Genomic DNA, 115,343 nt, shown 5'->3' on the forward strand with positions numbered 1-115,343 from the left:
ACAATGACGATCTCGTCTTTGCTGTTACGCGCCTTTATGTCGACACGGTTGAATTTATCCGTTTCATTCAACTGATTGCCTTCACTCTCCAGAATCTCGACGATACGGATGGGCTCACCCAGCAAAACGGTGAGAAAACCCTCCAACACACCGAAATTGGCCTTGTTACGCAACAGGCGTTTCACCGCCCAATCAAAACGAATATACCGGTCTTTCTGTTCCATCATATACGAATAATATCTATCCTACAAATATAAGCTTTAAAAAAGAACTATCCAAGCATACGGCGGAAGAAATAAAAGGAAGAAACGGATCGGAGAGTCGGGCAACAACGAAACAGAGCCTCTGTTTTCTTGACTATACGCCTATATATTCTTTCTATTTTATTTGACTTTACCTATTTTATTTCGTATCTTTACGTAGTGATTGAGATAAGAAATTTATTAACCTAAACCTTAACTTTTTATCGTATGGAAGTATCAGTAGAGCGCTATCAGCGCAAAAAGTATGTCAATCAGGAGAACTCTCCCGTGCTGTATTATATCCGCCAGAAGGCGGGAACAGCCAAAGTTGTGGATATCGACGCGCTGGCAGAAGACATCCAGACCAATTGCGCCCTGACAACGGGCGACGTGAAGCACACCATCGAGGCATTGGTGGAACAGTTGCGCAAGGTGCTGACCCAGGGAAACAAAGTGAAAATAGAGGGACTGGGCACCTTCCACATGACGCTGACCTGCCTGCCCGGCGAAACGGAAAAGGAATGCACGGTGAAGAATATCAAGAGGGTAAACGTACGCTTCATCCCCGACAAGGCGATGAAACTGGTGAACGCCAGCCGGAGCATGACCCGGAGCCCGAACAACGTAAACTTCGCGTTGGTATCGGCAGGCGCCCCGGAAGGAGGAGGTAGCGGAGGCGGAGATATTGTGGATGACCCGACGGCATAAATCCGCACCACAGGGTAGCACAGAGTCTCACAGAGAATATATATTTTAATTGGATGTACTTTTTCAACAAAACTCCGTGTTACCCTATGTCCTCTGTGGCAAAACCGTGAAACAACGAAACTTAATACAGCAAAAAACGATGAAGAAATTACAGAAAATACTGGAATGCATCCTGGCGTTCCTGATGTTTCTCCGCGGGGGGAACACCGAAAAATAGAACCGGAACTATGAGAGAAATCAATCTGATCGTGATTCACTGCTCCGCCACGAGAGAAGACCGCTGCTTCACGGAGTACGACCTGGAAGAATGCCACCGGAGGCGGGGATTCGACGGAGCAGGCTATCACTTCTACATCCGTAAGAACGGAAAAATAGTTACCACCCGACCGGTGGAACGAATCGGAGCGCATGCCAAGGGATTCAATGCACACTCCATAGGCATCTGCTATGAAGGAGGGCTGGACTGCAACGGGCGCCCCAAAGACACCCGGACAGAATGGCAAAAACATTCGATGCGGGTACTGGTAAAAGTGTTGCTGAAAGATTACCCGGGAAGCAAGGTATGCGGGCACCGTGACCTGAGTCCCGACCTGAACGGAAACGGAGAGATAGAACCGGAGGAATGGATCAAGGCATGTCCTTGCTTTGAGGTGAAAACGTTTTTTTAATCTGAAACCTAACACCCTTCATCAGCAATAAAAAGAGCCATATCAACTCTACTTTTGAGAATGATACGGCTCTTTTATGTTTATCAGTTACAATGACATATTGAACTCTATTTGACAACCCAAAGCATTCATAATCCGATAAAGAGTAGAAGTCCGTAGATCCGTTTGTCCACTTTCTACTCTTGAAATGTATGAACGGTTACTGCCGATACGTCGGGCAAGTTCAGCTTGTGTCACTTTAGCTTTTTTGCGAGCATCTTCTATAATTTTCCCGGTATAGAAAGCATACGCTTTCTCTTCTGCTTCGATGCGTGAGGGGGTTCCTATTTTACCGAATTTAGCATCAAGCACAGCATCATAGTCCACTAATTGATTGTTGTTTTCGTGCATAATATTCCTCCTTTATTTTAATTGCTTTTTCTATTTCAACCGTTGGGGTTTTCTGAGTTTTTTTCTGAAAACCGTTAAACAATACTACAATATGACCTTCATCAAAGATAAAGAATACACGATAAATATTTCCACCATACTCTGTACGAAGCTCAAATATTCCATCTTTTATGGACTTTACAAACTTCTTAGTCACTTTCTCTTGAGTTTTCAGCAGAAGCAATCCGTATTGAATCTATCCTGTTCTTTCTCAGTTAAAGTTTCCATAAAGGCTTCAAAATAGCCTCCGTATGTACGTATCTTCCGTATCTGTTCCACAGAAAGAAAGCCCTGCACGAAAGAAAAAAAACAGGCCGGGAAACTTGAAGAGTATTTGTTATCTTGAAGCAACGGTAAACAGTAAACAAAAAAAGGAAGCCGAATCAAATGATTCAGCTTCCTTTTTCTCTGAGCGGAAAACGAGACTCGAACTCGCGACCCTAACCTTGGCAAGGTTATGCTCTACCAACTGAGCTATTTCCGCAATGTAGTGCCCAGAACAGGACTCGAACCTGCATGCCTCTCGACACACGCACCTGAAACGTGCGCGTCTACCAATTCCGCCACCTGGGCATTGACTAATCAGAAACCTGCCGTTAAAAAAAATGGAGAGGAACAGATAACCGACGTTCTTGTTGAGCGGAAAACGAGACTCGAACTCGCGACCCTAACCTTGGCAAGGTTATGCTCTACCAACTGAGCTATTTCCGCAAAACAACTTTAATACAGAATGTGAAGAGAAGGAGACTCGAACTCCCACGACAGTAATGTCACTACCCCCTCAAAGTAGCGCGTCTACCAATTCCGCCACCTCTCCGATTCTTGATTAAAGCTTTGAACTATTCTCACCTTTGTGCCCAGAACAGGACTCGAACCTGCATGCCTCTCGACACACGCACCTGAAACGTGCGCGTCTACCAATTCCGCCACCTGGGCAAAAGGTTTCCAACATTTCAAAGAGAGCGGAAAACGAGACTCGAACTCGCGACCCTAACCTTGGCAAGGTTATGCTCTACCAACTGAGCTATTTCCGCATTTGCAACCGTTGTTTCTCGATTGCGGTTGCAAAGGTAGGCATTTTCTTGATATCTGCAAGCATTCGGAACACTTTTTTCTCAAGAAAATGTGCATTGTGTTTTTGGCAAACGACAAATGTTTTGATTATCAACTCATTCTATCGCGATAATCTTCGTAGGAAAACTGCCTGAAGATTTCGGCTTTGCCATCCGCTGTCCACAGAGCAATGGCAGGATGGTGAATTCCATTAAACATATTCGTTTTTACCATTGTATAATGTATCATATCTTCAAAGACAATTCGTTCGCCTGCCTGCAGTTCATGGTCGAAACTCCAAGCCCCCATGTAATCTCCGCTCAGGCAGGAATTGCCCCCGAGACGATAGACAAACGGTCCCTCCTCTCCCATCACCGCTCCGCGAACGGCGGGCTGATAAGGCATTTCAAGACAGTCGGGCATGTGGCAGGTGAAGCTGACGTTGAGAATGGCCGTACGGATGCCGCGGCTTTCGACAATATCCACCACCTCGGAGGTGAGGACTCCGGTTTGCCAGGTGAAAGCCGAACCGGGCTCGAGGATGATACGCAAATGCGGATAGCGCTTTTTCAATCCTTGCAACAAGCCGGTCAGATGCCGGGTATCATAATCCTTGCGGGTCATCAGGTGGCCGCCGCCCAGATTGAGCCACTTGATTTGAGAAAACCACGGCGAGAACTTCTCTTCAAGATGTTGCAAAGTGCGCTCAAGCTCAAACGAAGATGACTCGCAATGGCAATGACAATGGAAACCTTCGATCCCCTGCGGCAAACGGGCGGGCAACAGATCGGCAGTGATCCCGAAACGGGTGCCGGGAGCGCACGGGTTATAGAGTTCGGTCTCTACCTCCGAATACTCGGGATTAACACGGATGCCGCAAGAGATGCCGCTGCCTTCGGCCACGGTCAGCGGATAGAAGCGGCTGAATTGAGACAGGGAATTGAACGTGATGTGGCTGCTGCAACGCATGATCTCCGGGAAGTCCGCCTCGGTATAGGCCGGGGAATAAGTATGCGCCTTACTGCCGAACTCTTCGAGTGCCAAACGGGCTTCGTAGGCGGAACTGGCCGTGGAGTGTCCGATGTACTCCCTGAAAATGGGAAATGAACGCCACATGGCAAAAGACTTGAAAGCAAGGATGATTTCAACTCCGGCATCATCGGCTACACTCTTTATCAGGCTGAGGTTCTTTCTCAGCAGCTCCTCTTCCATGATATAACACGGAGAGGGGAATTGGGTAAAATCTATCATAGTCAACTACAAGGTTCACCACAGAGTAACACAGAGTCTCACGGAGTTTTAAGTTTTTATCAGTGGGATCTTAAGGAGAGAAAAATTTCTCTGTGCGGCTCTGTGTTACTCTGTGGTGAGAATAAATTATTCTATTACTTTAAATCTGGCGAAACGCAGCAACAGCTGTTTATCGCCTGCATTACGGAAATGAATGGTAGCTTTGGCATTGTCGCCCGTACCTTCTACGCGAATCACCTCACCCAGGCCGAAGCGTTCGTGCTCGATGGTCTGTCCGGGCTGTACGCCGGCGACGCCGGCTCCGGAAGCCGACGATGGGGAGAGCGTAGTCCCACTTACCTTTTTCAAGTTACGGGGGACCGTCGGCGCGATGATCTGCACCTTCGGCCGTTCGCGTTCCGGACGGTCGGCCGACGGACGGGCAGAGAAGCGTTCGGAAGACGAACGGCGCGAATACCCCTCTTCCATCTCGCGGCGGAAGCGGCCGGCCCCTTCGTCGATGCTCCGGCCTAAAGCGGCCTCCTGCGGAAGTTGCAGGAAACGGGTGTCGATGTCCCGCAAGAAACGGCTGGGGCTGCCGAACTCCATCTTACCGTAACGGAAACGGGTTTTGGCAAACGAGAGGAAACAGTGCTCTTCGGCACGGGTGATGGCTACATAGAACAAGCGTCGCTCCTCTTCCATCGCACGGGGTGAATCGCCCGCCATCCCGCTGGGGAAAAGATTCTCTTCCATCCCCACCACGAATACGTTGCGGAACTCCAGTCCTTTGGCGGAATGTACCGTCATCAGAGTCACCTTCTCGCCGTCTCCCTCCTTGTCGGAATCCTGATCGGTGAGCAGGGATACTTCGGAGAGAAAGTCGATCAGAGAAACGTTCGTGTTCCCCTCTTCCTGACGCATGGCACAAAAATCATTCATACCGTTCACCAGTTCCTCGATGTTTTCTTTCCGGCTGAGATTCTCGGGCGAATTGTCCTGGCAGACTTCATTGATGATGCCGGACTGACGGATGATTTCCGTACCTATTTCATAAGCATTCTTTACGGTCACATCTGCCATAAACTGCTCGATCAGCGCACGAAAATCCTGCAATTTGGTATGTGTGCCTTTATTGATGGAAAGCCCGTACGTAATGGGTTCGCAGAGTGCGGTCCAGAGGCTGACATTGTTATCGGTGGCGGCAGTAATAATCTTGCCCACCGTGGTATCGCCGATGCCGCGTGCCGGATAATTGATAATCCGCTTGAACGCCTCTTCGTCATTGGGGTTGACCACCAGGCGGAAGTAGGCTATGATATCTTTGATCTCCTTGCGCTGATAGAAAGAGAGGCCGCCGTAAATCTTATAAGGCATGCCCCGTTTGCGCAAAGCCTCTTCGAAGACACGGCTCTGGGCATTGGTACGATAAAGGATGGCGAAGTCGGAGTATTCATAATCGTGCTCGCGACGCAGTTGCGCTATTTTATTGGTCACAATGTCGCCTTCTTCCACATCACTGTAAGCCTGAAAGACCCCGATGGCCTCACCCCGTTCCTTCTCGGAGAACACCTCTTTGGGGATCTGCCGTTCGTTCTTTTCGATCAGGCTGTTGGCCGCACGGACAATGGTCTGGGTGGAACGGTAGTTCTGCTCCAGCTTGAAGACTTTGGTATCGGGATATATCTTGGTGAAATACAAAATATTGTCAATGTCCGCTCCCCTGAAGGAGTAGATGCTCTGCGCGTCGTCGCCCACCACGCATACACGCTGATTCTCCTTTGTCAGTTGCAGCACGATGCTGTGCTGTGCATAGTTGGTGTCTTGATACTCGTCGACAAGCACATAGCGGAACTGCTCGCGATAGCGTGCCAGCACGTCGGGAAAGTCGCGGAAAAGGATATAGGTATAGACCAGCAGATCGTCGAAATCCATTGCTCCGGCCTGCCGGCAACGCTCCCAGTAGCGGCTGTAGATATCCCGTATGGCAGGCATCTTTGCGGCAAGATCGCCCTCGTACGCCTCCTTGTTGGCTGCGTATCCCGAAGGAGACACCAGGTGGTTCTTCGCATTGGAGATGCGTGCCTGCACACTGCCGGGCTTATAGGTCTTCTCGTCAAGCCCCATCTCTTTGATGATGGAACGAATCAGGCTCTTGCTGTCCGCCGAATCGTAAATGGTGAACTGCGACGTAAAGCCGATATGGGACGCCTCGGCACGAAGAATACGGGAAAAAACCGAATGGAACGTACCCATCCAAAGGAATCGTGCACGCTGCTCGCCCACCTGCCGGGCAATACGCTCCTTCATTTCACGGGCAGCTTTGTTGGTGAAAGTCAGTGCCAGGATATTCCAGGGATTGTAACCGTTCTCGAGCAGATAGGCTATCTTATAAGTGAGCACACGCGTCTTTCCGGAACCGGCACCGGCGATGACCAGCGAAGGGCCATCACCGTAGAGCACCGCCGCACGCTGGCTTTCATTAAGTTCTTCGATATAGTCGGGCATAAAATTTATCTGTTAAATCTCTATTCACGGGCAAAGATAGAGGAAAGTTTGGACAACTCCGAACATTTGGGCCCTATATCCTGTTATATATTCAGAGAAATGAAATAAAAGATTTGAATTTATGAATACATTATTAATGTCTTTAATATTTACGACCATGACTTACGAAATGCCTAAACTTCCGTACGCAAACAATGCGCTGGAACCTGTAATCAGTCAGCAAACCATCGATTACCATTATGGTAAACATCTTCAAACATATGTAAACAATCTCAATAGCCTGGTTCCGGGCACCGAATATGAAGGAAAAACAGTAGAAGCCATCGTAGCCTCGGCTCCCGACGGAGCTATCTTCAATAATGCCGGACAGGTGCTGAACCATACTCTGTACTTCCTGCAATTTGCGCCGAAACCGGCAAAGAACGAACCGGCAGGCAAGTTGGGAGAAGCCATCAAACGCGACTTCGGCAGCTTTGAAAACTTCAAGAAAGAGTTCAACGCAGCTTCTGTAGGATTGTTCGGTTCGGGATGGGCCTGGCTGTCCGTTGACAAAGACGGAAAGCTGCACATCACCAAAGAGCCCAACGGAAGCAATCCGGTACGCGCGGGACTGAAACCGTTACTGGGATTTGACGTATGGGAACATGCTTACTACCTCGACTATCAGAACCGTCGTGCCGACCACGTAAACAAACTGTGGGAGATCATCGACTGGGATGTCGTAGAAAAACGGCTGTAACCTAACTCTTTTCACCACGGAGTAACACAGAGTATCACAGAGTCTTTTTTTGTTAATAATCAACAACTTAAAATCGTCTCTGTGTTACTCTGTGTTTTTTATGGTGAGTTTTGAGAAAGGGCGAAAACAAATTCCGCATGACTCCGCGATGAAATAATCCCCGATTTACTTTCTTCTTATTTTCTTTTTCACTTACTTTGCCTCCGTAAAGACAAAGGGGTGCCACCCGGTGGCTGAGATTATACCCTAAGAACCTGATGCAGTTAGTACTGCCGAAGGGATTGTGTATTTCTTCCGTTTTTTCTTTTTCCCGCACGCACCCCTCTTTGTATTTACTTTCATTTATCCCCAAACACACCTATACGAATATGAAAGTACAAGTGAACAACAAAGAAGTGGAAACAACCGCAAGCACACTGGCCCAGCTTGCCACCCAACTGCAACTTCCCGAAAACGGTGTAGCCATCGCCGTCAACAACCGAATGATACCGCGTCCGCAATGGGACGGATTCGGGCTGCAAGAGAATGATAACCTGATTGTGATTAAAGCAGCCTGCGGAGGATAGCCTATGTTAAGCCTACAATTTATCACCCATCAAACAGAGAATTACTCCTATCTGGAATCGGCGCGCATGGCTCTCGAAGGGGGCTGTAAATGGATCCAACTGCGCATGAAAGAGGCATCGCCGGAAGAGGTGGAGGCAGTGGCACTGCAACTGAAACCTCTCTGTAAAGCTAAAGAAGCGATCCTGATTCTCGACGACCACGTAGAGCTGGCCAAAAAGCTGGAAGTGGACGGAGTGCACCTGGGCAAAAAAGACATGCCCATCGGCGAAGCCCGGCAGATGCTGGGCGAAGCATTCATCATTGGCGGAACGGCCAACACCTTTGAAGACGTAAAGCTGCATCATGCCGCCGGAGCCGACTATCTGGGCATAGGCCCTTTCCGGTTTACCACCACTAAGAAAAATCTGAGCCCGGTACTGGGACTCGAAGGCTACACCTCCATACTGGCACAGATGAACGAGGCCGATATCCGGATACCGGTAGTAGCCATCGGAGGGATCGTGGCGGAAGACATTCCGCCCATTATGGAAACGGGGGTGAACGGCATCGCCCTCTCCGGAGCAATCCTGCAAGCACCGGACCCGATAGAAGAAACAAAAAGAATTCTAAACATATAAGGAAATGAATCAAACTCACCACAGAGTAACACAGAGTTCCACAGAGATGGTTTTCTCTTAATACTCTATAAACAAGAAATTTAAAACTCTGTGAGACTCCGTGTTACCCTGTGGTGAAATGAACTCAAAACAAGATCAGAAATGGAAAAGTTAATCATTGCGGGACGTGAATTCAACTCCCGCCTCTTCCTGGGAACAGGTAAATTCAGCTCAAACGAATGGATGGAACAGTCGATACTGGCATCGGGCACCGAAATGGTGACAGTGGCCATGAAACGTGTCGACATGGAGAGCACGGAAGACGACATGCTGAAACATATTGTACATCCGCACATTCAGTTGCTTCCCAACACATCGGGCGTACGCAACGCGGAGGAAGCGGTGTTTGCCGCACAAATGGCACGCGAGGCTTTCGGAACCAACTGGCTGAAACTGGAGATTCATCCCGACCCGCGCTATCTGCTGCCCGACTCGGTGGAGACCCTGAAAGCGACTGAAGAACTGGTGAAACTCGGATTCGTCGTGCTCCCCTATTGCCAGGCAGATCCGGTGCTCTGCAAACAACTGGAAGAAGCGGGAGCCGCCACGGTAATGCCGCTGGGAGCACCTATCGGAACCAATAAAGGACTGCAAACCAAGGAGTTTCTGCAAATCATTATCGAACAGGCCGGCATCCCGGTAGTGGTGGACGCCGGAATCGGAGCACCGAGCCATGCGGCGGAGGCTATGGAAATGGGTGCATCGGCATGCCTGGTAAACACAGCTATCGCCGTAGCCGGCAACCCGATAGAAATGGCAAAAGCCTTCAAGCAGGCAGTAGAAGCCGGACGGACGGCATACGAGGCCGGACTGGGTATGCAGGCCATAGGGTTCGTGGCGGAAGCAAGTTCACCACTAACGGCATTTTTAAACGAATAAAACAATAACCTCGCCTCCGGCCCCTCTCCCGTCGATCACTCTTCGGGAAAAGAATACGGGGCTGAGAGATCCTAATAACGAATGTATGGAACAAAGAATAAAATTTCCCCGCTCTGAGAAGGTATATCTGTCCGGCAAGTTATTCCCCGAAATCCGTGTAGGTATGCGAAAAGTAGAGCAAGTGCCCAGCACAACTTTCGAAGGAGAAAAGAAGGTGATCACTCCCAATCCGCATGTGTACATCTACGATACCAGCGGTCCTTTCAGTGACCCCGACATAGAAATCGACCTGAAAAAAGGCCTCCCGCGCCTGCGTGAAGAATGGATACTGAACAGAGGAGACGTGGAACAATTGCCCGAGATCAGTTCGGAATACGGACGCATGCGGCGGGATGACGGGAGCCTCGACCACCTCCGTTTTGAACATATCGCACTGCCCTACCGGGCCAAGGCCGGCCGGCATATCACCCAGATGGCGTATGCCAAACAGGGCATTGTCACTCCCGAAATGGAATATGTGGCTATCCGTGAGAATATGAACTGCGAAGAACTGGGCATCGAGACCCATATCACACCCGAATTCGTACGTCAGGAAATAGCCGAAGGACGGGCGGTGCTGCCTGCCAACATCAACCATCCCGAAGCCGAACCTATGATTATAGGCCGCAACTTCCTGGTGAAAATCAATACCAACATCGGCAACTCCGCCACTACCTCGAGCATAGACGAAGAGGTGGAGAAAGCAATGTGGAGCTGTAAATGGGGAGGAGACACATTGATGGATCTTTCGACCGGAGAGAACATACACGAAACGCGGGAATGGATCATCCGCAACTGTCCCGTTCCGGTGGGGACCGTACCTATCTACCAGGCTCTGGAAAAGGTAAACGGAAAGGTAGAGGACCTGACCTGGGAACTGTATCGCGACACACTGATCGAGCAGTGTGAGCAGGGAGTGGACTACTTCACCATCCATGCGGGCATCCGCCGGCATAATGTGCACCTGGCGGAAAAACGCCTCTGCGGCATCGTATCCCGAGGCGGAAGTATCATGAGCAAATGGTGCCTGGTGCACGACCGGGAAAGCTTCCTTTACGAACACTTCGATGACATCTGCGACATCCTGGCACAATACGATGTCGCAGTATCGCTCGGTGACGGCCTACGGCCCGGATCGACCCACGACGCCAATGATGAAGCGCAATTTGCCGAGCTCGACACAATGGGCGAACTGGTGGTGCGCGCCTGGGAGAAAAACGTACAGGCATTTATCGAAGGACCGGGACATGTGCCGATGCACAAGATACGCGAAAACATGGAACGCCAGATTGAAAAATGCCACAATGCCCCGTTCTATACGCTCGGCCCGCTGGTGACGGACATCGCTCCGGGATACGACCACATCACTTCGGCTATCGGAGCGGCACAAATAGGATGGCTGGGAACAGCTATGCTATGCTATGTGACCCCTAAAGAGCACCTCGCCCTGCCCGATAAAGAAGATGTACGCGTGGGAGTAATCACTTATAAAATAGCCGCCCATGCGGCCGATCTGGCCAAAGGACACCCGGGGGCACAGGTACGCGACAACGCACTGAGCAAAGCCCGGTACGAATTCCGGTGGAAAGACCAGTTCGACCTGTCGCTCGATCCGGAACGTGCATTCTCTTACTTCCATGCCGGACGGCATACCGACGGAGAGTATTGCACCATGTGCGGACCGAATTTCTGCGCGATGCGACTGAGCCGCGATCTGAAGAAAACTCAAAAACAAAAATAGGATGACCGTAACGGAAAGGACAGCGGAATACCGGAAAGCACTCGATGTGCCTATCTCCCAACTGGAGACGGACCGGATTGTAAAAGAAATCCTGGATCGACCGGAGAACTTCGACAACATTTACCGGCTGACGTCGGACGATAAATTATTGGTGTCCTGGCGGGCCTTATGGATATGCGACAAACTGTGCAGGCAGAAGCCGGAGTGGCTGATCCCTTTCAGGGAAGAGCTGACCGGAAGGTTGATGTCCTGCGGGCACGATGGCTCGAAACGACTGCTTCTTTCCATACTCTACCATGCACCCGCAACGAAGGTGCCTTCCGTGGCTCTGCTCAACTTCTGCCTGGACGCCATGCTGTCGCCCCAAGAGAGTATCGGCGTGCAATCGCTCGCCATCCGAATGGCTTACCGCCTGTGCGAGCCCGAGCCGGAGTTGCTGTATGAGTTGCGTACCATACTGGAGAGTACAGAGACGGAAATGTATTCGACCGCCGTAAAATCGGCTGTACGGAACACATTGAAGAAGATTAACCAGAAGAATAAAAAGAAAAAATAAAATGTTTTCAGATGAATTAGAAAAGATTTCCTGGGAAGAGACGACTAAAGCCATCTATTCCAAAACTGACGCTGATGTGCGCCGCGCATTGTCGAAGGAACACTGCGATGTAAATGATTTTATGGCATTGATTTCGCCGGCTGCCGCTCCATATCTGGAGACGATGGCACGTCTCAGCCGGAAGTATACGATGGAACGCTTCGGAAAAACAATCTCGATGTTCGTGCCTCTCTATATTACAAATTCTTGTACAAACTCGTGTGTATACTGCGGCTTTAACCACAACAACCCGATGAAGCGTACCATCCTTACGGAAGAAGAGATGGTGAACGAGTACAAGGCGATCAAAAAGCTGGCCCCCTTTGAGAATCTGTTGCTGGTGACAGGCGAGAATCCTGCCAAAGCCGGAGTGGACTACATCGAACGTGCCCTCTTGCTGGCAAAGCCCTACTTTGCTAACCTTCAGATTGAAGTAATGCCACTTAAAGCAGAAGAATATGAACGACTTACACATGCAGGTCTGAACGGGGTCATCTGCTTTCAGGAGACGTATAACAAAGCCAATTACAACATCTACCACCCCCGCGGCATGAAGTCTAAATTCGAATGGAGGGTCAACGGATTCGACCGCATGGGACAGGCCGGAGTACACAAGATAGGAATGGGCGTACTGATCGGACTGGAGGAATGGAGAACGGATATCACCATGATGGCCTATCATCTCCGCTACTTGCAGAAGCATTATTGGAAAACGAAATATAGTGTCAACTTCCCCCGCATGCGCCCGTCGGAAAACGGAGGCTTCCAGCCCAATGTGGTGATGAACGACCGTGAGTTGGCACAAGTGACTTTTGCGATGCGCATCTTCGACCATGATGTAGACATCTCCTACTCTACCCGCGAAAGCGCAGCCTTCCGTAACCACATGGCTACGCTCGGAGTGACCACCATGAGTGCAGAAAGCAAAACGGAACCGGGAGGATACTTTACCTATCCGCAAGCACTGGAACAGTTTCACGTAAGCGACGAGCGGAAAGCCGTGGAGGTGGATGCAGCACTACGGTCGCTGGGGCGGATACCGGTATACAAAGACTGGGACACGGCGCTGACGCTACCCCAATGCTGATAACTGAAATAAAAGGGAATTTATGGAAAGATACAGCAGACAAACCATGCTTCCGGAAATAGGAGAAGTAGGACAGCTAAAGCTAAAAGCTGCCAAAGTACTGATTGTAGGCGTGGGAGGACTCGGTTCTCCCATCGCCCTCTATCTGGCCGGCGCTGGAGTGGGTACCATCGGGTTGGCAGATGACGACGAAGTGAGCCTCAGCAATCTGCAGAGGCAGATACTCTACACGGAGGAGGAAGTGGGCGACCTGAAGGCTATCTGTGCCTCCATGCGGATCAGCGCCCTCAACAGGGAGATAAAAGTGAATGCCTGTCCGGGAAGGCTAAGTAAAGAAAATGCACGTGATCTGATAGGCCAGTATGACATCATCGTGGACGGTTGCGATAACTTTGCAACACGGTATCTACTCAGCGATGTCTGTTCGGAGCTCGGGAAACCGTATGTATACGGTGCTATCTGCGGATTTGAAGGACAGGTGTCCGTCTTCAACTACGGAGAAGGAACTCAACGGAAAACTTATCGTGACCTCTACCCGGACGAAGAAGGAATGTTACACATGCCTCCTCCTCCCAAGGGGGTGGTCGGAGTGACACCGGCAGTAACGGGCAGTGTGGAAGCATGCGAAGTTCTCAAAATCATTTGTGGATTCGGAGAGGTCCTGGCAGGCAAACTATGGACAATTGACTTGCGGACATTGCAATCTAACATATTTTCACTATAAAGGTTGGTTTCTGAGTAAGTTAATTAGTAACTTTGCTAAACTTAACAGTTTAACAAAAGAAATGAAACTTATCGTAGTAACGACGCCTACTTTCTTTGTAGAAGAAGATAAGATTATCACTGCTCTTTTTGAAGAGGGACTGGATATTCTGCATCTCAGAAAACCGGAAACACCGGCTATGTATTCAGAGCGCCTGTTGACACTGATTCCGGAGAAATACCACAAACGGATTGTCACGCACGAACACTTCTATCTGAAAGAAGAATTCAACTTGATGGGAATTCATCTGAATGCACGAAATCCCAAAGAACCGCATGACTATTCGGGACATATCAGTTGTTCGTGTCACTCGGTGGAGGAAGTGAAGAATAAAAAGCACTTTTATGATTATGTATTCATGAGCCCGGTTTATGACAGTATCTCGAAAGAGGGATATAACTCACCCTATACAGCCGAAGAACTGCGCCTGGCAGCCAAAGACAAGATCATTGACAACAAGGTGATGGCTTTGGGAGGTATTACGCCGGATAACATACTGGAAGTGAAAGATTTCGGATTCGGAGGTGCAGTAGTTTTAGGAGATTTATGGGGCAAATTCGACGCTTGCTCCGACCAGGATTACCTGGCAGTGATAGAACACTTCAAGAAGCTGAAAAGAATGGCGGACTGAACGAAACGACAACAGACAAAATAAAATAGGGTGATTCTCCTTGCGGAGATCACCCTATTTCGTTGAAACCTATTTGATTAAAATTCGTAATGGAATCCGAATGTAAGGTCTTCACTGCTTGCGCTAAAGCCAAAACCGTTACCCATGTAGTCGTCCTTATATCCCAGGAAGCCACATTTGGCAACCAGGCTGAAATGCTGGTTCAACTTGATAGCGATACCCGGTTTCAGACCGATCTCGAAACCGTTTACAGCATCACCGCCATCTTTCACCTTAGTGGTAGCAAAACCAAATCCGCCGTCGACAAACAGACGTACGATCTTGTTTTCATAATAAGAAAAACGTGCGTAAGGAGCAATGGCAAATGTGTTTGTCGAGATATGCTCCTTGTATTCATGGTTGAACTGAAGCTCAACGCCCAATGCCCATTGTTCGCTCAGGTTGTATCCGATCTCCGGAGCCAGTTTAAAGGAAGTGGTATTGGCATCATCATTACGCCACAAACCTACGGTACCTCCCATGTAAAGGTCTTGTGCCTTAACAGATAAAGTTGCAATAGCAACAAATAAAAACAATACAATCTTTTTCATCTTCTTAGTAGTTTTAATTAAATACACCTATTTTGAAAACAAACAAAAGAATAATTTCACTTTTGTTTCGGGGCGCAAAAGTATATCATATTCATTAATTAAACAACTATTTCGATCATTATTCACCGGAGAGCAAAATGAAAAAAGCCGCTTGTAATTGATTTACAGCGGCTTTTCTATTTAAATATTTACCGGTTTCCCTCAGAACTTATAACCTACGCTAATAGAAAGATTCAGATTCTTACCATTTACGTTGTCCATGACATCGACAAACCCGAACTGACCGTCAAGCCCTGCGATAATCTTGCCAAACTCCGCGGCAACACCGATACCAAGACCTACATCGCCACGTTTCAGCAGACCGTCGTCACCAAAGGTATCGACTTCCAAGCGCCCTTTGCCCAGATCTACTTTGGAATTACCCGCGATGCCGCAAGCAAAATAAGGACCTGCACTCAACACGATATTAGTATTATCGGCTACTTTGAAACGCGCAGCAGCCATAACCGGCAGTTCCAGATAAACAGCATTCACACTCAGTTCGTCCTTCTTGGCACCTTTGGAAGATACAAACAAAGAGGGTTGCAACGACCAGATTTCATTAAATCCATACTCCATGCCACCGCCTATCTTGAATCCTACTTTGGCATTCATGTCAAAATCACCGGTAAAGTTACTGATATTCATTCCCACCTTGGCATTCCAGCTCACTTGAGAAAAGCCCACAACCGAAACGAGGGCAAACAATACAAACACAAGATTTCTTTTCATAATTCTGTAATTTTAGTTTGTTAAAAATATAATAAGTAAGGTTTCATAAGATAAAGGAAATATTTTTATTTGAATTATACAAATATTTACTCTACATTTTAGGTTTCCGCCGGCTTTTCTCTCCTGTAGGCTCTGTCTGCACCATACAGATATATACAAAAAGGCGAGGCTACCCTCTTGGAGTAGCCTCGCACAAACCAGTTAATCTAAAGTTATTCTTCGATGGCTGCCTGCGCCGCTGCCAGACGTGCGATAGGCACACGGAACGGAGAACAGCTAACGTAATTCAAACCTACTTTATGGCAGAACTTAACAGATGAAGGCTCACCGCCATGTTCACCACAGATACCGCACTTCAGGTCCGGACGGATGGCACGGCCTTTTTCGGTTGCCATACGTACCAACTGGCCTACACCATTTTGGTCGAGTACCTGGAACGGATCTACTTTCAGAATCTTCTTCTCCAGATAAACCGGAAGGAAAGAAGCTATATCGTCACGAGAGTAACCGAAAGTCATCTGAGTCAAGTCGTTGGTTCCGAACGAGAAGAACTCGGCAGACGAAGCGATACGGTCGGCAGTCAGAGCCGCACGGGGAATTTCGATCATGGTTCCGACTTTGAAGTCGATGCGGTCTCCCACCTCTTCAAAGAGCTTGTCTGCTTCGGCACGAATCACACTTTCCTGCTGTTGGAACTCGTAAAGAATACCTGTCAGCGGCACCATAATTTCGGGATGTGTCTCTATTCCTTCTTTCTTCAGTTCAAGAGCGGCACCCAGAATGGCACGAGTCTGCATCTGTGTGATTTCGGGATACGTATTTCCCAAACGGCAACCACGGTGACCCAACATCGGGTTGTGTTCGCAGAGCGATTCGACACGCTGCTGGATATATTGCAGGCTTACTCCCATTGTATCGGCCATCTCCTGCTGTCCTTTCAGATCGTGAGGAACAAATTCATGCAAAGGAGGATCGAGCAGACGTACAGTCACCGGACAACCGGCCATTGCCTTGAAGATTCCCTTGAAGTCGGCTTGCTGATATGGCAAGATCTTGGCAAGAGCTTTGCGGCGTCCCTCAGCATTTTCTGCCAGAATCATCTCACGCATGGCTTTGATCTTTTCACCTTCGAAGAACATGTGTTCCGTACGGCAAAGACCGATACCTACCGCACCGAAATTACGGGCAACTTCGGCATCATGCGGAGTGTCGGCATTGGTACGAACCTGCAGACGGGTATATTTATCAGCCAACTTCATCAGATCGGCAAAGTCGCCTGACAGTTCGGCTGCTTTCGTTTCTACTTTACCCTGATAAACCTCACCGGTACTACCGTTCAAGGAGATGAAATCTCCCTCTTTCAGCAATACACCATCCACTTCCACTGTACGGGCCTTGTAGTCGATATTCAATGCACCGGCTCCCGAAACACAGCATTTACCCATACCACGGGCAACCACGGCTGCATGTGAGGTCATACCTCCACGGGCGGTCAGGATACCTTCGGCAACTGCCATACCGGCCAAATCTTCGGGTGAAGTCTCGATACGAACCATCACAACGCGTTTTCCGGCAGCATGCCATTCGGCTGCATCGTCAGCAAAGAATACGATCTGACCGGTAGCAGCACCCGGAGAAGCCGGCAAACCGCGAGTCAGCACTTTAGCCTGTTTCAAAGCAGACTTATCGAATACCGGGTGAAGTAATTCATCCAGTTTATTGGGTTCTACACGCATCAGCGCGGTCTTTTCGTCAATCATGCCCTGGCGGAACAGATCCATGGCGATTTTTACCATGGCAGCACCGGTACGTTTACCGTTACGTGTCTGAAGGAACCAAAGTTTGCCTTCCTGAACGGTGAACTCCATATCCTGCATGTCTTTGTAGTGATTTTCAAGCTTGGTCTGCAATTCATCCAACTGCTTGTAGATCTCCGGCATAGCCTCTTCCATAGAAGGATATTTTGATGCACGTTCCTCTTCGCTCACACCGGCAAGCTGAGCCCAACGCTGGGAACCGATCTTAGTGATCTGCTGCGGAGTACGGATACCCGCAACCACGTCTTCACCTTGTGCATTGATCAGATATTCACCATTGAAGAGGTCCTCGCCCGTAGCGGCATCACGGGAGAAGCATACACCTGTAGCGGAAGTATCGCCCATGTTACCGAACACCATTGCCTGAACACTTACGGCAGTACCCCATTCATCGGGAATTCCTTCCATCTTACGGTACAGGATGGCACGTTCGTTCATCCATGAATTGAACACAGCGCAGATAGCTCCCCAAAGCTGTTCGTATGCACAAGTCGGGAAGTCCTTGCCTGTTTGTGCCTTTACGGCAGCTTTAAATTTCTTCACGAGTTCCTTGAGATCTTCCACCTCGAGCTCGTTGTCCAGCTTCACGCCTTTGGCATGTTTCACTTCTTCAATGATTGCCTCAAACGGATCCTGGTCTTCTTTGTTAACAGGTTTCATACCCAATACTACGTCACCGTACATCTGTACGAAACGGCGGTAAGAATCCCATGCAAAACGAGCGTTTCCGGTCTTACGGGTCAGACCTTCAACCACTTCATCATTCAAACCCAGATTCAGGATCGTATCCATCATACCCGGCATGGATGCACGTGCACCCGAACGCACAGAAACCAGCAACGGATTCTCTACGTCACCAAATTTTGAACGCATCAGGTTCTCAATATTTGCAATAGCTTTTTCTACTTCTTCTTTCAGGAGAGATACGACCTTTTCCTGTCCCATCTCGTAATATTCGGTACAAACGTCAGTTGTAATTGTGAAGCCCGGAGGTACGGGGACACCGATCAGATTCATTTCGGCAAGGTTCGCACCTTTGCCCCCAAGTAAGTTTCGCATACCGGCCTTTCCTTCTGCCAGTCCATTACCAAAGGTATAAACTCTTTTTTTGTCCATAATACGATTTTAAAGTTATTAGTTGTGATTCTTTTCTGTTCGCAAATCTAAGGATATTTCGCAAACCAGAAAACTTTTATATGAAAAACTTTCTATCAAAATGCAATTTCGACATTGCAATCTGCATTATTTCACTTCATATAGAGAAATACGAAAAAAAATACCTACTTTTGCGAAAGATTTTATTAATATGGCGTAGAATGGTGATTTAATAGATTCACGCTTTATACTCAAAGAAATCATTTTAATATAATTCAAGTAGTACTGTGGCTAGAAAGAAAAAAGAACTTCCTCTGCTGGAGAAGGTGACAATAACGGATGTGGCTGCCGAAGGAAAAGCCATCGCAAAAGTAGATGACCTGGTCGTTTTTGTACCTTACGTAGTGCCGGGCGACGTGGTAGATTTGCAAGTAAAAAGAAAAAAGAATAAATACGCCGAAGCTGAAGCGGTGAAGTTTCACGAACTCTCACCGGTACGTGCCGTTCCTTTTTGCCAGCACTATGGCGTATGCGGCGGGTGTAAATGGCAGGTATTGCCCTACGCAGAACAAATCAAATACAAACAGAAACAGGTGGAAGACAACCTCCGCCGTATCGGAAAGATCGAATTGCCGGAAATCTCTCCTATCCTGGGATCTGCTAAAACAGAGTTTTACCGGAACAAACTGGAGTTCACCTTCTCGAACAAACGCTGGCTGACAGCGGAAGAAGTGAAACAGGACGTCAAATATGACCAGATGAACGCGGTGGGATTCCACATTCCGGGAGCATTCGACAAGGTGCTCGCCATCGAAAAGTGCTGGTTGCAGGATGATATCTCTAACCGTATCCGCAATACGATCCGCGATTACGCCTACGAGCACAACTACTCTTTCATCAATCTCCGTTCGCAGGAAGGAATGCTCCGCAACATGATTGTACGTACCTCGAGTACCGGCGAACTGATGGTGATTCTGATTTGCAAGATAACGGAAGAGCATGAAATGGATCTCTTCAAGCAGTTATTGCAATATGTTGCCGACCAATTCCCGGAAATAACCTCTCTCCTATACATTATTAATAATAAATGTAACGACACGATCAATGACCTCGATGTACACGTATTCCGTGGCAATGATCACATCTTCGAGGAGATGGAGGGACTTCGTTTCAAGGTGGGACCGAAATCGTTCTATCAGACCAACTCGGAACAGGCATACAATCTTTATAAGGTGGCACGCGACTTTGCCGGACTGACAGGTGACGAACTGGTATATGACCTCTATACGGGTACCGGAACCATCGCCAACTTTGTGTCACGCCAGGCACGAAAAGTGATCGGCATCGAATATGTTCCCGAAGCCATAGAAGATGCAAAAGTGAATGCCGAGATCAATGGAATAGAGAACACCCTGTTCTTTGCCGGAGACATGAAGGATATCCTGACACAGGATTTCATCAATCAGTACGGGCGTCCGGATGTAATCATCACCGACCCTCCCCGGGCGGGAATGCATCAGGATGTGGTAGACGTAATCTTATTTGCCGAACCCAAACGGATCGTATATGTTAGTTGTAATCCGGCTACACAAGCGCGTGACCTCCAGTTGCTGGATGTCAAATATCGTGTGAAAGCAGTGCAACCGGTAGATATGTTCCCCCACACCCATCACGTGGAAAACGTAGTGCTGCTTGAACTTAAATAAAAAAATGAATATGAAGAGAATCAAACGAACTCCGGCCGAGAAGGCCCGTGCACAATATACCGGCTATCTGGTGAAAGAACCGATGGAATTAATGGATTTCCTTGCGGCCAAAATGCCCGATGCCAGCCGTACCAAGCTAAAGTCTCTGTTGAGCAAACGAATCGTGCTGGTTGACAATGTGATCACAACACAATTCAACTTTCCTCTGCAACCGGGCATGAAGGTGCTTATCAGCAAGGACAAGAACAAGAAAGAATTCCGCCATCCGCTACTGAAGATAGTCTACGAGGACGCCTATATCATCGTAGTGGAGAAAAAGGAAGGATTGCTTTCCGTTGGCACAGAGCGGCAGAAAGAACGTACTGCCCAGCATATTTTAAGCGAATATGTAGGTCGTTCGGGACGCGGAAACCGCATCTACGTGGTTCATCGCCTGGACCGGGATACTTCGGGATTAATGATGTTTGCCAAAGACGAAAAGACACAATACACGTTGCGTGACCATTGGCACGACATCGTGACGGACCGTCGCTATGTAGCGGTGGTTACCGGCGAGATGGAGAAAGACAGCGACACGGTAGTGTCCTGGCTGACAGACCGTACCTTGTACGTCAGCTCAAGCAGCTATGATGATGGCGGTTCCAAATCGATCACCCACTATCGCACCATCAAACGTGCCAATGGCTACTCGCTGGTAGAATTGCGATTGGAAACCGGACGTAAGAATCAGATACGTGTACACATGCAGGATCTGGGGCATCCTCTGATCGGAGACGGACGTTATGGGATAGACGGTGGGCCCAATCCTCTCGGGCGCCTGGCTTTGCATGCTTTCAAACTTTGTTTCTATCATCCGGTGACAGATCAGCTAATGGAGTTTGAAACCCCTTACCCTCCTACATTCAAGAAGCTATTTCTGAAGAAATAATATAAATAGGGATGTATCAAAACTCGTATTTACCACAGATTACACAGATTTACACAGATAAATAGTATTGGTTATCAGTAAATTAAAAATCGTTCTGTGCAAATCTGTGTAATCTGTGGTGAATTATGAAACACCTTCATTTAATATTTGCCGGATATAAGTTTATTCCATTCTTAATTCAAAGTTAAATCCCCGGGCATCGTCCGAAAGATAAAAGGCACCGGTTATCCGATCTCCGTATATCCTTACGTCGTCCATATAAGAGATACCGTTCTTACCGTAATTCAATACTAAATTACGATTATAAGAATCTTCCCAATACCACTGAAAGCGAAACTGATCATACAAAAGACCGTCTGAAGCATAGAACTGGGTCTCCACTCCAAAACCGTCGTTCCCGAACTCAAAGGTACTGAACAGGGGTTCACCATTATGAGCATTCATCCCTACATCGCCGGTCCATGCCCGCCCGGTAATGACATATTCAATCTCTCCCTGATCGTCCTCGCAAGACGCGAACCCGACAGCGAGCATCAGTATCAGTAAAATCTTCCAATAGCCTTTCATTTCTTCCTATCTCCTTCTCTAATTAGTTTCTGTTATATTTTGAATCGACAAATACAACTACCTTTCCGTTCAGCTTCCCGGACATATTATGCTCACGTACCCACACGTTATCGAAATAAGTCACCCCGTTCACTCCATAGTCAAAAACAATACCTTCCATCGTATCGTCTATCCACGACCAGGTCAGATTATTGGTCTCCGTGCGGTAAGGCTGACTTTCATTTACATGATAATAGGCATAAGTCTCTGCCAGCCGGCCGTTATCATCAAACTTCAATGTATGCCGAACCCACTCGTCTACATCATTCTTCTCCGAATCATTCACCCAGGTTTTGCCACAGAGCTTTGCATTGCTATTTCGTAGATAATCATCTGAATAATACTTGTCACCACAAGAGCTTAGGCCTACTATAGCTACCAATAAGAATAGCGTTTTCATAAAATTCAATGTCTTCATAAGTGTCATTTGTCATTAAATTAATAATACACGGACAAATATAAGGATTGTTTTCTAATAAAAAGGAAATAGGATAAATAAAAACATTTCAGACAAACAAAAACCATACGATGTGCATCGAAAGTATTCCATGTGGCTTACTGTGAATTTCAAAAAGTAACTTTAAAAAAGAAATTGACTACAGATTGCTTTATTTACAGATAAATTGCTAACTCTATTCAGATACAAAAGTTATCGGATAGAACTTTTATTTAAAGCAAAATGAATAAAAAGAGAAATAACATGCAGTTTCAGTGCTGTCTGAAGATAAATATGCAAAAACACTCGGACGTTTATTAATATCGTTTAGGTCTTTTGTTAACTTCCTCCAAGTCTTTTATTAACTTCGTTCAAGTCTTTTGTCAACTTCGTCCAAGTCTTTTGTTAACTCCATGACAAGAGAAGAGATATATGGCTGCATAAAAGCACTTTTCCCATTTATTGGTACTAAGAGAAGCAACCGAAAGAAGATGGCAGATACATGCAAAATCGTTAAAACAGACAGCACTATAATATAAGCAGAAACGATAAACGATCCATATCACAAAAAAAACGTATAATCGGCATCATCTTGAATCGCCCTAATGCTCCTATTTAGCGTTTTTTTCCGCAAGAGTGGATACGGAGCTTAAAGAATCAAATCTGAGCAGCATTAAAATACAAAATGACAAAATGACTAATTAGCCTTTATTACTTTTCCTCACCTCTGGTTCCCCGAAATTATCTTTCCTAAAATACCGCATTCCCCTTTTTATTCCCTACATTTGTACTACGAATAAAAAATCAAGATAGTAAAATGAAAAAATTTATCAAAGGAGTCCGGTTTACTCCTTCCAATTATCCGGATGAAATAGAAGATAAAATACAGAAATACAGAAAACAAGGTTATAAACTTCCTCCACGCAAGGTATTGCGCACACCGGAACAAATTGAAGGTATCCGTGAAAGTGCAAAGATCAACACAGCTCTGCTGAACCACATTGCAGAAAATATTCGTGAAGGAATGTCCACCGAAGAGATCGATCGTTTGGTCTACGATTTCACCACATCCCATGGGGCTATTCCGGCTCCTCTAAACTATGAAGGATTTCCCAAAAGCGTCTGCACCAGCATCAACGATGTAGTGTGCCACGGAATCCCCAGTTCAACCGAAATTCTAAAAAGCGGAGATATTATCAACGTAGATGTTTCTACCATTTACAATGGTTATTTCTCTGACGCATCACGCATGTTTATGATCGGCGAAGTCAGCCCTGAAAAACAGAGATTGGTACAGGTCACTAAAGAATGTATGGAAATCGGCATAGCTGCCGCACAGCCTTGGGCCCGTTTAGGTGACGTAGGTGCGGCTATTCAGGAACATGCCGAAAAGAACGGTTATAGTGTGGTACGCGACTTATGCGGACATGGAGTGGGAATCAAATTCCATGAGGAACCCGACGTAGAGCACTTCGGACGCCGCGGTACCGGTATGTTGATTCTTCCGGGAATGACTTTTACCATCGAACCGATGATCAACATGGGAACGTATGAGGTCTTTGTCGACTCTGCTGATGACTGGACAGTCTGCACAGACGACGGATTGCCGTCTGCACAATGGGAAAATATGATTCTGATTAATGAAACCGGAAACGAAATACTGACTTATTAAATGGAACTGACTCTCCTCTTGATTATTGCAGCCTTACTGGTTGCACTGCTCGCATTGACACTTACCCGCAACAATCGCGCACAAAGCGAAGAGATGCAACGGGCATTGCGCCAACAAATGCAGGAAAACCGGGAAGAGTTGAATCGCAGTATTCGCGAGTTACGCATGGAAATGACGCAAACCCTGAATCAGGGTTTGCAACAGCTGCAAGATGCCATGCATAAGAACATGATGACCACCGGAGAACTGCAACGCCAAAAGTTCGACGCAATGGCACGCCAGCAGGAAACGCTGATACAGTCCACCGAGAAGCGTCTGGACGACATGCGCGTGATGGTTGAAGAGAAATTACAAAAGACTCTCAACGAACGCATCGGACAATCTTTCGAGATAGTCCGTTCGCAACTTGAAAATGTGCAAAAGGGCCTGGGCGAAATGAAGTCGCTCGCACAAGACGTAGGCGGTCTCAAGAAGGTTCTGAGTAACGTGAAAATGCGCGGAACGTTCGGTGAGGTCCAGCTAGGCGCACTTCTGGAACAGATGATGAGTCCGGAACAGTATGAAGCGAATGTCAAGACCAAGAAAAGCGGAACCGAATTTGTGGAGTTCGCCATCAAACTTCCGGGAAAAGATGATGCCAACAGCACTGTTTATCTGCCAATCGACGCCAAATTCCCCAAAGATGTTTACGAACAATACTACGATGCTTTCGAAGCCGGAGATGCCGCATTGATGGAATCGTGCGGACGCCAACTGGAGACAACCATCAAAAAAATGGCGAAGGATATCCACGACAAGTATGTCGATCCTCCGTTTACAACGGACTTCGCTATCTTATTTCTCCCCTTCGAAAGCATCTATGCAGAAGTGATCCGCCGGACAAGCTTAGTTGAAACACTACAAAAGGATTACAAGATTGTAGTAACCGGACCGACTACTTTGGGAGCTATCCTGAACAGTTTGCAAATGGGATTCCGGACACTCGCCATACAGAAACGCACAGGAGAGGTATGGACCGTACTGGGAGCTGTAAAAACCGAATTCGGAAAATTCGGAGGACTGCTTGAGAAGGTCCAGAAGAATCTGCAAAGCGCAGGTGACCAGTTGGAAGAAGTGATGGGAAAACGTACGCGCGCCATCGAACGCAAACTCCGTCAGGTCGAAGAACTCCCTCACGAGGAAAGCCGGAGAATATTACCGATAGACGATGGCGGAGAAGATGACTGACCGATAAAAACAAAGAAGTATACAGCCATGGAAATAACACTTAAAAATCAGTTCATTACTTTGTGGAATACTTATTTTCCACAAGCCGGACTTCCGATAACATTCCAATACTCGGCAGATACACAAAATCTCCCGATAGTGGAAGCTCCGAAAGGACATCGGTGCATCATTGCACAGTTGACCCAGGTACAGCGTGGAAAAACTCTCTGCATGCAGGCGGATTCTGTGGGATGCCGGGGTGGAAAACGGTACACAAACTTCACGGACAAGATGTTTCCCGGATTCGAATGTTTCCTTTCACACAATGAACAGGGCGAGGGAGAACGATACAAGCAGACTCCGGAGCTGGCAGCTGCCGCTCTGGCACAGTTGCCTGTACTTCCTGTCAAGGGAGAAAACCTGATCTTCAAACGTTGGGATAAGCTGGAAGCGGAAGACATGCCGGAAGTTGTTATCTTTTTTGTATCTGCCGACATCCTCTCCGGTCTGTTCACATTGGCTTGTTTTGACAATGTAGCTCCTGATGCAGTGATCGCTCCCTTTGGTGCAGGCTGTGCTTCTATTATCTATCATCCATACCGGGAACAACTGGACGGAACCAATCGGGCGGTATTGGGATCATTCGACCCTTCTGCACGCAAATGTATGAAACCCGATCTCTTGTCTTTTGCCATTCCGTTTAACAAGTTCAAGAGTATGGTGTCACAAATGGAAGAAAGTTTCCTAAAGACAGCAACGTGGGATGTAATCAAAAAGAGAATGGGTTCGTCATAATGCTCCGGAAGTTCGCGGACAAACATCGCACCTTCCTTCCAGAATATCGCATGATTTCTATTAAAAGGTTCGGGATACCGCAAAGACAATAAATCATTCAGAACAAACAACTAACACTATTAGTTATTCAACTAACAGCATAAATTATTTACCTAATTTTAGCAGGAGATTAGAAAACGGACCTTATTACAGGTGAAAGTTATCTTCTTTTGGGCAAGACCCAATGCAAAACCAGGTATCCCAAGATACCCGCCATTACCGTACCGGATAAAACACCGAGTTTGGCCTGGTTCAATAATACAGGATGGGCGGAGCCGAACGAAAGATTGGCGATGAAAAGCGATACCGTAAAGCCTATTCCACCCAGTAACGCCACTCCGGATATATTCTTCCAGTTCATCCCCAAAGGCATCGGAGTAAGACCGCTTTTGACAGCCAGCCAGGTAAAAGAATAAATCCCCAGAAATTTGCCTGCCAATAATCCCAAAGCAACCGCAAGGGTAACCCCGCCAATAACTTCACCTTCGCCACTAAACATAACACCTGCATTGACAAAAGCGAACAACGGAAGGACAAGATAATTCACTGCACCATGCAGGTTATCCTCAAGCGACTGAAGGGGACTGATGACACGGTCGGAAGCCGACTCAACCTCTTTCAGCTTGGCTATCTGTTGATTGGTCAGTACGATGTTGTTTGCTCCCATTTCGGGGAATGTACTGATAATGCGCCGGATACGCTCAATATATGTACCGACGTTCAACTGTGGTTTGGCCGGAATGACAAAGGCCAGAATAACACCGGAAATCGTACTATGGATACCCGATTGCAGGAAAAGATACCAGATAACCACACCGACAACTAAAAAGAAAATCTTATTGGTAGCTCCCTTCTTACCTATAAAATATAACAGAACGTAAAGCAGCGCCGCCCATAACAAATATTCATAAGCTACGTGTGAACTGTAGAAAATGGCAATCACCAATATACCGCCTATATCATCGACTACCGCAAACGCTGTAAGGAAGATTTTCAGACTCAACGGAACACGCTTGCCCAACAGGCTGAGCACTCCCAAAGAAAAGGCAATATCGGTTGCCATAGGGATAGCCAGTCCTTGCTCGCCTTCAGTGCCCGGAGCACAAACCATGGAATAGATGACAACAGGCACTACCATTCCGCCACATGCGGCAATGAATGGCAGTGCAGCTTTACGGAACGAGGAAAGCTCGCCTACCAGTAACTCTCGCTTAATCTCCAGTCCGACCATTAAGAAGAAAATCGTCATCAGACCGTCATTAATGAACTCAATCATCGTCAGATTGTGTCCCGCATGCGAAAGTAAATTAAAGCCTCCGATGCGAAAATGAAGTTCATGCGACAAAAACTCCTGATACACCGATGCTGCCGGAGAGTTAGCGATTACCGCAGCAGCAATCGCTGTGACAAACAATAGAATACTCGCCGTAATATTCATCGACGAGAAATCCTTCATCGAACGTAAAACTGTCATAATAGGTATATATAATATTAGATTTAAGCAATTCTATGACACGGCTAAGTTGTATAGCTTCGCAATGCCAACTTCTTCACCCATAGTACAAAGATACCGGTCAGAATCAAATTCAATACAATGGTCAGCACTGAAATAACCAATGCAGGACCACCCAAGTTGTATCCGAGGGCAATAAAGATGACTCCGGCTCCTACTTCACCACGGGTAAACATACCGATAGAAAGCGCCAGGCGTTCGCTGAACTTCCTATCCCGGTAAAAGAACACAGGAAACAGCTTACCGATATTTGAAAGCAGTGAAACAATCAATACGTGAAGTGCTATCATTCCCCACGACATCATTTCCTGCGAACCTGTCACCGAATGGGTTCCGGCATGTGTCTCGGCAAAGTTCACCCCAATGAAATGCGGCATGCTCATACCTACCAAGAACATAAACAGGAACGAAACCCCTGTTGAAACTTTATGCTCGACAGGAGTATCTATTTCTTTGTGTTTCATGATCATACCCAGCACAAAAGCCGGCAACAACACCTCGATGTGAATACTCCCCTCTTCGCCATAGAGCTGCTTGCTAAAATAGTAAACGGCTTGGGTAGCAACAAATACAAGCACCGAATAGCCCATTATCGCTTTCCAGTCCTGACGCCAGTTATACCTTCCCAACTGTTTCCAACCCAATGAAAGCAATAAGAAGACAATAAAGACAACCACGATCAGCTGCCAGCGCAAACCAATCATCATTATCTGCAGGGGAATCATTAACAAAATGGTATCGAGGTCATCAAAAATTGCCAGGACCTGAATCTTTTTATAAATCCAACTTGATTTAAGTCCGATGGCGGCGAGCATCGTGAAAAGAATACCGGCCGATGTAGGAGCTGCGAAACGGCTTAACAGCAGATTCTCTTTCCAAGCCTCCCAACTGTTCCAGAATTCTGGCGGCAAAAGCACAAATACATAATAGATAGCAATCAGAAACCAAGGCATGGCGGCAGTAGCCATTGCAATGAAGTAGTCTCCGGCATAACTTCTCCAACGGGTCTTATCAACTTCAAACTCACGCCCTACGTTAATCATAATAAAACTCAGGCAGATGTAAAGAAGAATGTTAGATACAATTTTTACGGTAGCATATCCTTCACCTGCCAATAACGGCAAGTATTGTGATAGCAAAAGGCCAATAATCAAAAAGGCCGAAAAAGACAGAACTTTTCTCATTTTTATTGTTTATCGTTGTTTTAAAGGCAATTGCCAGGGAAAGCTCTGCGGACAGATGACAATTGCCTGGTATATTAGAAACTGGCTGCAACAAAATTTGTTCAGAAAGATTCCTGTTTTTTTATTACGTTGCAGCCTTTATTTCCTAATCCAGTTTAAGCACGGCAAGGAATGCCTTCTGCGGCACTTCCACATTACCGATCTGCTTCATACGTTTTTTTCCTTTTTTCTGCTTCTCAAGCAGCTTACGTTTACGGCTGATATCACCTCCGTAACATTTTGCCGTAACGTCTTTACGCACCGCTTTGATCGTTTCACGAGCTATAATCTTAGCACCGATAGCGGCCTGAATAGCTATTTCAAACTGTTGTCTCGGAATGAGTTCTTTCAACTTCTCACACATCCGACGCCCCATATCGTAAGCATTATCGAAGTGAGTCAGGGTAGAAAGCGCATCAACCGATTCACCGTTTAACAAAATATCCAGTTTCACCAATTTGGACGGACGGAAACCATCCGGATGATAATCGAACGAAGCATAACCTTTCGAAATACTCTTCAGTCTGTCGTAGAAGTCGATCACAATTTCACCCAACGGCATATTATAGAACAACTCGACGCGGTTTCCCGAGATATATTCCTGCTTCAACAATTCGCCCCGCTTACCGAGACAAAGCGTCATGATAGGTCCGATATAATCGGTCGTTGTTATAATAGAAGCTTTGATATAAGGCTCTTCTATATGGTCGATCATAGTCGGATCGGGCATACCGCCGGGGTTATGCACCTCCGTCATATTACCTTGTTTGTCGTAAATATGATAAGATACGTTAGGAACTGTGGTGATGACATTCATATCGAACTCACGATCCAGACGCTCCTGTACAATTTCCATGTGAAGCAATCCCAGGAAGCCACAACGGAAACCGAAGCCTAAGGCCAACGATGATTCCGGTTGGAACGTCAGTGAGGCATCATTCAGCTGCAACTTCTCAAGTGAAGCTCGCAGATCTTCAAATTCTTCGGCTTCGATGGGATAAACTCCGGCAAACACCATCGGTTTCACCTCTTCGAATCCCGCAATCGCTTTATCGCAAGGGCGGGCTACGTGAGTGATCGTATCTCCCACTTTCACCTCTTTCGAAGTCTTAATTCCCGAAATGATATAGCCTACATCTCCCGTCCGGAGTTCCTTGCGTGGAACCATTTCCATCTTCAACACTCCGATTTCGTCTGCAACATACTCTTTCCCGGTATTGAAGAACTTAACCTTATCACCAGCACGGATGACTCCGTTCGTTATCTTAAAATAAGCGATGATTCCACGGAATGAGTTGAATACGGAGTCGAATATCAAAGCTTGCAACGGCGCACTTTCATCACCTTGAGGATGAGGTATACGCTCGATGACCGCTGCCAGTATCTCTTCCACACCCATACCGGTCTTACCGGACGCACGGATAATTTCATCCCGCTTACATCCCAGCAGCTCTACGATCTCGTCTTCCACCTCTTCGGGCATGGCACTTGCCATGTCGCACTTGTTAATGATCGGAATGATTTCAAGATCGTGCTCAATAGCCATATAAAGATTCGAGATGGTCTGTGCCTGGACTCCTTGCGACGCATCCACAATGAGTAACGCACCTTCGCAGGCAGCTATCGAGCGGGATACTTCGTATGAAAAGTCAACATGCCCCGGAGTATCGATCAGGTTCAGAATATACTTCTCCCCCTTATAAGTGTACTCCATCTGTATGGCATGACTTTTAATCGTAATCCCCCTCTCCTTTTCCAAGTCCATATCATCAAGCATCTGCCCTTCTGTCACCTGAATGGTATTAGTGAACTCCAACAAACGGTCCGCCAATGTTGATTTACCATGGTCAATATGAGCAATGATGCAAAAATTTCTGATTTTATCCATCTGATACTATTATCTTAATTTAATTTGGTGCGCAAATATACACAAATGCCAGAACATAAAAAAATGCGCTGATAACATATCATAATGTATCAACGCATTTTTTTATTGGGGAAGTAATTCACTCCTTAGTTCAATGTAACGAAGAGTTCACCTTCGATTTCCTGAGTAGAGATCTTATCTTCTCTCAACAGCCATCCGAGGCCAAGGAACAAATCTTTATCCACCAATTTAGTTGCTTTCTTAATCTGCTTGGCAGTCAGTCCTTCTGTTCCATTCAGTGCATTCCAGATTTTACCTGCAATTTCACCTGCTTTTTCTTTCAACATTTGCTTTAGAAATTTTAGTTAGACATGAGTTAAAACCCGAACAATTCAGGTTTTATTTCGACTGCAAATATAGTTATAATTATGTTATATAACAGATTATTAGTAACTTTTTTCTCTTTCTTGTAATGAAAACATCAATTTGAAGACTATTTCTTCTCTTTTTCGAGATATTCTGCCCAAATTCTGGCTGCCTCCTCTACCATTTTCGAACAAGGTCTTTTGGCATAATACTGTTCTGTCCGGGCTTCCGGCTCGGACGACACCGGTGCTTTCTTCTTTAAACCAAGCAGTTCGCCACAATTCAACGAACCATTTCGTTTCTTGAATTCGGCCGCAAGCTCTTGCACCAAAGCATAATTGGCAGCCTTTCCCTCACGATCGGCTCCGTCAATTGCCCCCTTCTCCAGTCCGGCAAGTAGAAACATGCCACAGGCAGCGCCACACGTTTCACGCATGCGCCCGATACCTCCGCCAAACGAAGCTGCCATACGCAGCGCCTGCTCTTCAGTAAATCCATACATATCGGCAAATGCAGCTACTACAGACTGCGAACAATTATAGCCGCTCTTGAAAAGCTCAGTAGCACGGCTTATCCTTTCTTCCTTTGTCATTTTATATTTTTTTATTTCTTGCAAAAATATTAAAAAAGTATCTTTGTCGGCAACTAATCAATGATTTTTATGGCAACAACCTTTGACATACAATTGCCACACTATCCACGTGGCTTCCATCTGATCACCTGTGACATCCTTTCTCTCCTTCCGGACCTGCCGGAAAACGGACTGCTGGTTGTGTTCATCAAGCATACCTCAGCAGGCATCACTATCAACGAAAATGCCGATCCGGACGTGCGTCATGACTTCAATACGTTTTTCAACAAACTCGTACCCGACGGTGCCCCTTATTTCGTCCACACCCTTGAAGGCCCGGACGATATGAGCGCACACATTAAGGCTTCACTAATCGGAACCTCAGTCAGTATCCCCATCCGGAATCACCGTCTGAACCTCGGAACCTGGCAAGGGATCTACCTGTGTGAATTCCGGGACGGGGGCGACAAACGCAAACTGAGTATTACCATTTTGGAGTGAATCAGCCGATCTCCAACGCCATCGGACAATGATCGGAGTGAACGGCGTTGTTCAGAATAACGGCTTCTTTCAGCAAGGAGCGTACCGGCTCGCTGACCATACAATAATCGATTCTCCACCCTTTGTTCTTGGCACGCGAATTGAAACGGTAACTCCACCAAGTATACTCTTGCTTTTGAGGATAAAGCGTACGGAAAGAATCAATGAAGCCCGCCGACAGGAAACGGGTCATCCATTCCCGTTCTTCGGGCAAGAAACCACTGTTGGTAGCATTACGAACCGGATCGTGAATATCGATCGGTTCATGGCAAATGTTATAATCCCCACAAAGAATCAGATTGGGACGTGATTTACGCAATTCCGTCACATACTTCTGGAATGCTTCCAGCCAGACCATCTTAAAAGCCTGGCGTTCGTCTCCGCTAGTGCCCGAAGGATGGTAAACGCTCACCACAGACAAATCACCAAAATCCGCACGAATAAAACGCCCTTCGTTATCATATTCTTCAATTCCCATACCATATTCTATGTGATCGGGCTCTACTTTGGTCAAGATGGCTACTCCGCTATATCCTTTTTTCTGTGCCGAATAGAGATATGCTTTATATCCAAGTGCCTCAAAAGCCTCTGCCGGATATTGTTCGGGTTGCAGTTTGGTTTCCTGCAGACAAAGCACATCGGGATTTTCCTCGGCCAACCACTCGGGCAGCCCCTTGTTTACTGCGGCACGAAGTCCGTTCACATTATAAGTTATAATTTTCATCTTTTATATTTTACGAGAACAACAACATTATATTCAACACTGTCACTATCACGGCAATGGTATAAAGCACAAACGTGCTCCATTTACTATTGACATAATCGCCCATCACCTTACGCGAAGAGGTCAGACCGACCTGCAAAAAAACCGTAAACGGCAACTGGATACTCAGCACCATCTGAGAGATGATCAGACCCTTAAACGGATCACCGATAAAGAAAATCAGCAGCAACGCAATGCCCAACGACAGAATAACCCCTACCTGAGAGTGGCTATCCTTAATGTGGTATGATTCGCCAAAGATACCGGCGAAAATAGATCCGGCCGCCATCCCGCTGGTAATCGTAGACGAGATACCCGCCATAAGCAGGGCTAAAGCAAAAACAATAGCCGCATTACTTCCCAACAGGGGTTCGAGCAATGATTTCGCCTGCTGCAGCTCTTCAACCTGAATGCCACTTTTAAAGAAGGTAGCGGCTGCCAACAGAATCATGGCACTGTTGATGGCCCATCCTATAATCATTGAAAAGAGCGTATCAAACAATTCGTACTTCAACACTTTCTTTATGGACGCTGTATCCTGTTTATTGTATTCGTGGCTCTGAATCACCTCCGAATGCAGGAAAAGATTGTGAGGCATCACCACAGCACCCAGCACACTCATAATAATGAGCATGCTCCCCTTAGGTATAGCCGGCGTCACCCACCCTTCTACTGCCATAGGCCAGTCAATATCCACCAAAAAGAGTTCATAGATGAACGACAAGCCGATCACCGATACAAAAGCAATGATGGAGCGCTCTATTTTCTTATATGAATTTGTAAAAAGCATGATGGAAACAAAAACGGTAGTCAGAACGGCCCCCCAGACAATAGGAATGTCGAGCAACATTTCCAGCGCTATGGCCCCTCCCAGAATCTCGGCCAGTGATGTAGAGATGGAAGCAAGTACGGCCGTCCCCAGTATGGGACGCGATACCCACTTGGGCGTATACTGCGTTGCCGCCTCCGAAAGGCAAAGCCCTGTCACGATTCCCAAGTGAGCAACATTGTGTTGCAATATGATCAGCATGATGGTGGACAGCGTAACCACCCATAACAGTGAGTAACCAAATTCTGAACCTGCCGCAAAATTAGAAGCCCAATTGCCCGGATCAATAAAACCTACAGTAACCAATAAACCGGGACCAATATATCTGAAGACGTCCAAACCTCCCAGATAGCGTTTGTGGTCTTTACTTTTTAAATCTTTAAAAATATTTTTCATAAGGATGTCATGTCTCTTGTTTTTCTTCTAATTCATAAAATCTATCTACAAAGATAGTTATTAATAACAAGCGAGAACCTTGTTCGGTTCACTTTTAACAACTATCTTTGCCCAATATTCACACATTAAAAAGATTAAGCAAATGAAAAAAATTATTCTCGGAGCATGCGCTGTTCTTTTCACGCTTGCTTCTTGCCAACAGGCCAAACAAAAAGTTTTCGAACTGGCTGCCGAACAAGTAAACAAACAATGCCCCATCACTGTCGATGAAATGACAAGAATGGACAGCACCACTTATTCAGGTAAGGACAATACATTTACCTATTTCTATACCTTAAGCGGCCAGGCTGACGATCCTACCATGTCAGAACAACTGAAGAAATCATTGGAAGAAACCCTGCCGGAAACAATAAAGAACACTGAAGAGATGAAAGTGTACAGAGAATCGGATGTGACCATTAAATACATCTATCTGTCAGGCAAAACAAAGGAAGAGCTGATTCAAGTAACAGTTACTCCCGATATGTATAAATAAGAAATCGGTTTATATAAAAATAAGAGAGGCGGTCAACTTTGAGTTGCCGCCTCTCTTATTTTTATATACAGCCTCTAAATGATGTTTACAGAAGCTTTGTTACTCCGTAACAGAGTCTGCGTTGACATCAAATACAGCCTTTATTTTTCTTAGAAACCCATCTCGTGCAAAGCACGGCATAGTTGGTCGGGACATGAAGTAGAGCGAGCCCCACACCGGATCCCTTCAAGCTTCGTAATGACATCCGACACAGGCATTCCGGTCACCAGACGTGAAATTCCTTGCAGATTACCGTTACATCCACCCCAAAAAGCTACTTCCTTCACAATATTATTCTCCACCTCCAATTCGATGTTTGTGCTGCAAGTACCCTGGGTTTTATAAACGTATTTCATTACTCTTCGCCTTCGTTATCTGCAGGCTTCATGTTAGTGTACACATTCTGTACATCCTCGTCTTCTTCCAGGCGTTCTACCATCTTATCAATGGTGGCACGTTGTTCCGGTGTCAGATCTTTTTCGTCATTCGGAATACGGGTAAACTCAGCACCTTTCACCTCGAAGCCATTCTCTTCAAGATATTTCTGAATCTGGGCAAACGACTTCGGATCACCGTAAAGCGTGATTTCATCTTCGTCTTCATCATACTCTTCCTCTACCCCGTAATCGATCAGTTCCAGAATCAGATCGTCCATATCCACGCCTTCTTTCTTTGTAATGGTGAACATTGACTTCCAGCTGAACATAAAATCAAGACTGCCTGAAGTACCCAGTGTTCCGCCAAACTTATTGAAAACGCTACGAACATTGGCAACAGTACGGGTTGTGTTATCTGTAGCCGTTTCTACAAATACCGCAATACCGAAAGGACCATAACCTTCATAATTCATTTCCTTATAGTCCTTCTGGTCTTTACCCATGGCATTCTTGATAGCGCGTTCCACGTTATCCTTCGGCATGTTCTCACGTTTTGCAGTAGCGACAACTGCACGCAGATGCGGGTTGTTTTCGGGATCAGGACCACCGGCTTTTACAGCGATAGCAATTTGTTTACCGATTCTCGTAAATGTACGGGCCATGTTGCCCCATCTTTTCAGCTTGGTAGCTTTTCTATATTCGAACGCTCTTCCCATTGGTTTAAAATATTTGCCTCACCCCGCTTCTAATTCAGAGAAGAAGCGGGCATGAGTTTTATTAATTATTTAATTGTTGTTTCTATATTATATGTTTATCTGAGTTTGGCTCCCAGTTTGTCTTCCAGGTTCTTCACCAGTTTCGACATGATCTTATCAATCATCTTATCGTTTAGAGTCTGGCTTTCATCCTGAAGCAAGAAGCTGACAGCATAAGATTTCTTTCCGGCTTCAAGATTCTTGCCTTCGTAAACATCAAACAAAGAAACCTCTTTCAAGAGTTTCTTCTCTGTTTCATAAGCGATCTTTTCAATCTCGGCAAACTGTACCTTCTTATCCAACAACAGAGCCAAGTCACGTTTCACAGCCGGGAACTTAGAAATCTCTTTATAGCTTACTTTTACTGAACGAATCGCTTTCATCAGCTCTTTCCAGTTTAAATCAGCGTAATAGACTTCATTATCAACATCAAAAGCTTTCAGCATCTTCTTGGTAACGACACCGAATGTAGCCAGTCTCTTGCCACCTTTAGTATTTACCGTCAAGGCCGTAGAATAAATATCATCACTCAGGTTGCCCACTACCAGAGAGTGCAAATCCAATCCTAAACGTTTGAAAATATTCTCCACATAAGCCTTCAATTCGTAGACAGAAGTGTTTTCATCTGCGTGTGCCCATGAATTTGATACCATTTTACCGGTCACCCACAGTCCCAAATGATAATCCTCTGAGTAAGGAGCCAAAACCTTCTCAGGATTCTTCTTCTCCGCGTCAAAGTGATAACAGTTACCGAATTCAAAGAATTTCAAATCCGCATTCTTACGGTTAGCATTATGGGCAATGCTTTCCAATCCACCGAACAACAGTGTCTGTCGCATACAATTCAAATCTGCACTTAGCGGATTCAGCAACATAACCAGATTCTTGGAAGGATAGCTTTCCAAACCATCGTAATAAGCGGCACGAGTCAAAGAGTTATTCAGAATCTCGTTGAAACCACAACCTACCAACTGTTCAGCCACCAGGTTCTGCAACTTATTCGACTTGTCACAATCTCCTTTTGTAGTCAGGCTCGACTTCAGTGTCGATGGAATTTCCACATTATTATATCCGTAAATACGCAGGATATCTTCAATCACGTCGCAGTCACGCTGTACATCCACACGATATGGAGGTACGGCCAATGTCAGTCCTTCGGCCGTCTCGTCCATAATTTTCATTTCAAGACTGGTAACAATGCTCTTTATCGTCTCTACCGGAATCACTTTACCAATCAGGCTGTGTACCTTCTCGTAAGTCAACTCGACAATAAAATCCTGTGCAGGAGTAGCACAGACATCTTTAATCTCCGAAGAAATGGTACCTCCGGCAAGTTCCTTTACCATCATAGCCGCCAATTTCAGGCAGTAGATCGTGATATTAGGATCAATACCTCTCTCAAAACGGAAAGAAGCATCTGTATTCAAGCCATGACGACGGGCCGTCTTACGCACCCATGTCGGATGGAAATATGCACTTTCGAGAAACACATCCGTTGTGGCCTCTGTAGAACCGGAATCAAGACCTCCGAAAACACCGGCAATACACATAGCGTCTTCTTTGTTACAGATCATCAGATCACGTTCATTCAACTTACGTTCAACGCCATCCAGCGTGACAAACGTTGTGCCTTCCGGCATTGTTTTCACAATCACCTCGCCCCCTTTTATTTTGTTTGCGTCAAAGCAATGAAGCGGTTGCCCGAAAGCATGCACAATGTAATTTGTGATATCCACTACATTATTAATAGGACGCAAACCGATGATGCGAAGTTTATTTTGCAACCATTCCGGACTCTCTTTAACAGTAACCCCTTTCACAGTAACACCTGCATAACGTGGACATGCCTCACTGTTTTCTACAGTTACCTTGATGTCCAGATCATGATTTTCGACAGCAAAAGCATCAACAGACGGTCTGGTCAGTGCAGCCTGTTTGCCATTCTGTACCAGATAAGCATACAAGTCGCGTGCCACCCCATAGTGTGAACAAGCGTCAGCACGGTTCGGAGTAATATCTACTTCAAGTACATAGTCGCTCTTTACATTATAATAATCTTTCGCAAGAGTACCCGGTACGGCATCTTCCGGCAATACGATGATACCGTCATGTGAAGTTCCGATCCCGATTTCATCTTCAGCACATATCATACCGATCGACTCCACGCCGCGAATCTTTGATTTCTTAATAGTAAAACATTCGTCACCATCATAGAGCTTCGTGCCCAAAGTGGCAACAACGACTTTCTGTCCGGCAGCTACGTTTGGAGCTCCGCACACAATCTGAGTAGGTTCGCCGTTACCCAAATTTACGGTTGTGATGTGTAAATGGTCTGAATTGGGATGTTCCACGCAAGTCAGCACCTCACCAATCACGAGGCCTTCCAACCCGCCTTTAATCGTTTGAACTTCTTCTACTCCACCTGTTTCCAGTCCGATAGAAGTCAGCGCAGCCGCCACTTCATCGGGCGTCAGATCGAAATTGACATACTCTTTCAGCCAATTATAAGAGATATTCATATCATTAAGTTTTTTATGTTTTCAAAAGTGACCCGCAAAGTTAATAAGATTTTTTGGTTGATGGGGAATGAATGGTTATAAAAAAACTCCCGGTCAGCTTTAAAAAAGATGGCCGGGAGGCATTTTCTATCAGAGTCGATATCGTGATATCATTTCATAGCCGGATGCAAATGGAAATATTTCTTCATAAATAAGATATACACCATACTTAGTATGACAATTGTGCCCAATAAATAACAATAGCCCCAACCGGGAGTTAACAGATAACCAACAATAATTATGGCTTGTGATGTCATGTAAATCAGTGAAACCACCACATGCGGGATCTCCAGTTCATTTGCCATCAACTGATATAAGTGTTTCCGATGTGGCAAACCAATATTTTCATGTAGCATAAGCCGATGGATAATAGTCAGCACACTATCTACTCCATAAACCACAAGCAAAACAATCCAACTGAAATTCTCTGTTCGAATTATTAGTTTACCTATCAGGAAAAGAATCACAAAGGCAATACTGACCGATCCCACATCCCCGGCAAAGCATTTGGCCTTCTTGCGAAAATTGAAAAAATTAAATACCAACACAGCACAAAGCATAGTGTATATCAGATCCTCCTCCACAAAACGGACAATTTGCACATTGATAAAAGCTAAAGCAAGTAATACAACCCAAGAATACCCTCCCGTAATGCCATTAATCCCATCCATAAAGTTATAAGCATTGATAATGCCTGTACATACAATCAAGGCAACAAGGATAGTCCACCAAGGCAGACTGAATAATCCCCATTGATAAAACATCAAGGCCATTGCAGTAAAATGAAAAACTAAACGCAATCCCTGAGAGGTAGAGCGAATGTCGTCCACAAAACTAATAAAGGTTATCAAAGTCAGAGCCAGCATGAACCAAGGATACTCAAACTGATTTGTCAGAAAATAAGCCAATGCACCCAAGTAGAAAATAATACCTCCACCCCGTAGCGTGATCCGGGTATGCGAACTCCGTTCGTTCGGTTTATCGATGATATTGCATTTATCAGCAATACGGAAATAAAAAAGTTCTGCCAAGAATAGCAGAACTAAGATTATCAGATAATACATAAGTTATTCATTCTTGTCTATTAAATGAAACCAAAACTGAAGCCCTAAAAAGACTAAAGCTGCCAATCCGGTCAAAATGCCCATAATCCAAAGAAAAGTTTCCATCCACACTTTCTTCTATTCTATAAGAAAAGTCTCCAGCACATTCATGGGCTTCCACTTGAGTTCCCGTACAGCCTTTTCATTACTAAAGGTCAAAGAGCTTGTGATTTTACGAAGTTTCAATGAATTGATCGGAGCTTTTTCACCCAGGCAATCTCCAATGACAGCCATACTTTTAGCCAACCAATAAGGAATAGATATTGGTCTTTTTTTATTCAATTGCTTACATATCACCATCTCCAGTTCACGAAAACTCGGCTGGTAACTGTCACAAACATTATATATCCCACCCTTTTCTATTAACATAGGAAGAAGATTTGCAATATCCTGAACCATCAGAACACTTTTCCGGGCTTTTCCCCCGGCAATACTTAAGTACTTACCATTTCTAATCCCACGAATCATCGCTCCTAAATTTCCCGGAGGATTAGGTCCGGCAATCAATGAAGGACGAAGTATACTTAACTTTACATTATGCATAGCACACCACCCTTCCAAGTATTTCTCAGCCTTAATCTTACTCAAAGCATAAGGAGTCGTTCCATTTAAAGGATGCTCTTCCGTGATATTCTCACCCGAATCACAACCATAAACAGCAACAGTACTTATAAAAATAAAAGCTTTAGGAATACCACTATTCTCTAAAGCAGTACATAAATTCTTGGTACCCTGAAGATTTACATCAAAAAAAAGTTGTTTCTCTTCTCCTGTTTTAGGAATAGAATGCGCTTTACCTGCAGCATGCAGCACAACATCGTACTTGATATTCAGTTTAGGAACATCCGACACTAAATTTATAGTATAATTATCCCGAGAAGTCAGCCCTACAGTCCTAATTTGATATTTATCTTTCAGTAGAGAATAAAGATTGCTGCCTAAAAAGCCAGAAGCACCAGTAAAAAGAAGATTCATTGATTATATTATTGAAAATATTGCCTGATTTTGGGTAATAAACGATATAAAGGATATAACATACTCACTTTTATTCCGTTCTTTTTAAAAGCATTTATACATTCAAGATTTCCTTTCCTAATATTAGATAGATTCTTACTTGTAGTTCCCCCTAATCGCATCCTGACTAAAGGTTCAGGAAGATAATATAATTTAATATGCTCTTTATCAATCAAACGAAGCATTAACTCAAAATCTGCTGCGAACTTAAAATCCAGATCGAACAACCCATATCTCTGATATACTTCCTTCTTCACATAAAATGTAGGATGAGCCGGATGCCACCCTTTACAGAAAGGACGTTGTCCCCCTGATTTCCAATACCGAACTATTTTAGATATATCGTTCTGAGCAACATAATATAAATCAGCATAAACAGCATCAATAGAAGTATCTGATTCAAAGCATTTTATCACTTTTTCAATTGCATTAGGATCAGATATTAAATCGTCAGAATTAATAATCCCAATCACATCTCCTGTTGCCATTTGAAAACCTTTATTCATCGCATCATACAAGCCATTGTCCTTTTCACTAATCCACTTCAGGCGCCCATTAAACAATGGCTCATACTCTTTTATAATCGCCACAGTGTTATCTTTCGAAAAACCATCTATTATTATGTACTCTATAGCTTGATGAGTTTGTGATAATACAGAAGTTATAGTATCACGTAGTGTCTGTGCGCTATTGTAAGTTACTGTAACTAAAGAGAAACTCATTTTTTTTTTATTTTCTCCCATACTTCCTTATATAAAGCGATTACTTGCTCATACATTCTGTCCCATGTAAAGCGTTTTGCATTCTCAATTCCTTTATAAATAATATCTTCACGTTCCTTTTTTATCTTCAATACATTAAAACATTTTGTTATAGATTCTATTGATAATACATCAAGCAATAACGGAGTATCACCTATTATTTCAGGAATAGATGAAGCATTGTATGCAATAACAGGACAACCTGCCCTCTGTGCCTCTAATACAGGGATTCCAAAGCCTTCGTATTCCGAAGGATACAAAAGAGCCATTGCTCCATTATACAGACAATTAAGTTCTTCATTAGAAACACGTCCCATTTCCATGAAATTGGACTGTCCCAATTCTGTTTGTAAAAAGTCCAACTCTTCAGCAAGTAGAGGTGCACCAACTATCACTAATTTTAATCTATTACATGCTACCGCCTTTACTGCTAATTCAAAGTTTTTATACTTTTCACGAGAGCCTACAAATAGCATATAGGTTTCTAGTTCAAAAGGTAATTCAAGTTCTTCTCTTTCTTTAATTGGAAAATAATCATCAGAAACTCCATTATGAATAACACGTATTTTAGTTTCATTGATATCCGGTAGAAACTTCAATAAATCACGTTTTGTATTCTCTGATATACATATTATAAAATTTGATTTGGATATAGCACGATGTTTTTGCCATAAATGAATCCTTTTTTTTAAACCCTTATAATAGTATTCATATGTAAAATCATGAACAGTTGTGATATTAATGGCATTAGGATTACTGCAAGTACGATAATAAGAAGAATGAAAGATAAATTTCTCATTCTTGACAACCCTAGGTGAGAAATATCTAGTAATACTTAGAAACCTTTTCTTTCTAACTTGAACACTTTTAGAATTAAGATTCAACTGCCTACGATTTATATTACTCATAACATCATACTCTAAGCACTCAAAATTCAAATTGCCAAGTTGCAATCTTTTCAATAATTCAGACCAAACAACAGAAATACCTCCGGACCTTTGCAATGAAAAAATTATATTATCTAATACTACTTTAATCATTTGTATATAGAAGACTTATAAGAATCTTTAAAAGAAAAAGAATATTAAAAAAAGAATAAAAAGATCATTTAGGAATGGTCAAAAAAGAATAACATCACAAATACAGTAATAAGGACATCTAAATAACATTCTAAAATCCGACCAAGCGAATGTCAATAAAATTCCTAATTTCCAATTAGCTAAACTTCAAAATTTGAAATTAGTAATAGTAAATATATTGGTTACCCCAAAATATGAAATTGAATAAACATTAAAAATATAAATTGAACTTTATCATACAATAAAAGACAAACATGAAAATATGCAAAAAATTCTAAAATAAAACACTTGCAGATACCCCTATTAACAATTCATTATCGAAGGTGTTCGAAAATAATATACTAATATAGATTATAATGATTCCAATGTATCCACAACCTTCCTTAAGGCATAAATGTAACCTTTACCATATTTCAAGTCAGGTTCCATATAATTACCTTCTCCCCACTCATTCCATGATTTCAGGAAACACACTTGTCTATTTGTATTTTTTTTCGTTACAGAAGACAAAACATCCATACAATGAATTTCAAATAAATCAGGTGTAGATTTTGTAAAAAGATCACCATTTACACCACTTCTAGGTGTATGATCCCAGTTGGGAATTATTGTAGGAAAATAATTGTCACAATTACGCTCTAATTCCCCAATAAGCGTAGGTATCACTTTTTTATAAGCAACCCTCCGTGGAGTATGAAATATTATACTTATTATTTTTCGAAAAAACCAACCTATTCCTCGTATACGATTCCGATTTAATCTACATGAATCTATTGCGTCAAAACCAAGTTTAAGAATTTGTTCACCTTCTTTATCAGCATTAAAAGTAAAACCAATAAAATAAAAACCGTTTAATCCATTTTTTCTAGCAAGGTCATTCCATAATTCTATGAACTTTGAAACATCTTGAAAAGCTAACGGTTTGTAAATTACAAAAACCAGTTTTCCATCAATCTGCATATATCGTTTATCTTTAAATGCAGGAAGCAAAGTATTAAAGTGGAGAATATCATCATCTTCCCCTAAATACTTTTGCTCAATCAGTGTTTCACTGCCAATGATACTCCCATCTTCATTCCAAAATTTATGGGACCATGTCTCATTAGCCCAACAGAGACAAAAAGGGAAATTAGGTTCACCTGATGCTACCACTTCATTAAATGGTAATTCTAATTCTTGTTTTCCATTTCCAAACCAATAATGGTAATAACAAAAACCTGAAATACCAGCTTCTATTGCTAAATCAACCTGTTTTTGACGAACATCAGACATTCTGAGATCATAAAAGCCTAAGTCAGCAGGAATTCTCGGTTGATAGTGTCCTGGGAAAAGGGGCTTTGCCTTTGCAACATTAGTCCACTCTGTAAACCCCTTCCCCCACCATATATCATTATCCTTTGTTGGATGATACTGCGGTAAATAATAAGCAATTATATTCATAAATCCTTAGTTTTATAGTAGTTAGCTATTGACCCTAATGAAAACCAAAAAATAGGTAATATTTGTTGAAAAACCAATGTATTTGATCCTGTAGACTGAGCTAAACAAACAACAATTATCAAATATTCTCTAAATAGACAAGGAAAATATTTTATTTTCAAGACAAGACATTTTATAATTATATATAAGAAAAAGATAAGACCAACTATTCCACACTCAGCAGTAATCTTAAATAATGCACCATCAGTAATATGATATTTTGTAAAAGCAAGGACCTTATGCCCAGCAGATCCCAAACCTGTTCCAAATATTATATTTTCACTATGTTTAAAGGTATCAATCCATTGCCCATTTCTCTCATCAAAAGCACCATCTATAGAATCAATTCTTTCCTCAAAAAAATCAAAATACTCTTGAAACATGGTCAAAATGACAGTCACCACAACTACATACAATAAAACATTAAAAAAAGTAAACGACTTCAAGATTTTTTTTCGACATAGAATTGAACATATATACATAAATACAACACAAAAAAAAGCTAGAGCCATTGATGACCTCTGTGCAGTTAAAATAGCACTTACAAATGCAATTATATATAATAATAAATACAACAATAAACTTAAGAACGAATATTCCTTTTTAACATCCCAAAATCTATAGATAATAATAATTATCATAAATACGGAAAATGAACCCATTATTGTACTCCCAAAGATTGAATTAAATCTTTGTATTGAAACTCCTATACTTCCCTCATAAGCAGTATTTGCTGTCTTTACTATATATTGAATATAAGCAGGAGGGTTAAAAATATAATAATAAATACCTAAAACAATTGCAATTGTAATTGCAACTACAAATATTCTATAAAAACGTTCTTTATCTACTTCCTGATTGAAAGGAATAAAGAAAAAAATCATAGGAAGGAGCTGAGTAGAGATCTCTGCCCAATAAACAGAAATAGGCAACTCATTATAGAAATATCCTTGAACAGAAAAGATGCAATAAATTAAAAAGAAAAAAACTAATCCTGCTGAGCTTGAGGCAAATCGTATAATTTTACATGAAGTATATAAATATAATAAGACAAAAGACATAGCCACTCCCGTTCTTACAATAGGAACATGTATACTTAGAACATAAACCGCTACGAGTATAAGATAATAATTATGTACAATAAACAGTTGACATTTATTTCCATACCATTTTAAAGAAATCATAAATCTATTTACTTTTCAAGATTCTTATACCCCGAATAATCATAGGATAGATTCCACTATAAATACTCATGAATTTCAGTTTTTCCTTAAATGAAACAGCCTTTGAAAAACAAAATTTCACATTTATTTCAGGATAAATATTTTTCCACATTATTCGATATTTTTTCTCCATAACATGCACAGCTAATTCTGAGCGAGAATAGTACTTAAAATACAACAATTCATCTTTGTAGATTTTATCCAATCCCTGTAAGTGAAGAAATCTCAATATTAAATTAGAATTATCGATCACCTGCGAAATTCTCTGTTCAATATTACTATGGCATATAGAAAGCGGATTGCTAAAATAAAAATATAATGGTAAATTAATATATCCAATACGCCTTGAATAATAAGTTAATTGTACATTAAGCACAAAATCTTCCCACATATTGGACGTTGGATATATAATATTATTAGAAAAATAAATCTCACGAGAAACTAACTTATTCCACACAGCAGTGGTTACCTGCCCCTTTAATAATTCAGAGAAGTAAACAGTTTTATTTTGATATACCCCATCATATATCCCTTTGAAAATCTGATAATTATTCCCATCACTTCTATAAAAGTCACATACTACTATGTCTAAATCTTCGCCAACAGCTTTCTCCCACATCTTCTTATACATATCAGCATTGACCCAGTCATCACTATCACAATGAATAATATAATCACCAGTAGCTAATTGTGTTCCTAAACGACGAACTTCCGCTTGCCCACTATTCATTTGCATTTTTACAATTTGCGTCTGTTTAATTCTCAACGGATAACTCTCCAATACATTACTTAAGATATTGATCGATCCATCTGGAGTACAGTCATCAATAAAAATAAATTCCATGTCATCAAGAGTCTGCTCAAAAAGACTTCTTGCGCAACGTTCTATATATTTTTCAACCCCATAGACAGGAATAATAACACTTACTTTTGGCATACTACACGCTTATATAAACTAAAAGCTAAAAGATACAACTGTTCAAGATTATTTAAATTTTCCTGATAACGACTATCTTGTTGAGACTTATTACGAATAATTTTCTCACCTTGATTCATCAAATATTTGAGATCAATAGAAAACCCTAATTGTTTTACTGTCGCTATATAAGCAGCACAAGATTTTTCATTATCCAAAGTTGTACTAAAGTTCCGTATTAATTCTGGCAAATCCTCAAATGAACGACACCTCTCTACTCCATCCAATAATTTAAACGGAACATCGCTAAATATAATTGCATGTCTCTGTAATAAAGCAGCTTCATATGCAGTAGTACCTGAGATGGTAATAACTCCCATAGAATTTACAATCCATGGCTTGGGGTCACTATAATAATTTAGCTGTACCATTTTTACATTTGGCAATTTATTCACTTTTTGATAAAAACCAAGCCCTCTTTCACCCACCATTGCTTGATGTTCTTTGACATATAGCCACCAACCAGCAGGGAGACTTTTGGAAACGGCTTCAATTATCGTTAATTCATTAATGTAATGAGGAGCCAAAGTAAAAGTAGTTGATTCAGGAATTAGATGAAGAGGCATATACAAATATTTTTCGCCTTTACTAGGAGTATAAAAATATTTATTCTTCCTCAGTAAATACTGTTTAATTAATTCATATTTAGCATAAAATTTCAAATACTCTACAGAATTATTATACAAAATAGGATTAGAACGTTTCAATTTTAAATTTCCAGCCTTAATATCCTGTTCCCAAAAATAACTAATCTTACCCACTAATGTCCTAACTAATTTCATAAAGCTATTTGGCTTATATTGAGATGTTACATCATTTTTATACATTTCGTGCATAATAGAAACTTTTGAACGGAAATCCCTAACATATGAAATTTCCGCTGCCAATTCTTGGGTACCTTTATTGAGATTACTCTGATAACCTTCTACAAAAATCGGATCTACTGATAAATTAAGATTAAACGAAAATGATTTATAAAAACTATATCGAGGATATTCGATTGTAATATAAGGAATATCTCTTTCATAGCAGACCTCACGCATAACACATCGTGCTAACTCAGCGTTATCTGTATCTATCACAACATCTGGCTTGAAATCATCTACAATATTATTTATATTCTTATAATTAAGAATAAGCCAATTTAATTGTTGATTATATGAACAAGATTTCATATAATTTCTATAATGATAGTGTCTTGTAAAAAATTGAGTAGCTAAGATTTGACTATTCAAATTCTCAAAATGAGTATATCTCTCCTGAATATAATTGAGATATTTCTCATCAATTATATCAGAGTCGAGAATATGACTAAAATACTCTGAAATATCATTTGAAGTATAGACAGTAATTCCTGAAATCTTTTTAAATGCATAATAAGTAGTATCATTTATAGAGCACTCCTTATACATACTTTCACAAGGATTGAAAAAGAAAGCACTTACTCTATTATTTTTCATCCATTTCTGAGCTAGAAAATATAATGGATATGAATATGTTTCTTTACACAAAACTAATATCTTTTTATCTACAAAACACATATAATCATTTTTTACTCCACCTATTTATTACAGCAAATAGGGCATATTTATTACTATATATATATATTAACACTATAAAAAAACTGATTAAAAATCTCCAAACTAGATTATCATAATAATACATCACAACAAAACATATAATCGGAGTAAAAAAAGTTAAGATAAGAATTTGCTTTTCCGCAAATATTTTAGGCTTATAAACTAGTTTGAATGCAATCCAATGATAAATCATAAGTAAAATATATCCAACCATAGTTGTGTAAGCAGCTACTACATAACCCAATATAGGTATAAAAAACATATTCAGATAAAAATTAACAATAGCAGCCATAATTGATCCAATGGCAATAATTATTGTCTTTTTACAGTACATTTCCATTAAAACAAAATAACTATAAAGAAATTGAAAGAATGTACCGATAATTACAGGTCCAACCATATATTTTGCTTCCACAAAATCTTTTGTGCCTAAGACTATAAGAACTTCTGGGGCAATTGCAACAAATAAAATTGTTAATATACAAACAAATTTATTAATTTCTTTATTGGACTTTTTTATTTCATCTACTTTATTCTCATTAGCACAATTGTATAACCAAGGTTGCCAAGCATTAATAATTGCATTCGTTATTACTGACAATATAATTGCATAAGAATACCCAAAGCTATAAATACCAGCTTCTCTATCTCCTACCATCTTTACAATCATTATCCTATCAATCTGAGCTAATGCGATCATTGCAAGTGCATGAGGAATCATTGGTATTGAAAAATTGAGCGCATATTTCCAATAGTTGAGAACAATAACTTTTTTACCCCTAATAAAAATAAAAATAAAACATATTGTAGCTATTAAAAAAGAAGGATATACAATACCTTGTATTCGCCCTATATATTTTTCTTCATACCCACTGGAAAGTATTAAGACAATTGACACTATAACTACACTGAAAGTGTTAATAACAGCAATTAATACATTCTCCTTATATCGGTATTCAAACCTCAATTTAGATTGCATATACTCAATAGAAGGATAAAAGATCAAATAAACTACCATTGTTATTAGTAGTATTTTATCAACTTCCATAAATTCCGCTAAACTATTAACAAACGGAATTATTATAATCAATATCAACACACCAATAAAACAAGAAAGACCTTGAATAGAAGAAAGATAACCTTCAAAATCATCTTTAAAATCAATTTTCGCACGCCCTATTGAATAATTGAGAAATACTCCCATAAAAATAGCAAGTATATTTTGCCATGAGGTAAAATTACTTATTTTACCATAATCTTCTGTCGTAAGTAAGCGAGTAAAAATTGGCGCAGTTATAATACTCACTGATCGAAGCATTATATTTGATGCCGAATACCAAATACCAGCTTTTAAAGGTTTTGACATATATCAAAGCTCCGTTTCAAAAAAGTGACAATTATCCATAATTTTTTTGTCATCCCATTCCCACCATCGTATTTTTTCCAAATATTCTATTTGATTTGCAGTAAAACGCATTTTTATAACTTTAAATGGCACTCCACCAACTATTGCATAAGGGGGGACATCTTTATTAACAATAGAACCTGCAGCAATCACAGCCCCTCTACCAATACGCACACCTGATAATATAACTGAATTAGATCCAATCCAAACATCCTCCTCAATTATAACATCACCTTTTGAAGTTACATCATCTTTAAAGTTCTTTGAAAAGAAATTTAGCTGCATAGCATAAGTAGAAGGTAACCTTATATTATGATTAAATTCATTAATCGAGACATTCTGTCCAATGCTTGAAAAATTCCCTATTTGAATTTTTCCAATCACCGCATGTAAAATTGTTCCTGGGCCAGAAATAGAAACATAATTTCCAAGTTCAATTTTTCCATAAGCAATAGTATGCTCTATAAAACAGCCATTCCCCATAGAATTTATTTCTAACTTAGAGTCTACAATTTTCGCCCTTTTAAATCCCACACCTAATTGAAGTCCCCAATTAATGTCAGATTTATCATCAAGAAATATCCCTTTTTTTCTTAGTAAAATATGTTTTATTATCTTTGCTAATATCATGATAAGTTCAATAAATCAAATATCCAGAATATAAGTTTATATAATTTAAGACCTATCAAAAAGATCTTTCTTACAAATCATTTATTAATCCCATAACATGCCTTCTTCCATTTCTCAAATCATGACTAAGTAATTTATATTGATATTTCATTCTATCCTGAACACTTAGATTTATATACATATCTAGAGTAGATTCGATAATATAATCACTTGGATTTAATCCTAAATATGTAAATCCATTATCATTATTTACGAATCCATGTTTTTCTTCCCTTTCATTTTGGGCCATAGCTATTGTAGGAATTCCCAAAACAGCCAATTCATATCCAGTACGCCCTCTTGATGTTATCCCTATATCACATTTAGACATCAAATCTGGCATATTTTTCACATCAAATAATACATCAATATTATCATACTTATTATAATTCATCAACGCTTCGACATTATTTTTCGCACGTCCTAAAACAACAATAAAATGTAATTTTTCGTATTTTTTCTTATTAGATATGATATTTAACATTCTATCTGAATAATTTTGAGGATCAGCTCCTCCAAAAGAAATAAAAATAGTTCTCACATTTTCTTTTATATCTATTGGATGATAAAACATAAACAATTTTGATACAATATAATATTTCTCTCCGACTTTTACATTTGATAAATTAGACTGTTGATACAAAGCATTAAAGACTAGATCTGCCTTATATATTCCTTCTCCATCATCTTCAAAGTTAACAATCTTAGCATTAGGTAAAGTCTTTTTTATGGCAATCATATAATCAATTGATGTTGTTAGCACATCATTTATCAATAAATTATATTCTTTTTCTTGGAGCTTACTTAATAATTCTCCAAAACCATTTACCCCGATGAGATTATGAGTTGTAAATCCAAACATTTTAACATTAGTTTGGTTTATATCATAATAAATGTCTGGCTTTGTATAGAATTCATCTGCAATTTCCAAAGCACGATAAATATGCCCTAATCCTCTTTTATTGTTGCCATTAACATAAATTGCAACTTTCTTTTTCTGCAATAAAACATCTGCAACCATTAAATCAGAGAAAGTATCAATATCTATGGCTTCCTCCTCAGGAATTACATAAACATCTACTTTCTTTCCAATACGTGAATGTGATGTAACAACTTCAGCTTTAGAAATCAGAAAAGCTCCTGTTTCCAAATAATACGGAGGTAAATATTGCCGATTCAATCTTTTTGAATAATTAGGAATTCTTTTTCCCTGTTCATCTCCCCAAGATAAATGAGGGTGATTGACAACAGATATTAATGTGTCAAGCTCATTCTTTATGGTATATTCAATTGCATTATCCAACGTAGTAGCTGTTAATGTGGGAGAAGTAGGCTGCATCGTTACCACATAATCACAGTCATATCCACTGGCTACATCATTTACTACGGAATCAAGAGTTATAGAATCACCACAAAGTGCAATATTTCTCTTTTTTACATTAACATTCATTTGAGAAGCGATAATCTCTACCTCGGGTGAGTCTGTAGAAACAACAACATCTGTTATATAGCGAGAGTTTAGTGCATTCTGTATTGCATAATAAATAAGAGGTTTATTATGTATCAAACGAATGTTTTTATTAGGTATTCCTTTCGAACCTGCCCTAGCCGGTATAACTGCTAATATTTTCATCTTATTTTTAATTAAATCATATCCCATGTTAATACGGTATCTTCCAAAAGATCTTTTTTAACTTGCTTTCCAATAACTATATCCAAGTATTTTGGAGCAATTCCTGTACCAGGTCTTTTAAATGTTAAATGTTCCATAGACAATGTTGTACCTGCTTTCAAATCACGCGTCAACACAATAGACCTACGAGCCTCTCTCCGCGGAATAATTTCACAAGGTAACACCGTCTTCTCATCTATACCACGAATGGTCTGTATAAGATTAAAATTATCAATAGCTGTTCTAAAATCTAAAGGATCTCCAGCATGATAATGATCATTCCCTTTCAATGTTTTATCTAAAGTGAAATGCTTCTCTATAACATCCGCTCCTAGAAGATAAGCGGTAGACAATACTGTCATTGTTGGATCCGGAAGCGTGTGATCACTATAACCAATCTTTAAATCTGGATATATTTTTTTCAAGGTCTGAATTACATTCAAATTCGCATCTTCATTTTTAGTAGGATACGATAATACACAATGCAAAATACAGATGTCATTATTACCTTCTTCTTTTATAGCTCTTACAACTTCATCTATTTCAAACAGATAAGATGCACCTACTGATAAAAAAATAGGTTTACCTTTACGAGCGATATAACGTATAAATGGAATATTAGTTAGATCTGAAGAAGAGATTTTATAAATATCCACCATATTCTCCAAATAATCAGCAGAGTTAAAGTCAAAAGGAGTTGATAAAAAAGCAACCCCCACTTCTTTACAATAATTGCAAAGTTCTTGATAATCTTCTTTATCAAAACCATCGTGCTTGGAAAATAAAGCATGTTGAGTTGTTGTTGGCTCTTTGGATAAGTCCCAGTATGCAGGTGAGTTTTTAGACACAATAGTATCTGCTTTATATGACTGAAATTTAACAGCACTGACACCCGCCTTAAATGCCTCCAATATATAAAGTTTTGCTGCTTCCAACGGAGATATATTCTTCTCTCTGGCCGTATCATAAAAGTTCACACCAATTTCAGCTATAACAAATGGTTTCATAATTTCAATATTTATAAAAGTTTTTTAATTGCGAAAAGACTATTTGAATATCAATAATTTAATTATATTCCCATTAATTCATTTATCAATACACCACAAACTAAATCAAAACCCAGCTATTTATTACAACAAATATCCAATCTCTTTTTTATAATCAAACAAATCCAAGACTCCTCCTAAGCACTTATGAGATGTGTCCTTATCAGAAAGAATGACCTTTCTCGTAGGAACTCTCCAGTCGATATTCAAATCCGGATCATTCCAGGCAATCGCCCCTTCAGCTTCCGGATGATAGAAATTATCACACTTGTATTGGAAGATGACCTCTTCGCTCAGCACACTAAAACCATGTGCGAAGCCACGCGGAATAAAAAACTGACGGTGATTGTCTTCTGTCAATTCAACCGAAACATGTTTTCCAAATGTGGGAGAACCTTTGCGGATATCGACAGCCACATCAAGAACTGCACCCTTGATTACCCGTACCAATTTGCTTTGGGCAAAAGGAGGTTTCTGAAAATGGAGACCGCGAATGACACCGTAGCTCGATTTGGATTCATTGTCCTGAACAAAAGTCGTTTGACATACATTTGATTCGAACTCCCCCTGATTGAAGGATTCAAAAAAGTAGCCACGGTCATCCTGAAACAGACGGGGCTCAAGGATGACAAGACCTTCGATTGATGTTTTTATTATATTCATTGGAATAAAAATTCTACTTTATGGATAATTCATCGATAACTTTCAACAGATATTGCCCATATTGATTCTTCAGCATCGGACCTGCCAATACTTTCATCTCTTCAGGAGAAATCCAGCCCTGCCTCAGGGCTATGCCTTCCAAACAGGCCACTTTCAATCCCTGACGTTTTTCAATAACCTCGATAAATGTACTTGCTTCGGACAAAGAATCATGAGTGCCTGTATCCAACCAGGCGAAACCCCGCCCTAAAAGCTGGACCTTCAGTTCCCGATCGGACAGGAACCGTTGATTGACCGTCGTGATTTCCAATTCTCCACGAGGGGAAGGCTGAATACTCTTGGCTACTTCCACCACTTTATTAGGATAGAAATAAAGACCCACAACGGCATAATTGGACTTAGGAACAGTAGGTTTCTCTTCGATACTGAGAACATTCCCAGCCTCGTCAAACTCAGCTACACCATAGCGTTCGGGATCGCTTACCCAATAACCAAAAACAGTGGCTTTGTTCTCTGATTCGGCTGTATGGACTGCTTCACGCAGCATACGGGTAAAACTTTGCCCATAAAAGATATTATCGCCAAGAACCAGACATACAGAATCACCGCCTATAAACTTCTCACCAATGATAAATGCCTGTGCCAAACCGTCGGGAGAAGGTTGTTCGGCGTACTCAAAACGTACTCCAAAGTCAGAGCCGTCACCCAGCAAACGTTGAAAGCCGGGTAAATCGTATGGAGTGGAAATAATCAATATTTCACGAATCCCTGCCAACATGAGTACAGAGATAGGATAATAGATCATCGGCTTATCAAATATCGGAAGCAACTGCTTGCTGACTCCTTTGGTGATCGGATATAAGCGAGTGCCGGAACCACCGGCCAAAACAATGCCTTTCATGATAATAGATTACAGGTCAAATATTAATCAATATAACTATTCGGATACTGATTTTCCTCTATCATCTTCAGCATATCTACAGTCTCCTGTTCATCTATCGATAAAGTTTTATTATCCCAGTAATCTATAATTGCATGAGCTTCCTTTGCCAACTCTTCTTCAAAAACTTCTCCATAACAATATGTCAAAAGCTGACACTTGAGCAAAGAAGACGGGAGAGACTCTAACACTAGCAAGGAACGATCCAGAATAACCTGTTTCTTAGACTCCTTGTCGCCATAATCATAGATTGTTGCATTGTAGCCCATCAAGAGAGCCAGGCAAAGTCGTGCTTCTTCTTCCGGATTTTCTCCTTTCAAAGCAAACAAAGCATCAGATTTTTGAAGCACTTCAGTGTTTAATTGACGGAAACTGTCGGTATAGATAGGAGAACCGTCAGCACCCAAATACAATAATTCGTGAGCCACATGTTGCAGCTCATGAATCTGGGTCATAAGAGTATTCATTTTATATGATAAAATATTACTGATTACGGTGCGAGAATGCGAAGGTAGCTTTTAGGAACCTTGACACTGGCAGATAAAACGCCACGAATTCGGATAGTGACATAAGTACGATTAGAAAGACTGGCCAGTTCACCTTCAACTCCACAAAAATCTCCCTTGATGACTTGTACTTTGGTGCCAACTGCGAAACAATCATCGTTGAGGATAACAGCAGCAGGATCGAGATTCATGACAAACATAAAATCTTTCATCTGCTTATCGGGAACAATAAGCATACTCTTAGTGTCAAAATCACGCATATAGAAAAGACGCACCCCGTATTCATTGGCAATAGCACAAGCAAACTCTTTGGTAGCATGTACAAAAATAAGATTACGAATGACAGGAACTTCTACACGACGCCGGCGATATTTCAATTGACGAATGACAAATTGGGTCGGCAAAAAATACTCGACACCTATTTTCTCTAATGCGTCACGAGTAGTAAGCTCCTGATCCTTACGGGTACGGGCAGCAAACCAATATTCTTGTTGTTGAGACATTTAGAAGGATATATTCCTGAGTGATTTACTTAAGTCCGGGTACGCTTCGCAGTTGGGTGAGACTCTTTTTCTCAGCCAAACTGCAAGATTTTTTATGACTTATTTTAGGTGGAAACGAACGGATTCGATCAATTGATGTTTCAAAAAACGTTCGTCTTTTGAAACATCAATTATGGAGATAAAAGCCCACATACAAAATAAGTAAAAAGCTGTTTTTATTACCAGATTATTATCTGATAATCAGTACATAAAGAAGTCTATTTAGTTTTTCATCTAAAAATATTTTGCACATCAAAATTTAGTTTATACCTTTGTGCTATTAAACGAACGTCTTTTGAAACACATTCACTACTGATTATCAGTTAATTACAAAAGAATTCACCCTTTTTATCCTTTTCGCATTTGCCACACAATATACTGATTATAAACAAATTACACAATAAGATAAACTCTTCATTATTCTATCTATAAAGGTTTAGAAACTATATACTCCCAAAAGCATTCTGTCACATTGTATTTTGAGTAGCCTCAGGAATCCCTTATTTACGGACCACTGACTAAGTTGTTATAAAAAACACCGGGATTCTATTTTCACCAATATCATATCTCCACCAAATAAATCAAATCACCAGTCAAAAGATCGATAAACATGCACTAATTTCAATCAGTAAGCAACGGAAAAGGCATCCTATACCTCCAAAATAACATTCAGGAATGATTCATATTGACCTATGCTACAGAAAAGAATTCTATAGTTCTTGTTCAATAAATGAAACCGCTAGGCAAAAAGTAGGAGGATTTTCAATGAAAATGAATTTCGTAACTATACGAAGTTAACTTCGTATTTTCTTATAACTAACTTCTTCTTCACAAGAAGTTAATGTTTTGCAAAGACGAAGTTAACTTCGTATGAAGAGTACACGTACGAAGAAACGAATTAAAGGCAAGTTACTGCTCCATCATTTGCTATTTCATCACTTTCTCAAGACAACAAGGTTTTTAAAACAAGAAAAAAGCAGACTTAAAGATATCAGGATCTCTATTTTACTATCAGAATAACAGAAGAGGCAAACTTAATGAGGAATGGAAAAAGAAGTCGACGAGAGATAAAACCCTTACCTCTCGTCAACCAATACTATTTTTATGATCGTGATACTTGGAATCCCTTATCAGATAACGTCATTTCAACAAAACGTGCCCGCGGATTCGGAGCGTTTTCTGTCAGTATCTTACGAATACGAACAGCAGCTTGCGGATCTTTCGCTACCATATATAAGTACCCGCCACCACCGGCTCCCGGCAATTTATATCCCAAGGTATAATCTTTTATCAGATCGATAATTGCCTCCACAGCCGGAGGATTTGTTCCGCTATCCAATGCTTTGTTTTGTTCCCAGGTTTTTCCTACCAAACGGCCAAACTCAACAAAACTTCCACGCTGTATAGCTTCATTCATATCCAATGCATGCGCCTTCATTTCCGAGAGTAAATTGAGATGCAACGATGAATTGAGGAACATGGAACTGACTATTTCTGCCAAGATCCCTTTTGCCGTACGAGTTATACCGGTATAATAAAGCAAGTGACAGTCTTTGTATTCAGGATGCGTAAATAAATGATCGGGTAGCCAACGCACCAATGGACTTTGAGCAAAGCCGGCCTCGGTCTGAAGAAGCTTCACACCCTGCAACACACCTCCATACTGATCCTGCCATCCACCACCGGTAGTCAGCAATTGTTCAAGGACAAGAGTACGTTGACAAATCTCATTTTTATCCCAGGCTAAACCACAGAAATCGTTAATGGCACCAAGTACGGTAGAAGCCAGAATGGAACTGGTGCCCAAACCGGAACCGGCAGGAATAGCAGCCAATAAAGTCACTTCAATACCTGCACCGAAATCTTTAAGCTGTTCTTCTAATGAAGCATAAGATACAGCAGAAAACGCAGGTGCAAAGCCTGCCAATGACAGAGCGGCTTTCGGAATAGAGAAAGGTGAACCGATCTTCTTATAATCTTGCAATTCATCAAACGTAGATACTATTTCCATAGCACCCATATCGATAGAACGCAGGACGATATGGAAATCTTTACACGGCTTCACATAGACCTGTAAGGGAGGTTGTCCGTTCAACTCAATAGCCAGATTCACCACATTTCCTCCCGAATAAAGTGAATAAGGAGGAGTATCGGTCCATCCACCTGCCATATCGATGCGCACGGGACTACGTCCCCAAACAATCTGATCGGAATATACATCCAATTTTGGGGTACTCTTACGATTACTGATCCCGTCCAGCAAGCCGTCACGAAGCAAATCAAAAGCAGCCTGTTCTTCCGGACGATAATCTTTCCCGTCTAATTTCAAAATACGCGCACGCAACATCCGGTTATGGATGCGTGACATCTGCAGAGCATCCTCAGGCAATAATTCAGGCATATCCAAACCAAGACGTACAAAATCTTCAGCTGCATCGGCCAAATCAAGTTGATAGAAAACACTTTTTTCATGATTAACGGCCAATGCTTGCCAGTTTCCTTTTCTGAACTCTTCACGTTGTGCATACAAACGCTTCAGATTGGCACCTGCCGAAATTTCGTCCGCAGAAAAACGTTCGGAACGTAACCAGATATTCTTTCCTTCCTCCAGTTCGGGTTCGGACAACATCCACCTCAACACCAATCCCAACTCTTCTACAGAATTAACCATAGGGAATACGGAAGCTGCCTGTAAATCGTCCGTACGTCCTTTCAAATCTGTATATGACAAACCGCGTTTGGACATCCATTCACCAAAAGGAATACCCGTCAGGGTTGTTTTGGAATCTCTCAAATCTCCTTTGAAAACATCGTCCAGGCCGTATGGACGGGCAACAAAGCCCTTATCACCCATCGGAACCACATCTACACACACTCCGGCAGGCACAGCCAATGACCAGTCATTTTCCGGAACCCCGGTAATAATATGTCGTGAAGCAATCTTCCACTTTGGTCCGATATGACTGTTCTCGATCCATAAATCAGCATTCTCGGCACAAAGAGGTATCCGCACTACAGCATTTTGGACAAACATAGCCGGATTGGGCTTTACTTTACGGTGCATGATACGACGCTGATCGTAAACCTTATTCTGTACGGAAAGAGTTGAAGATATCAGTTCTTTACTGGTCCCGTAATGATAGAACTCTCCTCCCGGCAAAGGCAGAATAGCAACGGATAGCGTATTGACCTCTTCGTCTTCAATACGGGGATGAGTTCCCAAAGCTAATCCAAAATCGGAATAAAGATCATAATACTTTAGTTCTTCAGAGCTTTCTTTATGAGAACGTTTTATCAAGATTTCTACGGCACGGTCACTCAAAAGCCATATACCGATGTCCATCAGGAACAAATGGGTCTTCGATAAAGATTCCAATTCTGCCAACGAAGGCTTCTGAAGCATAAAGTCGAGTTGTTCGGGATGTTTGCGATTGGAAGCAAACACGCCATGATGGGTAGCCAGAGACGGATCTACCCACAGTCCATAACAAACCACATCCGCTTCGGGAATACTCTGCAAAGGTTTCTCCGAACGAATATAGACATCACCACTCGCAATCAGTGTATGGAGTTTATCCGGAGCCAAAGACATGATTTTTTCATATAGGGGAAGTTGCAGAGAAAGCAGATTTTGTCCCAGATGTTGCCCTCTCTCCCACCGGAACACAGGAACCGGAGTGAGAATCTTTCCAGAAGGTGCATAGCCGGGTAAACGACGGCTTTGCCCACCCGCATGAAGAAGAATTCTTTTTTCTTTTTCAAGCCACTCTCCAAAAGTAGCACCATCTGAATATTCATTATAACATTCTTCAAGCAACCAGGATGTTCCACCACCGGAACCAAGTTTCTTACCTACCGGGTCGGAAGTACAAAACCAATCGGTACGGTTCACCCTCTCCAGTTCATGAAAAGACTGAACCAGATTGGGCGGTAAAGATAGTAGTTTTTGCATATTGTCAGAGTTTAAATATACGTTCCATCATTTTCCACTTCTCATGTGACGCTTGTCCGGGCAATGAACGCTGAAAGCGAGACATATAAGCCTCCCATTCTGCCTGCCGGGGAAGTTTAGCCAAGCGCTCGTTATCTTTTATCCAATCGAATTCATCTACCGTATCGACAATCATAAAGAGTGTATGTTCGTGGATATAAATCTGCATATCGAGTATCCCGACTTCACGGATACCGGCTTTAATTTCTGGCCACACATGCTGATGTTCTGCGACATAAGCACGAATCAATTCCGAATCATTATATAATTCGAGTGTTTGGCAATATCTTTTCATGGTATTATAAAATTAAATAAATATCTCTTTTAAAAAGGCAGAGGTCCGTCATTTCCACCTCCGAACGGATTACTATTCTGAGGGGCAAATTCAGCAGGAGGCGGAGGTACTGTTCCGGTATTATTCATTCGTGATCCAAGCATGGCCCCGGCATCAGGCAACGGAATTACCATATCGTCATCCGGATTCTGGAAACGGGTATACTCACCTTTAAATCGTAGCAGAACATCGCCAACCGCACCATTACGATGCTTAGCGATAATAATTTCGGCCATTCCACGGAGATCGTTTCCTTTATCATCCTGAAATATCTTGTAATATTCGGGGCGGTGAATGAAACACACCATATCGGCATCCTGCTCGATTGCACCGGATTCACGAAGGTCACTCAACTGAGGACGTTTTCCTTCAAGCCCTTCACGACTCTCGACACCACGATTCAACTGAGACAGAGCTATAATCGGAATATTCAACTCTTTGGCAAGCCCCTTCAGCGAACGTGAAATGGTACTAACCTCTTCCTGACGGCTGCCAAATGCCATACCGCTGGCGTTCATCAACTGCAAGTAGTCAATGATGATAATTCTTACTCCATGCTCACGAACCAATCGACGTGCCTTGGTTCGAAGCTCAAATACGGACAGAGAGGGAGTATCATCAACATAAAGCGGTGCATCCAGCAAATCCTTCAATTTATAATCGAGCTGTTGCCATTCATAAGCTGCCAATTGTCCGCTCTTGATTTTTTCACTCGGAATTTCACAAACGTTCGAGATCAGACGATTGACCAACTGAACGTTACTCATTTCAAGAGAAAACAAGGCTACCGGATTCCTGAAATTCACGGCAATATTCTTAGCCATTGAAAGTACAAAAGCCGTTTTACCCATGGCCGGACGGGCAGCAATAATTATCAAGTCGGATTTCTGCCATCCGGAAGTCATCTTATCCAGTTTGGTATATCCACTCTCCAATCCGCTCAGACCATCGGTACGTGCGGCGGCTTTCTGAATCTGTTCATAAGCCTCGGCAATAATCGGATTGATCTGCGTATAGTCCTTCTTCATGTTCCGCTGTGAAATCTCAAAGAGTTTCCCTTCGGCCTCTTGCATAAGATCGTCCACATCGAGAGTTTCGTCAAAAGCCTTACTCTGTATGTTACTTGTAAAAGTAATGAGCTCTCTTGCCAAATATTTTTGTGCAATAATACGGGCATGATATTCAATATGGGCGGAAGATGCCACTTTACTGCTCAATTGAGTAATATAAAACGGTCCTCCGACTTCTTCCAGCTCACCACGCTTACTGAGCTGCTCTTTCACAGTAAGAATATCTACCGGTTTTTGATTAACGGCAAGATCGGTAATAGCTGCATAAATCAATTGATGCCTATGTTCGTAAAACGATTCCGGACGGAGAATCTCACTCACCAGCGAATAGGCATCTTTTTCAATCATCAAGGCCCCGAGCACGGCTTCTTCCAGTTCCGGCGCTTGCGGTTGGATACGCCCGTAATCATTTACGGGTTGCACCTTAGACTTAGCAGTACTGCGGGTATTTCTTCTTTGTTCGGCCATCTGTATTTTATTGAAATATAGAAAATGAATAGTGGATGGCTGCGCACATCCACAAAATGTAGGCAAAGATAATTCTCTATTATCAATTTTCCATTATCAAATCTGAATTATTTATTTAACTTTGCGTCCATTAGACAGCATTAATCATTAATCACGAATCACTAATAGCCCAAAGACATGATTACATTTCCGAATGCCAAAATAAATCTGGGACTGAACATTACCGAGAAACGTCCGGACGGATACCACAATCTGGAAACTGTATTTTATCCCATACCTCTGGAGGATGCCCTTGAAATCACAATATTAAATGACTCGAAACAAAAATTTGTCCTGCACCAATCCGGCCTGGAAATCAGCGGGGAGCCGGAAACCAACCTGGTAGTAAAGGCATACCTGCTGCTGGAACAGGAATTTCAATTACCTCCGGTAGACATTTATCTATATAAACATATTCCTTCGGGTGCCGGTTTGGGAGGTGGCTCGGCAGATGCTGCTTTCATGCTAAAATTGTTGAACGAAAAATTCAATTTACATCTGGCAGATGAAAAATTGGAAGAGTATGCTGCCATATTAGGAGCTGACTGCGCTTTTTTTATTAAAAACAAACCAACCTTTGCAGAGGGTATCGGCAACATTTTTTCCCCAGTCGATTTATCATTGAAAGGATATCAGTTGGTACTTGTAAAACCGGATGTCTTTGTCTCGACCCGAGACGCCTTTTCACAAATACAACCTCACTACCCGGATCATTCATTGAAAGAAATTATAAGACATCCGGTAAGCGAATGGAAAAACTGCATGTTCAATGACTTTGAGAAAAGCGTCTTTCCACAATACCCTGTCATTGAAGAAATAAAAAAAGAATTGTACAGCAAAGGAGCCATATATGCCGCCATGTCGGGTTCCGGTTCATCTGTTTTCGGATTATTCTCTCCCGAAGAAAAAATAACGAAAATGGATTTTGAAGCAGCATTCTGTTTCCAAACCGAATTGAAATAATCTGATCATAAAATATAATACCATGAAAAACTACTTAATAACGTATAGTTGTGCCATGTTTCTATTAGCCTCTTGCGGATCTCCATCCCAACAGCCCAAAGCACCGGGACAGATCGATATTGCCGGAAAAATAGAGAGCCTGACGGAACTTAAAGCATCTGATTTTATCAAAGAGATCAACTATGTGGCATTGGAGACTACAGACAGTTGTTTAGTAAACGAGAATCCTAATATACAGGTTTTCAAAAATAACATTATTGTAAATACAAACAAACAATGTTTGGTTTTCGATAAAGACAGTGGTAAATTTCTGCGTTCTATCGGTCATATAGGTAATGACCCGGGAGGATACAGCGAAGCAACCTTCTGGATTGACGATATAACAGGAGAACTGTATTTCATAGGATGGAACGGTACTCTTATGCGATACGACCTGCAAGGCAACTACTTGGGTGACGTCAAGGTTGCCTCAAACCTGGGAGTAAGAAATCCCGCTTGTTTTGTTTTCACAGATTCATTAATTGTCAGTCATCAATTGAGTCTCCTGCCAATACAAGGAAATGAAAAGAAATCTCCTTTCCTACTTCTTGACAAACAAGGAAATGTGATAGATAGTATCCCTTCTTTACTCCCGGTTATACCTGTCACCACTAATGTAGTACGATTAAACATATTAAAAAGTGAAAAAGCACGGGAGCTTTACGGTAATATAGGAGTTCATGGTATGATGACAGCATACTTTAATAATGATGACGCAATTGAATCACCACGAGTGCTTTCAACACTATGGAAACATAACGGAAAAGTACGATTTAAAGAGGCATATCTGGATACAATCTATACTTTATCCGAAAATAAATTATCTCCTTATCTGATTTTCAATACAGGCAAGTATCATTATCCGGCAGAAGAAAGATATCAGCAAAAAGAAAATGACGAAAGAGTCAAGATCGACTATGTGATGGAAAGTACCACTCTGATCATCTTCCAGTTCAGACAACGAGGAGAAGTGTATACCGGTATATATAATAAAGATACTCAAATAACTCAAATAGCCAAAGGACAGAATTTTGTAAACGATATCGATCATTTTATGCCATTAAATCCCCGGAATTGTAATACTGACAATGAATATGTAGATCTCGTTCAGGCAAACACTATACTGGAATGGATGGAAGAACATCCGGAAGTAAATCCAGATGGCAAGTTCTCTTTCATCAAAGGAATAAATGAAGAATCCAATCCGGTCGTTATCTTAATGAAATAGATCATAAAACAATAACAAACTAAATATTTTGGTTATTTAACTACATATAATAGTTTAATCACTAAAATATTTAGTTTATTTGTCCTTCATAACAAACAACAGGTATTTTACGACCTGATTAAATGATAAAAACATGAAGAGACAAATTGTATCATGCGGCATTTTTGCTATGCTATTGTTAGCCTCCTGCAATGGAGCGCAGCAAACCTCTGAAGTCGATCTGATAGATATTGCCGGAGGAATGGAGAAATTGACAGAACTAAAAGTATCTGATCTCGGGAAAACAATCCGATACATTCCTTTAGAAACAACGGACTCCTGCCTGATCGGAGATTTTCCTAATATCAAACTTCTGGATGATAAAATTATGGTCTATAACGGCAAACAGTGTTTGCTGTTTGACAAAGAAACCGGAAAGTTTATTTGTTCTGTAGGGCACAGAGGAGACGATCCTGAAGCTTATAGCAGTACTTGCGGATATCTGAATCCCCAAAACCAATTATTGTATTTTAATCGCGATCCCAACCAATTGGTAAAATATAACCAAAAAGGAAATTTCGCAGGAGTCATCACCATCCCTTCGCCGGAAACTTCAACGGGCAATATACAAATAAACCGTCCCGGAATGAATGGGTTTGTATTCTCTGATTCCATTATTATAGGGCATTATGTAGGAGGATTAGGACAAAGATGTCCCAGTTCGGTATTATATTTCTCTGATAAAGGTAATTACATAGATACGATCCCGAATATCATTCCCGAATTAGGAACAGGACAGGTTGGAGACATCAATAACATTTCGGTACGCAAGGGATTCGGACTGTTAGAAGGCATTATTCAAATACAGTATAACAACGGAAAACAAAGTATCTGTGTACCCGGATATACGGCACTGTGGAAGTGTAATGACGAAATCCGATTCAAAGAATTATTTACCGACACCATCTACACATTGAAACACAATCAGCTGGAAAAGTACATAATATTCAATACCGGTAAATATTACTGGCCGGCTTCCGAACGTACGCTTACAGACAATAACAGTGACCGAATTATGATCAGCTATGCAATCGAGAATGACAAGTTACTCTATTTCCAGTTCATCAGAGGGCTTTACACAGACAAACACATCTTGTACAATGGAATTTATGACAAAAATACAAAAGTGACTAATATAGCTTTAGCTGAAAATAATTTCGTTGATGACTTGACCCATTTTATGCCTTTTACTCCCAGCTTTCTTAATGAAAAAGGTGAATGTGCCTCTTTGGTTCAAGCTGCTGACATTCTTACTTGGCTAGAGGAACATCCGGAAGTCAAAATAGAAAAAGAACTAGGCGTCCTGAAGAATTTGAATGAAGAATCCAACCCGGTAGTAGTATTGGTAAAATAATAACGACTCTCCTCTTTGAACTCCTTCAAAGAGGAGAGTTTTTTCTATCCAATAGTCAGACAAAATAAAATCTCATAGATAAAATAAAGTTTATAATAAAAAAAACAGTACCACGACTCACGTCGTAGTACTGTCACAACACAAACACAAAATAAAACACGACAAAACTACTATGCAATCTTACCTGTCTATGCCGGGGAGGCATAAGTACTAATTATGGATATTCACATACACATAAACAGCTTCAGGCCGATTTGCATCCTATAAACAAATGTATAAAAACATTTGTTCATGTCTTATATGTTAATTAAAACAATATTCTTATTTATTGGATACCTCTTTCACGAAGTTTCAACTGCCATGCCCAAGCAGAACGCAGTGTATCTTCCAGAGTTTCCTGAGCTTTCCAACCCAATTCATTGTTCGCATAATCAGGGTTAGCCCATACCTTTTCAATATCACCGGCACGACGTCCAACAATCTGATAGTTTAGTTTTACGCCGGTAGCTTTCTCAAATCCGTTGATCAGTTCAAGAACTGAAACTCCACGTCCTGTACCGATATTGAAAGTTTCAACTTTATCTTTTTGTTTCTTTTCAAGAATACGTGCAATAGCAATTACGTGTGCTTTAGCAAGGTCGACTACATTGATAAAGTCACGGATACATGAACCGTCAGGTGTATCATAATCATCACCGAAGACACTCAATTTTTCGCGAATCCCGATAGCAGTCTGAGTTAAATACGGAATAAGATTTTGAGGTACGCCATTAGGAAGTTCTCCTAACAATGCTGTCGGATGAGCACCAATCGGATTAAAATAACGCAGTAAAATTGCATTAATCGGAGCACCGGAAGCTACTGTATCTCTAACAATCTCTTCATTAATCTGTTTGGTATTTCCATAAGGAGAAGTAGCTTTCTTTATCGGAGCATTCTCTGTTACAGGCAATTCATCCGGTTCACCATATACAGTACATGAAGAAGAGAACACAATGCCCTCAATACCATGTTTAGGCATTAATTCAAGCAAGTTAATTAAAGAAACGAGGTTGTTGCGATAATAAAGCAATGGTTTTTCTACAGACTCACCTACTGCCTTGCTGGCCGCAAAGTGGATAATCGCTTTAATACCTTTATATTTATTGAACACGGCATCTAAACCGTCAAAATCCAAGCAATCCAGTTTCTCGAAAACAGGACGAATACCTGATACCTTTTCGATATTATCTACGACATCAGCATTTGAATTAGATAAATTATCAATGATAATTACTTCGTATCCACTGTTTTGCAGCTCTACCACAGTATGAGAGCCGATATATCCGGTTCCGCCTGTTACTAAAATTCTTTCTTTCATAACGTGTATAATGGTTAGTTTTTTCGGTTTACTTGTAAAGTGTTTGCAAATGTAACAAAATTAATTTAGATAAATGCACAAAAAACGAATATTATTTCATAACGCAAACAGGGATTAAGACAAAATAACAGAAAAAGCGGCGGAAGAACTACCCCATCGGTAGCCTATCCGCCGCTCCATCCTTCAGTTGTTTGTCGTCAGGATTTATACAACTCCGGAGAATCCCATAAATGCCATAGCCAGCAATCCGGCTGTAATTAAAGCAATCGGAGTACCTTTCATTCCTTCGGGAATTTTCACAAGACTCATCTGCTCACGGAGTCCGGCGAAAAGTACCAGGGCCAGACCGAAACCAATAGCAGTAGAGAATGCATATACAACACCCGTCAGTAGGTCATAATCTTTTTGGATAACAAGAATTGCCACACCCAAGATACAACAATTCGTTGTAATCAAGGGAAGGAATACGCCCAATGCCTGATAAAGTGCGGGAGAAACTTTCTTCAGAATAATTTCTACCATCTGCACCAATGCAGCGATAACCAAGATAAACGTGATAGTCTGCAAATACTGCAACCCGAAGGCATCGAGTACAAACTTCTGGATCAGGAACGTTACGATCGTAGCAATGGTAAGCACGAAAGCTACCGCTGCACTCATACCCAATGCAGTATCCACCTTCTTGGAAACACCCAAGAAAGGACAGATTCCCAGAAATTGCGACAACACAATGTTATTAACAAAGATTGCCGAGATAAATATCAATATATATTCCATAATCGTTTATATTTTAATTCGCTTTCTTAAGGCTGTTAATCAACGCAATCAGATATCCCAATGCGATAAACGCACCCGGAGCAAGCACAAAGACAAGCATACCGTATTCTTCCGGAATGATTGACAAGTTGAATACCTTGCCTGTACCCAGGAACTCACGAACAGCTCCCAGCAATGTAAGGGCAATTGTAAAGCCCAATCCCATACCGATTCCGTCGAACATAGAAGAAAGTGCATTATTCTTGGCTGCAAATGCTTCTGCACGTCCCAACACAATGCAGTTCACAACAATCAATGGAATAAAAAGTCCCAATGTAGCGTACAGTCCGGGTACATATGCTTGCATTACCATCTGAAGCAAAGTCACAAAAGATGCAATGACTACAATGAATGACGGAATACGCACCATGTCCGGAATCAGGTTCTTTATCAATGAAATCACTACATTGGAACAGATCAATACAAACATAGTGGCAAGCCCCATGCCCATACCATTAATGGCCGAGGAAGTCGTACCGAGTGTAGGACACATACCAAGCAGGAGCACAAATGTCGGATTCTCTTTAACAATCCCATTCATTAATACTTTAAAGTTATTCATATCTTTATACTCCTTTCTTATTTAATGACTACTGAATCGACAATCGCAGTTTCGGACTTCTGCACAGCTTTCTGCGAAGCACCGGTCGTACCATTAGCACCGCCATCGCCTTTATAAGCACCATAGGCAGCATTCACAGCATTCAAAAATGCACGTGAAGTGATAGTAGAAGCAGTAATGGCATCTACCTGTCCGCCGTCTTTACTTACAGTCAGCGGTTGCTCACCCGGATTCATTCCCTTAATGCTGCCTTTGTTTCCTTCTTTGAACCAGTCGGCCGCCTTGGAACCAAGTCCCGGAGTTTCGGCATGTGACAACAAAGAATAGTTGTAAATTTTACCTTCAGCATCAAAACCAACAAGTACTTTCAATTCTCCGCCAAATCCCATCGACTTGGCTTCTACTGCTGTTCCTACCCATTGATCTCCGTTTTTAGCCGGATAAATGATAAAGTCAACAATCTTCTTGCCATCTTTCTCACTAAACACGGTATCACACTCTGCGACCGGATTATTTGTAAATTCGGGCAAAACTTCTTTTAAAGCTTCATTCAATGTCTTCGCATTCGCATCTGCAATGGGACCTTTAGTCAACTCATTCACATAAGCCAGCAAAGCTACCGAGATAGCTGTTACTCCGGTGAGTACCAGCAACATATTTTTCAATGATGATTCTAACTTTTTCATTTCTTCTTCGCTACCTCCCCAAAGCGTTTTGGTTTGCAATACGTATTGATTAGCGGAGTGAATGCATTCATAATCAGAATAGCAAACGACATACCTTCCGGATATGCACCAAACAGACGGATAACAACCGTCAGCAAACCGATGCAGACACCATAAATCAACATACCTTTTTTACTCATCGGAGAGGTGACATAGTCTGTTGCCATAAAGATAGCACCCAGCATCAGACCTCCCGAAAGCAACTGGATCACCGGAGAAACATAAGCTTCGGGATTTGCCAGATGCATGATACCGGAAAATACAAATACAGTAACCAGAATGGATACAGGGATATGCCATGTAATGATTCTCTTCCATAACATATAAAGAAGACCCAAAATCAGGGCAGCAGCACTCACTTCACCCAGACATCCACCATTGTTACCAATAAACAGACTCCAAGCATCGGGCAGTTGACCAAAAGCCGAGACATCCCCATGAATAGCCTGTTTCATCAATGCCAAAGGAGTGGCGGCAGTAGTAGCATCGGTATAAGCAGTTAACTGACCGACCACCGGCCAGGAAGTCATCTGTACCGGGAATGACAATAACAGAAACACACGCCCTGCCAGTGCCGGGTTAAACGGATTGTTCCCCAAGCCGCCAAATGACATCTTACCGACACCAATAGCAAACAAAGCACCTAAAATAATAATCCATACAGGTAAGTTAGACGGTAGATTGAACGCCAGCAACACTCCCGTGATGACAGCAGAACCGTCACAAATAGTAGTGGTTTCTTTCTTCAGCAAGAACTTACCGATTGCCCATTCAAAAAACAAACAGGCTATCACAGAAGTAGCTGTGACAATCAGTGCACCCAGTCCGAAATATACGAGCGAAACGATAAAGGCAGGAATCAGCGCAATCAGCACACCGTACATATTCTTTTGTACGCTGTCTCCACCATGAACGTGAGGCGATAATGATACAATTAATTTATTTTCCATACTTATTATTTTTTAGCTTGACGTGCACGAATCATAGCTCCTACTTTCCCCTTACCCAGACGACAGTAGTCGAGTAACGGACGATTGGCAGGACAAGTGAACTGGCAAGAGCCACACTCGATACAATCCATGATTCTTTCTGATTCCATTCTTTCAAATTCTGTGTTCTCAGCCAAAGCGGAAAGCAGATACGGCTCCAGTCCCATCGGGCAGGCACTCACACACTTTGCACAACGAATGCAGTTCTGTACTTCTCCGCGTTTTGCCTCTTTCCGGTTCATAATCAAAATACCAGAACTTCCTTTAGCAGTGGGCACATCAGTATTAACCAATGCTTTACCCATCATCGGACCACCGCCAATTATTTTTCCGGTATCCTCCGGCAAACCGCCACAGGCATCGATCAACTGCTGCATCGGAGTACCAATACGCGCCAAAAAGTTAGAAGGCTGGGCAACAGACTTACCGGTCACCGTAATGACACGCTCAAACAAAGGCTTATTTTTCTGTACAGCTTGATATACGGCAAATGCAGTACCTACATTCTGCACAACTGCTCCTGTAGAGATAGGTAATGCGCCGCTTGCAACCTGGCGCTTCGTAATAGCATCGATTAACTGCTTCTCACCCCCTTGAGGATATTTCACTTTCAAAGGAACAACTTCAATACCGGCATAACTGGATGCGACTTTCGTCATCAGTTGGATAGCATCGGGTTTATTGTTTTCGATACCTATAAAAGCCTTATTGACTTTCACCGCCTTCATCAGAATAGCCACCCCTACCATTACCTCCTCGGCATGTTCCAACATCAGTTGATGGTCGGCTGTCAAGTAAGGTTCACACTCTACAGCGTTGATAATCACGCATTCTGCTTTAAATGAAGGAGGCGGACAAAGTTTGACTTGAGTTGGGAAACAAGCTCCTCCCAAACCAACAATGCCTGCATCTGCTATCTTCTTCACAATCTCTTCCGAAGTCAATTCACACTCTTTTACCAATTCAGGACTACGATCGATAGACTCTTCCCATTCATCCCCGTCTACATCAATAAAAATAGCAGGTTTAGCATAACCGCTCGCATCGACAATAGAGTCAATCTTAGCGACTTTACCACTGACAGAAGAGTGAATGGCTGCCGAAACAAAGCCATTAGCTTCGGCTATTTTAGTGCCCACCTTCACCACATCACCTTTTGCCACAATAGGCTTAGCAGGCGCACCGATATGCTGCCCCAGCAGTATCACAGCTTTTGCCGGAACCTCTGCCGTAACAATAGGTTGATGTGCTGAGAGTTTATTTTCGTGTGGATGAACACCACCAATTGAAAATGTCTTCAACATACAATTCTGTATTTTATCTGTTTATTACTCGTTTTTTTAAGCTTCGGCAGTTTTGGCAGCTTCGGCAACAGGCGTTTCCTCTTTAGGTTTACGAGGAGGGAAATTCAACTCGATGATAGTGTGCTGCGGACAAACTTCAACGCACTTGCGACAAGACTTACATTTATTGTAATCGATGTAAGCGAGATTGTTTTCAAGTGTAATTGCCTCGAACGGACAAGTTTTGACACACTTACCACAACCGATGCAACTTACCGTACAGGCTTTGCGTGCAACAGCCCCTTTGTCTTTGTTGACACAAGATACATATACACGACGCGATTTCTTACCTTTGGCACGAAGCTCGATTATCGCTTTCGGACAGGCTTTTACACAAGCTCCGCAAGCCGTACACTTTTCTTCATCCACCTCAGGAAGTCCTGTTTCCGGATTCATGTGAATAGCATCGAACTGGCAGGCAGCCACACAGTCGCCACATCCCAAACATCCATAGCTACAGCCGGTCTCTCCGCCATAAAGCGAAGCAGCAATAGCACAGCTCTTTGCACCGTCATACATATTTGTACGCGGACGGTTCGTGCAGGTTCCGTTACATCTAACCACTGCAACCATCGGTTCTGCAGTTCCGGCGTCCAATCCGAGAATAGAGGCAACCTGAGACATCACAGGCTGTCCACCCACCGGACAAAACTTACCTTCCAGCGAACCGGCTTTGACGCAAGCATCGGCAAATCCGCTGCAACCCGGATAACCACATCCACCGCAGTTAGCCTGAGGCAACACTTCGGATACCTGGGCAATTCGTGGGTCTTCGTACACGGCAAATTTCTTAGAAGCAACATACAATACTGCAGCCAATACAAGCGCAATAGCTCCCAAAGAAATCACTGCAATCAGAATCAAATTCATAATTTTTAGTTATTTATTGGTTTTATAGTAAAAGAAAATTTTTGTTTCAACCGAGTTCTGTTCAACCATATTATATAATAATAAGAAATAAGCACCGCCAAAGCAGCAAATGCTCCATATAGTTCACTATGAAGAACTGTCTTGAAAATGAAAAGGCCAAAGATTAAAAGAAAGAGAGGAATGAGAAAAGCCAGAAGAACCGCTTGCATGCCCATGGAGGTGGCACCAATAATCGTCACCTCGTCCCCTATCTTCCATGCAGACGAAGTATCGGTAACTTCAATTACCTTCTCCTTGCTATCTGCCGAAGAGCAATGTCCCTTGACACTGCAAGTCGAGCAAGCCGATGTCTGGATGATCCTCACAAAAACCTGAGAACCACTTATGTTTTCCACAATACCTTGATGAGTTATTATATTAGTCATTTTGCAAACTGCACATTACAAATTGCGGCAAATTTAAGCATAAGTTTGAAAATTACGAAGTATTTGAATGTTTTTTATAGTGCAATATGAAGTCTTTTTAAAGTAATTTTTGCTCTATCAATCGGGTATGGATACAGAAAAAGCAGGCTTTTCACCTGCTTTACTAAGAAAATGTTATCATCTTCTGATATTTTTAAAGAAATTAGAAACAAAAACCAATTCTTTTATCACTTTCTGTTTATTTCCCCTTCTACATTTTAAGAGATTCATTAATCTCAATCATCCGAATCAAATTCGTCCGCTGAATTGAAAAGGTACTGCTTTCTTTCTGAACATATTTTAGCAAGGAAAGCCCATCCTGACGTAATTTGGACTTTTGCAAAATATCAGATTCCACCTCGTCCGAAACTTTCAATAAAGTCACGGCCGCCAATTCTATCTTCCCCATTCTATTAGGATCTCCTTCATAACAGTCAATCATTTCATCTAGGCTCATACTTAACAATTCCTCTTGAGAAACTCCTAAAATCTGTCTCGTCAGGCAATCATATTCAGTCCATTCATCCTTACGGAACTTCTTTTTATTCAATATCGCATTTACAATTAACGAAATGATTTCCTGAATCATCCGTATCAGATAGTCTTGTTTAATCATAATATCCTCTTTTTGAATTAGAACTTACTTACCACGGGGAGAATTAACCTCACCGGAAAGAAGAGAGCCGACTGAAGATTCCAGTCGGCCCCTATTTCATATATTTACATTATGTCAATTATTCCCGATTACCATTTATAATTCAGACCAAAACTTAGCAACTCCTTCAGCTGGAAATAACTGCTGCCAGTAGTCGGCTTCGCACTGTCGTCAAAGCGTGCATGTACAAATAGTTTGGTAGAAAGATAACGGTTCAATACGAAGTTGAAAGTATTCTCCCACTCTACACGCACCCATTTATAGTTCGTCAGATAGTTCAAACGGGAATCGACTACAATAGACGGAATAATAGTCCATGAAATAGTAGGTTGAACCTGTGCACCGAAGTCATTCTTCGAGCATTTGCCTTTATCCAATCCAAACTTGGTTTCGTCCACGTTTTTGTTACCTATATAACGAAGGTTATAAGTCAACGGAGACATGAATACAGAAAGATTGAATTTTTTCTTTTTCAACTTATAGTCCATACCGACACTGACTATCACATCTGCAGGAGCAAGGAAAGCAGCTACCAACTCTTCACTGTTAGCCTTATATCCCTTTACGAACTGGGTTTTAAACTCTCCTGTAATAGTATAGTACCAATTATTGGCAGCCTGAATACCTAATTTAGAATACAAACGCAACTGGTCGGTATTAACCAGGTATTTATGATATTCGTCTGACGGAGAAGAATTGAATCCTAATTTAGCTTCGAACAGATTTTCAAACTGTACTTTTTCACGGTCATTGTAGTTAGCGAACAACTGCAGATTGGCCATTACGGCATTATTGCTCTCACCTCCCTTGTACCAGTTGTCCGAAATATAGTTCTGGGTAATCTGAAGCGAACCGTTACCTCCTGTCACCCACCAATTGGGCTTGGAGATCACCATTTCCGCTTCACCCACATTATCTTCCACCTTATCCGCACGGAACAGGCTTTTCACTTCTGTTTTCGGGACTTCAATCTTCTTATCGCCATGATACAACTTACGGCTCATGATATGATCTTCGGTATTAACGACTAAATTAGGATGATTCAGATATAGATCCATCAAAGCAACATTCACCAGCCGGGAAGCTCTCTCAGCTTTAGAAAACTGCAATGTGTCATACGGCGGCAATAATTGCGAAGAAAGAGAGGGAGTAACAAAAGGTTCCTTAAACTTCCAGTGCATGGTAGAATATTCCGCGATGGGAGAGTTATAATAAGTCAGCGGTACAAACAGTCGGTAGTAATCCGGATCCGTCTTAATATAACGCATGGGTACAGAAGGATCATTAAGATATTCCAACTCTCCTATATACTTATTATATAAGATGGACACCGTATCTATCTTAGGCTTCGGACCATCCAGATTCAGTTTCAGGACAAGGTACTGTTGAAGCGTCTCGGAAAGTGTATCTGCTTTCACTTCACTCTGCACTGTTTCAGAAACCGGTTTGTTCGTCTTCTGCGCCATCACTGACGAAGAAAACAGGATCGCAAATGCTAATGTTGAGATGTGACTAGTCTTCATTTTTATAACAAATTTGGGGCAAATTTACATTAAATAGTTTAGATTACATAAAATTTGCTCGATTTTAATAGGAATAACCTATCAAATGAATCTATACAACAATTCAGCTGTTTTATTGGAACGTGCATTATCTCTCAGAACAATACAGATCGAACTGAGAACCGCCTTCCCCCGGCTCGATAGTGCAAGTTGAATAAAGGCGTGCTTATATGCCGGCAAACATGTGACTGTTTGTCGTTCAAACATTTCGGTACCCGGAATTGCATTTTTTAATAAATTTGTTTTGTAGAAAGCATCCGTTCTTCCCCATTTTTTTGTAATTTTGCGGTTTTTAAGATTCAAATCAAAGGATTTAGAAACAAATTATTAAAACAGTTATAGCTGTGGGAGAAACAAAGTATATTTTCGTCACCGGTGGTGTTGCCTCTTCTTTAGGAAAAGGTATCATTTCATCTTCCATCGGTAAATTGCTGCAAGCAAGAGGTTATAAAGTAACTATCCAGAAGTTTGACCCGTACATCAACATTGACCCGGGAACATTGAACCCTTATGAACACGGAGAATGCTACGTGACTGTAGACGGCCATGAAGCCGATCTTGACTTAGGACACTACGAACGTTTCCTGGGCATCCAGACAACGAAGGCCAACAACATCACGACAGGCCGTATCTATAAGAGCGTCATCGATAAAGAACGCCGTGGAGATTATTTGGGGAAAACCATTCAGGTGATTCCTCATATCACCGATGAAATCAAACGTAACGTCAAGTTACTGGGTAACAAGTATAAGTTCGACTTTGTAATCACAGAAATTGGCGGAACAGTAGGTGATATCGAATCTTTGCCTTATCTGGAAAGTATTCGTCAGTTGAAATGGGAACTGGGTCAGAATGCCTTGTGTGTACACCTGACTTATGTACCTTTCCTGTCCGCCGCCCAAGAGTTAAAAACCAAACCGACTCAACATTCCGTAAAAGAGTTGCAATCACTCGGTGTACAGCCGGATATCCTGGTGCTACGTACCGAACATGACCTGAATACCAACTTGCGCAAGAAGGTCGCTCTGTTCTGTAATGTAGCCGAAAACGCAGTTGTTCAGTCAATCGACGCTTCAACTATTTATGAAGTACCTCTGTTGATGCAAGAGCAAGGCCTGGACGAAACCATACTCCAAAAGATGGGTCTGCCTGTAGGCGAACGTCCGCCGTTGGGTCCTTGGAAAGACTTCCTGAACCGTCGTGCCAATGCAACTGAAACAGTAACCATTGCAATGGTAGGTAAATATGTTGAATTGCAGGATGCCTACAAATCTATTCTGGAATCCTTGTCACAAGCTGCTACCTACAATGACCGTAAAGTAAAAATAGAATATGTATCATCCGAACATCTGACTCCGGACAATGTAGACGAACAATTGGGACATGTAAACGGAGTAGTTATCTGTCCGGGATTCGGTTCACGCGGTATCGAAGGTAAGTTCGTAGCTGCCAAATACACCCGCGAACACAACATTCCGACATTCGGTATCTGTCTGGGTATGCAATGTATGGCTATCGAGTTTGCCCGTAATGTGTTGGGTTATGCCGATGCCAACTCCATTGAAATGGATGAAAAGACCAAGCACAACGTGATCGACATCATGGAAGAGCAGAAAGCCATCACCAATATGGGAGGTACCATGCGTCTGGGAGCTTACGAATGTGTATTGAAGAAAGACTCTAAGGTATACGAAGCCTACAAAGAAGAACACATTCAGGAGCGTCATCGCCACCGCTACGAATTCAACAACGACTATCGCAAACAATTCGAAGAGGCCGGCATGAAGTGTGTAGGTATCAACCCCGAGTCCGACTTGGTAGAAATTGTAGAGATTCCTACATTGAAATGGTACATCGGAACACAGTTCCATCCGGAATACAGCAGTACCGTACTACACCCGCATCCGTTGTTCGTGTCGTTCATCAAGGCTGCAATCGATAAGTAAAGATCGTTATCGTATAGATTATTAATCATTAATCACTTAAAAAAGAGAATGGATAAAAACACCATCACAGGCCTCGTTTTAATAGGTATATTACTGGTAGGATTCAGTTTTCTGAGCCGTCCCAGCGAGGAGCAAATAGCCGCTCAAAAGCGGTATTATGACTCTATAGCCGTGGTACAGCAGCAAGAAGAAGCACTGAGAGCCAAAACCGAAGCTGCGCTGGCTAACGAAAAAGAAGAAACAGCAGCCGACTCAGCATCGCTCTTCTTCAGTGCCACCAAAGGTAAAGAGGCGTTTACTACTATCCAGAATAATTTGGTAGAAATCACTCTGGATAACAAAGGCGGCCGTGTTTACTCTGCCCTGTTGAAAAACTACATGGGACAGGATAAGAAACCGGTTGTGTTGTTCAACGGCAGCGATGCTTCCATGAACTTCAACTTCTATAACAAGAAGGGGGCCCTCCAGACAAAAGACTTCTATTTTGAAGCAGTCAATAAAACAGATAGCAGTGTAACGATGCGTCTAGCTGCCGACAGTGCCAGCTATATCGATTTCATTTATACACTGAAACCTGATAACTACCTGATGAGCTTTGTGATCAAAGCTACGGGAATGGACGGAAAATTGGCTGCCAGCACAAACTATGTGGACATCTCATGGTCACAACGTGCCCGCCAGATCGAAAAGGGATATACTTACGAAAACCGTTTGGCAGACCTCACCTACAAATACACCGGTGATGATGTGGATAACCTTTCGGCAAGTAAAGACGACGAAAAGTCCGTTTCGGAACGTCTGGACTGGATCGCTTTCAAGAATCAGTTCTTCTCTTCCGTATTCATCGCAGAACAGGATTTCGAAAAGACTACGGTTAAATCGAAAATGGAGAAACAGGGAAGCGGTTACATAAAAGACTATTCCGCCGAGATGAGTACGTTCTTTGATCCGACCGGCAAACAACCTACCGATATGTATTTCTACTTCGGCCCGAACCACTACAAAACGCTGACTGCGTTGGATAAGGGACGTGAAGAGAAATGGGAACTTAACAACTTGGTATATCTGGGCTGGCCGTTGATTCGTTGGATTAACAAATGGATCACCATCAACGTGTTCGACTGGTTGTCCGGCTGGGGATTAAGTATGGGTATCGTTCTGTTGTTACTCACCATCATGGTGAAAATAGTCGTTTTCCCGGCAACATGGAAGACCTATATGTCATCAGCCAAAATGCGGGTGCTGAAACCGAAAATCGATGAGATCAACAAGAAATACCCCAAACAGGAAGATGCGATGAAGAAACAGCAGGAGGTGATGGGATTGTACAGCCAGTACGGTGTAAGCCCGATGGGTGGCTGTCTGCCGATGTTGTTGCAATTCCCTATCCTGATGGCATTGTTCATGTTCGTACCGAGTGCTATCGAACTTCGTCAGCAGAGTTTCCTTTGGGCGGATGACTTGTCGACTTATGACGCATTCATCACTTTCCCGTTCCATATTCCATTCTTGGGTAATCACCTCAGTTTGTTCTGCTTGCTGATGACTGTTACCAACATCCTGAATACGAAGTACACAATGCAACAGCAGGATACGGGTGCCCAGCCGCAAATGGCTGCGATGAAGTGGATGATGTACCTGATGCCGATCATGTTCCTCTTCGTCTTGAACGACTATCCTTCGGGATTGAACTATTACTACTTCATTTCGACTCTGATCAGTGTAGTAACCATGATCATATTACGCCGGACAACTGACGAAAACAAATTGCTTACCGAACTGGAAGCTAAGAAGAAAGATCCGAAACAGATGAAGAAGACCGGATTTGCCGCACGCCTGGAAGCTATGCAAAAACAACAGGAACAATTGGCAAAAGAACGGGCTAATAAGCAGAATAAGAAATAAGAGATAGAAATCAGCTTAAATACCGAAGAGCCGGACAAGCAGTGTATGTTTGTCCGGCTTTCTTTTCCTTTATTGAACAGATTACAACATGACTACTAAATACACATACAAAGAAATATGGATTATCGCCTACCCCATCCTGATCAGCCTAATCATGGAACAGCTGATAGGCATGACCGACACTGCTTTTCTGGGACGTGTGGGCGAAGTCGAACTGGGAGCCTCGGCCATTGCCGGTGTATACTATCTGGCTATTTTTATGATGGCATTCGGATTCAGTATAGGTGCACAAATCCTGATTGCCCGTCGTAACGGTGAACAGCAATACCAGGCTATCGGGCCCATCTTTTATCAGGGTGTCTACTTTCTGCTTTCACTCGCAGTGGTAGCATTCACTCTTTCGCTGTGCTTCTCACCGCACATACTGAAAAAGGTCATTAGCTCGGAGCATATATACGATGCGTCCATCAGCTACATCAACTGGAGGGTCTTCGGCTTTTTCTTCTCCTTTGTCGGAGTAATGTTTCGTGCATTCTTCGTGGGTACAACTCAGACCAAAACCCTGACACTGAACTCTGTGGTCATGGTATTATCCAATGTGGTGTTCAACTACATACTGATTTTCGGTAAGTTCGGTGCTCCACAGTTAGGTATCGCCGGAGCCGCCATCGGTTCGTCACTGGCCGAAATGGTTTCGGTCATCTTCTTCGTCATCTACACCTGGAAACGGATAAACTGTAAAAAGTATGCCTTGAATCATCTGCCCGGATTCCGGCCGGAGATGCTGAAACGGATCCTGAACGTATCCTTTTGGACAATGATTCAGAACTTTTTCTCACTGTCCACTTGGTTCATGTTCTTCCTATTTGTCGAACACTTAGGCGAACGTGCACTGGCCATAACCAATATCATCCGTAACGTATCGGGCATCCCGTTTATGGTCACCATGGCATTTGCAGCTACTTGCGGCTCCCTGGTGAGTAACCTGATCGGTGCGGGCGAAATCAAGTGTGTTCCCGGAACGATCCGCCAGCACATCCGTATCGGTTATATTTTCGTGCTGCCGCTGGTTATACTCTTCGCACTGTTTCCTAACCTGATATTGAGTATCTATACGGATATTCCCGATTTGCGGGAGGCCTCCATCCCTTCTTTATGGGTACTATGCTCCGCTTATCTGATACTCGTACCTGCCAACGTCTATTTTCAGGCACTATCCGGAACGGGCAACACACGTACGGCGTTGGGATTGGAACTCTGTGTACTGGCCATTTATCTGATCTATATCACCTATATGATTCTTTATCTGAGAGTGGATGTAGCCGTCTGCTGGACTACGGAACATCTGTACGGAATCTGTATCCTGTTCCTTTCATACCTTTATATAAAGAAAGGAAACTGGCAGAAAAAGCAGATTTGACCTGATTTTTGCTTATCTTCGCAGCACTATTATGGAAGAGAACACAAGTAAATTACTAATTATTAAAATAACTATGAGACAAGTAAACCTATTTATTATGTCGGCAGCAATGATGTTAGCATCTTGTGGTGGAACCAAAGATGCAGGCAAAACAGATCAGGCGCTGATCGGTAAATCCGATATCAAGATCGAAGGAAAGCGGATGACTCCCGAAGCACTTTGGGCGATGGGACGTATCGGCGGACTGGCCGTATCGCCTGACGGAAAGCAAATAGCCTATACTGTGGCTTATTACAGTGTCCCCGAGAACAAGAGCAACCGGGAAGTTTTTGTGATGAACGCGGATGGAACGGATAATCGACAGATTACCCACACTCCTTATCAGGAAAATGAAGTGACTTGGGCGGCAGACGGAAGCAAGCTGCTCTTCCTGAGCAATGACAACGGCAGCAGCCAACTGTATGAAATGAATCCGGACGGTAGCGGACGCAAGCAGATCTCCAAGTATGACGGAGACATCGAGGGATATTCCATCTCACCGGACGGTAAAAAAATACTCTTCATCGCTCAAGTGAAAACAGTAAAGAGCACGGCTGATAAATACCCCGACCTGGATAAAGCGACCGGAATCATCATCACCGACCTGATGTATAAACATTGGGACGAATGGGTGACCACCGCTCCACATCCTTTCATCGCCGACTTTGATGGCAAATCAATCTCCAACATCATAGATGTGCTGGAAGGAGAACCTTACGAAAGCCCGATGAAACCTTGGGGAGGTATCGAACAACTGGCTTGGAATACGACTTCGGACAAGGTGGCTTATACCTGCCGCAAAAAAACGGGACTGGCTTATGCCATATCTACCAACTCGGATATCTATGTATATGACCTGAATACCAAGAAAACAGTAAACATCACCGAAGGTATGATGGGTTATGATACAAACCCGCAATATTCTCCGGATGGAAAAAGCATTGCCTGGCAAAGCATGGAGCGCGACGGTTACGAAGCTGACCAGAACCGCCTCTTCGTCATGAACCTGGAAACGGGCGAGAAACGTTTTGTAAGTAAAGCTTTCGATTCGAATGTAGATGCATTCATATGGAGCCGGGATGCCAAGACGATCTACTTCACCGGTGTATGGCATGGCGAGACACAAATTTATTCACTCGATCTGGCTAACGATTCCGTACGCCCCGTCACTTCGGGTATGTACGACTACGAAGGCGTTGCCCTCTTTGGAGACAAACTGATTGCCAAACGCCATTCAATGAGTATGGGTGACGAAATTTACGCAATAGCTTTGGACGGACAAACCACGCAACTGTCCCAAGAGAACAAGCAAATCTATGACCAGATCGAAATGGGTAAAGTAGAAGGCCGCTGGATGAAAACAACTGACAGCAAAGAGATGCTGACATGGGTCATCTATCCGCCTCAATTCGATCCGAATAAGAAGTACCCGACACTGCTTTTCTGCGAAGGTGGTCCTCAGAGTCCGGTAAGCCAGTTCTGGAGTTATCGTTGGAACATGCAGATTATGGCCGCCAACGGTTATATCGTCGTAGCTCCGAATCGTCGCGGACTTCCGGGCTTCGGATTGGAATGGAACGAAGCTATCAGCGGTGATTACGGTGGTCAATGTATGAAGGATTATTTCACGGCTATCGACGAAATGGCCAAAGAGCCGTTTGTGGATAGTGATCGTCTGGGTTGTGTAGGTGCCAGCTTCGGAGGATTTTCTGTGTATTGGTTGGCCGGACATCACGACAAGCGCTTCAAGGCATTCATTGCCCACGACGGTATCTTCAATATGGAAATGCAATATCTGGAGACAGAAGAAAAATGGTTTGCCAACTGGGATATGGGCGGTGCTTACTGGGAAAAACAGAATCCGACAGCCCAACGTACATTTGCCAATTCTCCCCATTTGTTTGTCGAAAAATGGGATACTCCAATTCTCTGTATCCACGGTGAGAAAGACTACCGCATCCTTGCCAACCAGGCAATGGCTGCATTCGATGCTGCCGTGATGCGTGGTGTACCTGCCGAATTACTGATTTATCCGGATGAAAACCACTGGGTACTGAAACCACAGAACGGTGTACTGTGGCAACGGACTTTCTTCGAATGGCTGGATCAATGGCTGAAACCAAACGAAACGGCACAGAAATAAAGGCTGTGTTGTCAACAAATAAAGGCTCTGTCCGGTAGGGACAGAGCCTTTATTTGTTGACAACAGAAGCTCTATTTGGAAGGTAAGAAGTACCCAAAGTCTACATCCGCTTCAACTTCACCACCTCTCCCAGTACGGGGATATATACATCTATCTTTCGCTTCTTGGCTTCGGCAGCAAAAACCAGAGGAGGGTCATGCAGAGGTTCATCGGACAAATCGAAAGTTCCGTAATGCATCGGAATTGTGAGAGCAGCCTTCATATCGGTCGATGCAGTCAGAGCATCATAAGGCGATATATGATTGGGTTGCATAAACCAGCGCGGTTTATAGGCCCCGATACCCACCAAAGCATAATCGGGAGCTCCAAAAAGATCGGGTATTTCACGGAAATGCCTGGAGTAACCGGTATCACCGCTATAGTAGAGGGAAATACCATCGGCCTGTACCATAAATGCCCCCCACAGCCTGCGCCCTCCATCGCGAACGGAACGTTTGCTCCAATGTTGTGCGGGAAGAAACGTTATTTTCAGCCCGTCATCTTCTATCTGCTGATACCAGCCAGCCTCTGTCACCTCAAGCTCAGGAAACCATCCTTTAATCAGCTCCCCGGTGCCCAGACCACAAAAAAGTTTCATCCCCGGATTGTTTTTTACCAACCGTGCCACACTTTGCTTATCGAGGTGATCAAAATGATCGTGACTGATCAGCAGATAATCGATATCGGTAAATATATCGGGATTGGCCGGAAAATCACTTTGCCGCTTAACGAAAGGAATATCACCGAAAACGGGGTCGAACATGATCCGCTTCCTAGCTAACTGCAGGAAGAAAGAATTATGCCCGAGCCAAATCAGTGAATTGCCTACCACGCCATCCAGCGAACGCAGATAATTCAACTTGGGACTCCACTTCACACTCTTTTTCTCTTTCCGCTGCGGATTGGGCGAAAGACGCCACTTCAACACACTCCCCATTCCGGGACGAAAACGATGCTGGCGATTGACAAACTTTCCTCTTACTACAGGATTGCCCCGCCAGTGAGGATTGACCGTTGCCAGTCTTTCATTTCTTCTGAAACATATATGCTCGCCCATATGATACGTATTCTTTTCGATGAGTAACAAACAAAAATAACAAAAGATTTGTGGTTCGTTGCACAAAACCGTATTTTTCTTACAAAAAAAATGCCTCCCGGACACACTACGGGAAGCATTTCTATGATCATCAACTAATTGGCATTTCACGTCATCCGACCCAAAGGAAAGGATAAGGCCATCCCAGGTAAGAGAGGTTGATGACAAAAATAACGACAGCCAGTATCCATATAATCAACAGTGACCATTTCAGTCCGGATGACATAGGAGACCAATTGAAGATTTGCCGGAGAATCACGAAAATAATGGCGGCTAAAGGAATACCTGCCAAGACAACTCCTGCAATGCTCCCGGCGATAGTCATCATCGGAGAAGTAGAGATCAATGGTGACCAGTCGACCGAAGGCAACATCTGATAAAGAGCGGCTCCACCTCCGATGGCTACTGCAATGGCAGCAATCACCAGAGCAACGAAAACGATGGCAAGAACAAAAAGAACAGGGCTGCAAATAATGGCAAGAACCACCAGGCAAGCTTTCAGGAAGAATCCGGCAATGGACACCAATGCGTCTCCTACTTTCTGCAGAAAGCTACGGGGTTTACCAGAGTTTACGTAGTTGTTTACACCGTTGGCCATCCTCTCAAAGCCATCGGTCACCGTCCTGCCAATGTTCTCGATAGTGATATCCTCTCCCCGCATGTTCAGCTTCTCGGCTGCCGTACGAGCTTCGGGAATAACTAACCAACAAATAATATAGATAGGAATCAATACGCCATATCCGCAGATAAGTACCACAAACATGATAAGCCGGAGCACCGTGACATCCCAATTAAGATAAGCTGCCAACCCGCTGATTACACCACCCAGTATCTTATCGTCAGGATTACGATATAATCTGCGCCGAATGGTCGCACCTTGCTGTGCCCCCGTTTGTCCGGTTGTCTTTTGGGGCTCCTCTTCTCCGGTATCCTCGCCGAAGTCTTCCGGTTTACCCATACGTGCAATCACCTCTTCCACATCCGCAATCGTAATAACCTGCGAACCGGCCGACAGCTTTTCGGCAAAAAGCTCGGAAATGCGGTTCTCTATATCATTTACAATTTCCTCTGCTCCTTCTTGTTTGCGAAAGTGAAGTCTCAGGTTGCACAGATAATTATCAAGCAACCGATAGGCATCTTCGTCAATATGAAAAACGGTTCCGCCTAAATTTACGGTTAATGTTTTTTTCATCTTTATTTCTTTTTAAATGGATTCTCTATTAGCTATATGATTCACGGTTTCATTCAGTTCTTTCCAGGAAGCCTCCAGTTCACCAAGAAAAGACTCCCCTTTCCCGGTTAGTTTGTAATATTTGCGTGGCGGTCCTTGTGTTGACTCAACCCACTCGTAACTGAGCAAATCATCATTTTTCAGCCGGGTCAGCAATGGATATAAAGTCCCCTCCACCACAATCAGCCTCGCCTCTTTCAGTTTCTGAATGATATCCGAAGCATAAGCCGGCTCTTTATGCAACAATAACATGATGCAATACTCCAGCATACCCTTTCGCATTTGCGACTTTACATTATCTACATTCATAAGTTCTATCTTTTAGATGCAGCAAATATAGGCATTGTCTTGGTACTATGCAATACAAAGTACCTTATTTTTATACTAATTAACGCATTAAGTCCCTTTCACCTTATTATAAATGCAAATTATCACTATATTTGCCGTATAAATTGAAAAATACAACAAACATGTTTACTATCCGAAAAGCAACCTCAGATGATTGCAAACTGATTAACGAACTGGCAAACCAGGTATTTCCCGCCACTTACAAAGAAATACTTTCGACCGAGCAACTTGACTACATGATGGAGTGGATGTATGCACCCGAAAACATCCGTAAACAAATGGAAGAAGAAGGGCATGTATACTTTATCGCCTATCAGGGAGACGAACCTTGCGGCTACGTCTCTGTCCAGCCCCAGGATGCCGATGTGTTTCATCTCCAGAAAATATATGTTCTCCCCGGCTTTCAGGGGGCACATTTAGGCAGCAAACTATTTGATCACGCAGTGCAATATATCAAAGAGATACACCCGTCTCCCTGCCTGATGGAACTAAATGTAAACCGAAACAACAAAGCGCTGCACTTTTACGAACATAAAGGGATGAAGAAATTGCGGGAAGGAGACTTCCCTATCGGAAACGGATATTATATGAATGACTATATTATGGGATTGGAACTTTGATTTATCTGTAAAGAAAAGGCCAATAGGAGAAACGCCCCGTTACATATATTGTTATCGAAATAACAAGTAATGTAACGGGGCGTTTGGTGTATAGTCAGTAACCCGAAGGTCTTATGCTACCTTTTCAAGTTTCTTCATGATAGAGAAGATAAACAGGGCGGCCAGCAAACAGCATACGATAAGTACACTCCATACCATCCACAATTGCATGCCTCCCCACAGATAACCGATGATGGCAACCAGGTAGTTACCAATGGCAGTTGCAGCAAACCAACCACCCATCATCATACCTTTGTACTTGGGAGGAGCTACTTTCGAAACGAAAGAGATACCCATCGGCGACAAGAAAAGCTCGGCAAAAGTAAGAACCAGATAAGTGGAGATCAACCAGTTCGGAGAAACCAACGCATCCTTCTCAATGCCACTGGCAGCCAAAGCGTCCGGAGTAGGCAGACCGATAGAGCCGATAGCCATGATCAAGAAACCACATACGGCAATCATCATACCGATACCGATTTTACGCGGTGCAGAAGGTTCTTTTCCTTTTCTGGCCAGATAGCCGAACACTGCCAGCGAAACCGGAGTCAAAGCGATCACGAAGAACGGATTAAACTGCTGGAAGATCTGTGGCAGGATGTTGATTGTAGGATCCATAGAAGTATAACTCCATCCCAAGCAGAGGAGTGCCACCATAACTACTACACCGGCAATCGTTTTCGACTTTCCGGTTTTACCCTGAAACAGTGAAAACAGTCCGTAGATAACGATCAGCAAGAAGGTCAGGTTCACGATATTGAAGCCCAGACGGTCGAGACCGGTCACCTCTTGTGCCGTATAGTCACGAGCGAAGAATGTCAATGTCAACCCGTTCTGATGGAAAGCCATCCAGAAGAAAATAACTACGGCAAACACAAGCAACAGAGCTACGATACGTTGTTTAGTCTGTTCCGGAGTCAACTTCTCTTCTACCACGTTGGCCGGCTTAGCCTGTTTAGAGTTATAGTCCGCATGTTTGAATGTAGAACGGAAAGCTACATAAATAAGCATTGAAATAATCAAGGACACACATGCCACACCAAATCCATAGTTGTAAGCTTCGGAGAGCTTATCGATATAAGTAGTACAGAAAGTGGCAATGTCACCGGTAAAGTTTTGTGCAGCCTGCAAGGATTCCAGAGTAGCCTGGTTGGCAGGAGTGATTGTTCCATCGAGATATTGATGTGCCAATGAAGGAATCTGAGGGACATACGACAGACCTGCCTTGCCCAACATATAATTGGTTACTTTCGTTGCGGCTGTCGGAGCATACATTGCGCCAATATTGATAGCCATATAGAAAATACTGAATGCAGTGTCGCGTTTGGAACTATATTCGGGGGCATCATACAAATTACCCACCATCACCTGTAAATTACCTTTAAAAAGACCGGTACCGCAAGCAATCAGGGCCAACGCACCGAACATCATTATTTTGCCGGAGTTATCGGAAGTCGGGATGGCGAGTAGCGCATAGCCAATAAACATGACCACAATACCCATTGTCACCATCTTACCATAACCAAACTTATCGGCAAGAATACCGCCAAAGAAGGGGATAAAATAAACAGCAGCCAGAAAACATCCGAAAATAGTAGAAGTTTCAGCAGCAGTGTAACCAAACTTTGCTTGTAAAAACAAAGTAAAAATCGCAAGCATGGTGTAGTAACCGAATCGCTCGCCTGTGTTGGCAAGTGCCAGAGCATACAAACCCTTAGGTTGTCCTTCAAACATAAAATTAGAATATTAGATTATTAAATAGATATTTTTTGCAAATATATACTTTTTACTGAAATTAAACAGTATATAATACACAAACTTCCGCCCGAACCTCGTTTATTAGCTCTTTAGGGTCTATTTTTATCTGCAATCCTCTCTGCCCTGCACTTACATAAATATACGGAAAGCCCAGACAGGTTTCATGAATATAGGTAGGAAAATGCTTTTTCATTCCGATGGGCGAACAGGCACCCCGGATATATCCGGTGACGGACAGAAGCTCTTTCATAGGAATCATATCGCAACTTTTATTGCCGGACACTTTAGCAGCAAGCTTCAGGTTCACTTCCTGATCTCCTGGAATTACACAAACAAAATATCCCGTTTTATCACCGTGAAGTACGAGGGTTTTAAAAACCTGATTAATATTCTCTCCCAAACTTGCCGCTACATGCACGGCACTCAGATCGCTTTCGTCTACCTCGTAAGGAATAAGTTCATAGGCAATCTTGGCCTTATCCAGTAGACGGGCGGCATTGGTCTTATTGATTTTCATAGACAATATGTGTATTTCGGCAGCCACAGAGAGGAGCTGCCCATTAGTAAGTTAATAATGTAACTTTACGAAGTTAACTTCCTGCAATCACGAAGTTAACCTCGGACAAATACGATGAAGGTGTGTCATAACTCACCACAGATCACACAGATTTACACTGAACGTTTTTTAGTCTACTGACAGCCAATAATATTTATCTGTGTAATCGGTGGCGAATACGAATTTTGACATATCCTCATCATACAATATGAATTTTTAATTGATTTTCAATTCCTCGCGAAGAAACTTCGGAGTATATCCTTTGTTGCTCTTCGCAACTTCTTCCGGTGTTCCGAAACTGAGAAGTTCTCCTCCTCCCTTACCACCTTCGGGCCCCATATCTATTATGTAATCCGCCATCTTAATCACATCCAGGTTGTGTTCTATAACGATCACGGTATTGCCTTTATCTACCAATTTATTCAGGACTCCCATCAACACACGTATGTCTTCAAAATGCAGGCCGGTAGTCGGTTCATCAAGAATATACAAAGTCTTTCCGGTATCTCGTTTTGAAAGTTCAGTAGCCAATTTCACACGCTGGCTCTCACCTCCCGAAAGAGTTGTTGACGATTGTCCCAGTTTGATATACCCCAATCCTACATCTTGGATAGTCTTGATCTTATTCAGGATCTGAGGAACATTCTCAAAGAACTCTACTGCACGATTAATAGTCATATCCAGCACATCGGCAATAGATTTTCCCTTAAAACGTACTTCCAGCGTTTCACGGTTATAGCGTTTACCATGACAGACTTCGCACGGAACGTATACATCGGGTAAGAAATTCATTTCAATCGTTTTGTAGCCGTTACCGGAACATGCCTCGCAGCGGCCACCGGACACATTGAAAGAGAACCGGCCGGGCTTATAACCGCGGATCTTAGCTTCCGGCAGTCCGACAAACAGGCTCCGGATATCAGAAAAGACCCCAGTATAAGTAGCCGGATTGGAACGTGGGGTACGCCCCAAAGGGGACTGGTCCACATTAACCACCTTATCTATATTCTCAAGTCCTTCGATCGAATCATATTCCAAAGGATCCTGCAAAGAACGATAGAATTTTTGCGAAAGTATCGGTTGCAAAGTTTCATTAATCAGAGTCGATTTGCCACTACCGGAAACTCCGGTTACACAAATTAATTTACCCAACGGAAATTCCACATCCACATTTTTCAGGTTATTCCCTTTCGCGCCCCGTAACCATAAAGACTTGCCGTTTCCGGGACGTCTCTTAGAAGGTACTTCGATAGCCGTTTGTCCGTTAAGGTACTGCGAAGTCAGTGTACTGGTCTTCAACATCTCTTCAGGAGTACCGGCAAAAACGACTTCTCCTCCCAATCGTCCGGCCTTAGGTCCCATATCGATCACGTAGTCGGCAGCAAGCATCATGTCTTTGTCATGCTCTACCACGATCACGGAGTTACCCATATCACGCAGTTCTTTCAGAGAATTAATCAGCCGCAAGTTATCACGTTGATGCAATCCGATACTCGGCTCGTCAAGAATATAAAGCACATTGACCAACTGAGACCCAATTTGTGTGGCCAGACGGATACGCTGACTTTCTCCTCCGGACAGACTGACCGAGCTGCGATTTAACGAAAGATAATCCAACCCCACATCCAACAGGAATTTCAAGCGGGTACGTATCTCCTTCAGAATCTCGGCGGCAATCGTTTTCTGTTTATCTGTCAGGAACTTATCTACTTTCATCAACCAGTCATACAGCTCGTTGATGTCCATATTAGAGAGTTCATTGATGTTTTTGTCATGGATACGGAAATGAAGCGCCTCCTTATTCAACTTCGCCCCCTTACATTCAGGACAAACCGTAGTTTTAGCGAACTGTTCCGCCCATTTCTGAGCAGTGGCCGAAGCGTCTTTCTCTTGCAACATCTGGATATACTTCACAACTCCTTCATACGTTACAAAATAGTCGGAAGAAGTACCTATCAATGAGCTTTTTATTTTGATACGTTCATCCGAACCATACAGAATTTCATCAATAGCATCATTGGGCAGGTCTTTTACCGGAGTCTTCAGTGACGCATCGTACTTCTCCAGCAGAGCACCGATCTGCCAGAAAATCATCGCATTCTTATATTTACCCAAAGGAGCTATTGCCCCTTCATAGATCGACATCTCTTTATTGGGAATCACTTTATCCACATCAATCTGGCTAACTACTCCCAATCCTTTACAACGCGGACAAGCACCTTGCGGGGAGTTGAACGAAAAATTATGCGGAGCCGGCTCCCGGTACGACAATCCCGTAACAGGACACATCAAGCGTTTACTATAATGTCGGATACTCTCTGTCTGCGCATCGAGAATCATCAGCAATCCGTCTCCCTGACGCATAGCGGTGGCAACACTCTGTTTCAGCCGTTTATCATCCTTATCTTCTACGATCAGTTTGTCAACGACTACTTCAATATCATGATTCTTATAACGATCCAGTTTCAGACCATGTGTAATCTCACGAACCTCCCCGTCGATACGGACATACAGGTATCCTTTTTTCCGGATTTGTTCAAAGAGTTCTTTATAATGTCCCTTACGCGAACGCACCAGAGGGGCCAGCATATAGATTTTCTTCCCTTTATAATCTTTCAGAATAAGTTCCAATATCTGTTCTTCGGTGTATTTCACCATCTTTTCTCCCGAAAGATAAGAATAAGCTATTCCGGCACGGGCATAAAGCAAACGTAGATAGTCGTAAATCTCCGTAGTGGTTCCGACCGTAGAACGGGGATTTTTGTTCGTAGTTTTCTGTTCAATGGAAATAACCGGACTCAATCCTGTTATCTTATCTACATCCGGACGCTCCAGATTGCCCAAAAAGTTGCGGGCATAAGCCGAAAAAGTTTCAATATAGCGGCGCTGTCCTTCTGCAAATATCGTATCGAAAGCAAGAGATGACTTCCCGCTTCCACTAAGTCCGGTAATTACAGTCAGGCTATTACGTGGTATTTCCGCATCAATGTCTTTCAGATTGTGTACGCGCGCACCATACACATTTATATATTCTGTTTCCTGCATATTCTAACTTTTATTGAGCTGCAAAATTAATGTTTCCGCCCGAAATATAGTTTTAAAAAACACAATATTATTTTCTTAACTCAATATATTATGTGAATGTATGACATTATTCGTACCTTTGCCGTAATCAATTGAGAATTGAATAGTAAAAATTACAAATTAAGATTAATAAATTGATGAAATCAATCAAACGAATCTTCTTTCTCCTGTCCTTTATAAGTGTTTCCTATTTAAGCACCTTTGCACAAGAGAACCAATCCTACTTCCTGCACACCATTGAAAAGGGCCAAAGTTTATACTCCATCTCAAGCATGTATGGAGTCAGCAAAGCAGATATTATCCGACTGAATCCCGGTTGTGAGGACAAAATCTACGCAGGACAAGCCATTAAAATCCCACAGAACAAAACTGCTCAAAAAGGTGAAACCTTTCATACGATCCAGCCGGGCGAGACACTCTATCGGCTGACAACGACCTATAAAGTTTCTGCCAAGGCTATCTGTGACGCTAACCCCGGATTAAGCGCGGACAACTTCCGCATCGGACAAGTTATCCGTATTCCTTCGGCTGCCGAGGCTATCGATTCGACCGTAGAAGCTGTAGTGGCAGCTCCCTCAGAGCCTGCTATGCAACCGGCCGTCAAGCCACGCTGTAAAGATATGCATAAGGTGAAACGCAGAGAAACCATTTTCAGCGTCAGCCGTGAATATGGCATTTCCGAACAAGAACTGATTGCTGCCAATCCAGAATTAAAGAATGGCATGAAAAAAGGGCAATTTCTCTGTATCCCCTACCCGTCTGAAAAACCGACAGTCACTGTCCCCAAAACAGATGCCAACATCATACCGCCAAGTGACAGCGAATTGTTCCGTGAAAACAAAGAAGTTCCTAAGAGCATTTCTACTATCAAAGCGGCCCTCCTGTTACCATTTGACGACAAACGGATGGTAGAATATTACGAAGGTTTCCTGATGGCAGTTGACAGTCTGAAACGTACCGGAACTTCAATCGACCTGTATGTATACGATTGCAATAAAGAAAGTTCGTCGCTGAACAGCATTCTGGCCAAAAGCGAGATGAAAAATATGAATGTGATCTTCGGTCCGGCGCAACAACAACACATCAAACCATTGGCAGCCTTTGCCAAGAAAAACGATATACGCCTGGTCATTCCTTTTTCCTCAAAAGAGGGAGAAGTATTCAACAACCCGTTTATCTACCAGATCAATACTCCGCAATCTTATCTGTATTCGGAAGTATACGAGCACTTTACACGCCAATTTCCAAACGCCAACGTGATTCTTCTGGAATCAGCGGTTGTAGATAAAGATAAAGTAGAGTTTATCAAAGGTCTGAAACAAGAATTGGGAAGCAAAGGTATACCCGTAAAGACATTGAAAGAAAATGCCCCGGTAGAAACTCTAAAAGCAGCTCTGCACAATGACAAGGAGAATTTCTTCATTCCGACTTCGGGCAATGATCTGACGCTTCTGAGAATCATTCCTCAATTGACATTACTCGTTAGAGACAATCCGGAAGCACGTATTCATTTATTCGGTTATCCGGAATGGCAGACATATACAAAAGACCATTTGGAAAGTTTCTTTGAATTGGATACCTATTTTTACTCGTCATTCTACACGAACAATCTATTACCGGCCGCCATCAACTTCACTCAGGCATATCGCAAATGGTACAGTAAAGAGATGGAGGAACGGTATCCGAAGTACGGTATGCTGGGCTTTGACACTGGATACTTCTTCCTTAAAGGACTGTCTAAATACGGTTCCGAACTGGAAAAGAACCTTCCGCAAATGGATTTGACTCCTATCCAGACCGGATTTAAATTCCAACGTGTCAACAACTGGGGAGGATTTGTGAACAAGAAAGTATTCTTTGTTCATTTCACAAAGAACTTTGAATTGATTAAACTTGACTTCGAATGAAAAGGGATCAACTGAAATCACTCTTACTGGGAGCCATTTTGCTGGCAGGCATTACCCTGCCGGCAAAAGCCCAGATAGGCGAACAACGACATAATTTTGCAATCGGAATCAATGGCGGTGCTAATTACAGCACTGTTTCTTTCCAGCCCACCATCAAGCAAAACGGTCTTTTGGGAATTACCGGAGGTGTCACAGCACGCTACATTTCCGAAAAATACTTCGCTATGATCTGTGGTGCACAATTGGAACTTAACTTTTCTCAACGCGGATGGGACGAAAAATTCGATCCGGAACAGGGATTCTCTTCCGAAGACTCTTATGTCCGTACCATGAACTATCTTGAGATTCCTTTCCTTGCCCATCTGGCCTTTGGCAAAGACAAAGGGGTACAATTTTTCGTGAACCTAGGGCCACAAATCGGCCTCTTGTTAAACGAGAGCGAAAAAAGAAAAGGTACTTGGGAAACCGCGAATCGGGCACCCAATGAACAATACGGTAAATGGGTTGAAAATAAGTTTGATTACGGAATTGTAGGAGGAGGAGGCATTGAAGTCAGGACTAAAGCCGGTAATTTCCTTTTGGAAGGCAGATATTATTTTGGACTGGCCGACTTCTACAACAGTACCAAAAAAGATTATTTCTCGCGCTCTGCCAATAGTACCATTACAGCTAAAATCACTTATCTGTTTGATATAAAGAAGTAGAAAAGCATATATACAAAAATCGCCACAAAGGATTTAGAGTTTATAGAGAATAATTTCTAAATCCTTTGTGGCGATTCTATTTTTATCGGAGACGATCGGCAGCCTTTACCATCACTTCATCTCGTCCTATCGCACGGACCGCCAGCCAATTCAGAATAATCGAAATTAACGGCAGGCATAATGCCCATGATATCTGGAAAGTAGCACTCAGATCTTTCTTCAGGACAAACATGAAGGCAAGAAAAGTAAGATAATAACCAATCAGCAGAATACTATTGAATATCGTCATACGAATTTGCAACATACGGTTCTTGAACAGAAAGATCGTAGCGAATGCAATGATTGCACTGAGCAACAAGATACCAAATACCCCCCATGTAGAATAAAGTGTACCGTTCATCTCTACCCCCAATGGTTTAAAAACATACATTGCAGCATCAGCACCTATAAAGCTGCCTACAGGCAGACACATACTTGTTATCAATAATGCAGTAACAAGTAAAAGATAAATCGTTTGAATTCGTTGAATCATAGTTTTTAAAGTTGTGTTTAATCCGGAATAAAAAAGTCAAGCAATAAGAGATAGAAGAATAGACTCCTACTTACTACTTGACTCTTAGCTCTTCAATCAGCGAAGTAAATTACTGTAATTTTTCTTTCTCCTTCGCCGGGTTTCTATAATAGATCTTTCCTTCTACATATTCCTGCGCAGCAATCAGATTGGGTTTCGGCAATTTCTCGTAATAACGTGAAATTTCGATCTGCTCTCTGTTTTCAAACACTTCCTCCAGATTGTCGTTGTAAGAAGCAAACTCCGCAAGTTTCTTGGAAAGGTCATTTTTTATTTCCACACTAATCTGATTGGCACGCTTACCAATGATAGCCACTGTTTCGTAAACATTACCGGTATCGGCACACAAGTCCATCATATCACGGGTAATGGTATTCGTCGGAGCATTTGTTTTTTTGTAATCCATAAATCTATTTATAATTTAGTCTTTAATTACTTTTTGAGAATCTTTGAAAATCCTTTCGGCTTCCTTCAGATATTTACTTTCCGGAAATTCATTTTTGAAAGCATAATATTCGTCTACCGTTTCGCGATAACGATCCATCTTTTTATCTTCTACACTATTCACTGCCATCTCATATTTGGCACGGAGAATCAAAATAGATAAATCCTCACGATAATCAGTATAAGGATAATCTTTTAAAGCATTCTGTGCTGTGATTACACAAGACAGATAGTTGTTGCCCATATAATTACCCAGATTATAATATAATCTCGCTGAATAAAGTTCTTTCAAAACCAACTTATCCTGCAAAGCAAAAATCATATTCTGTGCCTCTTGTTTTCTGCTGCTTTGAGGATAATATTCCAAGAACATCTGCAACTGCTGGATAGCCTGATAAGTACTTGACTGATCCAATCGAGGTTCTGGAGTATCCAAGAACAAAGCTTTGCCTGCATGAAAACGAGCCAATTCAGAGAACTGACCACGTGGATATGTATTAAAATAAGTGATAAACGACTGTGCGGCAGTAGAATAATCTTTCTGATTATAATAACTCATAGCCAACATGTATAATGATTCTTCTGCCTTATCACCACCTTTCAAGATAGTTATCAACTCGTTCAGCAATGTAGCCGACCGATTATACTGACCCTTGGCGAAGTAGTTCTTAGCGGCCTCATACTTGTATTCGTAATCAGTGCTTTTTAGCAACTTATTGTACTCTCCACACGAGGATAAAACAGTAGCTGCAAGCAGCGTTATAATGATGTTCTTCTTCATTCTGTATTTAAATAATGCGCAAAGTTAAAGATTCGCGCTGAATAAACCAATTAATCAATGTTTTTTAAGATAAAAAAGAATGGAAGAATAGAGTTTAGTTACGAATGGCGAATAAGCATTGATGGATGGTTAATTTATAAACAATATAGCAGCTATTCATTAACCATCCACCACTTAATCACAGATTTTACAGTTTATACAAGTCGCTTGCCGCCAACAAGTCAACTTTCTTTTCCGTCAACACACGGATACAGTTTTCCATATCATTAGGACGGATAATCACATTTGCAGAGTTATTATTGGCAAATGAATACATATATTCAATAAAAACTCCTTCATTGGAAAGGTATTGCAATACTTTGGCTAACGCACCGGGCACGTTAGGACAGTTGATGCCTACCACTTCTGTCACATTCACTGCAAAATGATTATCTTTTAAAGCTTTATAAGCTTTATCCGGATCGGAAACAATCCCCCGGAGAATACCAAAGTCGGCATTTTCAGCAATGCAAAGAGCAGAAAGATTAATACCTTCCTTTGCCAATACTTCAGTCACCTCTGTCAGTCGGCCTGATTTATTTTCCAAAAAAATGGAAAGTTGTTTTGCTACCATAATAAATGACTTTATATTTAATATTCGTTATAGTTTTCTATTATCAATCACACGCTTCGCTTTGCCCACACTGCGTTCAATGCTGCGCGGCTCTACCAGCTTCACGTCTACTCCCAGACCTAATACACTTTGTAAGCGGCCTGTCAATTTCTTCTTTAAAGCCAGCATCTTGTTAATTTCATCCGAATAATAGTCAGGACGAACCTCAACCTTCAGTTCCATAGTATCCGTATTGTTCTTGCGGTCAATGGTCAACAGATAATGTGGCTCGAATTCCGCCATTTCCAGAATAACAGATTCTATCTGTGTCGGGAATACATTGACTCCACGGATAATAAGCATATCGTCACTACGTCCCAAGATGCGGTCCATACGCACCAAAGTACGTCCGCAAGAACATTTTTCATAATGCAAAGCCGTCAGATCTTTTGTCCTGTAGCGCAATAAAGGCATACCTTCTTTCGTCAGATGGGTAAAAACAAGTTCCCCGGTCTGTCCGGGTTCTACAGGCTGCAATGTATGCGGGTCTATTATTTCAGGGAAGAAGTGATCTTCATTCAAGTGCGTACCATTCTGGCATTCACATTCATATCCAACACCGGGACCTGCAATTTCACTCAATCCATATATATCATAAGCCTTAATGCCCAATTTGGTTTCGATGTCTTTACGCATACTTTCCGTCCAGGGTTCCGCACCGAAAGCACCCGCCTTCAGTTTAAATTCTTCGCGTGGAAAACCTGAGTCATTAATCGCATCAGCCAGATAAAGAGCATAAGACGGTGTACAACATAACACAGTCGAGCCAAAATCATGCATCAATGTAATCTGCTTTTCCGTATTACCACTTGACATGGGGATAACCGACGCTCCGATATTCTCGGCACCAGCATGTGCACCCAGTCCGCCCGTAAACAAACCGTAACCGTAAGATACCTGAAATATATCAGAACGGCCGGCGCCATAAGCTGTGAAGGCACGCGACAGACATTCTGCCCAAGTCGATAAGTCCTTACGGGTATATCCCACTACAGTCGGTTTCCCGGTAGTACCGGAGGACGCATGGATACGAACGATCTGGCTCATGGGTACAGCGCATAAGCCAAACGGATAATTGTCGCGTAAATCTAATTTAGTGGTAAATGGTAATTTGGATATATCTTCTATCCCGTTAATATCATCGGGTGTGATGCCCAACTCTTGCATTTTTTTACGATAGAACGGCGTATTATGATAAACGTATTCTACTATTTTCTTCAGTCTAATGCTCTGGATTTTATGCAAATTGTCGCGTTCCATGCATTCGATGCTCTCATTCCAAATCATGTCTTTCGTTGTATTTTGTTAGTTATGTTGTGCAAAGTAAAGGATTTATTTTAAAATTTGATTTGTTTATCTCAACTATTTTGCCGAATATTGTCTTCTGAAAGAAAAAAAGAAGCATGAATTTTGAATTAACATCCGCATACAAGCCGACCGGAGATCAGCCGGAAGCAATTGCGCAACTGACCGAAGGGGTTCTTGAAGGCGTACCGGCACAAACGTTACTGGGAGTAACCGGTTCCGGAAAGACATTTACCATAGCCAACGTTATTGCCAATATCAATAAACCAACATTGATCTTAAGCCATAACAAAACACTGGCAGCCCAGCTCTACAGCGAATTTAAAGGATTTTTCCCCAATAATGCTGTCGAATATTATGTATCTTATTATGATTATTACCAGCCGGAGGCCTATCTGCCAAGTTCGGATACATATATAGAAAAAGACCTCGCTATCAATGACGAAATAGATAAGCTCAGATTGGCTGCGACTTCGGCTCTTCTATCCGGCAGAAAAGATGTAGTGGTTGTATCCTCCGTATCTTGTATTTATGGTATGGGAAACCCATCCGATTTTTATAACAATGTAATTGAAATAGAACGAGGCCGGACCATCAACCGCAATGTATTTCTTCGCCGTTTGGTAGACAGCCTGTATATGCGCAACGATATTGAACTGAATCGTGGAAATTTCCGGGTCAAAGGAGATACGGTGGATATATATCTGGCCTATTCGGACAATCTGCTCCGGGTAACCTTTTGGGGAGACGAAATTGACGGTATCGAAGAAGTAGATCCGGTATCCGGAGTCACCATCGCACCTTTTGAAGCCTATAAAATATACCCGGCTAACCTGTTTATGACTACTAAAGAAGCAACTTTACGGGCCATCCATGAAATAGAAGATGATCTTACCAAACAAGTTGCCTATTTCGAGTCTATCGGCAAAGAGTACGAAGCCAAACGTCTATACGAACGAGTGACATATGATATGGAGATGATTCGGGAACTCGGTCATTGCTCAGGTATTGAAAACTATTCACGATATTTTGACGGCCGTGCTGCAGGTACACGTCCATACTGTTTGCTGGATTTTTTCCCTGACGATTTTTTGATTGTAATAGATGAAAGCCACGTCAGCGTACCGCAAATACGAGCTATGTACGGAGGTGACCGTGCCCGTAAAATAAACTTAGTGGAATATGGTTTTCGTTTACCGGCAGCTATGGACAACCGCCCCCTGAAATTCGAAGAATTCGAGTCGATGGCTAAACAGGTGATTTATGTCAGCGCTACTCCTGCCGATTATGAATTAGTACAGTCCGAGGGTATTGTTGTCGAGCAGGTGATCCGTCCTACCGGTCTGCTCGATCCGGTGATCGAGGTACGTCCCAGCCTGAATCAGATCGATGATCTGATGGAAGAAATACAGATACGCATTGAGAAAGAAGAACGCGTACTTGTCACCACACTGACCAAACGTATGGCCGAAGAATTGACAGAATATCTATTAAACAACAACGTACGTTGCAACTACATTCACAGTGATGTGGATACATTGGAACGGGTCAAGATCATGGATGATCTCCGTCAAGGAGTTTACGATGTGTTGATCGGGGTGAATTTATTGCGCGAGGGTCTCGACCTTCCGGAAGTGTCACTGGTTGCCATCCTCGATGCGGACAAAGAAGGATTTCTCCGTTCCCACCGTTCATTGACACAAACTGCCGGACGAGCAGCCCGAAATGTAAATGGAATGGTGATCATGTATGCAGACAAAATCACAGATAGCATGCGACTGACTATTGATGAAACCAATCGTCGCCGTGAGAAGCAACTTGCATACAACGAAGAACATGGTATTACTCCGCAACAAATTAAAAAGGCCCGTAATCTGTCTGTTTTCGGAAACGGAGCAGAAACAGAAGATACTCAAAAAGGTACCCGTGCATACGTGGAGCCTTCTTCACCCAATATTGCAGCTGATCCGGTCGTACAATATATGAGCAAAGCCCAACTGGAAAAAAGTATGGAGCGTACTCGCAAGTTAATGCAGGAAGCAGCTAAGAAACTTGAATTCATTGAAGCAGCTCAATACAGAGACGAATTACTTAAGATGGAGGACTTAATGAAAGAGAAATGGCCCGGATAAGAATATCCAAGTAATAAACTTCCAGAATATATCAAAGTGAACTCTTTAACTCTTAATTATCCTAACAAATTAAGCTGATAAATAAAATAAATGTTATAAAAAGAAAGGTTTTCTATGAAACATTTGCCAAGATCTCAAAAATCTGTATCTTTGCATTGTGTTTTTCATAGTATTAGATTTAAGGTTAACAAAGGTTGGAGCAAGGCGTTGCTCCTTTTTTTATGCTTTCAAATCAACTTTCACACCAAATCCTTATCTTTGCACAGCATCCTGAATATAGAAAAATGAAAAAGATCGTCCTTATGGGAATACCTTTATTGTTGATAGTCCTTGTGATCACCATCTATGTTTGCAACCGGACTATACAGAAAAATAGCGAAACATATATCTATTCGACTGTTTCCGATATTCCATATAATAAGGTAGGACTGTTACTGGGAACTTCACCTAAACTGAAAAGTGGAAAAGCCAACCTATATTTCGACTATAGGATTAAAGCTGCCACAGAACTCTACAATGCCGGAAAAGTCAAATATATACTGGTTAGCGGTGATAACCGGAGAAATAGTTATAACGAACCGGAAGAAATGAAAAAAGCACTTATAGCAGCAGGAATACCTGACCAACGGATTATACTGGACTATGCAGGTTTAAGAACATTGGATTCTGTGGTAAGAGCACATTTAATTTTTGGTTTGGAGCGTTTTACTCTGATTTCACAACAGTTTCATAACGAACGGGCAATTTATCTGGCTCAGCAAAGTCACCTCCAGGCTATCGGATACAACGCTCAGGATGTGAGTGCGTATGCCGGCTTTAAAACGAATCTTCGAGAATTATTGGCAAGAGTAAAAGTCTTTGTGGATATAGTTACCAATAAAGCTCCCAAACATCTTGGAGAAAAGGTAAAGATACCCGAATAATAATTGTATATTCCCCCCTAATAACATCATTATCATATAATACATGCAAAAGTTACTATTTCTTTTTTTACTGCCACTGATACCATTTTCGTTCCCGTGCCATGCTCAAACGACTTATCGAATGGTGACAAGAAACTACTCTCCGGTTACAGATTCTTATCCCCAAGAGGTTTCTAATTTTAAAAAGGCAGACAGTGTCTACTATTTCACCGTAAAAGTATCCAAAGCTTATGACGATACCTTAAAAAGAAAAGTAGCAGAAAAGGTTCTTTATAGCCCCAATGACATCTATGACGGAGAGGTCGCTTCTTATCTAAACCCCACCCGACTCATTGACTATTCTTCTCCTACTATCGAACTTATAACAGACTCTTTATTCAAAGGCGAAGACAGTATAATGACAATTATAAAAAAGGGCTTGGAGTTTGTATCCCATTATATAAGTTTTGATGATTCTCTAGCCACGGCTATTTCAAGAGGTGATTGCAAAACATTGGATGTAAATCATATCCTTCAAAGAAAGAAAGGTACTTGCAGCGAATATACTAATTTATTCACGGCACTTATGAGAAAGAAAGGAATTCCTTGCCGGTTTGTTGCCGGTTTTATTTTTATACCTGAACAAAAATTCTATGGATGTCATGCCTGGGCCGAATGCTACCTCAAACAATACGGATGGATGGCAGTAGACCCCCAATCCGGAAAAAGCTGGTTACCAACAACTATAATCCAACTTTTTGCCGGAACAGATTATACAGGCTGTGGATTAAACTCTTTTATGGACCTAGTACCCAAGTCTATAGAAATAGTAAAAGAATAAATGTACATCAAAAATATAAAAAGGAAAATAATGCTCAGATAATCATGGAACAACAACCTCAACTCAACGACCACAATAAACAAGAATATCCCCCGATGCATACAGCAGAGCATTTGCTCAATGCCACTATGGTAAAAACATTCGGATGTCCTCGTTCACGAAATGCACATATCGAAAAGAAAAAAAGCAAATGTGATTACGAACTTCCGACTTGCCCAACGGAGGAGCAAATTCATGCCATTGAAGAAAAAGTAAATGAAGCTATCGATCGCCATTTACCTGTAACCTGTGAGTTCATGACACACGAAGAAGCCAAAAGCATTGTGGACCTGAGTAAGCTTCCGGAAAATGCAAGCGAAATATTACGTATTGTCAGAATAGGAGATTACGATGCTTGCGCTTGCATCGGGCAACACGTAGAAAACACATCAGAAATAGGTCTTTTTAAAATTATCAGTTACGACTATGCCGACGGAAAATTACGCCTCAGATTCAAACTGATAAAATAGGTATGTAACAGTCTCAATCAACTAATAGATTATTAACAAAAGTCTTATCAAAGTATAAATACAGGAACAATTTGACAGCAAAATGGTAAAATTGGCATTACCTCCCTGACATTTAGTCAAACTAAGGAAGAATATGGCACTGGCACAAATTTTGTAATTTCTTTAGTGAACGACGGTTCGAAACGACGAACCGGAATTCAAGAATTAATCTGAATGTTTAACTAAAAGATAGGAGACTAAATTATGATGCCTGTTAGAAGATCTCAGAATTGGTTACCAAGTATCTTTAATGATTTCTTTGATAACGAATTAATGGCTAAAGCAAATGCTACCGCACCTGCTATTAATGTAATTGAAACCGATAAGGCCTATAAATTAGAGTTGGCCGCACCAGGGATGACTAAGGAAGATTTCAGCGTACGGATTGATGAAGAAAACAACCTGGTAATTTCAATGGAAAAGAAAGCTGAAAACAAGGAAGAAAAGAAAGACGGTCGCTATTTACGCCGTGAATTTTCATATTCTAAATTCCAGCAGACAATGATTCTGCCGGAGAACGTAGATAAAGATCACATCTCCGCGCAAGTGGAAAACGGTGTCCTGAACATCGAACTACCCAAGTTGAGTGAAGAAGAAGTGAAGAAACCTGACAGAACCATTGAAGTCAAATAAACTCATTGAATTAGTGGAAATTCCTTAATACAAAGGGATTAAAGATCACCCCGGAATCATCTCCCCATTAGAGAGAAAGATTCCGGGGTATTCTTTTATAAAATAAGAGTTGAAGGGTGGCAGTATTTGCGCAATACAGACATTAGTCTTGCTTTATCCACCGGCTTCACGAGATAATCATTGCAACCGGATTTCAGCGCAGCTACCTTGTCGGACTCGAAAGCATGCGCTGTAAGAGCTACAATAGGAATATTCGTATCAAACTTCCGAATCTCAGCTGTTGCCGTCAGTCCGTCCATTACCGGCATTTTCATATCCATCAACAAGAGATCTATTTTATACTCTTTTACCATCGCTACAGCCTGCTCCCCATTCACAGCGTGAAGCAAATTATAATGTTTGGACAACATAGCCGATATCAGCAGATAATTACTTGAAGTATCTTCTACAACCAAGACTGTTTTTCTATCCAAAGCCGAATACTGATTTCCGCTACGTATCAGATCATCTTTACCTGTATTCTGTCCAATGGCGATATTGGACTCCCAACGCATTTGTACCTCCGGATCGCAAGGTAGAACAGCCCAGAAAAGAGATCCCCGGCTATATTCCGATTCAAAACCGACACTTCCTCCCATCGATTCGGTAATAGCCTTACATATAGAGAGTCCAAGACCGGTGCCTTGTGCAAATTCATCCAATTTCTCAAACCGATGAAAGACTTTCCTCTTTTTCTCCTCCGGTATACCGATACCGGTATCCCTTACATAAAGACGGATTCCGGTGTCTACCACCTCGTATCCCATCTCGATAGTTCCCTGCGGCGTATATTTGATGGCATTAGTTACATAATTAGTCACCACTTGTGCAACCCGATTTTTGTCAAGTCTCACCCGGCACACACTATAAGGATTCACCGCGACCAACTGCACTTTAGGATTTGTCACCCGTTGCTTCATTGAAGATGCCATACTATCGAAATATTCTGCCAGATCAAATTCCTCATATTTCAGCTCCACCGAACCGGACTCCAACTTCGACAAATCCAGAATATCATTAATAAGTTTCAGCAGCAATTCGTTATTGGTATTGATAATCTGCATGTATTCTTCTTTATCACCCTGTTCTTCCGAATTCATCAATAGGTCAGAGAAGCCGACAATAGCATTTAGTGGAGTACGGATTTCGTGACTCATATTGGCAAGAAAGGCCGACTTGAGCTTATCCGATTGTTCGGCCAACAATTTCGCCTGTCTCAACTCCTCAATCATCCTCTCCCTGTCAGTAATATCATCCACACGAATGACAATACCGTCGATCTCTTCACTTTCATTAAATACAGGAGTAGCCAGCACTTCTACAATCCGGTTATTCTCCAGATGAAACTTGATCTTTTCCATCTGTCTTGATACCAATACTTTGCTTAGCACACAGTTGTCACAAGGAGAAGTCCGATTATGAGCACTTTTATAACAGCATTCTCCTCTTTTATAAGCCTCAAAAGAGAGGCTGGATGAACAGACAGACACATTTTCCCATTGTACTACATAATCTGTCGTGATATAGGCCAACCCCGAATTAGTGTTATTCAATACCAGTTCATTCTGTCGGATAAGTTTATTCAGCTTTTCTTTATTTTTCAGCAGAGTCAACTCTGTCTGTTTGTAGGATTCGATGCTGATTGACATTCCGGAAACATACTGATAAGGATGATCATTGAGTATGGAGGTTTCAAGTACTCCGCGGGTTTTCCACCATTCATAGTTTCCGTTTCCTCTCAGATCAGCACGATATTCTATATCCCATTCGCCGCTATCCTGTTTGAGCACCGCATCCATTGTATCGACAAACCGTTGCCGATCATCAGGGTGCACACACCCTGCAAACTTTTCAAACGAGTTGATATCCAAAGCATTCCGCCCGATCTTATCAAATCCTTCACCAAAGCTTACCCTTTGTTTCGACGGCTCATAAAACCAGGTATAAGCGTTCATTACTTCCATTGACATAGAGAGCACTTTAGCACGGCGCTTAAGATCATTCTGCAATTTCTGATCCCAGCGGATATTAAGCAACAGACGCTTGGTACCATCATAGATGATATTCTTGCGCACGATGGTATCATAGCTGCGTCCGTCTTTCAATATGATTCTTTCTACCCCAAAATAAGGCTTTCCGGTAGTGAAGACTTCCAGATCTGTTTTCTGCATACGTTCCGCCTGTTCGCTATCCAGAACGCTACATACGGTTTCACCCTCATGGGTGCCGAACATCCGCATGCTTTCTTCATTGCAGAAGACATAACGAAAATCATCTTCCACATCTTTTATATGAATGGGAAGCGGTATGCTGTTCAAAATATTCTCTTGTAGCAGCTTGCGCCTTTGCAGCTCCGTATTGTTTTTACGAAAACCCACATATTTAATTACCTTTCCATCCGTCCCTCTTTCATACGGGGTACAGTTCAGTTTACAATATTGCCATTCGGATGTATCGGACAACCTGATCCGGAAATCTATTTCATACAGACAATCGCAACCACTGAGCATATCCAATAGGATAATCTCCGCTTTTTTCCAATCCTCCGGATGAATCTGTTTCTTATAGTCTTCGATAGTGAGTGCTTGGGTAGGATCATAACCATTAAGAGGTTCATTCTCCGCATAAAACAACCGGGTACAAACATCAAATTCCCACAACATCACCTCAGCAGCCTGCATGGCCAATGCCGTTTTTTGCTTGCTTTGCCGCAATATCTCTTGAGTATGCACAGCTTCAGTCACATCCTGTGCTATGAAAAGAAACTTATCAATCTCCTTATTTTCATCCAGAACGACCGATACAGTAATTTCAAAATAACTGATTCCTGATAAAACAGTCGGATAATGGGCTTTTGCCAGGTCAAAATCATATTTGACCGTAAAACGGATATTCTCTCCCGCACGTAGACGCCTCTTCATCTCCACCGGAATATTCGGATTCTCAAAGATATTGATTCCCAACATATCTTGTTTATCCTTCACTCCCATCATCTTTAGTCCCACACTATTAATCTCTATCAGATACCCATCGCCATCGTACAATTCCATTCCTACAGGAAGATTTTCATAAATGGTCTGCTGAAGTCGATGAATCTGAGAAGGGGTTGATGTTTGTTTGTTCATTACGTAATAACTTTGTATATCTGTTTTTTCCTTCTACAAAAATACACATAAGTTACAAGCTAACGTACATTTACAGAGAAATTTAAGTCTCTCAACCACTTTTCGGAGGCTTTTGAGGCCCTCTTCCATAAAGTCAACCGCTTTTCCGATAGCTCTTCACTGCCCAAACATTGAAAAGCAGTGCAAAGGCCAGCAACGCCCCCAGCTGTGGCAACAAATCAATAAAGCCACTCCCTTTGAGATAAACCATACGCATCACTTGCATAAAATATTTCAGAGGATTGAGCATTGTTATCCATTGCGCCCATTCGGGCATACTACGAATAGGGGTAAACAGCCCGCTCATCAGAATCAGGATCAACATACAGAACCACATAACAAACATAGCTTGCTGCATCGTAGCCGAATGGTTGGAAATGACCAGCCCGAGGCCGGATACAGCCAGGACAAATATAATGGAGAAACAATAGATGACCCAAAAATGCCCCACAGGAAAGATACCATAAAGTGTCCATGCCAAAACAAAGCAAAGAGTCAGGACAACAAAACCGATCAGCCAATAGGGAATCAATTTGGCAAGAATAAAGGTAAACTTTCCGACAGGAGTTACATTGATCTGTTCAATCGTATCGGCTTCTTTCTCCCCTACTATATTTAATGCAGGCAGAAAGCCGCAAAGCATCGTAAGCAACATCACCATCAGGGCCGGAACCATAAACAGCTTATAATCCAAACGGGCATTAAAAAGATTCTGGGTGAGAATATCAATCCGGGGCAGATTTCCGTCGGCAGAGAAAGAGGTGGTACCGCTTTCAGTCCGTAATTCTTCTCCATAGTCATTGACAATGGCAGACAAATAGGAACTTCCCAAGCCACCCTTGGTACCATTCACGGCATTGACAGCCAAAAGTACATTGGCAGCACTGCCATTCACCCAATCCTTCTCGAAGCCTCTGGGTATTTCAAGTAACAGGTCGGCTGTTCCCGCTTCAATCGCCTCCATACCTTTTTCGTAAGAATCCGGCAAAGCAGTGGTCTGAAAGTAAGTTGAAGCCGTTATTTTATCCACCAGCCTGCGGGAAATAACCGAATGGTCATTATCAATTATATTCATCCGGATATTTTTTATCTCAAGATTGGCCGCCCAAGGCATAAGAAGCATAATCATGCAAGGGAAGATAAATATCAACCTCGGCAGGAAGGAGTTGCGGAGCAACTGCTTGAATTCTTTCTCTATAAGATATTTAATCATAACCTGTTTTTGAATTTCTTGAAGCTTATTGTTATCAACAGAACTGCCATCAAAGCCAGAATACTGACTTCAGACCATACAAACGAGATGTCCACTCCCTCGATCATCAACTTACGTACAGCCTGAATATACCAGCGGGCAGGCAGTATATCAGAAATTAATTGCAGCACCAAAGGCATACTTTCTATCGGAAATATCATACCCGAAAGCAACATGGTAGGCATCATCAGTACCAAACCCGAGGCCAGCATGGCAGCTACCTGTGTCCGTGTCACCGTAGAGATAAGTAATCCCAGCGACAACGATACAAAAATGAAAAGCAACGACACCATAATCAGCCAGAACAGGCTGCCTGCCACAGGCACATCGAGTACATAAACAGAAAGCAACAGAATCGTCGTAAGATTGACAAATGACAATACAAAATAGGGAACTGCCTTGGCCAGAATAATAAACAGCGGTTTCACCGGAGACACCAACAGGATCTCCATCGTGCCGGTTTCCTTCTCCCGGACAATAGAGATAGAGGTCATCATGGCACAAATCAACATCAAGATAAGCCCCATCACACCGGGTACAAAATTGTAAGCACTCTTCATCTGAGGGTTATAAAGCAATTTCACATTGGGTACGACAGAAGGCACTGACATTCCGGGAGGAAGCATTTCCTGCCGGACAGCAGCAATCACTCCTGTGGCATAGCCGGCTTGTGTGGTAGCCATATTCGGATCCGTTGCATCGGAAACCACTTGCACACGGGCATCACCTGTATAAAGGCGGTCGGCAAACTGCTCACTGAAAACGAGTGCCATATCTATCTCGTTTTCCTGAAACGCCCTTTCCATCTCTTGCGGAGAATGTAAAAGGCACTTCACGGAAAAGTATTCGCTGGCATCCAGACGATCGATAATTTTGCGTGTGACGATGTCATTTGACGGATCGAGTACGCCCACTCGTACATTTTTCACTTCTGTAGTGATGGCAAAGCCAAAGAGGATAATCTGCACGACAGGCATTCCCAACAAAATCAACATAGTCCGCCGGTCACGGAATATGTGGAAGAATTCCTTTTTTACAAATGCTATAAATTGTTTCATATACTAATCAGCTTTACGCACTGCCTTACGGGCCAGTTGTTGGAATACATCATCCATCGTATCGGCATGAAAATGCGCCTTCAACCCACGGGGGGTGTCGAGTGCTTCGATACGTCCGTCCACCATGATAGATACACGGTTACAATATTCTGCTTCATCCATGTAATGGGTAGTCACAAAGACCGTTATCCCCCGGTCGGCAGCCTGATAAATCAGTTCCCAGAACTGACGGCGGGTAGCCGGATCGACTCCTCCCGTCGGTTCATCAAGAAACACGATCCGGGGATTGTGGAAGATTGAAACGGAAAAGGCCAGTTTCTGTTTCCATCCCAAAGGCAGGCTTTTCACAAGTGTGTCACGCTCTCCGCTGAAGCCCAAGCGATCAAGAAGAGCATCTGTCTTTTCGGCTATTTCCCGATCCTGCATTCCGTAAATTCCGGCAAAGAGGCGGATGTTCTCCCACACTTTAAGGTCCTCATACAACGAAAACTTCTGGCTCATATAACCGATATTCTTCTTTACCTCTTCGGGGTGAGCCGCTACATCAAAACCTGCTACCCACGCCATGCCCGAAGTAGGCTTACTCAGTCCGCAAAGCATGCGCATAGCAGTGGTCTTCCCTGCACCGTTTGCTCCGAGAAATCCGAAGATCTCTCCACGGTTTACCCGAAAGGAGATATGATCGACTGCGGTAAAATGACCGAAACACTTGGTCAATTGATCCACCTCGATGGCAAAATCGTTTCCGGCGTGCACTTCCGTACGTTCCAGACCGGGCGGGCAAAGAATATGGCTGAAACGTTGCAGGATACGTTCCGGCACATCGATACCTTGTATCTCGCCCTCATTGATAAAAGCGATACGGTCGCATTGACGGGCTTCGTCCATGATCGGAGTGGAAACAAGAATTGTGATACCTTGATCCTTAAGATGCCTCAGCATTTCCCAGAACTCCTTGCGCGAAACAGGATCCACACCGGTAGTCGGCTCGTCCAGAAAAAGAATCTCCGGCTTATGAATCAACGCACAACTCAGAGCAAGTTTTTGCTTCATTCCCCCGGATAAAGCTCCTGCCCTGCGTTTACGGAAAGGCTCTATTTGCTGATAGATATCTTTCACCAGATCGTAGTTTTCACGAATGGTCGTATGAAACACGGTAGCGAAAAAGTCAAGATTCTCCTCCACTGTCAGATCCTGATAGAGCGAAAAGCGTCCGGGCATATATCCCACTTGTTGCCGGATTTGTTTGTAGTCTTTCACGACATCGAGTCCGTTCACTGTAGCTGTCCCGCTATCGGCCAGCAACAATGTGGTCAATATCCGGAAGAGAGTGCTCTTACCTGCTCCGTCCGGGCCGATAATACCGAATAATTCGCCGGGATTTACAGAAAAGGTAGCACTTTTCAGGGCTTCTACCTCCCCGTAACGTTTCGTCACGTCATTTACAGATACAGCTGGTTTCATAAGCAGGCATCATTTATAACTTCACTCCTCCGTACATACCTATCTTCAGAAGTCCATCGTTCTTTACCGCTATCTTAACGGCATACACCAGATTGGCACGTTCTTCTTTTGTCAGAATCGTTTTAGGAGTAAACTCCGAACGATCTGAAATCCATGTCACGACACCCGGATATTCCTTACGCTCATCTCCCCCATAATCGGAAAAGACCGTCACCCGATTGCCAAGTTTGACTTGTGAAAGCTGTTCGGAAGTGATATAGGCACGAAGATACATCTGATCGATATCTGCCACCTTAAAAAGAGGTTTACCCACAGCAGCCAGCTCCCCGGCTTCGGCATATTTTGCCAATACAGTACCACTGATAGGCGAAACGACGTGACACTTCGCCAATTGGTCTTCTACTTGTGCCACCTGGATTGCGACTGATGATCCCTGTTCCGTCAAACTGTTCGTACTGTTCTGTAAAGACGACATCTGGGCAGTAAGCTGCCGTTCGAGCAATGCGATCTGTGCCTCCCAATCATCCAGTTGCTTCTGATTGGCGGCTCCGGCTTTCAACAGGTTTTCCACGCGTCTCTTCTCTCTCCGGGCGGTAGCGATCTGCTGCCGGGTAGCAGCAATCTGTTTGTTAACATCCGGACGTTGGCTTTCAACCGACTTCATGCTGGCCTGCAATTGCAGTTTTTTCAGATAGAGTTGTAGCGTATCGATCAGCCCTACTTCTTCGCCTGCTTTCAGCCGGGTACCTTCTTCAACATGAAAGTACAAGAGTTTCCCCGAAGCTTCGGCCGAAACCAGTACTTCCGTAGCTTCGAAAGTTCCCGTGGCATCATAATCCGAAGTTCTGCTTCCACAAGCGGAAAGTAAAGCCAGTAAGTATAGACATCCTATAAATTTCATTGATTTCATAACTGCTATTCTATTTTTGTTTCAGTAATAAGAGAAGTTTAATTATTCGTTGTATACTTCAGTTGATACATGTTCATCAAGAGCTGTACTTCATGCAGCGCCTTGGTTTGTCGCGCCAGGTTCTCGGAAGTCATGTCCCGAAGCATATCGGTTACGGTCATGGTACCATTGGCCACTTTGGCTTCCGAAGCCTTGCGAATACTGGTTCGCAAACGGATTATTTCGTCATCGTCCGCCATCTGCCGGCGCACACTCTCTACGGCACTCCCCTGCTGGGTTGCCTGAAGGCGGGTATTAAACAGGAACACATCCCGATTGCTGTCCAACAGCTGACGATTGGCAGCTATCACCCGCCGGTCGTTGCGTAAAGTATACAAACTACCGAAGTTCCACGACAAGCGGACTCCTGCCACATAGTAAGGCGAGAATTCATTTTTCAACATATTGAGTCCCGGATTACCGTATGCTCCCTGAACAAACAGCCCGAAACGTGGCATCAGCTGAGTTTTCAAAGCTTCTTCCTGCACTTGTAAACGTCCGTTTTGCGCATCAAACCATATCAGCTCCGGACGGTTATTCGCTATCACCGGTATATCCCATTCCGGCACCGGCTTCTGCAAAGAGATCCCGGCAGGCATCTCTTCGCCTGTCAGCAATGCAAGCATAGACAGATAGGCCTGACGAGAGAAGGTCAGTTCTATCCGCTTTTGCCGGGTATTAAGCTGTTCCACACTGACAGCATCCAGATCGGACTGGCTGGCTATGCCATTCTCAATGTACGATGAAATCTGCTTATGGGTACGTTCCAGATCTTCCAGAAAGAGTTGGTTTTGCCTTAACTGTTCGTCCAGTAACAGAATTCCGAAATACACTTGATTCACCCGCTCGGTAAGTGCATACATATCTACGTTCAATTTCTCCCGGTCCACATCCGACGATGCCTTGACCTGCTCTTTTCTCGAACGAATCTCACCGCCGTCCCAAATGTTCTGTTTCAGTTCCAGCATCACCTGATACTGGTCTTTCGGCAAACCTTTGATATCTACTCCGGGAACCTGTACAGGCAATTCCGTAACCTCACTCTGCCAACTGGCCTTACCCGAAAGGGTAAACTGAGGCAGATAACCTTTCGACGCATTGGCCAGATTATATTCTTTTGTCTTCTCTATCAATCCATACTGCCTTACCAGCGGATAGTTTTCCCGGGTTTTCCGTTGACACTCTTCAAGGGTGATCTGTCCATACATCAGCAGGGCAAACAGGGAAAAAGACAAAGAAAAGATAACTCGTTTCATATTCCTATTCCTATTAATTCTTCTTTTCGACAAAGATAGGAAATAAGAACACGCAAGCAGGTTCCAATTGTTTGCAATAATGTTCTATTTGTTCGATTCCCACATAAAAAAAGTATGGGGATGTGTCAAAATCCGTATGATGACACACCCCCATCACATCTGGGAATAATAGTTTCTAAGTCGGTATCACCCTCTTCTGTATACCGGCTCTTTATTTCTTAACCTTTCCGATAAACAGAACATTATTATCATTCTCAGTCAAAGTAGCCGCCAGTTCCTTGAGTTTCTGTTCATCCTGACCGGAGCATTTGCCGGAAGCGATCTGTTTTTCTATCTTTTCAATCAACTGTCCCGGTTCCAGACTCTGTATAAAGTATCCGCGATAAAAGCTATGGCCCGGAGCCGGAATAGGAAGGTTACCGTAAAAGTCGTTCACAAGGCGGAAATAAGAAGAAGCATTCTTCTCAGTGTCTACCAAGACATCTCCACCTCCCTCTCCCTTATTACCCCAGTAGGTGACAATGAAATGATGGGGAAGTCTGTAATATAAATGTATCGGCTTCTCATTCATATTCGGGAAAGTCATCGTGAATTTCGGCAACAGTTTATTGCCGGCGGGATCGTAAGTGAAAAGAGTATCTATACCGGTATGGAAGAAATCGAAATCGCCACAGTTCCTATAAGAGAAAACCTCTCCGTCGAAGTTCATCACCTTCGTTGCGGCAGTTGCCGGAATTTGGTTCAGTATATTCCCTTCGGTATCCACCCTGAAAGCAAGGGGCTCACCTTCCTCGAAAGGCATGTGTACAACAGATAAGCTTCCGTCTTCATTCACCCATATTTTCGCTTTATTAATTTGCATGGGAAGCGGAATATCTTTAATCCATTGTCCGTTGATATCATACATCATGATTCTTTTCCCCACAAAAGGTGTGAAGAAGATATGGCCGTTCTTCTCATCAATACATTCATCGTAGAGGGTGGTGTCATATTCACCGGGACCGCTTCCTACGGAACCGACATTATACAGGAACTTACCATCCCTGTCAAACAGTTTAAACACATCCTGGTTTCCCTGGCGGATACCGATATGCTTATCGGTAGCATTGATAAACCAGGCTTTGAAGTATGCCTCTTCAGAGGTCTCAAAACGCACAATGCGACAGTCTTCCACAAACTCGCTGAGCGGCACTTCTATCGTGTCTTTTACAGCCGATAAGTCACATACCGTCAGTTTGTTTCCGTTGCTTTCGATAGTAGTTACGCTTCCATCGTTTGCTTCCATAACTTTAGATTCCCGGGGGGAAGTGTTGCAAGCGGATAGGCATCCCAGCAACAAAGCGGAGGACAGGAGTAGATAAGAGGTTTTCATGCAGAATTATATTTAAGTTATTAATTACTAACAAATATACGAATAGTTCGTAACTCCGGATTGTTTGTACGGATAAATTTGATTCCGATTAAATTATATTAACTGTTTTGAAACAAACTCCACACTACCGTCTGCCCTTCATTACCCCAATGACAGCCACACTCTTCAGCCCGGCCGGGAGATCAGGTTCCGGTCCGGATGTATCTTTCGGTTCGCGGGAGCATGCATTAAATTTCATTCTTTTATGGGATAAAATATGCTATTCTTTATATCGGGCCTGCTTATAAATCGTATATTTTACCTAAGTTTGCCGTGTGATAAAAACAGATTTATGGAAAAGAACAAACCTCTGGAACTGGCGCTCGACCTGCTGAAACACAGCAATATCGTACGCAATAACGAATATCGCTTTGTCACCCCCGATTTCGGGATTGTCATCAGCTTCACCCATATGGAAAGCCGCCTGTTCCGTCTGGGACAGCCCTACCGGCTGAAAGAAGGAAGAATTATCCGGGGCCTACGCGGCAAAGCCCGGATCACAATCAACCTGATAGAGTACAACATATATCCCCAAACCATTGCCACATTCCTCCCCGGCTCTATCATCGAACTTTTGGAATTCACACCCGATTGTGATTTTCAGATGATTGCAGCCGACAAAGATTTCCTTCCGCTCCTGCGAGGCGACCAGCTCTTTGAATCGCATACACGGCAAAACCTTGTCATGCAGGTGACGGATACCGAATGGAAACTGTCAGATGCATATTTCACGCTGATATGGGGCACGGTTCAGGAAGTCCCTTTCCGCCGGGAAGTGGTGCAGCATCTGCTTGCAGCCTTGTTGCACAACATAAAGTATATACGCACGGAAGAAGCGAACGACACTTCCCGCAGGTTTTCACATCAGGAAGAAATATTCTGGCGGTTCATCGCATTGGTGAACGAGTTCAGCAAAAACGAACGCACCGTGGGCTTCTATGCCGACAAGTTATGCCTGCCCCCACGTTACCTGAACACCCTGATCCGGCAGGTCAGTCACCAGACAGTAATGGAATGGATCAACCAGTCCGTTATTCTCGAAGCAAAAGTGTTATTGAAACACAGCAATCTGCTTGTTTACCAAATCTCGGACGAACTTCATTTTCCGAATCCCTCTTTCTTCTGCAAGTTCTTTAAGCGAATGACGGGAATGACTCCACAGGAATATCAAAAAAGGTGAATTCACCTTGATATCCTTACTGCATATTTACCTGCCATTTTATTGTTATTTCCACTTGTTTGCTTACTCACACTTTTATCAAAACAGGTATAATAGAGGACAGTATTGCATACAGAACGCATACAAAACGCAAAATAATGCAGAATCGGATCGGAATATTCAATAAAGATGCTCTTTTCCTAAGGAACCAAAGTGGTATTTCTTTAAAAGAGAGGCGGCATTAGTTTAAAACAAAAGCTCTATTTCATTAAAACAAACGTTGCATCAGGTATAAAGAAAGCGTAAGAAGCTTCCTATCGTCCGCTTATCTACTTTTCAGCATAGACAATCCCTCTGTTTACCCAATAGCAATCGGCGTGCAAAAGCGCGATGCAGACAACACATGCAACAAGGAAAGAGAAAAACAGCCGCCATAATGCGACTCTACAGACAATAAAAGTAACTTATTGAAAAACAGGAACAGGAATATAAGCCGTTATTTGATAGCCCATAAACAAACTACCCGATATAGCGTAAGCTACATCGGGTAGAAAATACAAAACGGCATAATCAGCACTTTGCTATTTAAACTCTTCCAATACCAGTTTAAGTTCATCGATGGTCAGTTCTCCCACTTGTCTCCACAATTCGTGCCCGCGCTGCAAGAGAATAAAAGCCGGGGCTGTCTCGATATTGAACGAATCTGCCACTGCCTTATCCTCCACGATATTCACTTTAATCACCTCGGAAACTTGCTTCTCGTAAGTCCGTACTACAGGTTCCAGCCATTCATAATGAGGAGACCAGTCTGCATAAAATTCCACCAACACCAGACGGTTCGTTCCGGATACGGCATCCAATTGCTCTGCTATATTCATTATTACACTCTTTATTGATTTATATGTACTCTCAACAACAGGCAGCAGAAAAAGTTCCGGTTTTCAGGATTGTTAAGCAAAAGTGAATGTACCGGAAGATTCACCGCAGATTAACCGACGACACAGATTCATAATTCAATCCGATTTATATCTTCTCCGTGCATAGTGTCTGCCAATCTGTGGTGAAGCCCTAAAGTCCTTACTTATACTCTTCCCACGACTTGATCGCTATATCGTCAATGTCCATCGTGCAGAACGCATTGATAAACGCGCTCGCCAGGCGGGCATTAGTGATCAGCGGGATGTTGAGGTCGATAGCGGCACGACGGATCTTGTAACCATTGTCCAGTTCACCGGCAGTCAGATTCTTGGGAATATTGACCACCATGTCGATCTCTTTCTTATGCAACATCTCGAGTGCCTGGGGATGTCCCTCTTCACTGGGCCAATAAACACGGGTGTTCTCCACACCATTCTCGGTAAGGAACTTGCTGGAACCTCCTGTCGCGAAAATATCATATCCCTTCTTCTGCAACATACGGGCTGCCTCAAGCATATCCACTTTCTGCTTCGGTGTTCCGGTAGAAAGCAGAATCTTCTTCTTCGGGATGCGATAACCCACGGAAAGCATAGCCTTGAGCACGGCACAGGAAGTATCGCTGCCAATGCAACCCACTTCACCGGTCGAAGCCATATCCACTCCCAATACAGGGTCGGCTTTCTGGAGGCGGTTGAAAGAGAACTGGCTCGCCTTAATCCCGACATAATCGAGTTCGAACAGATTCTTCTCCGGCTTCTCAACAGGCAGGCCGAGCATGACTTTCGTGGCAAGTTCGATAAAATTGATCTTCAATACCTTGCTGACGAAGGGGAACGAACGGCTGGCACGAAGATTACACTCGATCACCTTTATATCATTGTCTTTAGCCAGATACTGAATGTTGAACGGGCCGGAGATATTGAGCGCCTTGGCTATCTCACGACTGATGCGTTTAATGCGACGAACCGTCTCTAC

102 protein-coding genes, 6 tRNA genes, 1 pseudogene and 1 riboswitch (1 of these 110 cut by a window edge) are annotated in these 115,343 nt (G+C 42.6%); of the genes and pseudogenes, 34 read left to right on the forward strand and 75 right to left on the reverse strand.

From position 1 onward, the window contains the following. Positions 1–227: PD-(D/E)XK nuclease family transposase (locus BSHG_RS05820; protein ID WP_008660438.1), on the reverse strand; the 227-nt coding region annotated here is incomplete at its 3' end. 243 nt (positions 228–470) lie between these two features. On the opposite strand from BSHG_RS05820, the gene BSHG_RS05815 reads away from it, so the two are divergent. Then, positions 471–950, forward strand: coding sequence for an HU family DNA-binding protein (locus BSHG_RS05815; protein WP_005793518.1), 480 nt, complete (start codon positions 471–473; stop codon positions 948–950). A 227-nt stretch (positions 951–1,177) separates the two neighbouring features. Next, positions 1,178–1,618 (forward strand): N-acetylmuramoyl-L-alanine amidase, encoded by a 441-nt coding sequence (locus BSHG_RS05810; protein WP_005803701.1) that lies wholly within the window; start codon positions 1,178–1,180, stop codon positions 1,616–1,618. Between the two features lie 87 nt (positions 1,619–1,705). On the opposite strand, the gene BSHG_RS05805 is transcribed toward BSHG_RS05810, so the two are convergent. The 10 genes and pseudogenes from BSHG_RS05805 to BSHG_RS05765 form a co-directional block, all read right to left on the reverse strand. Next, complete coding sequence (locus tag BSHG_RS05805) at positions 1,706–2,008, reverse strand: helix-turn-helix domain-containing protein (protein WP_005793514.1); 303 nt, start codon at positions 2,006–2,008, stop codon at positions 1,706–1,708. After that, positions 1,974–2,275: pseudogene (locus tag BSHG_RS0220600) on the reverse strand (type II toxin-antitoxin system RelE/ParE family toxin). The gene BSHG_RS05805 and the pseudogene BSHG_RS0220600 overlap by 35 nt, the downstream one beginning before the upstream one ends. A 183-nt stretch (positions 2,276–2,458) precedes the next feature. Next, a tRNA-Gly gene (locus BSHG_RS05800) sits at positions 2,459–2,531 on the reverse strand. A gap of 7 nt (positions 2,532–2,538) precedes the next feature. Further along, a tRNA-Leu gene (locus BSHG_RS05795) sits at positions 2,539–2,620 on the reverse strand. A gap of 65 nt (positions 2,621–2,685) precedes the next feature. Then, a tRNA-Gly gene (locus BSHG_RS05790) sits at positions 2,686–2,758 on the reverse strand. 22 nt (positions 2,759–2,780) lie between these two features. Then, a tRNA-Leu gene (locus BSHG_RS05785) sits at positions 2,781–2,864 on the reverse strand. Positions 2,865–2,901: 37 nt separating this feature from the next. Then, positions 2,902–2,983 (reverse strand) — tRNA-Leu (locus tag BSHG_RS05780). Positions 2,984–3,008: 25 nt separating this feature from the next. After that, positions 3,009–3,081, reverse strand: a tRNA-Gly gene (locus BSHG_RS05775). A 130-nt stretch (positions 3,082–3,211) separates the two neighbouring features. Further along, positions 3,212–4,351 (reverse strand): carboxynorspermidine decarboxylase, encoded by a 1,140-nt coding sequence (gene nspC, locus BSHG_RS05770; RefSeq protein ID WP_032497429.1) that lies wholly within the window; start codon positions 4,349–4,351, stop codon positions 3,212–3,214. A gap of 126 nt (positions 4,352–4,477) precedes the next feature. After that, entirely contained in the window at positions 4,478–6,838 is a 2,361-nt protein-coding gene (locus BSHG_RS05765; RefSeq protein WP_008660447.1) for an ATP-dependent helicase, read from the reverse strand. Between the two features lie 121 nt (positions 6,839–6,959). Between BSHG_RS05765 and BSHG_RS05760 the strand changes: the two genes are divergently transcribed. The 9 genes from BSHG_RS05760 to BSHG_RS05725 all read left to right on the forward strand — a co-directional run bounded on the left by BSHG_RS05760 (position 6,960) and on the right by BSHG_RS05725 (position 14,535). Further along, complete coding sequence (locus BSHG_RS05760; protein ID WP_005788037.1) at positions 6,960–7,577, forward strand: superoxide dismutase; 618 nt, start codon at positions 6,960–6,962, stop codon at positions 7,575–7,577. 205 nt (positions 7,578–7,782) lie between these two features. Next, a riboswitch (TPP riboswitch) is annotated at positions 7,783–7,875 on the forward strand. 70 nt (positions 7,876–7,945) lie between these two features. Then, entirely contained in the window at positions 7,946–8,143 is a 198-nt protein-coding gene (thiS, locus tag BSHG_RS23340; protein ID WP_005788039.1) for a sulfur carrier protein ThiS, read from the forward strand. A 3-nt stretch (positions 8,144–8,146) separates the two neighbouring features. Then, complete coding sequence (locus BSHG_RS05755) at positions 8,147–8,761, forward strand: thiamine phosphate synthase (RefSeq protein ID WP_008660451.1); 615 nt, start codon at positions 8,147–8,149, stop codon at positions 8,759–8,761. Between the two features lie 141 nt (positions 8,762–8,902). Beyond that, entirely contained in the window at positions 8,903–9,679 is a 777-nt protein-coding gene (locus BSHG_RS05750; protein WP_005788045.1) for a thiazole synthase, read from the forward strand. 85 nt (positions 9,680–9,764) lie between these two features. Then, entirely contained in the window at positions 9,765–11,459 is a 1,695-nt protein-coding gene (gene thiC / locus BSHG_RS05745) for a phosphomethylpyrimidine synthase ThiC (protein ID WP_005815685.1), read from the forward strand. A 1-nt stretch (position 11,460) separates the two neighbouring features. Then, positions 11,461–12,015: a hypothetical protein gene (locus tag BSHG_RS05740; protein WP_005793498.1), complete on the forward strand. Its 555-nt coding sequence runs from the start codon at positions 11,461–11,463 to the stop codon at positions 12,013–12,015. Position 12,016: 1 nt separating this feature from the next. After that, on the forward strand, positions 12,017–13,141 hold the full coding sequence (gene thiH / locus BSHG_RS05735) for a 2-iminoacetate synthase ThiH (protein WP_005788055.1): 1,125 nt from the start codon (positions 12,017–12,019) through the stop codon (positions 13,139–13,141). Between the two features lie 22 nt (positions 13,142–13,163). Continuing rightward, positions 13,164–13,865 carry a HesA/MoeB/ThiF family protein gene (locus tag BSHG_RS05730; protein ID WP_005788057.1) on the forward strand — a complete coding sequence of 234 codons (702 nt, stop codon included), beginning with the start codon at positions 13,164–13,166 and terminating at the stop codon, positions 13,863–13,865. 61 nt (positions 13,866–13,926) lie between these two features. Further along, on the forward strand, positions 13,927–14,535 hold the full coding sequence (locus BSHG_RS05725; protein WP_005788060.1) for a thiamine phosphate synthase: 609 nt from the start codon (positions 13,927–13,929) through the stop codon (positions 14,533–14,535). A gap of 77 nt (positions 14,536–14,612) precedes the next feature. Here the strand turns inward: BSHG_RS05725 and BSHG_RS05720 are convergent, their stop codons facing one another. The 3 genes from BSHG_RS05720 to ppdK all read right to left on the reverse strand — a co-directional run bounded on the left by BSHG_RS05720 (position 14,613) and on the right by ppdK (position 18,829). Continuing rightward, on the reverse strand, positions 14,613–15,125 hold the full coding sequence (locus BSHG_RS05720; RefSeq protein WP_005788062.1) for an outer membrane beta-barrel protein: 513 nt from the start codon (positions 15,123–15,125) through the stop codon (positions 14,613–14,615). 201 nt (positions 15,126–15,326) lie between these two features. Then, complete coding sequence (locus BSHG_RS05715; RefSeq protein WP_005788064.1) at positions 15,327–15,896, reverse strand: porin family protein; 570 nt, start codon at positions 15,894–15,896, stop codon at positions 15,327–15,329. Positions 15,897–16,108: 212 nt separating this feature from the next. Further along, a complete protein-coding gene (ppdK, locus tag BSHG_RS05710; RefSeq protein WP_005788068.1) occupies positions 16,109–18,829 on the reverse strand; it encodes a pyruvate, phosphate dikinase in 2,721 nt (906 codons plus the stop codon). Between the two features lie 266 nt (positions 18,830–19,095). Between ppdK and rlmD the strand changes: the two genes are divergently transcribed. Together rlmD and BSHG_RS05700 are read left to right on the forward strand one after the other, a co-directional pair. Then, positions 19,096–20,514, forward strand: coding sequence for a 23S rRNA (uracil(1939)-C(5))-methyltransferase RlmD (gene rlmD, locus BSHG_RS05705; protein ID WP_005788070.1), 1,419 nt, complete (start codon positions 19,096–19,098; stop codon positions 20,512–20,514). A gap of 10 nt (positions 20,515–20,524) precedes the next feature. Beyond that, entirely contained in the window at positions 20,525–21,442 is a 918-nt protein-coding gene (locus BSHG_RS05700) for an RluA family pseudouridine synthase (protein ID WP_005788072.1), read from the forward strand. Between the two features lie 162 nt (positions 21,443–21,604). On the opposite strand, the gene BSHG_RS05695 is transcribed toward BSHG_RS05700, so the two are convergent. Both BSHG_RS05695 and BSHG_RS05690 read right to left on the reverse strand, forming a co-directional pair. Further along, positions 21,605–22,009 carry a hypothetical protein gene (locus BSHG_RS05695; protein WP_005788073.1) on the reverse strand — a complete coding sequence of 135 codons (405 nt, stop codon included), beginning with the start codon at positions 22,007–22,009 and terminating at the stop codon, positions 21,605–21,607. Positions 22,010–22,031: 22 nt separating this feature from the next. Then, complete coding sequence (locus BSHG_RS05690; RefSeq protein ID WP_005788076.1) at positions 22,032–22,475, reverse strand: hypothetical protein; 444 nt, start codon at positions 22,473–22,475, stop codon at positions 22,032–22,034. An 826-nt stretch (positions 22,476–23,301) separates the two neighbouring features. On the opposite strand from BSHG_RS05690, the gene map reads away from it, so the two are divergent. The 3 genes from map to BSHG_RS05675 are packed head-to-tail and all read left to right on the forward strand — an operon-like array spanning position 23,302 to position 26,157. After that, on the forward strand, positions 23,302–24,156 hold the full coding sequence (gene map / locus BSHG_RS05685; protein ID WP_008660463.1) for a type I methionyl aminopeptidase: 855 nt from the start codon (positions 23,302–23,304) through the stop codon (positions 24,154–24,156). Continuing rightward, the gene (locus tag BSHG_RS05680) at positions 24,157–25,383 is read left to right on the forward strand and encodes a DNA recombination protein RmuC (protein ID WP_005793488.1); all 1,227 of its coding nucleotides are present in this window, start codon (positions 24,157–24,159) and stop codon (positions 25,381–25,383) included. 27 nt (positions 25,384–25,410) lie between these two features. Continuing rightward, complete coding sequence (locus BSHG_RS05675; protein ID WP_008660466.1) at positions 25,411–26,157, forward strand: DUF169 domain-containing protein; 747 nt, start codon at positions 25,411–25,413, stop codon at positions 26,155–26,157. Between the two features lie 199 nt (positions 26,158–26,356). Here BSHG_RS05675 and nhaA read toward each other — a convergent pair whose 3' ends face one another. The 5 genes from nhaA to BSHG_RS05650 all read right to left on the reverse strand — a co-directional run bounded on the left by nhaA (position 26,357) and on the right by BSHG_RS05650 (position 31,757). Beyond that, positions 26,357–27,670, reverse strand: coding sequence for a Na+/H+ antiporter NhaA (nhaA, locus tag BSHG_RS05670; RefSeq protein WP_008660469.1), 1,314 nt, complete (start codon positions 27,668–27,670; stop codon positions 26,357–26,359). Positions 27,671–27,714: 44 nt separating this feature from the next. Beyond that, the gene (locus tag BSHG_RS05665) at positions 27,715–28,893 is read right to left on the reverse strand and encodes a sodium:proton antiporter (protein ID WP_005788087.1); all 1,179 of its coding nucleotides are present in this window, start codon (positions 28,891–28,893) and stop codon (positions 27,715–27,717) included. A 145-nt stretch (positions 28,894–29,038) separates the two neighbouring features. Then, a complete protein-coding gene (gene lepA / locus BSHG_RS05660) occupies positions 29,039–30,820 on the reverse strand; it encodes a translation elongation factor 4 (RefSeq protein WP_005788089.1) in 1,782 nt (593 codons plus the stop codon). A 125-nt stretch (positions 30,821–30,945) separates the two neighbouring features. Beyond that, positions 30,946–31,146, reverse strand: a complete 201-nt coding sequence (locus tag BSHG_RS05655; protein ID WP_005788091.1) for a winged helix-turn-helix domain-containing protein — start codon at positions 31,144–31,146, stop codon at positions 30,946–30,948. Positions 31,147–31,292: 146 nt separating this feature from the next. Then, positions 31,293–31,757: a C-GCAxxG-C-C family protein gene (locus BSHG_RS05650; RefSeq protein ID WP_005793479.1), complete on the reverse strand. Its 465-nt coding sequence runs from the start codon at positions 31,755–31,757 to the stop codon at positions 31,293–31,295. 69 nt (positions 31,758–31,826) lie between these two features. Between BSHG_RS05650 and BSHG_RS05645 the strand changes: the two genes are divergently transcribed. Next, positions 31,827–32,237 carry a secondary thiamine-phosphate synthase enzyme YjbQ gene (locus BSHG_RS05645; RefSeq protein WP_005788096.1) on the forward strand — a complete coding sequence of 137 codons (411 nt, stop codon included), beginning with the start codon at positions 31,827–31,829 and terminating at the stop codon, positions 32,235–32,237. 1 nt (position 32,238) lies between these two features. Here BSHG_RS05645 and BSHG_RS05640 read toward each other — a convergent pair whose 3' ends face one another. After that, complete coding sequence (locus tag BSHG_RS05640) at positions 32,239–33,000, reverse strand: exodeoxyribonuclease III (RefSeq protein ID WP_005788098.1); 762 nt, start codon at positions 32,998–33,000, stop codon at positions 32,239–32,241. A 10-nt stretch (positions 33,001–33,010) separates the two neighbouring features. Continuing rightward, positions 33,011–34,264: an Nramp family divalent metal transporter gene (locus BSHG_RS05635; protein ID WP_005788100.1), complete on the reverse strand. Its 1,254-nt coding sequence runs from the start codon at positions 34,262–34,264 to the stop codon at positions 33,011–33,013. Between the two features lie 142 nt (positions 34,265–34,406). Between BSHG_RS05635 and BSHG_RS05630 the strand changes: the two genes are divergently transcribed. Beyond that, positions 34,407–34,799: a hypothetical protein gene (locus BSHG_RS05630; protein ID WP_005788103.1), complete on the forward strand. Its 393-nt coding sequence runs from the start codon at positions 34,407–34,409 to the stop codon at positions 34,797–34,799. A 149-nt stretch (positions 34,800–34,948) separates the two neighbouring features. Here BSHG_RS05630 and BSHG_RS05625 read toward each other — a convergent pair whose 3' ends face one another. The 22 genes from BSHG_RS05625 to dnaB all read right to left on the reverse strand — a co-directional run bounded on the left by BSHG_RS05625 (position 34,949) and on the right by dnaB (position 61,049). Continuing rightward, a complete protein-coding gene (locus BSHG_RS05625) occupies positions 34,949–35,194 on the reverse strand; it encodes a TIGR03905 family TSCPD domain-containing protein (protein ID WP_005788104.1) in 246 nt (81 codons plus the stop codon). Further along, on the reverse strand, positions 35,194–35,931 hold the full coding sequence (locus tag BSHG_RS05620) for a YebC/PmpR family DNA-binding transcriptional regulator (RefSeq protein WP_008768977.1): 738 nt from the start codon (positions 35,929–35,931) through the stop codon (positions 35,194–35,196). Before BSHG_RS05620 ends, BSHG_RS05625 begins: the two co-directional genes overlap by 1 nt. A gap of 95 nt (positions 35,932–36,026) precedes the next feature. Then, positions 36,027–38,489 carry a phenylalanine--tRNA ligase subunit beta gene (gene pheT, locus BSHG_RS05615; protein WP_005793472.1) on the reverse strand — a complete coding sequence of 821 codons (2,463 nt, stop codon included), beginning with the start codon at positions 38,487–38,489 and terminating at the stop codon, positions 36,027–36,029. A gap of 149 nt (positions 38,490–38,638) precedes the next feature. Continuing rightward, positions 38,639–39,592 (reverse strand): MraY family glycosyltransferase, encoded by a 954-nt coding sequence (locus tag BSHG_RS05610; protein ID WP_005793469.1) that lies wholly within the window; start codon positions 39,590–39,592, stop codon positions 38,639–38,641. A gap of 117 nt (positions 39,593–39,709) precedes the next feature. Beyond that, a complete protein-coding gene (locus BSHG_RS05605; RefSeq protein WP_008660475.1) occupies positions 39,710–40,606 on the reverse strand; it encodes an NAD-dependent epimerase/dehydratase family protein in 897 nt (298 codons plus the stop codon). Between the two features lie 8 nt (positions 40,607–40,614). Continuing rightward, positions 40,615–41,367, reverse strand: coding sequence for a glycosyltransferase family 2 protein (locus BSHG_RS05600; RefSeq protein WP_008660478.1), 753 nt, complete (start codon positions 41,365–41,367; stop codon positions 40,615–40,617). Continuing rightward, the gene (locus tag BSHG_RS05595) at positions 41,364–42,446 is read right to left on the reverse strand and encodes a glycosyltransferase family 4 protein (RefSeq protein ID WP_008660480.1); all 1,083 of its coding nucleotides are present in this window, start codon (positions 42,444–42,446) and stop codon (positions 41,364–41,366) included. The genes BSHG_RS05600 and BSHG_RS05595 overlap by 4 nt, the downstream gene beginning before the upstream one ends. Before the next feature lie 390 nt (positions 42,447–42,836). Continuing rightward, complete coding sequence (locus BSHG_RS05590) at positions 42,837–43,925, reverse strand: glycoside hydrolase family 99-like domain-containing protein (protein WP_008660482.1); 1,089 nt, start codon at positions 43,923–43,925, stop codon at positions 42,837–42,839. After that, entirely contained in the window at positions 43,922–45,148 is a 1,227-nt protein-coding gene (locus BSHG_RS05585; RefSeq protein WP_008660483.1) for a hypothetical protein, read from the reverse strand. The genes BSHG_RS05590 and BSHG_RS05585 overlap by 4 nt, the downstream gene beginning before the upstream one ends. Positions 45,149–45,152: 4 nt before the next feature. Then, a complete protein-coding gene (locus BSHG_RS05580) occupies positions 45,153–46,124 on the reverse strand; it encodes a glycosyltransferase family 2 protein (RefSeq protein WP_008660485.1) in 972 nt (323 codons plus the stop codon). Next, complete coding sequence (locus BSHG_RS05575; RefSeq protein WP_008660486.1) at positions 46,112–47,704, reverse strand: hypothetical protein; 1,593 nt, start codon at positions 47,702–47,704, stop codon at positions 46,112–46,114. The genes BSHG_RS05580 and BSHG_RS05575 overlap by 13 nt, the downstream gene beginning before the upstream one ends. A gap of 4 nt (positions 47,705–47,708) precedes the next feature. Further along, positions 47,709–49,109, reverse strand: coding sequence for a lipopolysaccharide biosynthesis protein (locus BSHG_RS05570; protein WP_008660488.1), 1,401 nt, complete (start codon positions 49,107–49,109; stop codon positions 47,709–47,711). A 3-nt stretch (positions 49,110–49,112) separates the two neighbouring features. Continuing rightward, positions 49,113–49,778: a CatB-related O-acetyltransferase gene (locus BSHG_RS23585; protein ID WP_008660490.1), complete on the reverse strand. Its 666-nt coding sequence runs from the start codon at positions 49,776–49,778 to the stop codon at positions 49,113–49,115. 70 nt (positions 49,779–49,848) lie between these two features. Next, on the reverse strand, positions 49,849–51,450 hold the full coding sequence (locus tag BSHG_RS05565; RefSeq protein ID WP_008660492.1) for a cytidylyltransferase domain-containing protein: 1,602 nt from the start codon (positions 51,448–51,450) through the stop codon (positions 49,849–49,851). A gap of 11 nt (positions 51,451–51,461) precedes the next feature. Beyond that, positions 51,462–52,496 (reverse strand): N-acetylneuraminate synthase family protein, encoded by a 1,035-nt coding sequence (locus tag BSHG_RS05560; RefSeq protein WP_008660494.1) that lies wholly within the window; start codon positions 52,494–52,496, stop codon positions 51,462–51,464. Positions 52,497–52,619: 123 nt separating this feature from the next. After that, positions 52,620–53,198 (reverse strand): dTDP-4-dehydrorhamnose 3,5-epimerase, encoded by a 579-nt coding sequence (gene rfbC / locus BSHG_RS05555; protein ID WP_008660496.1) that lies wholly within the window; start codon positions 53,196–53,198, stop codon positions 52,620–52,622. Positions 53,199–53,211: 13 nt separating this feature from the next. Then, positions 53,212–54,099: a glucose-1-phosphate thymidylyltransferase RfbA gene (gene rfbA / locus BSHG_RS05550; protein WP_008660497.1), complete on the reverse strand. Its 888-nt coding sequence runs from the start codon at positions 54,097–54,099 to the stop codon at positions 53,212–53,214. 23 nt (positions 54,100–54,122) lie between these two features. Beyond that, positions 54,123–54,593 carry a UpxZ family transcription anti-terminator antagonist gene (locus BSHG_RS05545; RefSeq protein WP_005793437.1) on the reverse strand — a complete coding sequence of 157 codons (471 nt, stop codon included), beginning with the start codon at positions 54,591–54,593 and terminating at the stop codon, positions 54,123–54,125. A gap of 35 nt (positions 54,594–54,628) precedes the next feature. Beyond that, complete coding sequence (upeY, locus tag BSHG_RS05540; RefSeq protein ID WP_005778177.1) at positions 54,629–55,147, reverse strand: capsular polysaccharide transcription antiterminator UpeY; 519 nt, start codon at positions 55,145–55,147, stop codon at positions 54,629–54,631. A 1,141-nt stretch (positions 55,148–56,288) separates the two neighbouring features. Beyond that, on the reverse strand, positions 56,289–59,138 hold the full coding sequence (locus BSHG_RS05535; protein WP_008660504.1) for a bifunctional fucokinase/fucose-1-phosphate guanylyltransferase: 2,850 nt from the start codon (positions 59,136–59,138) through the stop codon (positions 56,289–56,291). Between the two features lie 4 nt (positions 59,139–59,142). Continuing rightward, positions 59,143–59,472 (reverse strand): L-rhamnose mutarotase, encoded by a 330-nt coding sequence (locus BSHG_RS05530; RefSeq protein ID WP_005788139.1) that lies wholly within the window; start codon positions 59,470–59,472, stop codon positions 59,143–59,145. Positions 59,473–59,501: 29 nt separating this feature from the next. After that, the gene (gene dnaB / locus BSHG_RS05525) at positions 59,502–61,049 is read right to left on the reverse strand and encodes a replicative DNA helicase (RefSeq protein WP_005788141.1); all 1,548 of its coding nucleotides are present in this window, start codon (positions 61,047–61,049) and stop codon (positions 59,502–59,504) included. Positions 61,050–61,226: 177 nt separating this feature from the next. On the opposite strand from dnaB, the gene ispE reads away from it, so the two are divergent. The 3 genes from ispE (at position 61,227) to BSHG_RS05510 (ending at position 64,711) form a co-directional block, all read left to right on the forward strand. After that, the gene (ispE, locus tag BSHG_RS05520; RefSeq protein WP_005788143.1) at positions 61,227–62,051 is read left to right on the forward strand and encodes a 4-(cytidine 5'-diphospho)-2-C-methyl-D-erythritol kinase; all 825 of its coding nucleotides are present in this window, start codon (positions 61,227–61,229) and stop codon (positions 62,049–62,051) included. 22 nt (positions 62,052–62,073) lie between these two features. Further along, positions 62,074–63,318, forward strand: a complete 1,245-nt coding sequence (locus BSHG_RS05515; RefSeq protein ID WP_005788145.1) for a DUF4934 domain-containing protein — start codon at positions 62,074–62,076, stop codon at positions 63,316–63,318. A 133-nt stretch (positions 63,319–63,451) separates the two neighbouring features. Continuing rightward, entirely contained in the window at positions 63,452–64,711 is a 1,260-nt protein-coding gene (locus tag BSHG_RS05510; protein WP_005793427.1) for a DUF4934 domain-containing protein, read from the forward strand. Between the two features lie 325 nt (positions 64,712–65,036). Here the strand turns inward: BSHG_RS05510 and galE are convergent, their stop codons facing one another. The 10 genes from galE to BSHG_RS05460 form a co-directional block, all read right to left on the reverse strand. Continuing rightward, the gene (gene galE, locus BSHG_RS05505) at positions 65,037–66,071 is read right to left on the reverse strand and encodes a UDP-glucose 4-epimerase GalE (protein WP_005788150.1); all 1,035 of its coding nucleotides are present in this window, start codon (positions 66,069–66,071) and stop codon (positions 65,037–65,039) included. A 204-nt stretch (positions 66,072–66,275) separates the two neighbouring features. After that, the gene (gene rsxA / locus BSHG_RS05500) at positions 66,276–66,848 is read right to left on the reverse strand and encodes an electron transport complex subunit RsxA (protein ID WP_005778198.1); all 573 of its coding nucleotides are present in this window, start codon (positions 66,846–66,848) and stop codon (positions 66,276–66,278) included. 13 nt (positions 66,849–66,861) lie between these two features. After that, positions 66,862–67,449: an electron transport complex subunit RsxE gene (gene rsxE / locus BSHG_RS05495; protein ID WP_005788152.1), complete on the reverse strand. Its 588-nt coding sequence runs from the start codon at positions 67,447–67,449 to the stop codon at positions 66,862–66,864. A gap of 17 nt (positions 67,450–67,466) precedes the next feature. Beyond that, the gene (locus BSHG_RS05490) at positions 67,467–68,135 is read right to left on the reverse strand and encodes an RnfABCDGE type electron transport complex subunit G (protein WP_005788154.1); all 669 of its coding nucleotides are present in this window, start codon (positions 68,133–68,135) and stop codon (positions 67,467–67,469) included. Next, entirely contained in the window at positions 68,132–69,124 is a 993-nt protein-coding gene (locus BSHG_RS05485) for an RnfABCDGE type electron transport complex subunit D (RefSeq protein ID WP_005788156.1), read from the reverse strand. The genes BSHG_RS05490 and BSHG_RS05485 overlap by 4 nt, the downstream gene beginning before the upstream one ends. A 5-nt stretch (positions 69,125–69,129) precedes the next feature. Beyond that, complete coding sequence (gene rsxC, locus BSHG_RS05480) at positions 69,130–70,467, reverse strand: electron transport complex subunit RsxC (RefSeq protein ID WP_005788158.1); 1,338 nt, start codon at positions 70,465–70,467, stop codon at positions 69,130–69,132. A 36-nt stretch (positions 70,468–70,503) separates the two neighbouring features. Beyond that, positions 70,504–71,376 carry a Fe-S cluster domain-containing protein gene (locus tag BSHG_RS05475; RefSeq protein ID WP_005788160.1) on the reverse strand — a complete coding sequence of 291 codons (873 nt, stop codon included), beginning with the start codon at positions 71,374–71,376 and terminating at the stop codon, positions 70,504–70,506. A gap of 5 nt (positions 71,377–71,381) precedes the next feature. After that, positions 71,382–71,801 (reverse strand): SoxR reducing system RseC family protein, encoded by a 420-nt coding sequence (locus BSHG_RS05470; RefSeq protein ID WP_008660517.1) that lies wholly within the window; start codon positions 71,799–71,801, stop codon positions 71,382–71,384. Positions 71,802–72,051: 250 nt separating this feature from the next. Continuing rightward, positions 72,052–72,456, reverse strand: a complete 405-nt coding sequence (locus BSHG_RS05465) for a hypothetical protein (RefSeq protein WP_005788164.1) — start codon at positions 72,454–72,456, stop codon at positions 72,052–72,054. A gap of 128 nt (positions 72,457–72,584) precedes the next feature. Continuing rightward, entirely contained in the window at positions 72,585–74,018 is a 1,434-nt protein-coding gene (locus tag BSHG_RS05460) for a DUF3078 domain-containing protein (RefSeq protein WP_005788166.1), read from the reverse strand. Between the two features lie 383 nt (positions 74,019–74,401). Between BSHG_RS05460 and BSHG_RS05455 the strand changes: the two genes are divergently transcribed. The 4 genes from BSHG_RS05455 to BSHG_RS05440 all read left to right on the forward strand — a co-directional run bounded on the left by BSHG_RS05455 (position 74,402) and on the right by BSHG_RS05440 (position 81,510). Beyond that, positions 74,402–76,003 (forward strand): CTP synthase, encoded by a 1,602-nt coding sequence (locus tag BSHG_RS05455; RefSeq protein ID WP_005788170.1) that lies wholly within the window; start codon positions 74,402–74,404, stop codon positions 76,001–76,003. A 48-nt stretch (positions 76,004–76,051) separates the two neighbouring features. Beyond that, positions 76,052–77,908, forward strand: coding sequence for a membrane protein insertase YidC (gene yidC / locus BSHG_RS05450; RefSeq protein ID WP_005788172.1), 1,857 nt, complete (start codon positions 76,052–76,054; stop codon positions 77,906–77,908). 88 nt (positions 77,909–77,996) lie between these two features. Further along, positions 77,997–79,328, forward strand: coding sequence for an MATE family efflux transporter (locus tag BSHG_RS05445; RefSeq protein ID WP_008660525.1), 1,332 nt, complete (start codon positions 77,997–77,999; stop codon positions 79,326–79,328). 73 nt (positions 79,329–79,401) lie between these two features. After that, the gene (locus BSHG_RS05440) at positions 79,402–81,510 is read left to right on the forward strand and encodes an alpha/beta hydrolase family protein (protein WP_032497431.1); all 2,109 of its coding nucleotides are present in this window, start codon (positions 79,402–79,404) and stop codon (positions 81,508–81,510) included. Positions 81,511–81,610: 100 nt separating this feature from the next. Here the strand turns inward: BSHG_RS05440 and BSHG_RS05435 are convergent, their stop codons facing one another. From BSHG_RS05435 to BSHG_RS05425, 3 genes are all read right to left on the reverse strand, one after another. Further along, positions 81,611–82,606, reverse strand: a complete 996-nt coding sequence (locus tag BSHG_RS05435) for an MBL fold metallo-hydrolase (RefSeq protein ID WP_005793413.1) — start codon at positions 82,604–82,606, stop codon at positions 81,611–81,613. Between the two features lie 151 nt (positions 82,607–82,757). Then, entirely contained in the window at positions 82,758–83,837 is a 1,080-nt protein-coding gene (locus BSHG_RS05430) for a PspC domain-containing protein (RefSeq protein WP_008660527.1), read from the reverse strand. Positions 83,838–83,849: 12 nt separating this feature from the next. Continuing rightward, a complete protein-coding gene (locus BSHG_RS05425; RefSeq protein ID WP_005788181.1) occupies positions 83,850–84,185 on the reverse strand; it encodes a PadR family transcriptional regulator in 336 nt (111 codons plus the stop codon). Positions 84,186–84,346: 161 nt separating this feature from the next. Between BSHG_RS05425 and BSHG_RS05420 the strand changes: the two genes are divergently transcribed. Next, complete coding sequence (locus BSHG_RS05420) at positions 84,347–84,844, forward strand: GNAT family N-acetyltransferase (RefSeq protein ID WP_005788183.1); 498 nt, start codon at positions 84,347–84,349, stop codon at positions 84,842–84,844. A gap of 111 nt (positions 84,845–84,955) precedes the next feature. On the opposite strand, the gene BSHG_RS05415 is transcribed toward BSHG_RS05420, so the two are convergent. From BSHG_RS05415 to uvrA, 3 genes are all read right to left on the reverse strand, one after another. Further along, positions 84,956–86,614: a peptide MFS transporter gene (locus BSHG_RS05415; protein WP_005788185.1), complete on the reverse strand. Its 1,659-nt coding sequence runs from the start codon at positions 86,612–86,614 to the stop codon at positions 84,956–84,958. A gap of 61 nt (positions 86,615–86,675) precedes the next feature. Then, entirely contained in the window at positions 86,676–87,155 is a 480-nt protein-coding gene (ybaK, locus tag BSHG_RS05410) for a Cys-tRNA(Pro) deacylase (protein WP_005788187.1), read from the reverse strand. Positions 87,156–87,410: 255 nt separating this feature from the next. Next, complete coding sequence (gene uvrA / locus BSHG_RS05405) at positions 87,411–90,239, reverse strand: excinuclease ABC subunit UvrA (protein ID WP_005788190.1); 2,829 nt, start codon at positions 90,237–90,239, stop codon at positions 87,411–87,413. Positions 90,240–90,415: 176 nt separating this feature from the next. Here uvrA and BSHG_RS05400 point away from each other — a divergent pair, with 176 nt between their 5' ends. Both BSHG_RS05400 and BSHG_RS05395 read left to right on the forward strand, forming a co-directional pair. Further along, positions 90,416–92,185, forward strand: coding sequence for a LysM peptidoglycan-binding domain-containing protein (locus BSHG_RS05400; RefSeq protein ID WP_008660534.1), 1,770 nt, complete (start codon positions 90,416–90,418; stop codon positions 92,183–92,185). Beyond that, complete coding sequence (locus tag BSHG_RS05395; protein ID WP_005788195.1) at positions 92,182–92,889, forward strand: porin family protein; 708 nt, start codon at positions 92,182–92,184, stop codon at positions 92,887–92,889. The genes BSHG_RS05400 and BSHG_RS05395 overlap by 4 nt, the downstream gene beginning before the upstream one ends. A gap of 82 nt (positions 92,890–92,971) precedes the next feature. On the opposite strand, the gene BSHG_RS05390 is transcribed toward BSHG_RS05395, so the two are convergent. The 5 genes from BSHG_RS05390 to BSHG_RS05370 form a co-directional block, all read right to left on the reverse strand. Next, on the reverse strand, positions 92,972–93,421 hold the full coding sequence (locus tag BSHG_RS05390) for a DUF4293 domain-containing protein (protein WP_005788196.1): 450 nt from the start codon (positions 93,419–93,421) through the stop codon (positions 92,972–92,974). 109 nt (positions 93,422–93,530) lie between these two features. Continuing rightward, the gene (locus tag BSHG_RS05385) at positions 93,531–93,866 is read right to left on the reverse strand and encodes a DNA-directed RNA polymerase subunit omega (protein ID WP_005788198.1); all 336 of its coding nucleotides are present in this window, start codon (positions 93,864–93,866) and stop codon (positions 93,531–93,533) included. Between the two features lie 15 nt (positions 93,867–93,881). After that, on the reverse strand, positions 93,882–94,685 hold the full coding sequence (locus BSHG_RS05380; RefSeq protein ID WP_005788200.1) for an outer membrane protein assembly factor BamD: 804 nt from the start codon (positions 94,683–94,685) through the stop codon (positions 93,882–93,884). A gap of 187 nt (positions 94,686–94,872) precedes the next feature. Further along, the gene (locus BSHG_RS05375) at positions 94,873–95,298 is read right to left on the reverse strand and encodes a hypothetical protein (RefSeq protein WP_005778250.1); all 426 of its coding nucleotides are present in this window, start codon (positions 95,296–95,298) and stop codon (positions 94,873–94,875) included. A gap of 27 nt (positions 95,299–95,325) precedes the next feature. After that, positions 95,326–96,624 (reverse strand): phenylacetate--CoA ligase family protein, encoded by a 1,299-nt coding sequence (locus tag BSHG_RS05370; protein ID WP_005788204.1) that lies wholly within the window; start codon positions 96,622–96,624, stop codon positions 95,326–95,328. 116 nt (positions 96,625–96,740) lie between these two features. Between BSHG_RS05370 and uvrB the strand changes: the two genes are divergently transcribed. The 5 genes from uvrB to BSHG_RS05345 all read left to right on the forward strand — a co-directional run bounded on the left by uvrB (position 96,741) and on the right by BSHG_RS05345 (position 101,698). Then, positions 96,741–98,774 (forward strand): excinuclease ABC subunit UvrB, encoded by a 2,034-nt coding sequence (gene uvrB / locus BSHG_RS05365; RefSeq protein ID WP_005788206.1) that lies wholly within the window; start codon positions 96,741–96,743, stop codon positions 98,772–98,774. Positions 98,775–99,058: 284 nt separating this feature from the next. After that, entirely contained in the window at positions 99,059–99,697 is a 639-nt protein-coding gene (locus BSHG_RS05360) for a vancomycin high temperature exclusion protein (protein WP_008769003.1), read from the forward strand. A gap of 43 nt (positions 99,698–99,740) precedes the next feature. Beyond that, positions 99,741–100,517, forward strand: a complete 777-nt coding sequence (locus tag BSHG_RS05355; RefSeq protein WP_008660541.1) for a transglutaminase-like domain-containing protein — start codon at positions 99,741–99,743, stop codon at positions 100,515–100,517. Between the two features lie 44 nt (positions 100,518–100,561). Further along, the gene (locus BSHG_RS05350) at positions 100,562–101,026 is read left to right on the forward strand and encodes a hypothetical protein (RefSeq protein ID WP_005793399.1); all 465 of its coding nucleotides are present in this window, start codon (positions 100,562–100,564) and stop codon (positions 101,024–101,026) included. A gap of 243 nt (positions 101,027–101,269) precedes the next feature. Next, the gene (locus tag BSHG_RS05345; protein ID WP_005788218.1) at positions 101,270–101,698 is read left to right on the forward strand and encodes an Hsp20/alpha crystallin family protein; all 429 of its coding nucleotides are present in this window, start codon (positions 101,270–101,272) and stop codon (positions 101,696–101,698) included. 95 nt (positions 101,699–101,793) lie between these two features. Here the strand turns inward: BSHG_RS05345 and BSHG_RS05340 are convergent, their stop codons facing one another. The 7 genes from BSHG_RS05340 to BSHG_RS05310 all read right to left on the reverse strand — a co-directional run bounded on the left by BSHG_RS05340 (position 101,794) and on the right by BSHG_RS05310 (position 112,252). Then, positions 101,794–104,862: a response regulator gene (locus tag BSHG_RS05340; RefSeq protein ID WP_008660543.1), complete on the reverse strand. Its 3,069-nt coding sequence runs from the start codon at positions 104,860–104,862 to the stop codon at positions 101,794–101,796. Between the two features lie 133 nt (positions 104,863–104,995). After that, the gene (locus BSHG_RS05335) at positions 104,996–106,114 is read right to left on the reverse strand and encodes an ABC transporter permease (RefSeq protein WP_008660544.1); all 1,119 of its coding nucleotides are present in this window, start codon (positions 106,112–106,114) and stop codon (positions 104,996–104,998) included. After that, positions 106,111–107,211: an ABC transporter permease gene (locus BSHG_RS05330; RefSeq protein WP_005788223.1), complete on the reverse strand. Its 1,101-nt coding sequence runs from the start codon at positions 107,209–107,211 to the stop codon at positions 106,111–106,113. The genes BSHG_RS05335 and BSHG_RS05330 overlap by 4 nt, the downstream gene beginning before the upstream one ends. Positions 107,212–107,214: 3 nt before the next feature. Then, positions 107,215–108,675 (reverse strand): ATP-binding cassette domain-containing protein, encoded by a 1,461-nt coding sequence (locus BSHG_RS05325; protein ID WP_008660546.1) that lies wholly within the window; start codon positions 108,673–108,675, stop codon positions 107,215–107,217. Positions 108,676–108,688: 13 nt separating this feature from the next. Then, complete coding sequence (locus tag BSHG_RS05320; RefSeq protein WP_005788227.1) at positions 108,689–109,585, reverse strand: HlyD family secretion protein; 897 nt, start codon at positions 109,583–109,585, stop codon at positions 108,689–108,691. Positions 109,586–109,623: 38 nt separating this feature from the next. After that, positions 109,624–110,880 (reverse strand): TolC family protein, encoded by a 1,257-nt coding sequence (locus BSHG_RS05315; protein WP_008660547.1) that lies wholly within the window; start codon positions 110,878–110,880, stop codon positions 109,624–109,626. 211 nt (positions 110,881–111,091) lie between these two features. Then, positions 111,092–112,252, reverse strand: a complete 1,161-nt coding sequence (locus BSHG_RS05310; protein WP_008660548.1) for a 6-bladed beta-propeller — start codon at positions 112,250–112,252, stop codon at positions 111,092–111,094. Positions 112,253–112,583: 331 nt separating this feature from the next. On the opposite strand from BSHG_RS05310, the gene BSHG_RS05305 reads away from it, so the two are divergent. After that, positions 112,584–113,471, forward strand: coding sequence for a helix-turn-helix transcriptional regulator (locus BSHG_RS05305; protein WP_008660549.1), 888 nt, complete (start codon positions 112,584–112,586; stop codon positions 113,469–113,471). Between the two features lie 560 nt (positions 113,472–114,031). Here BSHG_RS05305 and BSHG_RS05300 read toward each other — a convergent pair. Beyond that, positions 114,032–114,328, reverse strand: a complete 297-nt coding sequence (locus BSHG_RS05300) for a thioredoxin family protein (RefSeq protein WP_005788237.1) — start codon at positions 114,326–114,328, stop codon at positions 114,032–114,034. Positions 114,329–114,527: 199 nt separating this feature from the next. Further along, positions 114,528–115,343: the end of a carbamoyl-phosphate synthase (glutamine-hydrolyzing) large subunit gene (carB, locus tag BSHG_RS0220615; RefSeq protein ID WP_005788239.1), read on the reverse strand. It continues 2,415 nt past the right edge of the window; the window shows 816 of its 3,231 coding nt (coding positions 2,416–3,231); the start codon falls outside the window, past its right edge; it ends in the stop codon at positions 114,528–114,530.

Source organism: Bacteroides sp. 3_2_5, from assembly GCF_000159855.2.
GTDB lineage: Bacteria > Bacteroidota > Bacteroidia > Bacteroidales > Bacteroidaceae > Bacteroides > Bacteroides fragilis.

What these genes read in the sequence shown, in the direction of transcription:
- BSHG_RS05815 (WP_005793518.1), top strand. Translation starts at nt 471, where the DNA reads ATGGAAGTATCAGTAGAGCGCTATCAGCGCAAAAAGTATGTCAATCAG.
- BSHG_RS05810 (WP_005803701.1), top strand. Translation starts at nt 1,178, where the DNA reads ATGAGAGAAATCAATCTGATCGTGATTCACTGCTCCGCCACGAGAGAA.
- BSHG_RS05805 (WP_005793514.1), bottom strand. Translation starts at nt 2,008, where the DNA reads ATGCACGAAAACAACAATCAATTAGTGGACTATGATGCTGTGCTTGAT.
- nspC (WP_032497429.1), bottom strand. Translation starts at nt 4,351, where the DNA reads ATGATAGATTTTACCCAATTCCCCTCTCCGTGTTATATCATGGAAGAG.
- BSHG_RS05765 (WP_008660447.1), bottom strand. Translation starts at nt 6,838, where the DNA reads ATGCCCGACTATATCGAAGAACTTAATGAAAGCCAGCGTGCGGCGGTG.
- BSHG_RS05760 (WP_005788037.1), top strand. Translation starts at nt 6,960, where the DNA reads ATGAATACATTATTAATGTCTTTAATATTTACGACCATGACTTACGAA.
- thiS (WP_005788039.1), top strand. Translation starts at nt 7,946, where the DNA reads ATGAAAGTACAAGTGAACAACAAAGAAGTGGAAACAACCGCAAGCACA.
- BSHG_RS05755 (WP_008660451.1), top strand. Translation starts at nt 8,147, where the DNA reads ATGTTAAGCCTACAATTTATCACCCATCAAACAGAGAATTACTCCTAT.
- BSHG_RS05750 (WP_005788045.1), top strand. Translation starts at nt 8,903, where the DNA reads ATGGAAAAGTTAATCATTGCGGGACGTGAATTCAACTCCCGCCTCTTC.
- thiC (WP_005815685.1), top strand. Translation starts at nt 9,765, where the DNA reads ATGGAACAAAGAATAAAATTTCCCCGCTCTGAGAAGGTATATCTGTCC.
- BSHG_RS05740 (WP_005793498.1), top strand. Translation starts at nt 11,461, where the DNA reads ATGACCGTAACGGAAAGGACAGCGGAATACCGGAAAGCACTCGATGTG.
- thiH (WP_005788055.1), top strand. Translation starts at nt 12,017, where the DNA reads ATGTTTTCAGATGAATTAGAAAAGATTTCCTGGGAAGAGACGACTAAA.
- BSHG_RS05730 (WP_005788057.1), top strand. Translation starts at nt 13,164, where the DNA reads ATGGAAAGATACAGCAGACAAACCATGCTTCCGGAAATAGGAGAAGTA.
- BSHG_RS05725 (WP_005788060.1), top strand. Translation starts at nt 13,927, where the DNA reads ATGAAACTTATCGTAGTAACGACGCCTACTTTCTTTGTAGAAGAAGAT.
- BSHG_RS05720 (WP_005788062.1), bottom strand. Translation starts at nt 15,125, where the DNA reads ATGAAAAAGATTGTATTGTTTTTATTTGTTGCTATTGCAACTTTATCT.
- BSHG_RS05715 (WP_005788064.1), bottom strand. Translation starts at nt 15,896, where the DNA reads ATGAAAAGAAATCTTGTGTTTGTATTGTTTGCCCTCGTTTCGGTTGTG.
- ppdK (WP_005788068.1), bottom strand. Translation starts at nt 18,829, where the DNA reads ATGGACAAAAAAAGAGTTTATACCTTTGGTAATGGACTGGCAGAAGGA.
- BSHG_RS05700 (WP_005788072.1), top strand. Translation starts at nt 20,525, where the DNA reads ATGAAGAGAATCAAACGAACTCCGGCCGAGAAGGCCCGTGCACAATAT.
- BSHG_RS05695 (WP_005788073.1), bottom strand. Translation starts at nt 22,009, where the DNA reads ATGAAAGGCTATTGGAAGATTTTACTGATACTGATGCTCGCTGTCGGG.
- BSHG_RS05690 (WP_005788076.1), bottom strand. Translation starts at nt 22,475, where the DNA reads ATGACACTTATGAAGACATTGAATTTTATGAAAACGCTATTCTTATTG.
- map (WP_008660463.1), top strand. Translation starts at nt 23,302, where the DNA reads ATGAAAAAATTTATCAAAGGAGTCCGGTTTACTCCTTCCAATTATCCG.
- BSHG_RS05680 (WP_005793488.1), top strand. Translation starts at nt 24,157, where the DNA reads ATGGAACTGACTCTCCTCTTGATTATTGCAGCCTTACTGGTTGCACTG.
- BSHG_RS05675 (WP_008660466.1), top strand. Translation starts at nt 25,411, where the DNA reads ATGGAAATAACACTTAAAAATCAGTTCATTACTTTGTGGAATACTTAT.
- nhaA (WP_008660469.1), bottom strand. Translation starts at nt 27,670, where the DNA reads ATGACAGTTTTACGTTCGATGAAGGATTTCTCGTCGATGAATATTACG.
- BSHG_RS05665 (WP_005788087.1), bottom strand. Translation starts at nt 28,893, where the DNA reads ATGAGAAAAGTTCTGTCTTTTTCGGCCTTTTTGATTATTGGCCTTTTG.
- lepA (WP_005788089.1), bottom strand. Translation starts at nt 30,820, where the DNA reads ATGGATAAAATCAGAAATTTTTGCATCATTGCTCATATTGACCATGGT.
- BSHG_RS05655 (WP_005788091.1), bottom strand. Translation starts at nt 31,146, where the DNA reads ATGTTGAAAGAAAAAGCAGGTGAAATTGCAGGTAAAATCTGGAATGCA.
- BSHG_RS05650 (WP_005793479.1), bottom strand. Translation starts at nt 31,757, where the DNA reads ATGACAAAGGAAGAAAGGATAAGCCGTGCTACTGAGCTTTTCAAGAGC.
- BSHG_RS05645 (WP_005788096.1), top strand. Translation starts at nt 31,827, where the DNA reads ATGGCAACAACCTTTGACATACAATTGCCACACTATCCACGTGGCTTC.
- BSHG_RS05640 (WP_005788098.1), bottom strand. Translation starts at nt 33,000, where the DNA reads ATGAAAATTATAACTTATAATGTGAACGGACTTCGTGCCGCAGTAAAC.
- BSHG_RS05635 (WP_005788100.1), bottom strand. Translation starts at nt 34,264, where the DNA reads ATGAAAAATATTTTTAAAGATTTAAAAAGTAAAGACCACAAACGCTAT.
- BSHG_RS05630 (WP_005788103.1), top strand. Translation starts at nt 34,407, where the DNA reads ATGAAAAAAATTATTCTCGGAGCATGCGCTGTTCTTTTCACGCTTGCT.
- BSHG_RS05625 (WP_005788104.1), bottom strand. Translation starts at nt 35,194, where the DNA reads ATGAAATACGTTTATAAAACCCAGGGTACTTGCAGCACAAACATCGAA.
- BSHG_RS05620 (WP_008768977.1), bottom strand. Translation starts at nt 35,931, where the DNA reads ATGGGAAGAGCGTTCGAATATAGAAAAGCTACCAAGCTGAAAAGATGG.
- pheT (WP_005793472.1), bottom strand. Translation starts at nt 38,489, where the DNA reads ATGAATATCTCTTATAATTGGCTGAAAGAGTATGTCAATTTCGATCTG.
- BSHG_RS05610 (WP_005793469.1), bottom strand. Translation starts at nt 39,592, where the DNA reads ATGTATTATCTGATAATCTTAGTTCTGCTATTCTTGGCAGAACTTTTT.
- BSHG_RS05605 (WP_008660475.1), bottom strand. Translation starts at nt 40,606, where the DNA reads ATGAATCTTCTTTTTACTGGTGCTTCTGGCTTTTTAGGCAGCAATCTT.
- BSHG_RS05600 (WP_008660478.1), bottom strand. Translation starts at nt 41,367, where the DNA reads ATGAGTTTCTCTTTAGTTACAGTAACTTACAATAGCGCACAGACACTA.
- BSHG_RS05595 (WP_008660480.1), bottom strand. Translation starts at nt 42,446, where the DNA reads ATGATTAAAGTAGTATTAGATAATATAATTTTTTCATTGCAAAGGTCC.
- BSHG_RS05590 (WP_008660482.1), bottom strand. Translation starts at nt 43,925, where the DNA reads ATGAATATAATTGCTTATTATTTACCGCAGTATCATCCAACAAAGGAT.
- BSHG_RS05585 (WP_008660483.1), bottom strand. Translation starts at nt 45,148, where the DNA reads ATGATTTCTTTAAAATGGTATGGAAATAAATGTCAACTGTTTATTGTA.
- BSHG_RS05580 (WP_008660485.1), bottom strand. Translation starts at nt 46,124, where the DNA reads ATGCCAAAAGTAAGTGTTATTATTCCTGTCTATGGGGTTGAAAAATAT.
- BSHG_RS05575 (WP_008660486.1), bottom strand. Translation starts at nt 47,704, where the DNA reads ATGTGTTTTGTAGATAAAAAGATATTAGTTTTGTGTAAAGAAACATAT.
- BSHG_RS05570 (WP_008660488.1), bottom strand. Translation starts at nt 49,109, where the DNA reads ATGTCAAAACCTTTAAAAGCTGGTATTTGGTATTCGGCATCAAATATA.
- BSHG_RS23585 (WP_008660490.1), bottom strand. Translation starts at nt 49,778, where the DNA reads ATGATATTAGCAAAGATAATAAAACATATTTTACTAAGAAAAAAAGGG.
- BSHG_RS05565 (WP_008660492.1), bottom strand. Translation starts at nt 51,450, where the DNA reads ATGAAAATATTAGCAGTTATACCGGCTAGGGCAGGTTCGAAAGGAATA.
- BSHG_RS05560 (WP_008660494.1), bottom strand. Translation starts at nt 52,496, where the DNA reads ATGAAACCATTTGTTATAGCTGAAATTGGTGTGAACTTTTATGATACG.
- rfbC (WP_008660496.1), bottom strand. Translation starts at nt 53,198, where the DNA reads ATGAATATAATAAAAACATCAATCGAAGGTCTTGTCATCCTTGAGCCC.
- rfbA (WP_008660497.1), bottom strand. Translation starts at nt 54,099, where the DNA reads ATGAAAGGCATTGTTTTGGCCGGTGGTTCCGGCACTCGCTTATATCCG.
- BSHG_RS05545 (WP_005793437.1), bottom strand. Translation starts at nt 54,593, where the DNA reads ATGACCCAGATTCATGAGCTGCAACATGTGGCTCACGAATTATTGTAT.
- upeY (WP_005778177.1), bottom strand. Translation starts at nt 55,147, where the DNA reads ATGTCTCAACAACAAGAATATTGGTTTGCTGCCCGTACCCGTAAGGAT.
- BSHG_RS05535 (WP_008660504.1), bottom strand. Translation starts at nt 59,138, where the DNA reads ATGCAAAAACTACTATCTTTACCGCCCAATCTGGTTCAGTCTTTTCAT.
- BSHG_RS05530 (WP_005788139.1), bottom strand. Translation starts at nt 59,472, where the DNA reads ATGAAAAGATATTGCCAAACACTCGAATTATATAATGATTCGGAATTG.
- dnaB (WP_005788141.1), bottom strand. Translation starts at nt 61,049, where the DNA reads ATGGCCGAACAAAGAAGAAATACCCGCAGTACTGCTAAGTCTAAGGTG.
- ispE (WP_005788143.1), top strand. Translation starts at nt 61,227, where the DNA reads ATGATTACATTTCCGAATGCCAAAATAAATCTGGGACTGAACATTACC.
- BSHG_RS05515 (WP_005788145.1), top strand. Translation starts at nt 62,074, where the DNA reads ATGAAAAACTACTTAATAACGTATAGTTGTGCCATGTTTCTATTAGCC.
- BSHG_RS05510 (WP_005793427.1), top strand. Translation starts at nt 63,452, where the DNA reads ATGAAGAGACAAATTGTATCATGCGGCATTTTTGCTATGCTATTGTTA.
- galE (WP_005788150.1), bottom strand. Translation starts at nt 66,071, where the DNA reads ATGAAAGAAAGAATTTTAGTAACAGGCGGAACCGGATATATCGGCTCT.
- rsxA (WP_005778198.1), bottom strand. Translation starts at nt 66,848, where the DNA reads ATGGAATATATATTGATATTTATCTCGGCAATCTTTGTTAATAACATT.
- rsxE (WP_005788152.1), bottom strand. Translation starts at nt 67,449, where the DNA reads ATGAATAACTTTAAAGTATTAATGAATGGGATTGTTAAAGAGAATCCG.
- BSHG_RS05490 (WP_005788154.1), bottom strand. Translation starts at nt 68,135, where the DNA reads ATGAAAAAGTTAGAATCATCATTGAAAAATATGTTGCTGGTACTCACC.
- BSHG_RS05485 (WP_005788156.1), bottom strand. Translation starts at nt 69,124, where the DNA reads ATGGAAAATAAATTAATTGTATCATTATCGCCTCACGTTCATGGTGGA.
- rsxC (WP_005788158.1), bottom strand. Translation starts at nt 70,467, where the DNA reads ATGTTGAAGACATTTTCAATTGGTGGTGTTCATCCACACGAAAATAAA.
- BSHG_RS05475 (WP_005788160.1), bottom strand. Translation starts at nt 71,376, where the DNA reads ATGAATTTGATTCTGATTGCAGTGATTTCTTTGGGAGCTATTGCGCTT.
- BSHG_RS05470 (WP_008660517.1), bottom strand. Translation starts at nt 71,801, where the DNA reads ATGACTAATATAATAACTCATCAAGGTATTGTGGAAAACATAAGTGGT.
- BSHG_RS05465 (WP_005788164.1), bottom strand. Translation starts at nt 72,456, where the DNA reads ATGATTAAACAAGACTATCTGATACGGATGATTCAGGAAATCATTTCG.
- BSHG_RS05460 (WP_005788166.1), bottom strand. Translation starts at nt 74,018, where the DNA reads ATGAAGACTAGTCACATCTCAACATTAGCATTTGCGATCCTGTTTTCT.
- yidC (WP_005788172.1), top strand. Translation starts at nt 76,052, where the DNA reads ATGGATAAAAACACCATCACAGGCCTCGTTTTAATAGGTATATTACTG.
- BSHG_RS05445 (WP_008660525.1), top strand. Translation starts at nt 77,997, where the DNA reads ATGACTACTAAATACACATACAAAGAAATATGGATTATCGCCTACCCC.
- BSHG_RS05440 (WP_032497431.1), top strand. Translation starts at nt 79,402, where the DNA reads ATGAGACAAGTAAACCTATTTATTATGTCGGCAGCAATGATGTTAGCA.
- BSHG_RS05435 (WP_005793413.1), bottom strand. Translation starts at nt 82,606, where the DNA reads ATGGGCGAGCATATATGTTTCAGAAGAAATGAAAGACTGGCAACGGTC.
- BSHG_RS05430 (WP_008660527.1), bottom strand. Translation starts at nt 83,837, where the DNA reads ATGAAAAAAACATTAACCGTAAATTTAGGCGGAACCGTTTTTCATATT.
- BSHG_RS05425 (WP_005788181.1), bottom strand. Translation starts at nt 84,185, where the DNA reads ATGAATGTAGATAATGTAAAGTCGCAAATGCGAAAGGGTATGCTGGAG.
- BSHG_RS05420 (WP_005788183.1), top strand. Translation starts at nt 84,347, where the DNA reads ATGTTTACTATCCGAAAAGCAACCTCAGATGATTGCAAACTGATTAAC.
- BSHG_RS05415 (WP_005788185.1), bottom strand. Translation starts at nt 86,614, where the DNA reads ATGTTTGAAGGACAACCTAAGGGTTTGTATGCTCTGGCACTTGCCAAC.
- ybaK (WP_005788187.1), bottom strand. Translation starts at nt 87,155, where the DNA reads ATGAAAATCAATAAGACCAATGCCGCCCGTCTACTGGATAAGGCCAAG.
- uvrA (WP_005788190.1), bottom strand. Translation starts at nt 90,239, where the DNA reads ATGCAGGAAACAGAATATATAAATGTGTATGGTGCGCGCGTACACAAT.
- BSHG_RS05400 (WP_008660534.1), top strand. Translation starts at nt 90,416, where the DNA reads ATGAAATCAATCAAACGAATCTTCTTTCTCCTGTCCTTTATAAGTGTT.
- BSHG_RS05395 (WP_005788195.1), top strand. Translation starts at nt 92,182, where the DNA reads ATGAAAAGGGATCAACTGAAATCACTCTTACTGGGAGCCATTTTGCTG.
- BSHG_RS05390 (WP_005788196.1), bottom strand. Translation starts at nt 93,421, where the DNA reads ATGATTCAACGAATTCAAACGATTTATCTTTTACTTGTTACTGCATTA.
- BSHG_RS05385 (WP_005788198.1), bottom strand. Translation starts at nt 93,866, where the DNA reads ATGGATTACAAAAAAACAAATGCTCCGACGAATACCATTACCCGTGAT.
- BSHG_RS05380 (WP_005788200.1), bottom strand. Translation starts at nt 94,685, where the DNA reads ATGAAGAAGAACATCATTATAACGCTGCTTGCAGCTACTGTTTTATCC.
- BSHG_RS05375 (WP_005778250.1), bottom strand. Translation starts at nt 95,298, where the DNA reads ATGGTAGCAAAACAACTTTCCATTTTTTTGGAAAATAAATCAGGCCGA.
- BSHG_RS05370 (WP_005788204.1), bottom strand. Translation starts at nt 96,624, where the DNA reads ATGATTTGGAATGAGAGCATCGAATGCATGGAACGCGACAATTTGCAT.
- uvrB (WP_005788206.1), top strand. Translation starts at nt 96,741, where the DNA reads ATGAATTTTGAATTAACATCCGCATACAAGCCGACCGGAGATCAGCCG.
- BSHG_RS05360 (WP_008769003.1), top strand. Translation starts at nt 99,059, where the DNA reads ATGAAAAAGATCGTCCTTATGGGAATACCTTTATTGTTGATAGTCCTT.
- BSHG_RS05355 (WP_008660541.1), top strand. Translation starts at nt 99,741, where the DNA reads ATGCAAAAGTTACTATTTCTTTTTTTACTGCCACTGATACCATTTTCG.
- BSHG_RS05350 (WP_005793399.1), top strand. Translation starts at nt 100,562, where the DNA reads ATGGAACAACAACCTCAACTCAACGACCACAATAAACAAGAATATCCC.
- BSHG_RS05345 (WP_005788218.1), top strand. Translation starts at nt 101,270, where the DNA reads ATGATGCCTGTTAGAAGATCTCAGAATTGGTTACCAAGTATCTTTAAT.
- BSHG_RS05340 (WP_008660543.1), bottom strand. Translation starts at nt 104,862, where the DNA reads ATGAACAAACAAACATCAACCCCTTCTCAGATTCATCGACTTCAGCAG.
- BSHG_RS05335 (WP_008660544.1), bottom strand. Translation starts at nt 106,114, where the DNA reads ATGATTAAATATCTTATAGAGAAAGAATTCAAGCAGTTGCTCCGCAAC.
- BSHG_RS05330 (WP_005788223.1), bottom strand. Translation starts at nt 107,211, where the DNA reads ATGAAACAATTTATAGCATTTGTAAAAAAGGAATTCTTCCACATATTC.
- BSHG_RS05325 (WP_008660546.1), bottom strand. Translation starts at nt 108,675, where the DNA reads ATGAAACCAGCTGTATCTGTAAATGACGTGACGAAACGTTACGGGGAG.
- BSHG_RS05320 (WP_005788227.1), bottom strand. Translation starts at nt 109,585, where the DNA reads ATGAAATCAATGAAATTTATAGGATGTCTATACTTACTGGCTTTACTT.
- BSHG_RS05315 (WP_008660547.1), bottom strand. Translation starts at nt 110,880, where the DNA reads ATGAAACGAGTTATCTTTTCTTTGTCTTTTTCCCTGTTTGCCCTGCTG.
- BSHG_RS05310 (WP_008660548.1), bottom strand. Translation starts at nt 112,252, where the DNA reads ATGAAAACCTCTTATCTACTCCTGTCCTCCGCTTTGTTGCTGGGATGC.
- BSHG_RS05305 (WP_008660549.1), top strand. Translation starts at nt 112,584, where the DNA reads ATGGAAAAGAACAAACCTCTGGAACTGGCGCTCGACCTGCTGAAACAC.
- BSHG_RS05300 (WP_005788237.1), bottom strand. Translation starts at nt 114,328, where the DNA reads ATGAATATAGCAGAGCAATTGGATGCCGTATCCGGAACGAACCGTCTG.